The organism is Parabacteroides sp. ASF519, assembly GCF_000364265.2.
GTDB lineage: Bacteria > Bacteroidota > Bacteroidia > Bacteroidales > Tannerellaceae > Parabacteroides > Parabacteroides goldsteinii.
Genome location: NZ_AQFV02000006.1, coordinates 2,652,886 through 2,768,228 on the forward strand (window position 1 = coordinate 2,652,886; position 115,343 = coordinate 2,768,228).

The 115,343-nt window shown below is 44.4% G+C and carries 99 protein-coding genes, 1 tRNA gene and 1 pseudogene (2 of these 101 only partly in view); 63 read left to right on the plus strand and 38 right to left on the minus strand.

Translation table 11 applies throughout. The features are described 5' to 3' along the window. From obgE to C825_RS10320, 8 genes and pseudogenes are all read left to right on the plus strand, one after another. Window positions 1–232: pseudogene (gene obgE, locus C825_RS10285) on the plus strand (GTPase ObgE); it begins 925 nt to the left of the window's first position. Then, complete coding sequence (gene pgeF / locus C825_RS10290; protein WP_007659036.1) at window positions 177–1,001, plus strand: peptidoglycan editing factor PgeF; 825 nt, start codon at window positions 177–179, stop codon at window positions 999–1,001. Before obgE ends, pgeF begins: the two are co-directional and overlap by 56 nt. A gap of 6 nt (window positions 1,002–1,007) precedes the next feature. Beyond that, on the plus strand, window positions 1,008–1,697 hold the full coding sequence (locus C825_RS10295) for a B3/B4 domain-containing protein (RefSeq protein ID WP_007659035.1): 690 nt from the start codon (window positions 1,008–1,010) through the stop codon (window positions 1,695–1,697). 129 nt (window positions 1,698–1,826) lie between these two features. Further along, a complete protein-coding gene (locus tag C825_RS10300) occupies window positions 1,827–2,027 on the plus strand; it encodes a winged helix-turn-helix domain-containing protein (RefSeq protein ID WP_010802411.1) in 201 nt (66 codons plus the stop codon). A 148-nt stretch (window positions 2,028–2,175) separates the two neighbouring features. Continuing rightward, a complete protein-coding gene (locus C825_RS10305; RefSeq protein WP_007659032.1) occupies window positions 2,176–2,469 on the plus strand; it encodes a coiled-coil domain-containing protein in 294 nt (97 codons plus the stop codon). Window positions 2,470–2,474: 5 nt separating this feature from the next. After that, window positions 2,475–2,771, plus strand: coding sequence for a cell division protein ZapA (locus tag C825_RS10310; protein ID WP_007659031.1), 297 nt, complete (start codon window positions 2,475–2,477; stop codon window positions 2,769–2,771). A gap of 105 nt (window positions 2,772–2,876) precedes the next feature. Beyond that, the gene (rny, locus tag C825_RS10315; protein WP_007659029.1) at window positions 2,877–4,415 is read left to right on the plus strand and encodes a ribonuclease Y; all 1,539 of its coding nucleotides are present in this window, start codon (window positions 2,877–2,879) and stop codon (window positions 4,413–4,415) included. Window positions 4,416–4,676: 261 nt separating this feature from the next. Then, the gene (locus tag C825_RS10320; RefSeq protein ID WP_007659027.1) at window positions 4,677–5,204 is read left to right on the plus strand and encodes a DUF1097 domain-containing protein; all 528 of its coding nucleotides are present in this window, start codon (window positions 4,677–4,679) and stop codon (window positions 5,202–5,204) included. A gap of 9 nt (window positions 5,205–5,213) precedes the next feature. On the opposite strand, the gene C825_RS10325 is transcribed toward C825_RS10320, so the two are convergent. Beyond that, entirely contained in the window at window positions 5,214–7,055 is a 1,842-nt protein-coding gene (locus tag C825_RS10325; protein WP_044214848.1) for an LTA synthase family protein, read from the minus strand. Window positions 7,056–7,112: 57 nt separating this feature from the next. Beyond that, on the minus strand, window positions 7,113–8,726 hold the full coding sequence (locus tag C825_RS10330; RefSeq protein ID WP_044214846.1) for an ABC-F family ATP-binding cassette domain-containing protein: 1,614 nt from the start codon (window positions 8,724–8,726) through the stop codon (window positions 7,113–7,115). Between the two features lie 125 nt (window positions 8,727–8,851). Between C825_RS10330 and C825_RS10335 the strand changes: the two genes are divergently transcribed. From C825_RS10335 to rodA, 10 genes are all read left to right on the plus strand, one after another. After that, window positions 8,852–9,766 (plus strand): site-specific integrase, encoded by a 915-nt coding sequence (locus C825_RS10335; protein WP_007659023.1) that lies wholly within the window; start codon window positions 8,852–8,854, stop codon window positions 9,764–9,766. 46 nt (window positions 9,767–9,812) lie between these two features. Then, complete coding sequence (locus C825_RS10340; protein WP_010802412.1) at window positions 9,813–10,346, plus strand: DUF3575 domain-containing protein; 534 nt, start codon at window positions 9,813–9,815, stop codon at window positions 10,344–10,346. Between the two features lie 12 nt (window positions 10,347–10,358). Further along, window positions 10,359–10,814, plus strand: coding sequence for a hypothetical protein (locus C825_RS10345; protein ID WP_007659021.1), 456 nt, complete (start codon window positions 10,359–10,361; stop codon window positions 10,812–10,814). A 400-nt stretch (window positions 10,815–11,214) separates the two neighbouring features. Next, complete coding sequence (locus C825_RS10350) at window positions 11,215–11,484, plus strand: HU family DNA-binding protein (protein WP_007659020.1); 270 nt, start codon at window positions 11,215–11,217, stop codon at window positions 11,482–11,484. Window positions 11,485–11,652: 168 nt separating this feature from the next. Further along, window positions 11,653–13,176, plus strand: a complete 1,524-nt coding sequence (gene purH / locus C825_RS10355) for a bifunctional phosphoribosylaminoimidazolecarboxamide formyltransferase/IMP cyclohydrolase (protein ID WP_007659019.1) — start codon at window positions 11,653–11,655, stop codon at window positions 13,174–13,176. A gap of 91 nt (window positions 13,177–13,267) precedes the next feature. Then, on the plus strand, window positions 13,268–14,287 hold the full coding sequence (locus C825_RS10360; RefSeq protein ID WP_007659018.1) for a rod shape-determining protein: 1,020 nt from the start codon (window positions 13,268–13,270) through the stop codon (window positions 14,285–14,287). Window positions 14,288–14,400: 113 nt separating this feature from the next. Beyond that, on the plus strand, window positions 14,401–15,255 hold the full coding sequence (gene mreC / locus C825_RS10365) for a rod shape-determining protein MreC (protein WP_007659017.1): 855 nt from the start codon (window positions 14,401–14,403) through the stop codon (window positions 15,253–15,255). Further along, window positions 15,248–15,763 (plus strand): rod shape-determining protein MreD, encoded by a 516-nt coding sequence (mreD, locus tag C825_RS10370; RefSeq protein ID WP_007659016.1) that lies wholly within the window; start codon window positions 15,248–15,250, stop codon window positions 15,761–15,763. The genes mreC and mreD overlap by 8 nt, the downstream gene beginning before the upstream one ends. Next, window positions 15,753–17,639 carry a peptidoglycan D,D-transpeptidase FtsI family protein gene (locus tag C825_RS10375; protein ID WP_007659015.1) on the plus strand — a complete coding sequence of 629 codons (1,887 nt, stop codon included), beginning with the start codon at window positions 15,753–15,755 and terminating at the stop codon, window positions 17,637–17,639. Before mreD ends, C825_RS10375 begins: the two co-directional genes overlap by 11 nt. Further along, window positions 17,620–19,065, plus strand: a complete 1,446-nt coding sequence (gene rodA, locus C825_RS10380; RefSeq protein WP_044214844.1) for a rod shape-determining protein RodA — start codon at window positions 17,620–17,622, stop codon at window positions 19,063–19,065. Before C825_RS10375 ends, rodA begins: the two co-directional genes overlap by 20 nt. Here rodA and gldH read toward each other — a convergent pair whose 3' ends face one another. The 3 genes from gldH to spt all read right to left on the minus strand — a co-directional run bounded on the left by gldH (window position 19,066) and on the right by spt (window position 22,362). Beyond that, window positions 19,066–19,578, minus strand: coding sequence for a gliding motility lipoprotein GldH (gene gldH, locus C825_RS10385; protein ID WP_010802413.1), 513 nt, complete (start codon window positions 19,576–19,578; stop codon window positions 19,066–19,068). It lies immediately after the preceding gene. Continuing rightward, window positions 19,517–20,986 carry a PSP1 domain-containing protein gene (locus C825_RS10390; protein ID WP_052334417.1) on the minus strand — a complete coding sequence of 490 codons (1,470 nt, stop codon included), beginning with the start codon at window positions 20,984–20,986 and terminating at the stop codon, window positions 19,517–19,519. The genes gldH and C825_RS10390 overlap by 62 nt, the downstream gene beginning before the upstream one ends. A 188-nt stretch (window positions 20,987–21,174) precedes the next feature. Next, complete coding sequence (gene spt, locus C825_RS10395) at window positions 21,175–22,362, minus strand: serine palmitoyltransferase (RefSeq protein WP_010802415.1); 1,188 nt, start codon at window positions 22,360–22,362, stop codon at window positions 21,175–21,177. Window positions 22,363–22,560: 198 nt separating this feature from the next. On the opposite strand from spt, the gene C825_RS10400 reads away from it, so the two are divergent. After that, complete coding sequence (locus tag C825_RS10400) at window positions 22,561–23,532, plus strand: diacylglycerol/lipid kinase family protein (RefSeq protein WP_007659010.1); 972 nt, start codon at window positions 22,561–22,563, stop codon at window positions 23,530–23,532. Here the strand turns inward: C825_RS10400 and C825_RS10405 are convergent. Further along, window positions 23,517–24,233, minus strand: a complete 717-nt coding sequence (locus tag C825_RS10405) for a tRNA1(Val) (adenine(37)-N6)-methyltransferase (RefSeq protein ID WP_010802416.1) — start codon at window positions 24,231–24,233, stop codon at window positions 23,517–23,519. The two genes, C825_RS10400 and C825_RS10405, sit on opposite strands and share 16 nt — an antisense overlap. A 104-nt stretch (window positions 24,234–24,337) precedes the next feature. Between C825_RS10405 and lon the strand changes: the two genes are divergently transcribed. Further along, on the plus strand, window positions 24,338–26,800 hold the full coding sequence (lon, locus tag C825_RS10410) for an endopeptidase La (protein ID WP_044214754.1): 2,463 nt from the start codon (window positions 24,338–24,340) through the stop codon (window positions 26,798–26,800). 181 nt (window positions 26,801–26,981) lie between these two features. On the opposite strand, the gene C825_RS10415 is transcribed toward lon, so the two are convergent. The 5 genes from C825_RS10415 to nusB all read right to left on the minus strand — a co-directional run bounded on the left by C825_RS10415 (window position 26,982) and on the right by nusB (window position 30,420). Next, on the minus strand, window positions 26,982–27,431 hold the full coding sequence (locus C825_RS10415; protein ID WP_007659005.1) for a DUF5606 family protein: 450 nt from the start codon (window positions 27,429–27,431) through the stop codon (window positions 26,982–26,984). A gap of 99 nt (window positions 27,432–27,530) precedes the next feature. Beyond that, complete coding sequence (coaE, locus tag C825_RS10420; RefSeq protein WP_010802417.1) at window positions 27,531–28,103, minus strand: dephospho-CoA kinase; 573 nt, start codon at window positions 28,101–28,103, stop codon at window positions 27,531–27,533. Next, window positions 28,096–29,106: a CdaR family protein gene (locus C825_RS10425; RefSeq protein WP_010802418.1), complete on the minus strand. Its 1,011-nt coding sequence runs from the start codon at window positions 29,104–29,106 to the stop codon at window positions 28,096–28,098. Before C825_RS10425 ends, coaE begins: the two co-directional genes overlap by 8 nt. Window positions 29,107–29,119: 13 nt before the next feature. Beyond that, a complete protein-coding gene (gene yajC, locus C825_RS10430; RefSeq protein ID WP_007658999.1) occupies window positions 29,120–29,431 on the minus strand; it encodes a preprotein translocase subunit YajC in 312 nt (103 codons plus the stop codon). A gap of 62 nt (window positions 29,432–29,493) precedes the next feature. Continuing rightward, window positions 29,494–30,420: a transcription antitermination factor NusB gene (gene nusB, locus C825_RS10435; RefSeq protein WP_007658997.1), complete on the minus strand. Its 927-nt coding sequence runs from the start codon at window positions 30,418–30,420 to the stop codon at window positions 29,494–29,496. Between the two features lie 224 nt (window positions 30,421–30,644). On the opposite strand from nusB, the gene C825_RS10440 reads away from it, so the two are divergent. Then, window positions 30,645–31,007 (plus strand): DUF3276 family protein, encoded by a 363-nt coding sequence (locus tag C825_RS10440; protein ID WP_007658995.1) that lies wholly within the window; start codon window positions 30,645–30,647, stop codon window positions 31,005–31,007. Window positions 31,008–31,111: 104 nt separating this feature from the next. Here C825_RS10440 and fdxA read toward each other — a convergent pair whose 3' ends face one another. Next, complete coding sequence (gene fdxA, locus C825_RS10445) at window positions 31,112–31,282, minus strand: 4Fe-4S ferredoxin (protein WP_007658993.1); 171 nt, start codon at window positions 31,280–31,282, stop codon at window positions 31,112–31,114. 111 nt (window positions 31,283–31,393) lie between these two features. Here fdxA and porT point away from each other — a divergent pair, with 111 nt between their 5' ends. Continuing rightward, on the plus strand, window positions 31,394–32,095 hold the full coding sequence (porT, locus tag C825_RS10450) for a type IX secretion/gliding motility protein PorT/SprT (protein WP_010802419.1): 702 nt from the start codon (window positions 31,394–31,396) through the stop codon (window positions 32,093–32,095). Here porT and C825_RS10455 read toward each other — a convergent pair. The 3 genes from C825_RS10455 to rsfS form a co-directional block, all read right to left on the minus strand. After that, window positions 32,082–32,915, minus strand: a complete 834-nt coding sequence (locus C825_RS10455) for a phosphatidate cytidylyltransferase (protein ID WP_010802420.1) — start codon at window positions 32,913–32,915, stop codon at window positions 32,082–32,084. The genes porT and C825_RS10455 overlap by 14 nt on opposite strands. A 135-nt stretch (window positions 32,916–33,050) precedes the next feature. After that, window positions 33,051–35,114 carry an ATP-dependent zinc metalloprotease FtsH gene (gene ftsH, locus C825_RS10460; protein ID WP_081615941.1) on the minus strand — a complete coding sequence of 688 codons (2,064 nt, stop codon included), beginning with the start codon at window positions 35,112–35,114 and terminating at the stop codon, window positions 33,051–33,053. Between the two features lie 28 nt (window positions 35,115–35,142). Then, the gene (gene rsfS / locus C825_RS10465; RefSeq protein ID WP_007658988.1) at window positions 35,143–35,502 is read right to left on the minus strand and encodes a ribosome silencing factor; all 360 of its coding nucleotides are present in this window, start codon (window positions 35,500–35,502) and stop codon (window positions 35,143–35,145) included. A 224-nt stretch (window positions 35,503–35,726) separates the two neighbouring features. Here rsfS and C825_RS10470 point away from each other — a divergent pair. Beyond that, window positions 35,727–35,797, plus strand: a tRNA-Gln gene (locus tag C825_RS10470). Between the two features lie 45 nt (window positions 35,798–35,842). On the opposite strand, the gene C825_RS10475 is transcribed toward C825_RS10470, so the two are convergent. Then, complete coding sequence (locus C825_RS10475; protein ID WP_010802421.1) at window positions 35,843–36,751, minus strand: helicase associated domain-containing protein; 909 nt, start codon at window positions 36,749–36,751, stop codon at window positions 35,843–35,845. A 354-nt stretch (window positions 36,752–37,105) separates the two neighbouring features. Here C825_RS10475 and C825_RS10480 point away from each other — a divergent pair, with 354 nt between their 5' ends. After that, window positions 37,106–37,432 (plus strand): D-Ala-D-Ala carboxypeptidase family metallohydrolase, encoded by a 327-nt coding sequence (locus tag C825_RS10480; RefSeq protein ID WP_010802422.1) that lies wholly within the window; start codon window positions 37,106–37,108, stop codon window positions 37,430–37,432. A 73-nt stretch (window positions 37,433–37,505) separates the two neighbouring features. On the opposite strand, the gene C825_RS10485 is transcribed toward C825_RS10480, so the two are convergent. Beyond that, window positions 37,506–38,999, minus strand: a complete 1,494-nt coding sequence (locus C825_RS10485; RefSeq protein WP_007658983.1) for an IMP dehydrogenase — start codon at window positions 38,997–38,999, stop codon at window positions 37,506–37,508. 178 nt (window positions 39,000–39,177) lie between these two features. Between C825_RS10485 and C825_RS10490 the strand changes: the two genes are divergently transcribed. After that, complete coding sequence (locus C825_RS10490; protein ID WP_010802423.1) at window positions 39,178–39,885, plus strand: pirin family protein; 708 nt, start codon at window positions 39,178–39,180, stop codon at window positions 39,883–39,885. Window positions 39,886–39,967: 82 nt separating this feature from the next. Here the strand turns inward: C825_RS10490 and C825_RS10495 are convergent, their stop codons facing one another. Then, a complete protein-coding gene (locus C825_RS10495) occupies window positions 39,968–41,254 on the minus strand; it encodes a M64 family metallopeptidase (RefSeq protein WP_010802424.1) in 1,287 nt (428 codons plus the stop codon). A gap of 376 nt (window positions 41,255–41,630) precedes the next feature. On the opposite strand from C825_RS10495, the gene C825_RS10500 reads away from it, so the two are divergent. After that, window positions 41,631–43,484 carry a PAS domain-containing sensor histidine kinase gene (locus C825_RS10500; RefSeq protein WP_007658978.1) on the plus strand — a complete coding sequence of 618 codons (1,854 nt, stop codon included), beginning with the start codon at window positions 41,631–41,633 and terminating at the stop codon, window positions 43,482–43,484. Here C825_RS10500 and C825_RS10505 read toward each other — a convergent pair. Next, window positions 43,468–47,412: a hybrid sensor histidine kinase/response regulator transcription factor gene (locus C825_RS10505; RefSeq protein ID WP_010802425.1), complete on the minus strand. Its 3,945-nt coding sequence runs from the start codon at window positions 47,410–47,412 to the stop codon at window positions 43,468–43,470. The genes C825_RS10500 and C825_RS10505 overlap by 17 nt on opposite strands. Before the next feature lie 179 nt (window positions 47,413–47,591). Here C825_RS10505 and C825_RS10510 point away from each other — a divergent pair, with 179 nt between their 5' ends. The 8 genes from C825_RS10510 to C825_RS10545 all read left to right on the plus strand — a co-directional run bounded on the left by C825_RS10510 (window position 47,592) and on the right by C825_RS10545 (window position 56,061). Continuing rightward, a complete protein-coding gene (locus C825_RS10510) occupies window positions 47,592–49,403 on the plus strand; it encodes a glycoside hydrolase family 2 protein (protein ID WP_007658976.1) in 1,812 nt (603 codons plus the stop codon). Between the two features lie 130 nt (window positions 49,404–49,533). Beyond that, the gene (locus tag C825_RS10515) at window positions 49,534–50,133 is read left to right on the plus strand and encodes a DUF4290 domain-containing protein (protein WP_007658975.1); all 600 of its coding nucleotides are present in this window, start codon (window positions 49,534–49,536) and stop codon (window positions 50,131–50,133) included. Further along, window positions 50,130–51,434, plus strand: coding sequence for a UDP-N-acetylglucosamine 1-carboxyvinyltransferase (murA, locus tag C825_RS10520; protein ID WP_010802426.1), 1,305 nt, complete (start codon window positions 50,130–50,132; stop codon window positions 51,432–51,434). The genes C825_RS10515 and murA overlap by 4 nt, the downstream gene beginning before the upstream one ends. 11 nt (window positions 51,435–51,445) lie before the next feature. Next, on the plus strand, window positions 51,446–51,967 hold the full coding sequence (gene rimM / locus C825_RS10525) for a ribosome maturation factor RimM (protein ID WP_010802427.1): 522 nt from the start codon (window positions 51,446–51,448) through the stop codon (window positions 51,965–51,967). A 71-nt stretch (window positions 51,968–52,038) separates the two neighbouring features. Continuing rightward, on the plus strand, window positions 52,039–52,911 hold the full coding sequence (locus C825_RS10530) for a M23 family metallopeptidase (protein WP_007658971.1): 873 nt from the start codon (window positions 52,039–52,041) through the stop codon (window positions 52,909–52,911). Window positions 52,912–52,915: 4 nt separating this feature from the next. After that, the gene (locus tag C825_RS10535) at window positions 52,916–54,082 is read left to right on the plus strand and encodes a 1-deoxy-D-xylulose-5-phosphate reductoisomerase (protein WP_010802428.1); all 1,167 of its coding nucleotides are present in this window, start codon (window positions 52,916–52,918) and stop codon (window positions 54,080–54,082) included. Between the two features lie 55 nt (window positions 54,083–54,137). After that, a complete protein-coding gene (gene rseP / locus C825_RS10540) occupies window positions 54,138–55,469 on the plus strand; it encodes an RIP metalloprotease RseP (RefSeq protein WP_007658960.1) in 1,332 nt (443 codons plus the stop codon). A 199-nt stretch (window positions 55,470–55,668) separates the two neighbouring features. Then, complete coding sequence (locus C825_RS10545) at window positions 55,669–56,061, plus strand: HU family DNA-binding protein (protein ID WP_007658958.1); 393 nt, start codon at window positions 55,669–55,671, stop codon at window positions 56,059–56,061. 91 nt (window positions 56,062–56,152) lie between these two features. Here C825_RS10545 and C825_RS10550 read toward each other — a convergent pair whose 3' ends face one another. From C825_RS10550 to C825_RS10600, 11 genes are all read right to left on the minus strand, one after another. Next, window positions 56,153–56,872, minus strand: coding sequence for a tetratricopeptide repeat protein (locus C825_RS10550; RefSeq protein ID WP_007658956.1), 720 nt, complete (start codon window positions 56,870–56,872; stop codon window positions 56,153–56,155). 165 nt (window positions 56,873–57,037) lie between these two features. Continuing rightward, the gene (gene ald / locus C825_RS10555) at window positions 57,038–58,144 is read right to left on the minus strand and encodes an alanine dehydrogenase (protein WP_010802429.1); all 1,107 of its coding nucleotides are present in this window, start codon (window positions 58,142–58,144) and stop codon (window positions 57,038–57,040) included. A gap of 163 nt (window positions 58,145–58,307) precedes the next feature. Further along, window positions 58,308–59,048, minus strand: a complete 741-nt coding sequence (locus tag C825_RS10560) for an acyltransferase (protein ID WP_010802430.1) — start codon at window positions 59,046–59,048, stop codon at window positions 58,308–58,310. A 6-nt stretch (window positions 59,049–59,054) separates the two neighbouring features. Beyond that, entirely contained in the window at window positions 59,055–60,239 is a 1,185-nt protein-coding gene (locus C825_RS10565; protein WP_010802431.1) for a glycerate kinase family protein, read from the minus strand. A 10-nt stretch (window positions 60,240–60,249) separates the two neighbouring features. Then, entirely contained in the window at window positions 60,250–60,471 is a 222-nt protein-coding gene (locus tag C825_RS10570; protein WP_007658951.1) for a DUF3791 domain-containing protein, read from the minus strand. Then, the gene (locus C825_RS10575; RefSeq protein WP_010802432.1) at window positions 60,455–60,973 is read right to left on the minus strand and encodes a DUF3990 domain-containing protein; all 519 of its coding nucleotides are present in this window, start codon (window positions 60,971–60,973) and stop codon (window positions 60,455–60,457) included. Before C825_RS10575 ends, C825_RS10570 begins: the two co-directional genes overlap by 17 nt. Then, window positions 60,970–61,200 (minus strand): DUF3791 domain-containing protein, encoded by a 231-nt coding sequence (locus tag C825_RS10580; RefSeq protein ID WP_007658949.1) that lies wholly within the window; start codon window positions 61,198–61,200, stop codon window positions 60,970–60,972. Before C825_RS10580 ends, C825_RS10575 begins: the two co-directional genes overlap by 4 nt. 92 nt (window positions 61,201–61,292) lie before the next feature. Beyond that, window positions 61,293–64,670 (minus strand): preprotein translocase subunit SecA, encoded by a 3,378-nt coding sequence (secA, locus tag C825_RS10585; RefSeq protein ID WP_007658948.1) that lies wholly within the window; start codon window positions 64,668–64,670, stop codon window positions 61,293–61,295. A 172-nt stretch (window positions 64,671–64,842) separates the two neighbouring features. Next, entirely contained in the window at window positions 64,843–66,432 is a 1,590-nt protein-coding gene (locus tag C825_RS10590; RefSeq protein ID WP_010802433.1) for an alkaline phosphatase family protein, read from the minus strand. A gap of 33 nt (window positions 66,433–66,465) precedes the next feature. Next, the gene (locus C825_RS10595) at window positions 66,466–67,656 is read right to left on the minus strand and encodes a lipoprotein N-acyltransferase Lnb domain-containing protein (protein ID WP_010802434.1); all 1,191 of its coding nucleotides are present in this window, start codon (window positions 67,654–67,656) and stop codon (window positions 66,466–66,468) included. Window positions 67,657–67,794: 138 nt separating this feature from the next. Beyond that, window positions 67,795–68,037, minus strand: a complete 243-nt coding sequence (locus tag C825_RS10600; protein ID WP_007658943.1) for a GlsB/YeaQ/YmgE family stress response membrane protein — start codon at window positions 68,035–68,037, stop codon at window positions 67,795–67,797. A gap of 292 nt (window positions 68,038–68,329) precedes the next feature. Between C825_RS10600 and C825_RS10605 the strand changes: the two genes are divergently transcribed. The 20 genes from C825_RS10605 (at window position 68,330) to C825_RS10700 (ending at window position 88,756) form a co-directional block, all read left to right on the plus strand. Next, on the plus strand, window positions 68,330–70,684 hold the full coding sequence (locus tag C825_RS10605; RefSeq protein WP_228100015.1) for a glycoside hydrolase family 95 protein: 2,355 nt from the start codon (window positions 68,330–68,332) through the stop codon (window positions 70,682–70,684). A gap of 102 nt (window positions 70,685–70,786) precedes the next feature. After that, window positions 70,787–71,515 carry a type III pantothenate kinase gene (locus C825_RS10610; RefSeq protein WP_232434128.1) on the plus strand — a complete coding sequence of 243 codons (729 nt, stop codon included), beginning with the start codon at window positions 70,787–70,789 and terminating at the stop codon, window positions 71,513–71,515. Then, entirely contained in the window at window positions 71,502–72,785 is a 1,284-nt protein-coding gene (gene bamG / locus C825_RS10615; RefSeq protein WP_007658923.1) for a BamG family beta-barrel-assembly machinery protein, read from the plus strand. Before C825_RS10610 ends, bamG begins: the two co-directional genes overlap by 14 nt. Before the next feature lie 30 nt (window positions 72,786–72,815). After that, entirely contained in the window at window positions 72,816–74,180 is a 1,365-nt protein-coding gene (locus tag C825_RS10620) for a tetratricopeptide repeat protein (protein WP_010802438.1), read from the plus strand. Window positions 74,181–74,182: 2 nt separating this feature from the next. Continuing rightward, a complete protein-coding gene (gene lptC / locus C825_RS10625) occupies window positions 74,183–74,848 on the plus strand; it encodes an LPS export ABC transporter periplasmic protein LptC (protein WP_007658920.1) in 666 nt (221 codons plus the stop codon). Window positions 74,849–74,855: 7 nt separating this feature from the next. Further along, complete coding sequence (locus C825_RS10630; RefSeq protein ID WP_010802439.1) at window positions 74,856–76,112, plus strand: hemolysin family protein; 1,257 nt, start codon at window positions 74,856–74,858, stop codon at window positions 76,110–76,112. 97 nt (window positions 76,113–76,209) lie between these two features. Further along, window positions 76,210–78,345: a peptidylprolyl isomerase gene (locus tag C825_RS10635; RefSeq protein ID WP_010802440.1), complete on the plus strand. Its 2,136-nt coding sequence runs from the start codon at window positions 76,210–76,212 to the stop codon at window positions 78,343–78,345. A 121-nt stretch (window positions 78,346–78,466) separates the two neighbouring features. Next, on the plus strand, window positions 78,467–79,498 hold the full coding sequence (gene rlmN / locus C825_RS10640) for a dual-specificity RNA methyltransferase RlmN (protein WP_010802441.1): 1,032 nt from the start codon (window positions 78,467–78,469) through the stop codon (window positions 79,496–79,498). Window positions 79,499–79,553: 55 nt separating this feature from the next. Continuing rightward, window positions 79,554–80,591, plus strand: coding sequence for a DUF4837 family protein (locus C825_RS10645; protein ID WP_007658916.1), 1,038 nt, complete (start codon window positions 79,554–79,556; stop codon window positions 80,589–80,591). 13 nt (window positions 80,592–80,604) lie between these two features. After that, entirely contained in the window at window positions 80,605–81,720 is a 1,116-nt protein-coding gene (gene pdxA / locus C825_RS10650) for a 4-hydroxythreonine-4-phosphate dehydrogenase PdxA (RefSeq protein ID WP_010802442.1), read from the plus strand. Between the two features lie 179 nt (window positions 81,721–81,899). Next, window positions 81,900–82,367: an FAD synthase family protein gene (locus C825_RS10655; protein ID WP_007658908.1), complete on the plus strand. Its 468-nt coding sequence runs from the start codon at window positions 81,900–81,902 to the stop codon at window positions 82,365–82,367. 9 nt (window positions 82,368–82,376) lie between these two features. Continuing rightward, window positions 82,377–83,105: an SDR family NAD(P)-dependent oxidoreductase gene (locus C825_RS10660; RefSeq protein WP_010802443.1), complete on the plus strand. Its 729-nt coding sequence runs from the start codon at window positions 82,377–82,379 to the stop codon at window positions 83,103–83,105. A gap of 6 nt (window positions 83,106–83,111) precedes the next feature. After that, on the plus strand, window positions 83,112–83,999 hold the full coding sequence (locus C825_RS10665; protein ID WP_010802444.1) for a CDP-alcohol phosphatidyltransferase family protein: 888 nt from the start codon (window positions 83,112–83,114) through the stop codon (window positions 83,997–83,999). A gap of 9 nt (window positions 84,000–84,008) precedes the next feature. After that, the gene (locus C825_RS10670; protein WP_007658898.1) at window positions 84,009–84,836 is read left to right on the plus strand and encodes a lysophospholipid acyltransferase family protein; all 828 of its coding nucleotides are present in this window, start codon (window positions 84,009–84,011) and stop codon (window positions 84,834–84,836) included. A 103-nt stretch (window positions 84,837–84,939) separates the two neighbouring features. Next, the gene (locus C825_RS10675; RefSeq protein ID WP_007658895.1) at window positions 84,940–86,124 is read left to right on the plus strand and encodes a sigma-54 interaction domain-containing protein; all 1,185 of its coding nucleotides are present in this window, start codon (window positions 84,940–84,942) and stop codon (window positions 86,122–86,124) included. Between the two features lies 1 nt (window position 86,125). After that, window positions 86,126–86,638, plus strand: a complete 513-nt coding sequence (locus tag C825_RS10680) for an LptE family protein (RefSeq protein WP_007658893.1) — start codon at window positions 86,126–86,128, stop codon at window positions 86,636–86,638. Window positions 86,639–86,641: 3 nt separating this feature from the next. Continuing rightward, a complete protein-coding gene (locus tag C825_RS10685) occupies window positions 86,642–87,409 on the plus strand; it encodes a DUF8458 domain-containing protein (RefSeq protein ID WP_007658888.1) in 768 nt (255 codons plus the stop codon). A gap of 7 nt (window positions 87,410–87,416) precedes the next feature. Beyond that, window positions 87,417–87,797 carry a preprotein translocase subunit SecG gene (gene secG, locus C825_RS10690; RefSeq protein ID WP_007658886.1) on the plus strand — a complete coding sequence of 127 codons (381 nt, stop codon included), beginning with the start codon at window positions 87,417–87,419 and terminating at the stop codon, window positions 87,795–87,797. A gap of 420 nt (window positions 87,798–88,217) precedes the next feature. Beyond that, complete coding sequence (locus C825_RS10695; RefSeq protein ID WP_010802445.1) at window positions 88,218–88,523, plus strand: DUF4491 family protein; 306 nt, start codon at window positions 88,218–88,220, stop codon at window positions 88,521–88,523. A 32-nt stretch (window positions 88,524–88,555) separates the two neighbouring features. Continuing rightward, window positions 88,556–88,756, plus strand: a complete 201-nt coding sequence (locus C825_RS10700) for a hypothetical protein (protein WP_010802446.1) — start codon at window positions 88,556–88,558, stop codon at window positions 88,754–88,756. 7 nt (window positions 88,757–88,763) lie between these two features. Here the strand turns inward: C825_RS10700 and C825_RS10705 are convergent, their stop codons facing one another. Further along, window positions 88,764–90,317 (minus strand): M28 family metallopeptidase, encoded by a 1,554-nt coding sequence (locus tag C825_RS10705; protein WP_010802447.1) that lies wholly within the window; start codon window positions 90,315–90,317, stop codon window positions 88,764–88,766. Between the two features lie 144 nt (window positions 90,318–90,461). On the opposite strand from C825_RS10705, the gene C825_RS10710 reads away from it, so the two are divergent. Genes C825_RS10710 through C825_RS10725 form a run of 4 tightly spaced genes read left to right on the plus strand, consistent with a single transcriptional unit; the run spans window position 90,462 to window position 96,358 of the window. After that, a complete protein-coding gene (locus tag C825_RS10710) occupies window positions 90,462–90,815 on the plus strand; it encodes a DUF8478 family putative metalloprotein (protein WP_044214751.1) in 354 nt (117 codons plus the stop codon). A gap of 45 nt (window positions 90,816–90,860) precedes the next feature. Then, on the plus strand, window positions 90,861–91,970 hold the full coding sequence (locus tag C825_RS10715; RefSeq protein WP_010802449.1) for an efflux RND transporter periplasmic adaptor subunit: 1,110 nt from the start codon (window positions 90,861–90,863) through the stop codon (window positions 91,968–91,970). A 5-nt stretch (window positions 91,971–91,975) separates the two neighbouring features. Beyond that, complete coding sequence (locus C825_RS10720) at window positions 91,976–95,086, plus strand: efflux RND transporter permease subunit (RefSeq protein WP_010802450.1); 3,111 nt, start codon at window positions 91,976–91,978, stop codon at window positions 95,084–95,086. 15 nt (window positions 95,087–95,101) lie between these two features. After that, window positions 95,102–96,358: a TolC family protein gene (locus tag C825_RS10725; protein ID WP_010802451.1), complete on the plus strand. Its 1,257-nt coding sequence runs from the start codon at window positions 95,102–95,104 to the stop codon at window positions 96,356–96,358. 99 nt (window positions 96,359–96,457) lie between these two features. On the opposite strand, the gene C825_RS10730 is transcribed toward C825_RS10725, so the two are convergent. Further along, window positions 96,458–96,712: a hypothetical protein gene (locus C825_RS10730; RefSeq protein WP_010802452.1), complete on the minus strand. Its 255-nt coding sequence runs from the start codon at window positions 96,710–96,712 to the stop codon at window positions 96,458–96,460. A gap of 90 nt (window positions 96,713–96,802) precedes the next feature. On the opposite strand from C825_RS10730, the gene C825_RS10735 reads away from it, so the two are divergent. The 3 genes from C825_RS10735 (at window position 96,803) to C825_RS10745 (ending at window position 99,774) form a co-directional block, all read left to right on the plus strand. Next, the gene (locus C825_RS10735; protein WP_010802453.1) at window positions 96,803–97,576 is read left to right on the plus strand and encodes an EFR1 family ferrodoxin; all 774 of its coding nucleotides are present in this window, start codon (window positions 96,803–96,805) and stop codon (window positions 97,574–97,576) included. 36 nt (window positions 97,577–97,612) lie between these two features. Next, entirely contained in the window at window positions 97,613–98,596 is a 984-nt protein-coding gene (locus C825_RS10740) for a TlpA disulfide reductase family protein (RefSeq protein ID WP_010802454.1), read from the plus strand. Window positions 98,597–98,916: 320 nt separating this feature from the next. Beyond that, window positions 98,917–99,774, plus strand: coding sequence for a TIGR01777 family oxidoreductase (locus tag C825_RS10745; protein ID WP_007658866.1), 858 nt, complete (start codon window positions 98,917–98,919; stop codon window positions 99,772–99,774). A gap of 775 nt (window positions 99,775–100,549) precedes the next feature. Here the strand turns inward: C825_RS10745 and C825_RS10750 are convergent. The 6 genes from C825_RS10750 to C825_RS10775 all read right to left on the minus strand — a co-directional run bounded on the left by C825_RS10750 (window position 100,550) and on the right by C825_RS10775 (window position 112,485). Next, window positions 100,550–103,930: a glycoside hydrolase family 2 TIM barrel-domain containing protein gene (locus tag C825_RS10750; protein ID WP_010802455.1), complete on the minus strand. Its 3,381-nt coding sequence runs from the start codon at window positions 103,928–103,930 to the stop codon at window positions 100,550–100,552. Between the two features lie 97 nt (window positions 103,931–104,027). Beyond that, window positions 104,028–104,582: a DUF3332 domain-containing protein gene (locus C825_RS10755; protein ID WP_010802456.1), complete on the minus strand. Its 555-nt coding sequence runs from the start codon at window positions 104,580–104,582 to the stop codon at window positions 104,028–104,030. A 44-nt stretch (window positions 104,583–104,626) separates the two neighbouring features. After that, complete coding sequence (locus C825_RS10760; protein WP_010802457.1) at window positions 104,627–106,120, minus strand: TolB family protein; 1,494 nt, start codon at window positions 106,118–106,120, stop codon at window positions 104,627–104,629. 6 nt (window positions 106,121–106,126) lie between these two features. Next, window positions 106,127–107,683, minus strand: coding sequence for a DUF6057 family protein (locus C825_RS10765; RefSeq protein WP_010802458.1), 1,557 nt, complete (start codon window positions 107,681–107,683; stop codon window positions 106,127–106,129). Between the two features lie 78 nt (window positions 107,684–107,761). Then, window positions 107,762–109,405 carry a RagB/SusD family nutrient uptake outer membrane protein gene (locus tag C825_RS10770; RefSeq protein WP_010802459.1) on the minus strand — a complete coding sequence of 548 codons (1,644 nt, stop codon included), beginning with the start codon at window positions 109,403–109,405 and terminating at the stop codon, window positions 107,762–107,764. A gap of 20 nt (window positions 109,406–109,425) precedes the next feature. Continuing rightward, window positions 109,426–112,485, minus strand: a complete 3,060-nt coding sequence (locus C825_RS10775) for a SusC/RagA family TonB-linked outer membrane protein (RefSeq protein ID WP_010802460.1) — start codon at window positions 112,483–112,485, stop codon at window positions 109,426–109,428. A gap of 446 nt (window positions 112,486–112,931) precedes the next feature. On the opposite strand from C825_RS10775, the gene C825_RS10780 reads away from it, so the two are divergent. Both C825_RS10780 and nagA read left to right on the plus strand, forming a co-directional pair. Continuing rightward, window positions 112,932–114,878 carry an ABC-F family ATP-binding cassette domain-containing protein gene (locus tag C825_RS10780; RefSeq protein WP_010802461.1) on the plus strand — a complete coding sequence of 649 codons (1,947 nt, stop codon included), beginning with the start codon at window positions 112,932–112,934 and terminating at the stop codon, window positions 114,876–114,878. Between the two features lie 152 nt (window positions 114,879–115,030). Beyond that, window positions 115,031–115,343 carry the 5' end (the start) of an N-acetylglucosamine-6-phosphate deacetylase gene (gene nagA / locus C825_RS10785; protein WP_007658849.1) on the plus strand. 854 nt of this gene lie beyond the right edge of the window, so only the first 313 of its 1,167 coding nucleotides appear in the window; its start codon is at window positions 115,031–115,033; its stop codon lies off the right edge, out of view.

The window sequence follows — 115,343 nt, forward strand, 5'->3', positions numbered from 1 at the left end:
CTCTTCCATTACCCAGCAGGGTATTACGGAGTTGAAAGACCTGTTGTGGAAGGAACTGAATAAGGAAACCTTCCACGAAGTCGAGAACATCGTCCACCAGAACATCGATGTCAGTTCGATACCGCTGGATGATGATGACGATGATTTCGTCTTTCCTGTCGACGATGACGATCCGGATGAAGAGTATGAAGAATACGAGTGGGACGACGAAGATGAAGAAACTGAAAAGTAATACAGTAGAAATGTTGCAATTCTCCGGATTAAGCGGAGAATGCAACATTTCTCATTTTATAACGACTCGTCACGGAGGAGTGAGCCAGGGTAATTATGCGACGATGAATCCGGGAGAGTTCAGCGGTGACGATCCGGCTTCCGTCCGGATGAACCGTCAGCTTCTTTCGGATGCAATGGGAATTTCTCCCGAAAGGATTTTTGCGCCTTGTCAGGTGCATGAAGCGGAAATAAGTTGTATTGATGCCCAACAGCAGGAGATGTACGGAAAAGATGCACTGGTGACGAATATACCGGGAATCTGCATCGCTGTCTCTACGGCAGACTGTGTCCCGGTTCTGGTCTATGCGCCGGATAAGAAAGTGGTGGCGGCTATCCATGCCGGATGGCGGGGAACGGTAAAGCAGATCGTTGCTAAAACCATCCGTTGTATGGCGGACCGTTATTCCTGTGATCCTGCCCTGATGATGGCGGGTATCGCCCCGTCGATCAGTAAGGAGGCTTTCGAGGTGGGCGAGGAGGTGGTCGATGCTTTCAGGGAGACTCGTGTGGATATGAATCGTATCATGGAACGAAACGCTCAGACCGGTAAAGCCCATATCGACCTCTGGGAGGCAAACCGTATCCAGTTGCTGCAATCCGGATTATTGCCGGAGCGTATTGAAGTTTCCGGAATCTGCACCTATCAGCATCATGAAGATTTTTTCTCCGCCCGCCGGGTGGGAATAAAAAGCGGACGTATCCTGTCCGGTATAATGATTAAAGAGTAATACTATATGATACATGTTTCTATCTCGGAAGAAATAGCGAAGGCTTGCCCGGACCTGCATGTCGCCGTTGTGGAATGCGACGTGGTAAACACCGTTTCGGACGAACAATTGTGGAATGAAATAACAGAAGTGGAAACCCATATCCGCACAACCTGCAAACTGGAAGATATAAACAAATTTCCTCCTATCCAGGCAACCAGGCAGGCTTATAAGCGTCTGGGTAAAGATCCGAACCGTTACCGTCCTTCGGCGGAAGCGCTTCGCCGGCGTATCCTCCGCGAATTACCCTTATATAAAATAGATACATTGGTCGATATAATCAATCTCCTGTCTATTCAGAGCGGTTATTCTATCGGCGGGTTCGATGCCGGTAAGATTGACGGGAACCTGGTGCTGGGTGTCGGTCGGGAAGGCGAGATTTATCATGGAATAGGCCGTGGCGAACTGAATATAGCCGGCCTCCCGGTCTATCGCGATAATCAGGGAGGCGTTGGTACTCCGACCAGCGATGAAGAACGAACCAAGATCGACATGAATACGGGAAAGCTGTTAATGATTATAAACGGATACTCCGGAAAAGAAGGTCTGCAAGAGGCGTTGACCTATGGGGTGTCCCTATTAACCCGATATGTATCAACAACTAATTTGGAAATGGAGTTGATTACGCCTGAAAGTAGAGTGAAAATTATGTTATAAACGCGTTAATTATGTTTAGAAACCTCAAAAACACCCGTTTTTATGCTAAAAAACATCTATTTCCTTTTGTTTTAATCGATTAATCTATAAATTTGCCCCCGTTAACGAATTAACAAAACGAAAAAGAAAATGATCGAATTGATTGGTACAAACGCCGGCCTTGTTTGGACAGTTTTAAACGAAGGCGGAAAAATGAGTGTTAAGGCAGTAAAGAAAGCAACTAGGATCAAAGCAGAAAAAGATATGTATGCTGCATTTGGTTGGTTAGCAAAAGAAGGAAAGTTGTCTTTCGAAGAGATTGAAGGTGAATTATTTGTTGCGTTGATCTAATCGCGTAACCGATACTTGGTTAGGAGGGCTGTTCGGATATTATTTGGACGGCCTTTTGTGTGTTTGGATGTTTTCTGTTTAAAAAAACAGACCGCCTTGTTGTTTAATTCAATTCTAAATTTTACTTTTGTCTAGAATTTGGTGTGAAATGACCGAAGATCAAAAGAGATTGTTGGCTGTATTTGAGGTTAGAGTTCGTGATTTAATGGAATTATGTAATAAGCAAAACCATAAGATCGACGAGCTCACAACTGTTTTGAACCATAAGGAAGCAGAACTGAAGCAGGCAATAAAAACGATTGAAGAGTTGAATACCAAATGCGATAAACTACTGACAGCAAGAGTCGTTTCCGTAAATGAAGGGGAAATGAAAAGTGCAAGGATGCGTTTATCGAAGTTAGTGCGGGAAGTAGACAAGTGCATTGCACTATTAAACGAATAGAAGCGATGGACGATAAATTTCTTATACATTTAGATATAGCCGAAAAGAGTTACGGTCTTTGGATTGATCGGAAAGACGAGCAATTGGCGCGGGATGCCGCCAAGCAGATACGTAATAAGATCAATCAGTATCGGCAAAATTTTGCTCAGTCCGATGTGGATGTAAAAGATTTGTTAGCCATGGTTGCTTTTCAATTGTCTATGACTAATTTGCAATTGGAAGATAAAAACGATACAAGTCCTATTACAGATAAGATACAGGAACTCACGGGTGAGTTGGAACAGTATTTGAAGGATAAGTAATTATAATATAATTGTAAGAAGAGTTTCCGCACTGCTCTGCACGGTTGCCGTGTATTGTAGTGCTTTTTTTGTTTTATATATATATGAATTTAAATTATAAGTAAAATGACAGTGTATATAATCATATCATCAATTGTAGCTCTCCTGATAGGAGGGTTGTTGACGTGGTTGAGCATGCGTTTTCTTCTGAAGTCGAGGTACGATTCCGTACTGAGGGAAGCCGAGAAGGAAGCGGAAGTGATCAAGAAAAACAAATTGCTGGAAGTAAAGGAAAAATTCCTTCATCTGAAAGCGGATCTGGAAAAACAAGTATCGGCAAGGAACGCAAAGATCCAGTCGGCCGAAGGTAAGTTGAAACAACGTGAACTGACACTCAACCAGCGTCAGGAAGATTTGCAGCGTAAAAACTGCGAGATTGATGCGGTGAAAGAAAATCTGGCTACTCAATTGGAATTGGTGGATAGAAGAAAACAGGATTTGGAAAAACTTCATCAACGGGAGATCGAGCAGCTGGAAGCCCTTTCCGGACTTTCTGCCGATGAGGCGAAAGAACGCCTGATCGAATCGTTGAAAGACGAAGCCAAATCGGAAGCAACTTCTTATATCAATGAAATCATGGAAGAAGCGAAGATGACGGCTAATAAAGAAGCAAAGAAGATCGTTATCCAGTCTATCCAACGTGTAGCGACTGAAACTGCTATCGAAAACTCCATTACCGTATTCCATATCGAATCGGATGAGATCAAAGGACGTATCATTGGACGTGAAGGCCGTAACATCCGTGCCCTGGAAGCAGCTACCGGTATTGAGATCGTTGTCGACGATACCCCCGAAGCGATCGTTCTTTCCGGCTTTGACCCGGTTCGCCGTGAGATTGCCCGTCTGGCATTGCACCAGTTGGTACAGGACGGACGTATCCATCCGGCCCGTATCGAAGAGGTGGTGACGAAAGTTAAAAAACAGGTGGAAGACGAAGTGGTTGAAACCGGTAAACGTACGGTGATCGACCTGGGTGTTCATGGACTGCATCCTGAACTGATCCGTATGATCGGTAAGATGAAATACCGTTCTTCTTATGGTCAGAACCTGTTGCAGCATGCCCGTGAAACGGCTAACCTTTGTGCCGTGATGGCTTCTGAATTAGGATTGAACCCGAAGAAAGCGAAACGTGCAGGTTTGTTACATGATATTGGTAAGGTGCCTGATGATGAACCGGAATTGCCGCACGCAATCCTGGGTATGAAGCTTTGCGAAAAATATAAGGAAAAACCGGATATTTGCAATGCAGTAGGTGCCCACCACGATGAGGTTGAGATGCAGACATTGCTGGCACCGATTGTTCAGGTTTGTGACGCTATCTCCGGAGCTCGTCCGGGTGCCCGTCGTGAAATCGTTGAGGCTTATATCAAACGTTTGAACGATCTGGAACAATTGGCTCTTTCTTATCCGGGTGTTGTGAAGACTTATGCTATCCAGGCAGGCCGCGAGCTTCGCGTTATTGTTGGGGCAGATAAGATCGACGACAAGGATACGGAAAACCTGTCAAACGAAATCGCAAAGAAGATACAGGACGAAATGACTTATCCGGGGCAGGTAAAGATTACGGTTATCCGCGAAACCCGTGCTGTAAGTTATGCGAAATAAAGTCCTTTAGGATATATTTGAAACTAAAATTTAAGGTGGCCGGTCTGAAGAGATCGGCCATTTTTTGTTGGCTGAAACTGTTAATTATTAGACTGTCGGGAATATATATCAGGGTGATGTGAATAGTCTATTTTGCACAATAACAAGTTGTTATCTGTCTTTTCGCGTTGTGTTTTATCAGTTAAATTAATATATTTGCCGTGAGAGGTACGAAAATCACTATATTCTATATCTAATTACTCATTTAAATCTTTTACCACAATGACACTAAAAAAGTTTGTTTTGATTCCCGTGATTATTGGTGTTTTAGCATGCCTGATACAGGCATTGGACCAGTTGTTGTACACCTCCGTGCCTCCCGAAGGAAATGTCGGTTTTAGTTGGATCTCTTTTCAGTCGTGGGCGGTTTACTTCCTGGCCGGTTGTACGGTGAGGGGAGGGATAAAAGCCTTTATTGCTTATGCGATCGGTATTGCTGCCTCCATTGTTATTATGGTTCTAGGCGGTGCGATGACGCCTGCTCTGGGATTCTTTGCCGTACCTGTGGCGGTAGGAGTGATTGCTTTCTGTGCTATTTTCTGTGAGCGGAGCGAATGGCTGTCCTTAGTACCGGCGTTGTTTATTGGTGCAGGTGCTTTCTTCGCCTTTATGAATTATGTGCCGAATGCCACTTTTGCTACGGCAGCTCTGACGGAGATGATTTATTGTACGATCGGTCTCTTATTCGGTTATATCACTATCTGCCTGCGTAGTGCTTATGAAAAGAAAGTAAGCGAAGACGCAGAGTAGCATTTTTCTTCACCTGCTACCCAAATCGTCATACAGCGTTTGTAACAGTACTTTGCCTTTATTCAGGCGGGTTTCGCTGTTTGTTACCGGGGTTTCGAGCAAGGGTTTGTTGCTTTCGTTGTCGTATATTGAAACGCCTGTGCTGTCGATGAAACCGAATCCGTTGGGGAAGGTGTAGAAGGCGTATTTTGGGGAGCCGGGATCGAGTATGTCGCGGCTGAATATGAAGGAGTCGTGCGGCAGGTTCAGCTGGTACAATAGGGTGGCAGCCAGATCTGTCTGGTTGGCATAGGTGTCGATCACCATCGGCTCTTTAACGGCTCCGCCCAACCAGATCATCGGGATGTGGAAACGGCGGGGTTCGTAATCCGTCAGTGTTGAAGGGTAACGGAAACCGTGGTCGGATACCAGCACGATCAGCGTGTTCTTCCAGGTCGGCAATTCCTTTAGCTTATCTACAAAGCTACCGATGCAACTGTCGGTAAATGCAACGGAATTGAGATACGGGTCATCCAGATGGTGGAAAGGCACTTCGAACGGTTCATGGCTGCTCAATGTCAGGAATGTACTGAGCCACGGTGTTTTTTCGTCCCGGCTTTTGATCGATTCGTATAGATGGGTGAAAGTAATATCATCGTTTGCTCCCCATTTACTGAGGCGGCTGGAGAGTGGAAAGTCACGGTCGGCAGTGATTTGGCTGTATCCCGAACTGAAGAAGTAACTTTGCATATTCGTAAAGTTGATATCTCCCCCGTAAAGCATATCGGCTACATATCCCTGTTCTCCCAGGCTTTTGGCGATAGAAGGAAGTGTCTGGCTTTTGGCGGGATACTTCATGATAGAAGTCGTAGGTTGTGCCAGGTAACCGTTCAGTACGGCAACAATCCCCCTGTCGGTACGGAAGGAGTTGGCATACATATTGGTGAAGGTGATCCCCTCTTTGCTTAGCCTGTTCAGATTCGGGGTGATCCCCGCTTCTCCTCCCACGGCTTCGATGGCGTTTGCCGTAAAACTTTCCATCAAGATGATCAGTATGTTTGGACGGTCGGTTGTCAGCAGATTGACCTTTTCCGTGTTATTTGTCAGGCTGTCATCCGGAAGGGTCAGTGCGGCATAACGCTCCTTTCTCTCTTCTTCCGGGAAGAAATTGAACTGGGCGGCAAAATCCTGTTGTTTGCTGAGAGAAGCGAGCAGGCTGAATGCCGGATTGATCGCTGAGTGGTTCAGAAACTGGTTTTTGCTGAAATAGACCATGCCGACATTGGCGGTTGAAGTAGTCACGCCTCCCCGGATCGGAATGAAAAGGATGCCGGCGAGCAGCAGGACTATGATGGTCCCTCCCAATCTGTTACGGGCCGGAGTCACGGGAAATAAAGGTACGATAAACCGTTTAAACAACCAGAATATCCCGTAAGCATAGATCCCGAAAAGAGCGAACTGAAGCAGGAATGTACCGACCGGCACGCTGGCCATGGCATCGGCGGGTGATTGCAGGTAAAAGAACAGGGTAGCGTCCAGCCGGAACCCCCAATAACCATACAGGGCAACGTCTACCGCAAAGATGGCTGCAACCACGATTCCCATAATCAGAAAATAACTTTTCAGGAACTTCTGATAGAACCTCCCCGGCAACCAGATGGAAATCAATACAGAGAGAAGCGGAATAACTGTCAGATACCCTGAAACCGTACAATCCAGCAATAGACCATGAGTAATTACCTTAAGGTAATCGGTTAGCGAACACCCGTTCGCTAAGGCATGGTGATATAACATGAAGACCGGCTTTTGAATGGCGAGGACCGGAAGCCAACCAATAAATACTGTCAGAAGAAATAACAACCGCTTTTTCATCTCTATATAATATATGTAATACACACACCCTGCCCCCTCTCCAGAGGAGAAAAGTTACTATTTATATAACTTTTCTCGTAATTCGGCTACTGTCGGATCGGTGATGTAATCATCGTAATCCATCATCTTGTCGATGATGCCGTTAGGTGTCAGTTCGATAATACGGTTTGCCACCGTCTGGATGAACTCGTGGTCATGACTGGAGAAAAGGACGTTTCCTCTGAATGACTGCAACGTATTATTGAATGCCTGGATAGATTCCAGATCTAGGTGGTTGGTCGGTGTATCCAGGATCAGGCAGTTTGCATCCGTCAACATCATCCGGGAAATCATGCAACGCATCTTTTCACCTCCGGACAATACGCTAACCTTTTTCAGCAATTCTTCACCCGAGAACAGCATACGGCCGAGGAAACCTTTCAGGAATACTTCGTTAGTATCTCCGGCGAACTGGCTCAGCCAGTCGATCAGGTTATAATCGGAATCGAAATATTTGGCATTATCCAACGGCAGATAGGTCGTTGTGATCGTCTGGCCCCATTGGAAAGTACCGGCTTCCGGCTTTTCTTCTCCGTTGATAATCTGGAAGAGGGCAGTCATGGCACGCGGGTCGCGGCTGATGAATACAATCTTGTCGTCCTTTTCTACGTTGAAGTTCAGATCTTTGAACAAAACCTTACCTTCGATGCTTTTCGTCAGTCCTTTCACTTCGAGAATCTGGTTGCCCGGTTCGCGGTTCGGGGTAAAGATAATACCCGGGTAACGGCGTGAAGACGGTTTGATCTCTTCGATATTCAGCTTTTCGATCATCTTCTTACGGCTGGTAGTCTGTTTGGACTTCGCCACGTTGGCACTGAAACGGCGGATAAACTCTTCCAGTTCCTTTTTCTTTTCTTCCGCTTTCTTGTTCTGGTTCTGCTGCTGACGGAGTGCCAACTGGCTTGATTCGTACCAGAAGCTATAATTACCGGCAAACATTTGCAGTTTACCGAAGTCGATATCTACGGTGTGTGTACAGACAGAGTCGAGGAAGTGACGGTCGTGGCTCACTACCAGGATCGTGTGGTCGGAGTTGGACAGGTAATTTTCCAGCCAGCTCACCGTTTCCAGGTCGAGGTCGTTGGTCGGCTCATCCAGTAGCAGGTTGTCCGGCTGTCCGAAAAGAGCGCGGGCAAGTAATATACGCACCTTCTGCTTACCGCTCAGGTCTTTCATCATGCTGTAATGGTACTCTTCGGCGATACCCAGGCCGCTCAACAGGTTGGCTGCATCGCTTTCGGCGTTCCATCCTTCCATCTCGGCGAACTTCTCTTCGAGTTCCGAAACGCGGATACCGTCGGCATCGCTGAAGTCAGGCTTTTCGTAAAGCGCATTCTTTTCGCTCATGACTTCCCACAAGGTGGTATGTCCCATCAGGACCGTGTCCATAACCGTATGTTCGTCAAAAGCAAAGTGGTCCTGGCTTAATACCGAAAGACGTTCTCCCGGGCCTAAAGTTACCGAACCGCGTGTCGGGTCGAGCTGTTTGCTGATCACGCGGAGAAATGTTGATTTTCCGGCACCGTTGGCACCGATAATACCGTAGCAGTTACCCGGCGTAAACTTCATGTTTACATCCTGAAAGAGGATACGTTTGCCGAACTGTACGTCCAGATTGTTTACTGTTATCATATATTGAATACCTATTAATTTTTCGAATGAGTGCGCAAAGATACTAAAATCTATTGACTTTTTGGAACTTCCCGCAGCGTATAACTTGTTGTACATTTGTTTTTTTCTATAATGATATAAGAAATATGACACAAAACATTTTCGTTTACATGGACTTTCAGGTCGCCTGGAAACGGGAGGCGGGAAAGGATAGTACGGCTGATCTTTACCGCGTGGTTCGCAACCGGCTGTACCGTTTTTGGAAAGGCGCTTCGCTGCAATGGACAGATATAACCGCCGCCATGGTAGATGATTTTGGCAGTTCGCTACGCGCCGAAGGGCTGGCGGTGAATACGGTGAACAGTTACCTGAGCAGTTTCCGGGCACTTTGCCATACCGCTTTGCGGGAAGGATTGCCTGGACCGGCCAGCGACCCTTTTGCCGGGTTGCATCTCAAACGGGAGGAAACGGCCAAACGTGCCTTGAAGATCGCGGAAGTCAATAAAGTGATGCAGGCGGACTATCCGGGGGAACCCTCGCTGCGTGAAGCGCTAGACCTGTTTATTTTCTCTTATCTCGCCTGCGGAATCCCCTTTGTGGACCTCGCCTACCTGACAAAGAAAAACATCGTGGGCGGCGAGATCGTCTATTACCGGCATAAGACCGGGGCACTGATACGGGTGGGGATTACGCCTGCCATGCGGTTACTCTTGAGAAAGTACGGGCAGAAAGGTTCCCCTTACCTTTTCCCGGTCCTCTCGGCGGGCAAGGACGGACACGAAGCCTATAAAACTGCGCTTCGTAAATACAACAGCCTGCTCGTGATTATCGGCGCCCGCCTGCATCTGTCGGTGAAGCTGACTTCCTATGTGGCACGCCATTCGTGGGCTACCGAGGCGCTCCGTCAGAATATCCCGGTGGCAGTAATCAGCCAGGCCATGGGACATACTTCGGAGAAGACAACCCGTATCTACCTGGCCCAACTGGACCAGTCGGTACTGAACAAGGCGAATGCGAAGATTACGAAGAAAGCGGCCGATATGTTTCTGGAAAGGGCCTGAACCCTTATTTCGTAAATAAGGTCTATAGGATAAAGAAAGATAAACGATGGAAAAGAGACTCTTTTATATACTGATACTCATGTGTTTGCATATGGTATCCATTCCTCTTCACGGACAATATGTGTCATTGAAAAGTAACCTTCTCTATTTGGGAACGAGCACCTCGAATATGGGATTCGAGTTCCGCCTGGGCAGGAAAATGAGTCTTGACCTTTGGGGCGCTTACAATGCCTGGGAGTTCAAAAACGATATGTCGCTCAAACATTACCTCGTACAACCCGAACTGCGCTACTGGCCCTGCCAGACGTATGAGGGCCACTTCTTCGGCCTTCACGGCCACTACGGCCATTTCAATATCGGAAATATCCCGTTTATCCCGGGAATGGAAGAGAAAAACTACCGGGGCTACCATTGGGTGATCGGCCGCCATTGGGGGGAAGCGTTTGTCGGTGCCGGCTACGCCTATATGCAATATGAAAAATACGTCTGCTACGACTGTACGGAAGTGCTCGGAATATTCCGCCGTCATTATTTCGGCCCGACGCGTGCGGACGTCTCCCTGATCTTTTTTATCCACTAATCCGCCCGGCATATGAAACATTTCCTATACATATTATATATAGCCTTTTCCGCCGCCCTTCCGGCCCGTACCCTCGCAGAGGGTGGGGAAGGAGTACCGCCCTGTGTGAAGATAGCCGGCGAACCCACTGCCGCGATCTACAACCGCTATAACAAGGAAATCCGTTTCCTGATCCCCGAAGATGAATCCGGTATTTCGCAGTTTCGTCAGGTGCTGGTCGCCAGCTACGCCTCGCCCGAAGGCTCCTACCAGCATAACGAGACATTGTCGCGCCAGCGTGCCGAAGAGTTCCGCACCTACATCAGCCGCCGTTACCTGTCGGAAGGCTGCCCGGTGATCTGTGGCAGCGTGGCGGAAGACTGGAGGAACTGCGCCGCATGGTCTCTGTTTCCGGCAAACCCTATGCGGAAGCAGTCTGTTTCATCATCGACAACTACGGCATCTTCGAAGGCTGCGAAACCTACCTGATGCAACTGGAAGACGGCCGCGTCTACGGCGAACTACTGCGCGACATCTTCCCCTACCTGCGCCGCGTGGAACTGCGCCTCAGTTAAGAATCGGCTCCGGTTAGCGACGCCGAAGCCGCCCGCCTCTTATATTCGCATCCCGCCCGGCTCACCCTGTCGGAGATGTACCGCGTAGCTCGTTACTACCCGCCGGCCATTACCTCGACCGTGAAGACGTAAAAACCTACCCCGCACCGCCATCAACCGCCAGGTTATGTTAGAGTTGATTATCAGCGACGAAAGTGTCTCTCTCCCCTCTCGAGAGACTAGTTTTTACACAGTCTCTCAAGAGGGGAGCCAGTAACAATCAGTCTATAATTGGATAGTTCTATTTTGATAATAACAGAAACAACCTAATAATTATGAATAAAACAGACTTAATAAAATCAATGGCATCCCGGGTCGGATGTACCGAGGTGGTTGCGCGGCAGATGGTGGAGGTTCTGATGGAGGAGGGACTGAGTGACGGGAACGATATTGTTCTGCAAGGCTTCGGCACTTTCCGTCCCTGGAAACAGAGTTTTCGTGCAGGCCGTAATCCCCGTACCGGAGAGAGTTGTCCGATCGCTCCCCGTACCAGCGTCAGGTTTAAGGTTGGTAAGAATTTGTTGAGAGCAATGAATAAACGTTAACACGGATCGCGTTCGTTCCGTTATTTATGGCGGGGACTTTTCACTATCAACAGGATAGCATGAAAAATCCCCGCTTTTGTTATGGAAAGAAATTTACTTATCCTATGTGCTTATTGAAAATAATTATCTACTTTTGTGCTCTAAAACATTAAAATAAACCGAACAAAGATGGCTGCAACAAAACGTATCAAGCGTGCATTGGTCTCTGTATACCATAAAGAGGGACTGGATGAAATATTAAAGAAACTTCATAGCGAAGGTGTAACCTTCGTGTCAACAGGTGGAACTCAGACATTTATCGAATCATTAAATATCCCTTGCGATGCAGTGGAAGACCTGACCGGTTATCCTTCTATCCTGGGAGGACGTGTTAAGACTCTTCACCCGAAAGTTTTTGGAGGTATTCTCAACCGCAGAGATAACGAAGGCGATAAAGCGCAGATTGCAGAATACGAAATTCCTGAAATCGACCTGGTGATTGTAGACCTCTATCCGTTTGAAGAAACAGTAGCTTCAGGCGCAGAAGAACAGGCAATTATCGAAAAGATAGATATAGGCGGTATCTCATTGATCCGTGCCGCTGCAAAAAACTTTAAAGATGTAGTGATCGTAGCATCCAAAGCACAGTATCAGCCGTTGATGCAGGTGTTGAATGAAAAGGGTGCAGAAACTTCCCTGGAAGACCGTAAATGGTTCGCCAAAGAAGCATTTGCTGTTTCATCCGGCTATGACTCTGCTATTTTCAATTATTTCGATGGAGGCGAGGGTTCGCATTTCCGTGCTGCCGTAGACCAGCCGATGCACCTGCGTTATGGTGAAAATCCTCACCAGGCTGCTAAATACTATGGCAAGTTCAACGATATGTTCGACCAGATCCATGGTAAAGAGATCTCCTACAACAACCTGTTGGATATCGATGCTGCCGTTAGCCTGATCGACGAGTTCGACGAACTGACATTCGCTATCCTGAAACATAATAATGCCTGCGGTATCGCATCCCGTCCGACTGTGCTTGAAGCATGGAAAGAGGCACTGGCCGGAGACCCGGTTTCTGCATTCGGCGGTATCCTGATTACCAACAGCGCAATCGATAAAGAAGTAGCCGAAGAGATCAACAAGATTTTCTTCGAAGTAATCATCGCCCCGGAATATACAAAAGACGCTTTGGAAGTGTTGATGCAGAAGAAAAACCGCATCATCCTGGTCCGCAAGGATGCAAAGACTTGTCCGATGCAATTCCGTTCACTGTTAAATGGTGCATTGATGCAGGAAAAAGACCTGAGTATCCAGACTGCCGCAGATCTGGAACCGATGACTGACAAACAACCTTCCGCACAGGAAACAGAGGACCTGTTGTTCGCTAATAAACTGGTGAAGCACAGCAAATCGAACGCTATCACTTTGGTAAAGAACAAACAACTTTGCGCAAGCGGTATCGGTCAGACATCTCGCGTGGATTCTTTGAAACAGGCCATTGAAAAGGCAAACGCTTTCGAATTCGATTTGAAAGGTGCCGTTATGGCTTCTGATGCATTTTTCCCTTTCCCTGACTGTGTTGAAATAGCTGATAAAGCAGGTATTACTGCTGTTATTCAGCCGGGTGGTTCTGTAAATGACAAGCTGTCTGTTGATTATTGCAACGAGCATGGCTTGGCTATGGTTAAGACGGGTGTCCGTCATTTCAAACATTAATAATATGCCAATAAGACAATATGCCAATGTGCCAATTATAAGCACTTTTCATTGGCACATTAGCACATTGGCAAATTAACACATTATTTTTATGGGATTATTTTCTTTCACACAAGAAATAGCGATGGACCTGGGTACTGCGAATACCATCATCATCAGTGGTGGTAAGGTCGTAGTGGATCAGCCATCGGTAGTTGCCCTCGACCGGCGTACCGACAAAGTATTGGCGGTCGGAGAAAAGGCACGCCAGATGCACGGAAAGACGCACGAGAATATTCGTACGATCCGTCCGCTCCGCGATGGCGTGATTGCCGACTTCTTTGCTGCCGAGCAAATGATACGCGGCATGATTAAAATGATAAATCCGAAACACCGCTGGTTCTCCCCTTCGCTGCGCATCGTGGTTTGTATTCCTTCGGGCAGTACTGAAGTGGAGATCCGTGCCGTACGCGACTCTGCCGAGCATGCCGGCGGACGCGACGTCTACATGATTTATGAACCTATGGCTGCTGCAATCGGTATCGGTATCGACGTAGAAGCACCCGAAGGCAATATGATCGTGGATATAGGCGGTGGTACGACCGAGATCGCTGTTATCTCGCTGGGCGGTATCGTTTCCAATAAATCGATCCGTATTGCAGGAGATGACCTGACGGCTGATATTATGGAGTATATGCGCCGCCAGCACAATGTGAAGGTGGGTGAACGTACTGCCGAACTGATCAAGATCAATGTCGGTTCGGCGCTGACGTTCCTGGATAATCCTCCTGAAGATTATATCGTACATGGTCCGAACCAGATGACGGCTCTTCCGATGGAAGTTCCCGTTTCTTATCAGGAAATCGCACATTGCCTGGAGAAATCGATCTCCAAGATGGAAGCGGCTATCCTGAGTGCACTCGAGCAGACTCCTCCCGAACTGTATGCCGATATCGTACGTAACGGTATCTACTTGGCAGGTGGCGGTGCTTTGATGCGCGGGCTTGACAAACGTCTGACGGATAAGATCAATATCCCGTTCCATATTGCAGAAGATCCGTTGCATGCGGTTGCAATAGGTACAGGCGTAGCATTAAAGAATATAGATAAATTTAATTTCCTTATTCGATAAGGGGAATAATGTGCCAGTTAATCAATATGCCAATGTGCCAATAAAAGACACATTCGTCGGTGTATTGATTAATTGGCATATTGGCACATTATCAAATTGGCACATTATTATTTATGCGTAAACTGCTGGACTTCCTGGTAAGAAAGAGGCATTGGTTCCTGTTCGTTTTGCTTGAGATTGTTTCGCTGATGCTGATTTATCGTAATAATGCATACCAGCGGAATATCATCTTCAGTTCGGCAAACGTATTGACAGGACATATTGCGTCCGTTTCCGGTTATGTAACATCGTATCTGAACCTGCATGAGATTAACAAGGAATTGCTGGAAAGGAACGGGCAACTGGAGATGGAATTGCTGGAGTTGCAGGACCGTTTGGATATGATGGTGGCGGATACGGTTGCTTTTGCCGGGTTTGCTCCTGATTCGACCGAGCAGTTTGCATATAGTTTTATTCTGGCCGGGGTGGTGAATAACAGTGTCAGCCATCTTTCGAATTATATCACTGTAAACAAAGGAAGTAAAGACGGAATAGCACCTGATATGGGAGTTGTTTCCGAAAGAGGAGTTGTAGGAATTGTTTCGACGGTGAACGATCATTTCTCTGTGATCATACCTTTGCTTAATCCGAAATCGCGGTTGAGCTGCAAAGTGTTGGGAAGTACTTATTTCGGGGCTTTGAGTTGGAAAGGGCGTGATATCCGTTTTGCCAATCTGGAAGAATTGCCGCGTCATGTGGAGTTCCAGAAGGGAGATACGATCGTGACAAGCGGTTATTCGAGCGTGTTTCCGGCAGGGCTGATTGTCGGTACGGTGGCAGATTTTGAAAAACAGCATGATGACAACTTTTTTTCACTGGAGGTGGAATTGGCTACGGACTTTCAGGCACTGAACAATGTCCGTATCATCAAGAATTATAATCAGGCAGAACAAAGAAGAGTAGAACAAGAGGCGAGAAGAAATGATTAATTTATTACGGGGATTGGTTTATTTCGTTGTACTGGTATTAATTCAGGCTTTGATCCTGAATAATATCCATTTCCTGCGGATTGCAACGCCGTTCCTGTATCTTTATTTTATTATAAAGATGCCGGTGGGTACGTCGCGCGACCTGGTCGTTCTTTTCTCTTTCCTTATCGGCCTGGTGATCGATATGTTTTCAAATACCCCCGGAATGCATGCGGCAGCCTGTACGCTGGCCGGATTTATCCGTGAACCGCTGATACGTTTTTTTATGGGGAAGGACTTGCCCGAGGGGATTTATCCTTCCTATAAGACCTTTGGCTATGGTGGCTTCTTCCGGTATGTGCTTTCATTTGTGGTGATCCAACATGTCACTTTATTCCTGATCGAATCGTTGACGCTGTTCGATCCGTTATTCCTTGCCATCCGTATCGGGGCGAGTGTGGTAACGACTACATTATTAATTTGTACAATAGAAGCATTCAATATAGAGACACAAAAGAGTGGAGACTAATACGAAGTATACACTTGAGAACAGGCGTTATGTGATAATAGGCGCTGTGGTTCTGCTGGTTCTCGTCTTTATCATCCGTTTATTCTACCTCCAGGTGGTTGAGAACGATTATAAAGCATGGGCAGACAGCAATGCGTTCTTGAAAAAGACCCTGTTGCCTTCCCGCGGAATGATTTATGACCGTAATGACAATCTACTGGTTTATAACCAGCCGGCTTACGATGTGATGCTTATCATGCGGGAAATCCAACCGTTCGATACGTTGGATTTCTGTAATATCCTGAGTATTACAAAAGAACAGTTTGAAAAACGGATCGCCGAAATAAAGAATCGGCGGTTGAATCCGGGATACTCGTCGTATGTCCCACAGGTTTTTATGAATCATCTTTCGGCACAGGAATGCGGTATCTTACAGGAAAAACTTTATAAGTTCCCCGGTTTCTATATCCAGAACCGTACGATCCGGCAATATGAATATCCTTATGCGGCGCATGTACTGGGAAATATCGGCCAGGTAAACCGGAAAGATATAGAGGCAGATGACTATTATGTGCAGGGGGATGATTCCGGACGTGCAGGTGTTGAACGTTCCTATGAAAAGCAACTGCGCGGGGAGAAGGGAGTGGAGATTCTTTTGCGAGATGTGCACGGCCGTATCAAGGGTAAGTATGATGACGGTGCGAGTGATGTAGCTCCGGTTTCCGGGAAGAACCTGAAGCTTTCGCTGGATATTAACTTACAGGCTTATGGCGAAAAGCTGATGAAGAATAAAGTGGGTAGTATCGTTATGATTGAGCCGGAAACCGGTGAGGTCCTCTGCCTGGTCACTTCCCCCAATTATGATCCGAGTTTATTGGTCGGACGCCAGCGTGGAAAGAATCACAGGATGTTGGAGGAAAATCCTCAGACACCGCTTATCGACCGTTCCATAACCGGTTTTTATCCTCCCGGTTCAACCTTTAAACCTACACAAGGGCTGATTTTTCTTCAGGAAGGGGTTATCACTCCTTCAACGATGTATACTTGTGCCCATGGATATACTTATTCGATCAAGCGGAAACCCGCCTGTCACGGGCATGCTTCTCCTTTAAGTCTTGTTCCGGCTTTGGCTACCTCGTGTAACTCCTTTTTTTGCTGGGGATTGCATGATATGCTGGATAACCGTCGCCGGTATCCCACTGTTCAGGAAGGCTTTGAGGTCTGGAAGAATCATTTGGTGTCGATGGGGTATGGCTATCCTTTGGGGATTGACCTGCCTGGTGAAAAAAGAGGATACATACCGAACAGTAAAGTGTACGATAAACTGCACAGGCGCTGGAACTCCAGCACGATCATCTCTATTGCGATAGGGCAGGGAGAAATATCCGCAACGCCGTTGCAGATATGTAACCTGGCGGCAACGATCGCCAACCGGGGTTATTTTATCACACCTCATGTGGTTAAAGAAGTACAGGATACCCCGTTGGATTCGCTTTATACACAAAAACGTTATCCGACTATCGATTCTAAATATTATGACATAGTAGCGGAAGGTATGCGCAACGCCGTATTGGGCGGAACCTGTTGGGCGGCTGCTATTCCCGGAATCGAGGTTTGCGGTAAGACAGGAACGGCAGAAAATCCTCACGGAAAAGATCACTCTGCGTTTATCGGTTTTGCTCCTTATAAGAATCCGAAAGTGGCAATTTGCGTTTATGTGCAGAATGGCGGCTTTGGTGCGGCGTTTGGGGTTCCTATCGGGAAATTAATGATGGAACTGTATCTGAAAGGTGAAATATCGCCGGAAGATAAGGCTTTGGAAGAAAAAATGATAAATTCGGTTGTTGCCGAAGATCGTGTTTATTTATTATCTGACCGTGGGTTACAGGAAAACTGAAATATGGAAGACTGTCGACTGGTTTACTATCATACTTTACTTGTTGATGATAGTGGCCGGTTGGTTTACGATTTGTGGCGCCAGCTTCGAATTTGACAGTATGGGGTTGTTCGATATAAACGGACGTCCGGGTTCGCAGCTGATGTGGGTTGGGGTGTCCATGGTGGTTATTTTTATCATACTGATGCTGGAAAGCGACTTCTTTGATGTTTTTGCTTACCTTATTTATGCGGCCGTTATTGTTTTACTGATAGCGACTATCTTTCTTGCACCGGATATAAAAGGCTCGCATTCCTGGTTGAAGCTGGGGGCTTTGCGTATACAACCTGCTGAGTTTGCCAAGTTTGCCACCGCTTTGGCTGTGGCGAAGTTTATGAACTCCTACGGATTCCAGTTGACTACCGTTAAGAATTTTGCCATCACGCTCATGCTGATTTTCCTGCCGATGATCTGCATTATCCTGCAAAAGGAGACCGGTTCGGCTTTGGTTTATTTTGCTTTTTTCCTGATGTTGTACCGGGAAGGAATGTCGGGATATATCCTGTTGGCAGGCATTTGTGCGGTGGCGTTCTTCGTTACTACCATGAAATTCTCGGATGTAGTGGTTGGGGCTACTGATATGGGAGAACTGATCGTCTCATCTATGATACTGGTTATCTCCTTTCTCCTGGTGGTCATGGTGCGGAAGGACCGGATGGCTTTGCAGGTTATGCTGGGAGGAACGGCAATCGTATATCTGGCTGCCTATATCGCTTCTTTGTTCGTGCCGGTAAACTTTGCCTGGGTCTCGATGGGATTGCTCGTGTTGGCAGTTATTTATCTGATTTATCTTTCCGTAAAGAACTGGATCTGGCATTATGCACTGATCGCCGCCTTTGCTTTGGGGTCGATGGCCTTCATGTATTCGGTGGATTATGTGTTCGACGAGATACTGGAACCCCATCAGCAGATCCGTATCAAAGTTTCGTTGGGATTGGAAGATGATCCGAGCGGTGCCGGTTACAACGTGAACCAGTCGAAGATCGCTATCGGGTCGGGAGGACTGACCGGAAAAGGTTTCCTGAACGGGACGCAAACAAAGCTGAAATATGTGCCGGAACAGGAAACAGACTTTATATTCTGTACCGTAGGAGAGGAGCACGGTTTTATCGGATCCTCTGTGGTGCTGATCTTGTTCGGGATATTTATCATCCGGCTGGTTATTCTTTCCGAGCGGCAGAATACGGCTTTTGCCCGGGTGTATGGCTATAGCGTAGCCTCCATCTTCTTCTTTCACCTGGCGATAAATGTGGGAATGGTTACCGGAATAACGCCCGTAATCGGCATTCCCTTGCCTTTCTTCAGCTATGGAGGCTCTTCTTTGCTGGGATTTACAATCTTGTTGTTTATCTTCCTGCGCCTGGATGCTTCCCGGAGAGAGCGATGATCAATTAGTCTTTTCTACCCGGAATCCGATTTCCTGTATTCCTCTCAATGTACTGTCGCGCATTCCCTGGCGGAAACTGAATGTGTACATCCCCGGGTGTTCGAATTTGTAGTTGGTCCGTATCGGAAAGCTGGACTGGAACAGGGATATGCCATGCCCGTGCCATTTTCCGAACTCGTCAGCCAGCACACATTCTATCGTATCCCGTTTCAAAGGACCGATCGGCTGCTCTTCATTGCAGAAAAGCCAGAGGTTCTGGTAAGGATACATATTATTATTACGAACCTCGAATGTCAGGTTGTAGGGAACGGAAATGTCGTCTACATGAAAAGAGAAATAATATTCCTTATCCTTCCCCCACATTGTATTATCAATGGCCTGGTACTGGTCGTACAAGGCCTGTTGATCGCAGGAGAAGCATAAGGACATGAAGAGAACGACAATGAATCCTTTAAGCTTCGGGCTTATTTTCCGGTTTGTTGCCCGGTTTAGCTTGCTGCTGAGGTCTGTCATTATTCGCTTGCTTGTCATTATTGCCTTTAGGTTTTTGTCTGTTTCTGTTATTCCGGTTATTGTTGTTACGGTTGTTGTTACCGTTATTTCCGTTATTATTAGCGTTACCGCCTTTGTTACCGTTGTTGTTGCCGGAAGGTCTGTTGCTGTTTTCGTTACCCGGCTGTCTGTCGCCCGGTTGCTGCCTGTCGTTGTTAACGGGTCTGTTACCGGCCTGTTTGTTGTTTGCGGGTCTGTTGTTGCCGCCTTCGCCACCGGCAGCAGCGTTCGTATTGTTTCCGCCGCCATTGCCGTTATTGCCTCCGTTGTTTCCTGCCGGACGTTTTTTCTTCTTTTTCTTGACTGAGTCGAAACGGGTAACGCTATCCTGGCCGAGAATGTCCTGAGCATCGCGTTTGGGCGGCTGAGGTTTGGTGTCGGCTTCCAGTGTGACCGGTTTGCTTCCTTTCTTATTCATATTGATCACATCGAATGCACGTTCGGCTGATATTGTTATCAGGTTCGCGGCAAATGATTTGTCGGTAGAATAAGTTATTTCGCGTTTGAAGATGTCTGTCTTGAAATGGTAGTAGTTGTTATCTTTCGTTTCAAGTACGATCTCCCTCGAGGGCAGGCGTTTCTGAGCTTCCACATAGGCGTCCACTTCGTAATTGATACAACATTTCAGTTTTGCACATTGTCCGGCGAGCTTCTGCGGGTTCATGGAAATATCCTGGTAACGGGCGGCACCGGTAGCCACAGAAACGAAGCTGGTCATCCAGCTGGAACAGCAAAGTTCGCGTCCGCAAGGTCCGATACCTCCGATACGCCCGGCTTCCTGGCGGGCTCCGATCTGCTTCATCTCGATACGTACGCGGAATGCTTCGGCCAGGACTTTGATCAGCTGGCGGAAGTCGACACGTTCGTCTGCGATGTAGTAGAAAATAGCCTTGTTGCCATCCCCCTGGTATTCTACGTCACCGATCTTCATGTTCAGTCCCAGGTCTGCTGCGATCTGGCGTGAACGGATCATGGTTGCATGCTCTTTCGCTTTCGCCTCTTCGTATTTTTCGATATCGGTGGGCTTTGCCTTGCGGTACACTTTTTTAGGTTCGTATCCTTCTCCGGTACGTATATTGTTCTTTTTCATTTGAAGAAGAACAAGTTTTCCGGTGAGGGTTACTGTTCCTATATCATGTCCGGGACTGGCTTCGACAGCGACCATATCTCCTTTTTCGAGAGGTATTTTGGAGCTGTTCAGGAAATAACCTTTCCGGGTATTTTTGAATTGTACTTCTACATAGTCGGTTGCATTTTCCGCATCAGGTACGTCGCAGAGCCAATCGTAGGTATTCAGTTTTGTATTTTGTATTTTGCTGCATCCCTTTTTCCCCATGCAGCAGCTTCCTTTATTTAGTTTGAAATCCATTTTCCGGTAATATATATGTTTTATAATGTGTATGGTACGTATGATACGTACAATTACGCAAAAATAGTCAAATATTCTCAGAGAATGAGCAAGGGATAGTGAAAAAACAAGAACAGGAAAAAAGTGAAAGGCCCCCAAGCCTGTATTTCTACCGTTTGGGAGCCTTTTATTATAAATATAGTAACAGTTTAGTCTACTAAGCCGTGACTTTTAAATACTTTGTGAATAGCTTCAAGCGCATAATCCAACTGCTCTTTCGTATGAGTTGCCATCAGGGAGAAACGGATCAGCGTATCTTCCGGAGCGACAGCCGGCGAAACTACCGGGTTTACGAAGATGCCTGCTTCAAACAGTTCCTTAACGATCAGGAATGTCAGGTCGTTGTCGCGGATGAACAAAGGAATGATCGGAGTTGAAGTATGTCCGATTTCGCAACCCATGTTACGGAAGCCATCCAACGCATAATGAGTTAGTTTCCACAGATGCTCGATGCGCTCCGGTTCGCTCTGCATAATATCGAGTGCTGCACCCGCTGCTGCGGTAGCTGCCGGAGTGTTACTAGCACTGAAAATGTAAGAGCGTGAATTGTGACGGAGGTAGTTGATGGTGTCTTTGTCTGAAGCAATAAATCCACCGATAGAAGCCAATGATTTACTGAAGGTACCCATGATCAGGTCGACGTCGTCGGTAACACCGAAATGGTTACAAGTTCCGCGTCCGTGATCTCCGAGAACTCCCAAACCGTGTGCTTCGTCAACCATGATGCTGGCATTGTATTTCTTTGCCAAGGCAACGATTTCCGGAAGTTTGGCTATGTCTCCTTCCATACTGAACACACCGTCGATAACGATCAGTTTCACTTTGTCGGGTTCGCATTTCTGGAGTTGTTTCTCCAGCGAATCCATATCGTTATGCTTGTATTTAAGTTTGGTTGAGAATGACAGGCGATGGCCTTCGATAATGGAGGCATGGTCCAGTTCGTCCCATAAGATATAATCTTCACGCCCTGTCAGGCAGGATACTACTCCCAGATTCACCTGGAAACCTGTTGAATACACGATTGCGTCTTCTTTTCCTACGAATTCGGCCAGACGCTTTTCCAATTGGATATGGATGTCAAGCGTACCATTCAGGAAACGTGAACCGGCACATCCCGTACCGTACTTTTTGATCGCTTCAATTGCTGCCTCTTTTACTTTAGGGTGATTAGTCAATCCTAAATAAGCATTTGAGCCAAACATCAGGACTTTTTTACCGCTGATCATCACTTCAGTATCCTGATCGCTTTCGATCATTCTGAAGTAAGGATAAATCCCTGCTGCCATAGCTTTTTGAGGAGCATCGTACTTTGCTAGTTTCTCTTGTAAAAGTTTCATATTATTATTGAAGAGAATGATTTTCTCGCTAATTAAAATTCCATTAATAGAATTAAGGGTTTGTCGTATACATATTCATGTATGTTTCGGCAAATCCAGCCGCAAAAGTAGTAAAAAAATAACTTATAGTAGCCTTAATGCTTTAAAAGTTTTACAAAAGCATTATTTTTGTCGCTTCAATCTTTATAAACAGTTAGGATGGACGGGAAAAAAATAAAGGTACAGGCTATAATAAATCCTATTTCCGGGGTGGGATCGAAGAGAAAGATCCCTAAGATGATCGAGCGGATGTGCGAGAAGGGAGGATGTCCGTTGGAAATTTCTTTTACGGAATATCCGGGACATGCCAGCGAGTTGACCCGGAAAGCGATCGATGAGGGGGCTAATTGCATTATAGCAGTTGGTGGTGACGGTACGGTGAATGAAATAGCCCGTGCTATGGTTCATTCGGATGCCGTTTTGGGGATTGTCCCGAAGGGGTCCGGCAACGGACTGGCCCGCGAACTTCATATACCGATGGATGCTAAACGGGCGTTGGAGCTGATTATAAAAGGACATGTTTCAACAATCGACTGCTGCAAAGCTAACGACCGTGTTTTCTTTTGTACCTGCGGAGTGGGGTTCGATGCGGCAGTGAGCCAGAAGTTTGCCGAGGAAAAAAGGCGCGGTTCGCTTACCTATATAAAAAATACGGTGGCAGAGTATCTGAGTTATAAACCGGAGCCGTATGAACTGTTGGTGGACAACCAGACGATCAAGGAAAAAGCCTTCCTGGTGGCATGTGCCAATGCTTCCCAGTACGGGAATAACGCTTTCATAGCTCCGCATGCCAATATACAGGACGGACGGATGGACCTGACCATTCTGTCTCCTTTTACGCCGCTGGACATAGCGCCGCTGGCAATCCAGTTATTTACGAAGCAGATAGACCGGAACAGTAAGATCAAAACGATGAAGGCGCAACAAGTTACGATCATTCGCCAGAATCCGGGTGTCATGCATCTGGACGGTGAGCCGGTTATGGCCGACAGCCGGATCGATATTTCGATCATGCCGCAATCATTGCATGTGGTTACGCCGGAAGTCGTTTCCTTTACGGAGGAAGTCCATAATTTGTTCGGTGAGGTAACCCGCTTCTTCGATAAGAAATTACCTTACATTTTCAGGTAAAAATCTTTGGTCAGAGCAATATACTCCGGGGTATACTGATGCCGGGCTTCCTCGATGGTCAGTGTATTCCGGTTTTTTGTGTCTGTACTAACAGGAGATAATTCGACCAGTAACCGTTTGGGGTGTGCTCCCGGAACAGGGATCACGTTCGTTTGCCTGCAAATATGCAGGGAGTTTTTTTGAGCGGTCTCCCTGACTTCCTCCAGTTGCTCGTAAGGCAATACCAATGCTATACGTCCGGGCGAAGAGAGTAATGCCCGCGCGTTTTCGACCAGTTCGGATAGAGGCAGGCTGTCCGTATGGCGTGCAACCGAACGTTTATTATCCGGACATTTCAGTGAATTGATAAAGTAAGGCGGATTGGAAACGATCAGGTCATATTTTTTCTGTGCCATAGAACGGGCGAAATCCGCACAGGAAGCAGGGATGACCTTTATTCTGCCGGCAAAAGGTGAAGCCGCCACATTTTCTTCTGCCTGTATACAGGCCTCCTTGTCAATGTCGATCGCATCGATGTCCGCACAGCTCCGTTGGGCGAGCATCAAAGCGATGATGCCGGTCCCGGTTCCTATATCTAATATGTTTTTGCATGAGGCCGTATCTGTCCATGCTCCCAGCAATACGGCGTCTGTTCCGACCTTCATCGCGCATTTGTCATGCCGGATAGTGAACTTTTTGAATTGAAAATAAGGATTTGCCATACATATTTTTATAATGTAAGGTGCAAAAGTAGCTAGAATTGCCTGAAAAGCTGTAACTTTGGCACGTTTATTGTATCAATCTACACAATTGATAGGGAAGAAATATGATGAAAGAAAGAATGAAGAGGTTTGCCGATGAGTCGTATGACGATTTGGATGATAATATTGGGATTGTAATGCCCATCCTGACAGAGTGTGATGTGGATGAGGATTTTACAGAAGGTATAGATAAAGTAGGAAAAGTCGTTCCTATTCTTCCGTTGAGGAATATGGTTCTTTTTCCGGGTGTTGCCATGCCGGTCATTGTCGGTCGGCCTAAGTCTATGCGTCTGATAAAAGAAGCAGTCCAGAAAAAAACACTGATAGGCGTTGTCTGTCAGAAAGAGATGAATACGGAGGATCCGGGTTTTGATGACCTGTATACTACCGGTGTGATCGCTGATATTGTGCGTGTGCTGGAAATGCCGGACGGTACGACAACGGTGATTCTGCAAGGTAAGAAGCGTTTTTCCCTGGATGCCCTGGAAGAAACGGAACCCTATCTGAAAGGAAAGATATCCTTGCTGGAAGATAAGATGCCGGATAAGACCGACCGTGAGTTTGAAGCGCTTATCTCAACGATCAAGGATTTGACAATTAAGATGTTGGGTTCGTTGAGCGAACCGCCCCGCGATCTGATATTTTCCATAAAGAATAATAAGAATGTTCTTTATCTGGTCAATTTCTCCTGTAGCAATATCCCCAGCGGAGCGGAAGAGAAACAGGAACTGCTGTTGATCGGTGCCATGAAGGACCGTGCATACCGCTTGCTGTTTATCCTGAACCGTGAATATCAGCTGGTAGAATTGAAAGCCTCTATCCAGATGAAGACACATGAGGATATCAATCAGCAACAAAGGGAATATTTTCTGCAACAGCAGATCAAGACTATTCAGGAAGAACTGGGTGGAAATATAAATGAACTTGAAATACGGGAGTTACGGGAGAGAGCCTTTAAGAAGAAATGGCCGGCTTCTGTTGCTGAGATATTTGAGAAAGAAGTTCGTAAACTGGAGCGTCTGCATCCGCAATCGCCCGATTTCTCTATCCAGACACAATATGTGCAGACAATTATTAACCTGCCTTGGAATGAATACAGCAAAGATAATTTTAATCTGACACATGCCCAGAAAGTGCTTGACCGCGACCATTACGGACTGGAAAAGGTGAAGGAACGTATCATTGAACATTTGGCTGTCTTGAAGCTGAAAGGTGATATGAAGTCGCCTATCATCTGCCTGTACGGACCTCCGGGAGTGGGTAAAACTTCATTGGGTAAATCTATCGCTGAGGCGCTGCACCGCAAGTATGTGCGTATCTCGTTAGGTGGATTGCATGATGAAGCGGAGATTCGTGGCCATCGCCGGACGTATATCGGTGCGATGAGCGGCCGTATTATCCAGAATATCCAGAAGGCCGGAAGTTCAAACCCTGTATTTATCCTGGATGAGATAGATAAAGTAACGAATGACTTCAAGGGTGATCCGGCTTCCGCCTTGTTGGAAGTGTTGGATCCGGAACAGAACTCGACTTTCCACGACAACTATCTGGATATCGACTATGACCTGAGCAAAGTCATGTTTATCGCTACGGCAAACAATCTGAATACGATTTCACAGCCTTTGCTGGATCGTATGGAACTGATCGAAGTGAGCGGATATATTCTGGAAGAAAAAGTGGAGATTGCCGCCCGTCATCTGGTACCGAAGCAACTGGAGGCACATGGTCTCAGCAAAGGTAAGGTAAAACTTCCCAAAAAGACATTGCAGGTAATTATCGAATCATATACCCGTGAAAGCGGTGTGCGTGAGTTGGATAAGAAGATTGCCAAGATCATGCGTAAGTTGGCGCGTAAAGTTGCTTCCGACGAAGCGATCCCGGCACAGATCAAACCGGAGGATCTTCACGAGTATCTGGGAGCGGTTGAATACAGCCGTGATAAATATCAGGGAAATGATTATGCCGGTGTTGTTACCGGGTTGGCGTGGACGGCGGTAGGCGGAGAGATCCTTTTCGTCGAGTCCAGCTTGAGCCGTGGCAAAGGTTCGAAGTTAACTTTGACAGGAAATCTGGGAGATGTGATGAAGGAATCTGCCATGTTGGCACTCGAGTATATCCATGCGCATGCCTCTTTGTTCGGTATTAATGAAGAGTTGTTTGAAAATTGGAATGTTCATATCCACGTTCCCGAGGGAGCCATACCGAAAGACGGGCCCAGTGCCGGTGTGACTATGGTCACTTCGCTTGTCTCTGCTTTCACCCAGCGTAAGGTGAGGAAGAATCTGGCGATGACCGGCGAAATAACATTGCGCGGAAAAGTGCTTCCGGTAGGTGGTATCAAGGAAAAGATTTTGGCAGCCAAACGGGCAGGTATCAAGGAATTGATCCTGTGTAAGGAAAACCAGAAAGATATAGAAGAGATCAAAGCGGATTATGTGAAAGGATTGACTTTCCATTATGTAGAAGATATCCGTCAGGTGATCGACCTGGCTTTGCTGAAAGAGAAAGTAGACAATCCGTTGTTCTGATACATCTGTCTTCTGTCTCCTAAAGACGTTTTGTTTGTTCCATAGTAATGAAACAGTTGTTTCACCCTATAGAAACAGTTGTTTCATTACTATGAAACACTTTTCAGAATAAGATATAAAGGATAAAAAAAACCGGTGCATCCAATAAGGGTGCACCGGTTTTTTTATGACTGATTGTTTCCTATTCAGCTTTTGCTTCTGCGTTTGTATCTTCTTTAGCTTCGGCTTCTTCAGTGGCAGGTTCTTCTTCCGGAGTGAAATCTGTAATTTCGGCTCCGATCAGGATGTTATACCATGTCAATAATTTTTTGATATCGCTGGGATATACTCTTTCGCGGTCAAAATCAGGTAAAACTTCAGCAAAATAAGTACGCAATTCTTTAGTGTCGGAAGGTACTGTGACTTTGGCTCCGTTTTCTTTATTTTTTACGCTGGTAAGTACTTCGTGCAAAGGAACTTCTGTCTCGGTTGTATAGATAGCAATATCACCCAGCGAGATTACTTTATCTTTTGCGTACGCAGGTACTCTTTTCTTATCTGTCAACGATTCGACAATCAGCATGTTCTTTCCGTGGGAAACCAATTTAAATAATCCCGGTTTTCCCGAAATAGACAAAATAGTCTTCAACATAATACTTCGTTTTCTAATAGTGTTAAACTTTAAAGCTGCAAATGTAGTATAACTATACGATTTTACCGAAGTTTGGGAGACTTATTTTACAAATCTGTTTCATAAAGACACCAGAAATTTCTCAACCTGGGGAAGTAAAGCCTGCTTATCGTCGTTGTAGATAACATAATCGGAACGGTCTCTTTTTACCTCGTCCGGCAACTGGTTGTTGATGCGGCGTACGATTTCTTCCCGCGGGACGTTATCTCTCGCTACGACCCGTTCGATACGGAGTTGCATGGGCGCATATACCATCAGGCTCTTGTCCACCACTTCGTTGAAACCCGATTCGAAGAGTATAGCCGACTCGATGGCACATATATCGGATGCCTGACTTTTTGTCCATGCTGAAAAATGACGGTTCACTTCGGGGTGTATGATCGCATTTACCTGCCGGAGATATTCCGGATTACTGAATATATGTGATGCGAGCAGCTTCTTGTTCAACCCTTTTTCTGTGTAGAGGTCTTCTCCCAATAATGCGGTGAGTTTTTCTTTAATGACAGGAGACGTGTCGGTCAGCAGTTTACTTTCCGTATCAGCGACATAGACCGGTACTCCGTATAAATTCAATAACGAAGCGACAACCGATTTGCCGCTTCCGATTCCGCCGGTTATTCCAATTTTAATCATGCAGATTGTTCTGTTCCAGGATAAATTCAATTTTGTCCGGGACAAGCGTAGCCGAACTTACCCAATCCGGTTTCTTTGTCAGTTGGATAGGTAAGGTGCCGGAGACGTTTTGTTCCAGATCTTTGAAAGAAAACTTTATTTCAAATGCATCTTCCGACAAGTCCTTGAAACGGGATAACGGAACGCTGCATGTTACCTTTGCTATGGAAGGAAAAGTACGCAATGTATAATGCGGAGGAAGTCCTGTACAGATGACAGGTATCTCCAATGTCTTTTCTGTAAACTCTTCAATAGGGATCGTTATGGTAACGCTTGTCGGATCATACGTCGCTTCACTGATCTTTTGCAGTTGTACGGTCCGTGTAATCGTTTTCGTCCCTTTCTTTATTTCGGTGAAGACGGTTTTTGCCTGGTTCAGCGTATCCAGTACAATGTCGCTGGCATATACACTGACTGTCGATGGCGAGATCAGGATGTTACCCGACACATGGAAGCCGGGATTTGTCTGGATAGTTCCGTCGAATACGACCGGGATATTTTTCTTTATCCGTTTACTGTATGCCGCTTCAATAGACTGGGGCTCGAAACCGACCAGCGAGGTCGTGGCAAGCAACTGTTTCTGTATGTCGCTTTGGATCGTTTTTTTGGTAATAGATAATGATCCGCTTTTCTCAGCCTGATTTTTCATATTCGTTTCGATCGGGGCAAACGATCTCCCGAAGGAATAGTTCAGCAGAACACTTCCTTTATCCTTTACCTTGGCAATGATCTCCTGTGGGGGAGTTTCGGTAAAAGAGATATCCGGTGGAATATTCTTGTATCTGACCGGGATGCTGATTTCTATTTCATATTCCTGCTGGAGGCTTTGCAATAACCAGAAACCTAATGACAGTAGTACGAAAAAGAAAAAGATTAATGCTTCCTTCCATCTCTGACGACGCAGAAAAGCATTAATCTTCATCCGGGCAGACTTGAATGATTGATTAATATCAAGCTGCGGCATATTTTGTTATTTCTTATTTTTGCTGTGCGTCTTCTGAAGAAGCAAAGATAGAAGTTTTATCTACACGGATGCGTACTCCGTCTGAAATTTCTATCAGCATATAAGTATCGCCGATTTCTTTGATCTTTCCGTAGATACCTCCGGCTGTGATCACTTTGTCACCCGTTTTCAATGCTTCACGAGATTTCTGTATCTCTTTCTGCTTTTTCTGTTGCGGACGGATCATGAAGAAATAGAAGATCGCAACGATAACCACCATCATAAGGATGCCTGACCACTGTGACTGGCCTCCGGCAGCCTGAAGTAAAATACTAACTAAGCTCATAACTAACTATATTCATTTATAAATTTGTACCTATTGACTAGCTACAAATGTAAGTATAATAATTAATCTTTAAGCAATACCTTTTCTTTTTTTAACTCGGATACAATAGAATCCAGGATTCCATTGATGAACACGCCACTTTTAGGTGTGCTGTAATATTTAGCCGTGTCGATGTATTCGTTGAAAGTGACATTGATGGGGATAGAAGGGAATGTCATGATTTCAGCCAGTGCAACCTGCATGATGATCAGGTCCATATTGGCGATACGTTCTGTTTCCCAGTTCTTCATATGTTTGTTGATACGCTCCCGATATTCGGCACCTTTCAATAATGACTGACGGAACAGTTTGATAGCGAAAGACTGGTCTTCCAGATCCTTGAACATAGGAAGCAGTTTCTGTTTTCCTTTGTTTTTTTCTTCGAACTGTTTGATTGTTTTCAGCGTGAATGTTTCAACGATTTCGATGTCGTCGTTCCAGTAAATGCTTTTGTCCTCCAGGTACTCTTCGATCATTTCGTTACCACAGATTAACTTTTTGAATACGGCACGCCAGAATTCTTTGTCAGTCTCGTAAGAATCGTTTTCGTTATCCAGATACTCGTTGTACAGGTCGGAAGCCAGGATCAGATCCAGTACATTCTTGATAAACTCTTCATCGTTTACCCACGATAATCCCTGTTCCGCCACATATTTCTGGAGCGCTTCGTTTTCGGCAACCTGGGCTGCGAAACGATTATTAACCAGACGGGTGTTAGGGTTCAACTCGGCGTGGGTCGGCATGTACTTGCTTTTTTTGGCGTCAAGTGTCCGTTGCTGTAAGTTGGTGACTTCGATAATTAGAAGGAGGAAGTAGTGATATAAGTCGTACGACTTCCGTAAGCTAAAAAGCAATTCATTTTCCGCTACTTTGAGGTCATTGTTTCCGTTTTGATAGAATGAATAAACTATCTGTAAAACTTTAATGCGGATTAAAATTCTGTTGATCATCGTTTGAAGGAACTACTTTATTATAAATTAGGTTGCAAAGGTAGTCAATCTTTTGATAAAAGGCCCCCGGTTTATTTAATTTTATAGGTGTTAGGCGTTATTTTACACTTTCAAACGTAAAATGAGATATTTTGATGCGTTAAAATAGTTGTTGTTTAAAAAAAAATGCACATATTTGAAGCAAGTTATGAATATTGGGTGGGTGTTTAACAAATGTTGGCTATATGGATGAGTCGGTGAAGAAAATACAGGTTGAAGGTGGCGATAAAGAGATTTTGTACTCTAAGGCCATAAAAGCAGGTAAGAGGATCTATTATCTGGACGTAAAGAAGAACTTGAAGGACGATTTGTTCCTGGCGGTGACCGAAAGTAAAAAGGTGCAGCCTAAAAACGGAATGCAGATCTCTTTTGAGAAGCATAAGATTTTCCTTTATAAGGAAGATTTTGACAAGTTTATGGAGGGAATGAATGATGTGATCAATTACATCAAGCAACGTAACTCTGAAGATCTACAGGCACAAGCCCCGGATGCTGAGACAAAGACAGACGATGGTTCAGATGAGATAAAGCTGGACATCGATTTTTAAAAGGGGGGAAAATAATAACGAGCTGTTTTTCTTTATAAAGAAGAAACAGCTCGTTATCTTTTTATAGGTATCCTGTTATAAAGGTTGCCTATTTTTACTGCGGTTTATGCAACCGGATGAATTGCTTCAGTAGGACATGCGTCAGCGCAAGTACCACAATCAGTACACATTTCAGGGTCGATATGATAGATATCACCTTCTGAGATAGCTCCTACCGGACACTCGTCAATGCAAGTACCGCAAGCAATACAATCTTCACTAATTAAATAAGCCATTTTCTTAAACGTTTAAATTGATAACTATTAGTTGGTGCAAAAATAGAGTTTTATTTGTATTTCTGCAATAAGTTCTAATCTTTTTCGTTATAATTCAAAATTGATTGAGAGTTGAGACGTCTATTATTTCTATTATTGATATGCAGCCTTGCCGTCCCGGGTGTGATGGCGCAGAAAGAGAAGGTGAAGAATCAGCCGTATGCCGATTTGAAATGGTTTCATCTGGGATTCCATGTCGGATTGCATGCGCAGGATTTGTTGTTGACAAATACAGGTGTTACGACTGACGGTGAAACATGGTTTGCCGAAATCCCGACTTATTCGCCCGGTTTTAGTGTCGGTGTGATCGGTGATATGTATCTGAATCCCTATTTTAACCTGCGTTTCATACCTACAGTCCATTTCGGGGACAAGAAGTTCGTTTTCCGGGAACAGGTTACGGGTGAGGAGTTCACTACTTCCGTCCGTTCCACTATTCTGAGTTTTCCTTTGAGCGTGAAATTTTCGGCCCTCCGCCTGAATAACTACCGTCCTTATCTGATCGGTGGCGTATACGGAGCGATGGACCTTGGACGTAAGAAAGGGATGCCTGTTTTATTGAAAGCGGCAGACTTCGGTCTGGAGTTCGGTATAGGATGTGATATTTATCTGCCGTTCTTTAAACTCTGTCCGGAGTTGAAGTTCAGTTTCGGGCTGGTCGACCTGTTGCAAAAAGATCGTAGCGACCTGACCGATAAGGATCTGATCAAATATCCGAATGCATTGTCGAAAGCTACCTCCCGTATGGTTTCGCTGACATTTAATTTCGAATAAACAGTTCTATATAAATGTAGGCGGCAGGAGCTGCCAGCATCAGGCTGTCGAACCGGTCAAGCATTCCGCCATGGCCGGGCAGCACGTTGCCGGAATCTTTTACTCCCAATGTACGTTTCAGCAACGATTCGATCAGATCGCCCCAGGTTCCGAATAAGACAACGGTAGCCGACAATCCCAGCCAGTTATACCAACTAACTTCCGGTGCATACCATGCCAGAGCCTGCGAAGCGCCCAGGACTACGGCTAAACCTCCGAAGAAACCTTCCCACGATTTTTTAGGTGAGATACGTTCAAACAGCTTTCTTTTTCCGATCATGGAACCGACCAGATAAGCGCCGGTATCGTTCAGCCAGATGAAAATGAAGATCGCCATGACGAATAACGGGGAATAAACTACTTTACCCGGGGTGTCAGGTATGGCTGCGATAAAGTTCAGCATCGAAAATGTCCCGGCACAATACACCTGTGCGAAAAGAGTGAATGCCCAGTTGTTGATCGGGTTCGGTGCTTTATAATATAACTCGGCAACTAATGTATATATAAGAAATAGGAGATAAGGCAGGAAAACGACGCCGTCTGTCAGTTGGTTTGTGTAAGCGAAGGTGGCGGCAAATAAATAAACGCCTCCCAGCGAAGAGACTGCCCGTTTTATGGAGGCATCCTCATAATGCTTTACCAAACCATAAAACTCCCATAATGTCAATCCGGTGATCAGACTGAAAAGAACAAGAAAAGAGATCGGGTGGTAGCAAATTGCTCCAACCAGCACTGCAACGAAGATTATACCGGTAAGTGCCCGTTTTATCAGATTTTTCAAAACCGTATGTTGTTTTGTTCGTTTGTTGATTTATTTTCCGTGCAAAGATAAAGAATAAATCTAAATAAAAAGAGACCGGACAGTATCTTTACGAAAGAACTGTCCGGTCTCTTTTTATTTACCCATGTATGTTTGTCAGGCAATATTGTCAGTCTCATTGGTACCTGCCGGTACAGCCCGAACTTTGTAGTCGCTTGATTGGGGAGTTGTTTCATCCGTTTTTGTTTCTTCGGCGGCAACTTGCTTGTCGTTGTTTGCCTTTTCCTGCAAATCCAGAATTTCCTGTGAGCGTGAGATCCAGGCCCGTTTGCCGAAGATATGCTCAACATCTTCCGTATAGATCACTTCGCGTTCGAGCAAGACTTGCGCCAGTTTGTTATGTCCTTCTGCGTGGTCGGACAGGATTTTTTTCGCGCGTTCGTATTGTTCGGTAATGATCCTTTGTACTTCCTGGTCGATCATGCGGGAAGTCTCCTCGCTATACGGCTTGGTGAATCCCCAGTCCTGACCGCTCGAATCGTAATAATTCAGGTTAGGAAGTTTTTCACTCATACCGAAGTAGACAACCATGGCGTAAGCCTGCTTGGTTACCCGTTCCAGGTCATTGGATGCTCCGGTCGTTATTTTACCGAGGAAAAATTCATCTGCTGCACGTCCGCCCAGCGTTGCGCACATCTCATCGAGCATTTGTTCGCGGGTGGTGATCTGGCGTTCTTCCGGCATATACCAGGCTGCTCCCAATGCTTTACCTCTCGGTACGATAGTCACCTTAACCAACGGATTGGCATGTTCAAGGAACCAGCTTAATGTGGCATGGCCTGCTTCGTGATAAGCAATACTCTTCCGTTCGTCCGCGGTTGTTATCATAGTACGTTTTTCCAAACCACCGACAATACGATCTACCGCATTCATGAAATCATCTTTCTGAACGAACTTTTTACCGCCACGGGCCGCTATCAATGCTGCTTCATTACAAACATTGGCGATATCGGCTCCAGAGAATCCCGGAGTCTGGCGAGCCATGAATTCTGCATCAACACTTTCATCTATCTTGATCGGACGCAGATGCACGCCGAATATCTCTTTACGTTCGTTTAAGTCCGGCAGTTCCACACTGATCTGACGGTCAAAACGTCCTGCGCGGAGCAACGCCTTATCCAGAATATCTGCACGGTTAGTGGCAGCCAGGATGATCACACCGCTGTTTGAGCCGAAACCGTCCATTTCTGTCAGCAACTGGTTCAAGGTGTTTTCGCGTTCGTCGTTACTGTTCATGTTGGCATTTTTGCCACGGGCACGGCCTACGGCATCTATTTCATCAATGAACACGATACACGGGGACTTCTCTTTGGCCTGGCGGAACAGATCACGGACACGTGACGCACCTACGCCGACAAACATTTCGACAAAGTCGGAACCTGACAATGAGAAGAAAGGAACATCCGCTTCACCGGCTACCGCCTTTGCAAGCAATGTCTTACCTGTTCCCGGAGGACCGACCAATAAAGCGCCCTTAGGTATTTTACCACCTAATTCGGTATATTTTTCCGGATTTTTGAGGAATGCGACGATTTCTTCCACCTCTTGCTTGGCTTCTGACAAACCTGCCACATCTTTAAATGTCACTTTCCGGTCGTTATCTTTATCAAAGAGTTGTGCTTTTGCTTTGCCGACACTGAATACCCCGCCCGGACCACCGCCTGCACCGCCTGACATTCTTCTCATCAGGAAGATCCACACAACAATGATCAGGATGATCGGTCCGAAAGAAACCAAAAAATTCCATATGGCATCGTCGCCTTCTTCATATCGTACTTGAGTATCAATATGATTCTCTGTTACCGCTTTGTCGTAAAAATCGGAAAATTTGTCTGCTGACGGTATTTTGACATACACTTTTGGGTTTGTGCCTAAAGTCGTGCTGTCACTTTTAAAGACTAATGCTTTCTTACCGCTCTTGACAGTGGCCTCCACCAGATTTTTCTTGTTGTAGACAGCCATTTTGTCAAAGACATTATCCTGGGCCAGTTTCTGGAATTCGGTCCATCCCAATTCTTTCGATGCCGAGGAATCGTTCGTCAGATACAGAGCAATAAGCATCATAAAAATTAGCCCGTACATCCAATACAGGTTAAACTTGAACATTTTAGGCTTATTGTTCTTCGGCACTTTATTAAACATGTCGTTTTTATTTTCCATACTTTGAATTCGATAATATTAATCCGGCTTAATCGAGATTCGGGATCTGGGTGACTTTAGAGTCAGACCATAGGGTCTCCAGATTATAAAACTCGCGTTGCTCCGGCAAGAATATGTGTACAAGAACCGTGCCATAATCCATCCCTATCCATTGGGCACTCTGGTTGCCATCAATAGACAAAGGTTTCTCGCCCGCTTTTTTGCGCGCGAAATCCCACACGGAATCAGAAAGTGCTGATACCTGAGTAGGAGTGTTCCCTTCGCATATGACCATATATTGGCATACGGCTCCGGATAGTTGGGTTAAATCTACGGTTACAATATTTTTGCCTTTTTTCTCTTGTAGGCCTTCAACAATTGTGTTTACTAATTCTTTTGTTTGATCCATTTATTTTTTATTGAATAATTTTCGAAGTTGCAAATATACTTCTTAATTTATTATCTGCATGCTTTCTCTATTTAATATATGTATAAACCCTGTAAATTCAAAACAGGAGAAAAAGAAAAATGTTTATTTTGATGAAATTTTTTCTCGAAATATTTGCAAGAATAAAAAATGTCCGTATCTTTGCACCCGTAATCGAGAAACATACTACTCGAGACAATAAAAATTGTTCTATGGTGTAATGGTAACACGTCAGATTCTGGTCCTGAAATTCCAGGTTCGAGCCCTGGTAGAACAACAAAAAAGGTTTGAAATTCAATTTCAAACCTTTTTTTATTTCTCCTTATTCATTTTCTTTTCCCCATCTGAAGCCGATGCGATCCAGTAGTTGGATGCGTTCGCTGCTGAGTTTACCTCTTCTTCTCAGATAGCCCATTCGCATCCACCAGGAGTAAAGGGATTCTTCTTTTTCACTCTCGGTCCCAGTCCTTGAGCGAGGGTACCGCTTTTCGTTTGTTATGAATTCGCTGAACTCATGGTATCTTTCGATCCATATCTTTTCGAGCCGTTCCGGCGAACGTCCGTTACTTGACTGGCTGTCGGACCAGTCAAAACCCAGGTCGGTCAGCTTTTTGATTTGCCTGGGGGTTAGCGTGACGCTTGTATCCTTGCCATTTTTGTAAGCTCTCATTTTGCTGCACCATTTCGCCAGTCGTGATTCCTCCTGGTCTCTGGTGTGGGCAGGCCACCGGCCGGTGTTGTTGTAGTAATCCCTGACCAGATTGAACGATTCCTTCCAGCTTCTCCTTTTGTTGTACGTATACCAGTTGAATCCTATGTCATCCAGCAATTTGATGCGTTCTTTATTCTGTTTGGTCTTAGGTGTGTTTTTTCGAGTGATTTTTTGGGTTGCACACCAATTGGACAATTTGATCTCTAACGGGTCTGAAGCACTGCTGGAAGGCCAGCGCTGTTCTTTTTCCAAAAAGATTTTCAGGTTATTATAATTATTCTGCCACTGTTCCGTCTTTTTCCGGATCTTGTCTGCGTCGATTCTGTCGATTAATCTAATCTGTTTTCCTATAAGTTTTTCCGGAGAATGATTTTTAAGGAATCTGCATCTGCTAATCCATTGGCCCAAACTTCGTTCTTTTGCCTCTTTCGCCGTAGGCACAGGCCATTTGTTATGTTTATCGTAAAAGACAATAATAGCACGCAAGATGCCGTTTCTTTTTTTCTTTCTTTTATTCATATACTTACTACTCTGGATCTTCTTTGTCTGTTATGTATGCTCAAAGATATTCAAATATTTGATTTTTAGTCATATCATTTTGACAGAATGTTATTTTATCCCTGTTTTCTATGCTTTTTTACAGGAATATTCACTTCTGTTTTCAAAATACCAGAATCTCGTGAAGATAAATGAATACAAAGCGCTTGTATTTTATCCGTTATGATGTTGTTTTGATTCGCATTATATTTTGTCAACCAGCATCAAAAAGGCTTTCTTTTAGTTCTTATTTTTAGTCTGATTTCTACTTTTCATCCTTTTAGGGAGATTGTTAAAAAAATCATCCGTATGATTTCATAAATCCATCCGCACAGTATGCACAAAACTTCTGCCCGTTGTGCCCTTTGTGAATTGGTAAAATGCCTTCTCCAGCCGCTCCGTATTGCTTACAACAAACCGATTGTAGTCACCAGCGGTTATCGTAGTCCGGAAGTAAATCGCCTGGCGGGTGGTGTCCGTTCCAGCCAGCATGTGAAAGGGGAGGCGGCAGATTGTTATGTCCCTGATATTTATTTCCTGTTGGATACTCTTAAAAAGAGCGGCCTGCCCTTCGACCAGGCTATTCTCTACCGAAAGAAGCATTTCCTGCATTTATCATACCGGGTGAATGGAAAGCAGAGACGTCAGGTATTATATAGATGAATAAAAATCCCCCAATCGCAAAAAAATATTTGTGAGTTTTGCAATTGGGGGATATTCACTATATCAGAAATGATTAATTCTGTTCTTTCAGGATCACATCGTGTGCACCACCTTCTACGATACTTGTTGAAGAGACCAGTGTGATCTTGGCATTTTTCTGTAAATCAGGAATTGTGATGGCTCCACAGCTACACATAGTAGCTTTGATTTTACCTAATGTCAGATTGAGGTTGTCTTTCATTTTTCCGGCATAAGGCACGTAGCTGTCTACTCCTTCTTCAAACTTCAGTGAAGCTGTGCCTCCCATATCGTAACGTTGCCAGTTCTGGGCGCGGTTTGAACCTTCACCCCAGTATTCTTTTACGAAATTATTGCCGATGCGCAGTTTCTTTGTAGGAGACTCGTCGAAACGGGCAAAATAACGTCCCATCATCAGGAAGTCGGCACCCATTGCCAGGGCAAGTACCATATGGTAGTCATGTACCAGGCCGCCGTCGCTACAGATAGGAACATAAATACCGGTCTGTTCTTTATATTCGTCACGCGCCTGGGCGACATCGATCAGGGCAGTAGCCTGTCCGCGTCCGATACCTTTCTGTTCACGGGTAATACAGATAGAACCGCCACCGATACCTACTTTGATGAAATCGGCTCCGGCTTTTACCAGATATAAGAAACCTTCTCTGTCTACCACGTTTCCGGCACCAACCTTAACTTTATCGCCATATTCTTTTTTGATCCATTGCAATGTTTCGCATTGCCATTCGGAGTAACCGTCGGAAGAGTCGATACATAATACATCTACACCGGCTTCAACCAATGCGGGAACACGCTCCATATAGTCGCGGGTATTGATACCGGCACCAACCAGCAACTTTTTATCTGCACCGGAAAGTTCGTTCGGGTTTTCGCGGTGGTTGTCATAATCCTTGCGGAATACGAAATAAGCCAGATTCTGGTCTTTGTCTATGATAGGAAGTGTATTCAGTTTATGATCCCAGATGATCTGGTTAGCTTCTTTCAACGAGATGCCGACTTCGCCGACGATCAGTTTGGAGAAGGGAGTCATAAACTCTTTTACTTTTGTGGAAAGATCGTCTTTTTCGGCACGATAGTCGCGGCTGGTAACTAATCCGAGCAGTTTACCGTTAGGAGTTCCGTCGTCGGTAATACCGATTGTGGAATGTTCTGTCTGATTAACCAGGTCGATAACGTCGGCCAACGTGTTTTCGGGAGTCAGGTTAGAGTCGCTGGTGACAAAACCTGCTTTGAACTTTTTCACTCTTCTGACCATCTCTGCCTGGCTGGCGATTGGCTGTGAACCGAAAATGAATGAAAGACCACCGTTACGGGCCAGTTCGATAGCCAGCTCAGGACCGGATACCGATTGCATGATTGCCGAAACAAACGGGATATTTAATTCAATAGGAGACTTCTCGCCGACATTGTGTTTGACAAGTGATGTTTTCAGTGAAACGTTTGTGGGCACACATTGTTTGGTGGTCAAACCGGGAATAAGCAGGTATTCTCCGAAGGTTCTAGATACATCGTTTAAGTAAACTGCCATATGATTAATATTTACAGGATGAATTTTTGTGCAAAAGTACTGAATTCTGTTCAGATATGTTTTCATTTAGGTGCATTTTTCATACTAATTAAAGGACTATTGTCTGAGGAAGGGAGGTATCGGAACTTTTTCAGCGGATGGAATGTTATATATGTGAATTAAAGAGGAGGAATATTTTATGAAAATGGTAGTAGATAAGGCGAACTCTCGTGGATATGCAAATCATGGTTGGCTTAAAACATATCATACATTTAGTTTTGCAAATTATTACAATCCCAAAAGGGTACATTTCGGGATGTTGCGTGTGTTGAACGATGATACGGTTGCTCCGAGCGAAGGCTTTGACACACATCCGCATAAGAATATGGAAGTGATATCCATACCGCTGAATGGCTATCTGCGTCATGGCGACAGTATACAGAACAGTGAAACCATTACCCCGGGTGATATCCAGGTGATGAGTGCCGGTACAGGTATTTTCCACAGTGAATTCAATGACAGTGCCGAACAGCAGCTTGAATTTTTGCAGATATGGGTTTTCCCTCGTGAGGAAAATACGAAACCGAAGTATAATAATTATGATGTACGTTCTTTACTGAAGAAGAATGAGTTGTCGTTGATCCTTTCGCCTGACGGTGAAACACCGGCTGCGATCAATCAGGATGCCTGGTTCTCGATAGGTGAACTGGATGCGGGACAGATCAAGGAGTATAAACTTCATAAGAAGAGTACAGGCGTTTATCTTTTCGTTATCGAAGGAGAAGTGGAAGTGAATAACACAGTGCTTTCCAAACGGGATGGTGCCGGTTTTTATGAAACAGACAGTATTACGATAGAAGTGCTGAAAGATTCCCGGATCTTATTGATGGAAGTTCCGATGAATTGATAGTATCTGATCTTTTGGGTGAATATGAATCTGAAATAGTCTGAAGGAGGTATGTCAGGAATGGCACACCTCCTTCTATTTTTTAGTAGTCCCTGTCAGACAGGAAATCGATCATCCGCAGGATGGCCCGACTACAGGCGGGACAGAAGGGGGCATAATCACGCATCATACAATGGTCCATCGGGCGATAGATACCTTTGGATATGTAACCGCCTCCTTCAAATACACCGGGTTTGTCTTTATGCGCATCGTCCAATGGGGTGGGTACCGGAGTTTGGGCAGGCAAAAGGTCTTTCCATTTGTTGTCGAAATCGACCAATGTGGTGATATTGGGCTCCCAGGGTTCGTATTTCAGATTGTAGAAATCCTGATAGGCGACTTCAGAAGAAAAATACTCGTCGGCCAGTCCGGCAAAGCTGTGTCCGAATTCGTGAACGAAAACATGCTGTGTCCGCTCATTATCAGCTGTCCCCATGGCGTAGAAGTTGTACATGCCGCCCCCTCCGTAGGTGTCGGTGTTGACCAACAGGAATATAGCATCGCAGGGAACATTCCAGACTGCGTCGCGGATGGATTTCATATCCGGTGTTGTCAGGTAACGGTCTACGCCGAACGTATAATATCCTGAATTTAATGCGGTGTTCTTATAGATGCCTTTTCCGGAGATGTCTGTTCCGCGGTCTTCCGAAATCAGGTTAACGGCCCATACATTAAAATTTTCCCGTTGTGTTGTGTACGGAGGTGTCTGGAACAACGATTCCGTGAATTTTTTAGCATCGGCAACGAATTTTTCCTGATCGTCAGCCGTATATCCTTCTGCAATAAAAACCAGGTCGACCTTCTCACTGGAGTCTCCCTTGTATTGGATTTGTGTGACTTTGTTGTCCTTGAGTTTTCCGCGATCGATAAAAATGCTGGCCGGGTCGATATCCATTTTCAACAGGGGATGGAATTGCATGTCCGCCTTGTCGCGGGCTGTGATCTCAACTGTTACGGTTGCTTTCGGATAGGGAACCGAGATGCTGTTTGTCCATGCCTGTGTTTCAGTTTTGGCTTGTTCTGTGCTGCGCCACTCTTCAAAAAGCGTATTGAATCCGCGCGAATAGATTAGTTCGTTATTTGATTTGTCGTATATGTTGACGTAGTAACCTCCGTAATAGAATTTGTCAATCAGGTTTTTTACCGGGCCTCCCCATACGGGTTCTTCCCGCAACTGTTGGATAGCGGCTGCCTGAAATTGGGAATTGCCACTTAAAGCAAAGTCGATCCGTAAACTTTTTTTGGTGAAGTGTTTGTCAAAGTCACTTTGCGCCAGGCAAGCAAGGCTGCAAAGGCATGTTATCAGAAGCAAGGAAATTTTTGTTTTCATCTTTTGGTGTTTTATTCGGTGTGATTTATACGCGCAAATGTAATATAAATAATTAATCCCAGGAAAAAATCCCGGGATTAACCCTCTCTTAGTTATGTCGGGACTTTCTTGTGCCATCTCTCTTGGCAAATCCCTTATCGCCTTTTTCCTTTTGACTAATTATATCCCTATATTTTATAACATTACCATGATCATGTAACAAAGTTCGTTTATTCGTTTTACCTTGCCAAACTTATCTGATGGATAATATTTATGAGCTGATAGACTTTGTTTATAACAGGTGGTATTTTGTTTTTAATAAATTATTTTGGTTTAATATAGTCTTTGATTTATAAAGTTTGTTTTTCTTTGTAGATTGATTCAAATCTAAATTGTGATGGGAAACTCATTAGTCGAACAGCAGCTGATAACAAATTTCTTTGTTTATTATCCTAAGGGAGGTGCCTTATATGATAGTGATGGTTTGTTGATTGCTTTAAATAAGGCAATGTGTGAAAAGTTTGCTATAACAGATTTATCAGACTTCCTTTTGAGTAATTTGTTTGAAACGACTTTTCTTTCAGATATGCAAAAGACTTATTTGCGGAATGGGAGTGTGGTCAGCGATAACCTGCCGGTCGGGTTTTCTATTATTCCCGGATTTAGTGAGGATGGAAAGATCATAGGTTACACCTTATTGCTGACCGATCCGAGTCCCAAAGAATGGGATGTTACGATGTATGACCAGAAGATGCGGGAGTTGACCGATATTTCAGAGAAGGTCGCAGAAGCTGTTCCCGACACCATCTTGTTGGTAAATGACAAACTCATTGTAGAGCGGATCATCGCCTATGCTGCCGAAACCTGCATTACCCCCGAAGCTGCCAATCGACGGATTGACGATTTACCCGGTTTTATCTATCCAGATGAAACAAAGAGGAATATGGCGAAAGTTGTACAGAAATGTCTGGATACATCGGAAGTTATTAATCTGGATATGTCGATACCCGGTCATAATGCTCCTATTGTCTATTTTAAGATACGGATGGTACCGTTGCATCATAAATATGTGGTGATTTATATCCGTAACGTCTCCGAAGAAGTGGAACGGGAAAAGGAGAACAAAACATTGAGCGGTAAATTGTCAGAGAGCCGGACCATGATGGAACTGGCTTTGAAGAATAGCCATATCACGACTTATTCATTTAACTTTCACCGTTTCCAGACTTGCGACAAGGAACATTGTAACCATTGTTTCCAGTTTTACGGAGCCAACAATTACCTGTTGGAAAGGAACAAATACATCTGCCGGGCCTTGTCTAATCTGCGTCACCCGGATGACAGGGAAGACTTTTTCTTGTTATTCAATGAGATAAGGAATAAAAAGCTGCCTGAGTTTGCCGTTAATTTCCGTTTGAAAAACGATGAGGGCGAATATCGGAGCTATGAGGTAATAGGGAAGGCTCTGGAGTATAATGATGACGGTCAGGTTAATCTTATTGTGGGATGTATGGTCGATAATCAGAAATATATAGAATATGAGCAAACTCTGATAGATGCAAAGGAGAAGGCAGAGAATGCCGATCAGCTGAAATCAGCCTTTCTGGCAAATATGACACATGAAATCCGTACCCCGCTGAATGCTATAGTCGGCTTTTCGGACCTGTTATCTATAGAGACGGACCCGGACCTGAGAGAAACGTACATAAGCCTTATAAAATCGAACAATGAGTTGTTGCTGCGACTGATAAACGATGTGCTGGATATTTCAAAGATAGAATCAGGCATGGTGTTTTTCGCTTATACGGACGTGTATCTGCCTTCTGCTATGCGGGATATGTACAATATCATGCAACTCAGGATGCCGGAAAATGTGGAATTGATTCTGGATCCGTGTCCTGATATTATGATCCGGACGGATAATAATAGAATGGTACAGATTCTTAGTAATTTACTGACGAATGCTATAAAGCATACTTCTTGCGGCTCTATCCGTTTTGGGTATACCTTGGAAGGGGATCATGTTCATTTTTATGTATCAGATACCGGCAAAGGTATTCCGGAGAAGGAGCTGGATCATATTTTCGGTCGTTTTGTACAACTGAAAGGGGCTTATAACGGTATAGGTCTGGGATTGGCTATCAGTAAAGGACTGGTGAATAAGATGGGTGGCGAAATTTCCGTTTCATCCAAAGTCGGGGAAGGATCTACTTTCCGTTTCACATTGCCTTTGGCTAACATTCTTTCATAAACTCCGTCGGTGTTTTTCCGTACTGTTTCTGGAAGCAGGTGGAGAAATAGGCCGGAGAGGAGAAACCTGTCCGGAATGCAATTTCGTTGATTCGGTTTTCCCCGTTTTTCATTAGCAGGACTGCTTGTTTCAGCCGTGCGATCTTGATGAATTCGACCGGAGATAAACCTGACAGACCTTTTACTTTCCTGTATAGGCTGGAGGTACTCATGCCCATTTCTGTTGCCAGCATTTCAACGTTCAGCGCATCGTTGGTGATATGTTCTTCCAGGTATGCGTTGAGTTTCCGGAGGAAAAGATCATCGACTGTAGAAACGGCCAGGCTGGTTGCCGGCGTGGAAGGTGTTTCCTTGTATGTTCTGGTCAGTACTTCCCGGCTTTTCAGCAGGTTTGCGACCTGGGCAACAAGCAACTCTATCGAAAACGGCTTTTCCATATAAGCATCGGCTCCGTTGTTCAGTCCTTTTAACCGGGATTGCAGATTATGCTGGGCTGTCAGCAGGATAAAAGGAATATGGCTGTAATTGACATCATTCTTTACTACGTTGCATAGTTCGAAACCATCCATAACAGGCATCATGACATCGCTGAGGATCAGGCTTACCGGCTGGTCTTTCAGGATACAGATTGCCTCTTTTCCGTTGGCGGTTTCCCGGATGCGGTATGTTTCTGCCAGTTCTCTGGCGATAAATCGCCGCATATCTTCCTGGTCTTCTACGATCAGGATCATAGGCTTATCATCATTCTGATCGTCGTTGCTTTCCGTAATGGCGTCTTCCGTATTCTTTCCGGTTGTCAGCAGGTAGCAGTCTTCCTGTTCTTTGGGCAGAGTCAGGATAAACCGGTTCATTCCTTCCGGAGTCTGTGTGTAGTTCAGGGAACCTTTATGAAATTCGGCTAACGAACGTGCCAGGGAGAGGCCGATACCGCTTCCCTGCTGGTGTTCTGTCTCTTTCAGGCGGTAGAAAGGAGTGAAGATGTTTTCTATTTCGCTGTCAGGGATCAGCATGCCGTCGTTGGTAACGGATATGATAAATTCTTTCCCGTCTTCCTGCCTTTGTAATTGCAGAGAGATATATTTGTCCGAGTATTTTATAGCGTTGGTCAGCAAGTTGTTCATGATCTTGGAAAAAGCCTCCCGGTCGATGAAGGCATAGAATGATTCGTCGGGAATATCACAGGTGAATCTTTTATTCTCCTGTTCTATGACTGGCAGGAACGGTTGCAGAATAGTATGGAGCCAGAGCGTTACGTCTGTGTGTACATAATTCAGTCTGAATCCTCGGCTTTCCGTTTTCCGGAAATCGAGCAACTGGTTACTCAGGTTCAATAACTGCTGTGTGTTTTTCTCTATGATTTGCAGGTTCTCCCTGGTAGACGGATTGCCGTCTTTCGATTTGATGATTTTTTCCAAAGGAGCCTTGATAAGGGTAAGCGGGGTACGTATCTCATGGGTGATAAAGGTGAAGAACTGTATTTTTGCATCATATAGTTCTTTTTCTTTTTTGCTTTCAAACAAGTCCTGGTTTATACGGTGTTTTTCCTCCAGTTTGGCCTTTTTATAATTGTAGAAGAGGACTATGCAAATACAAATAATCACGATATAGACAAAAAATGCCCATCCGGTAGCCCAGAAGGGAGGCGTGATAATGATTTGTAACGATTGTTCGTTGTCCTGCCACAAGCCGCTGCTGTTGGTTGATTTCACTTTGAATGTGTATTCACCCGGGGAAAGATTGGCAAAAGTTACATTTTTATTCTGGTCCATATAGTTCCAGTCTTTATCCACCCCTTCCAGCTTGTACGCATACCGGATGGCATCCGGAGAGGTATAGCTGAGGGCTACATACGACAGAGTAAATGTGGAGGCATTATAGGGCAACTTTAAAACTTTCGTGTCTTCGATGGAGGAAGTAGGAAGGTTATATTTGTTTTCTTCATTGTCCGGGAGATTGATCCCGGTGATATACATGGGAGGCATAAATGTGTCTTCTTTGAATTGGGACGGGTTGAATGACAGCATTCCGTTGATGGTTCCCATATAGATTGTCCCGTCGGGTGCCTGATAGGAAGAGCTGTAGTTGAATTGTGTTTCATGCAGCCCGTCGGTATACGTATAAGTCCGCATTGCATAGGTCTCCGGATTGAATCTGACCAGGCCGTTTGCCGTAGATAACCAGAAATTATGTGAATCGTCTTCAACGATCCGGTAAACGATATTGCTGGGCAGTCCGTTGTCAGTGGTGATCCGGTTAAAAGACTGTGCCTCTTCGTTGAAAAGGGAGAGGCCGCTTACTGTGGTAACCCAAATCCGGCCTTTTGAATCTTCGAATACGGAGGTCGTATTGTTATTGCCGATGCTTTCGGATTTATTACTGCCGGACCGGTATTGCTCTACTTTGTTTTCTTTGCGGAGGTAATGGTAAATACCATTGGAGGTTGCTACCCATATATCGCCCCGGCTGTCCTGGTATATCTGCCTGATAAGAGCGTAAATATTATTCCAGGGACTGAAACTTTCCGTTTGTTTATTGTAAATCATTAAGCCGTTGGAGGTACCCACCAGCAACTCATTTTCGCGTGTCTTATAGAAGCAGAGGATAAAATTACTGTTGAGGTTTGTTTGGCTGTTTTCCCGTGAATAATGTTTGATGATCTTGCCGGAGGGGATGTCCAGCACATCGATCCCTTTGTTGAATGTCCCGACCCATAGCTGGTTTTCGACAGCCAGTAACCCGTGAATGTTGGTAGCCGATAGCGGATGGCCGGGATTATTGTATGAATAATTGGTGATCTCTCCGGTCCGGGGATTGTAGCTGTTGATCCCGTTATCCTCTGTTCCCAGCCATAGGTTGCCGTAGCGGTCGGGCGTGATTTCGCGGATTGCGTTTCCGAGTAGCTGGGGATGTGTTTTGCCTCCGATAAAATAACTGAATCGGGTATACTCCTTTGGCAGGTAACTGATCCCTCCGAAAAAAGAGCCGGCCCATACACCTCCCTCACGGTCTTTGGTGAGCGAATAAACGGCGTTGTCGGCAATGGCGTATTCGTTTGTCAGAGATTTTCGTAGGTTTGTAATTGTTTGGTCCTGTGTGTTGTAAATGTAGATGCCAGATTCCGATGCAATCCAGTAGATGGTAGTATTGTATGGGATGATGGCACGGACCTGTATTTCCGGGATTATTGTCACGACACGCTGGGCCTGATATTTGTAAAGCAGAAGTCCGGCCTGGTTGGTGCCGCCCAGAATACCCAGGCCGGGAATCTGGCATACCGCTTGCAGGGCGATCTGGTTACTGATCTGCGTTTCATTCAGGAATGGGATCTTCTGAAAGTTATCTGTCTCGACCTTGTAGGTATATAGAGATTGCCTGTCAGAAAAAAGAGGTTTCCCGTCATTTGTCAGGGTAATAATAGCCGGATGGAAAAATTCTTCTGCCGGATAAGTTCGTGAACTGCTGTCTGCCGGATTATAGCGGACAATCCGGTTATAGTCGATAAACCAGAGATTCCGGTCTTTGTCTTCCGTACCGGCAAAAAATGATTCGGACTCATTTTGTCCGGACGATAACCGGAACGGATGGAATGTATCCGTCCTGTAATCGTAGTAACAAGTTCCTCTGGCTGTAAAAATCCATATCTTTTCGTCGGAACTTTCAAAAAGGTTGACGATACAATCGTTGGGCAGGCTGTTCGGGTTGTATGAATTGTGCCTGTATATTTTAAATGTATGTCCGTCGAAACGGTTCAATCCGTCTTCGGTACCAAACCACATGAATCCCCGCTGGTCCTGTAGGGAGCAATAAACCGTGTTATGCGATAATCCCTGCTTATTGTTGTAATGTCTGAAATGCGGATCGTTGGCATATCCGGGCAGGCAGAGCAACAATATAAATAAACAGGCGGCCAGCAGCGGTATTTTCTTCATATCGATTGATAATAGTGTTTCTCGAAGGCAAAGCTAATAAATAAATAAGAAAAATAAGCCAATTATGGTTGTTCTGAATGATATTTGAAAGCATATGCCCGAAAATTGAAAGTCCTTTTGCCTGGAAAGCAGTTCTTTTGCACTAAAAATAACGAATGGTAACTTTAATATCCGAGAACATGAAGAAAGCAGTATTGGTATGTTGTGCTTTGGCACTTACTGTATGTGCGCAGGCTCAGTGGAAGCCGGCAGGTGATAAGATCAAAACAAAATGGGCGGAACAGATCAACCCCCAAAACGTATTACCCGAATATCCCCGTCCGCAACTGGAACGTACGGACTGGGTAAATCTGAACGGTGAATGGGAATATGCCATTAAACCGAAAGGGGAGGTGGAACCAAACTCCTTTGACGGGAATATCCTGGTTCCCTTTGCGGTGGAATCTTCCTTGTCCGGTGTTCAGAAAGAAGTAGGAGAAAATAATGAATTGTGGTATAAGCGTTCATTCGCTGTTCCTGCGAACTGGAAGAATAAAGATGTGGTACTTAATTTCGGTGCTGTAGATTGGAAAGCAGATGTGTTTGTCAATGACATTCTGATAGGCTCTCATCAGGGTGGTTTTACTCCTTTTTCATTTAATATCACTCCTTATCTGACCGGAAAAAGTAATCAGAAACTGGTTGTACGTGTGTGGGATCCGAGCGATAGAGGCTATCAGCCACGTGGAAAACAGACCTCTAATCCGGAAGGCATCTGGTATACCCCTGTTACCGGAATCTGGCAGACTGTGTGGTTGGAGCCGGTAGCCACCAATCATATTACTTCGGTAAAGTCGATCCCCAATATTGATAACGGGACGATGAATGTAACGGTAGGTACTTCGCAGCCTTGCAATACGGCTGTTGTCGAAGTCAAGTTGCTGGATAAAGGGCAGGTTGTTGCTTCGGCAAAAGGCGTCCAGGGAAAAGAACTTCGCCTGGCTGTGCAAAACCCGACTCTTTGGGATACTTCCAATCCGTATCTGTATGATATGAAAGTATCGTTGACGAAAGATGGAAAAGTAGTGGATGACGTGAAATCATATACGGCTTTCCGTAAAATATCATCCAAAAGGGATGCGAACGGGATTATGCGTATGCAGTTGAATAATAAAAACCTCTTCCAGTATGGTCCGCTGGATCAGGGCTGGTGGCCGGACGGATTATATACGGCTCCGACGGATGAGGCTTTGCTGTATGATATCGTTAAAACAAAAGATTGGGGTTTCAATATGATCCGTAAGCATGTGAAAGTGGAACCGGCCCGTTGGTATTATCATTGCGATAAGGAGGGTATCCTGGTTTGGCAGGATATGCCGAGCGGTGATATGGGTAATCAGTGGGCACCTCATACTTATAATGGTGGAACGGATAAAGAACGTTCTTCCGCATCGATTGCAAACTACTATCAGGAATGGAAAGAAATTATGGACTTATGTGTATCCCATCCGTCCGTTGTCGTATGGGTTCCTTTCAATGAGGCATGGGGACAGTTTGATACGGAAAAAGTGGCTGAATGGACAAAGAACTATGACCCTTCCCGCCTGGTAAATCCGGCCAGCGGAGGAAACCACCGGGCTTGCGGCGACATTCTCGACCTGCATAATTATCCGGGACCGAGCATGTTCCTGTTTGACCCGCAACGGGTAACTGTGCTGGGTGAGTACGGCGGAATCGGTCTGCCATTGGAAAACCATTTGTGGTGGAATAAACGCAACTGGGGATATGTCCAGTTCAAGAACAGCGACGAAGTAACTGCCGAATATGTAAAATATGCCAACGAACTGAAAGAGATGGTTGACCGTGGTTTCTCCGCTGCCGTTTACACTCAAACGACAGATGTGGAAGGCGAAGTGAATGGCCTGATGACATACGACCGTAAAGAAATCAAGATAAACGAAGCCGCCGTGAAGAAAGCCAACCAGGCGGTGATTAACCAATTGTCAAAGTAGATTTATTCTATACCAAGTAAGAAAATTTACATTGTTGAAATAGTTGTCCCTATACCTTTTTTGCAGGTATAGGGACTTCTTGTGTAAATCAATTAAAATAAGTACATTTGCCGGATAAATGAATATGATAATGAAATATAATACAGAAGAAAAGAAATTGGTTATGCCCGAATACGGACGCAATATCCAGAACATGGTTGATTATTGCGTTGCAATAGAGGACAGAGAAGAACGTAAACGTTGTGCCAATACGATAATCAACATCATGGGAAATATGTTTCCCCACCTGCGTGATGTAAACGATTTCAAACACATTTTGTGGGATCACCTGGCTATCATGGCAGATTTCAAGCTGGATATCGACTATCCTTACGAAATCGTGAAGAAGGAAAATTTATATGCCCGTCCTCCCCGTATCCCTTACAATAACAACCGTATCCGCTACCGCCATTACGGAAAGACATTGGAACTGATGATCCGTAAAGCAACGGAACTGGAAGCGGGAGTGGAGAAAGACCAGCTAATCAAACTGCTGGCTACCCAGATGAAGAAATCTTTCCTTACCTGGAATAAAGAGTCGGTCGACGACCGTAAGATATTCAAAGACCTTGACGAACTGTCAAGCGGAAAGATCGTTTTGGATGAAGAAGTTCATAAATTAGCAGAAAGCCGCGATATTCTGGCCCGGAATAATACTAACAAAAAGAATTATCCCCGTAAAAGCCGATGAGTTCGTTTGTTATAGAAGGTGGTTATAAATTATCCGGCGAGATCACTCCGCAAGGAGCCAAGAACGAGGCGCTGGAAGTGATCTGTGCCGTATTATTGACTTCGGAGAAAGTAACGATCCACAATGTCCCCGATATCCTGGACGTGAATAATCTTATCCAGCTATTTCGTGATATGCAGGTGAAAGTGGAACATCCTGCTGCCGACACCTATACCTTTCAGGCAGATGCCATCGACCTGGATTATCTGAATACGGAAGACTTCCTGCGTAAAAGCGGGTCGTTGCGCGGTTCGGTGATGATCGTCGGTCCGCTGGTAGCCCGTTTCGGAAAGGCTTTGATCCCGAAACCGGGAGGCGACAAGATCGGACGCCGCCGCCTGGATACGCACTTTGTCGGTATCCAGAAGTTGGGTGCTTGTTTCAGCTATGATGCCGAACGCCAACTGTATGAAATCGAAGCCAAACGTTTGAAAGGTGCTTATATGCTCCTGGATGAGGCTTCAGTGACCGGTACCGCCAATATCCTGATGGCAGCCGTGTTGGCCGAGGGGACAACTATCATTTATAACGCAGCCTGCGAACCCTATTTGCAGCAATTATCGTCCATGCTCAACCAGATGGGTGCCCGCATATCGGGGGTAGGTTCTAATCTGCTCACCATCGAAGGTGTCGAGTCCCTGGGAGGAACTACTCATACCATTTTGCCGGATATGATCGAAGTCGGCAGCTTTATCGGTATGGCAGCCATGACCGCATCGGACATCACCATAAAAAATACCGGATATGACAAGCTGGGAATTATCCCTGAGTCGTTCCGCCGCTTAGGTATCACTGTCGAACAGATAGGTGATGATATCCATATTCCTACACATGATTCTTACGAAATAGATACCTTTATCGACGGTTCTATCATGACGATAGCCGATGCTCCCTGGCCGGGACTTACGCCTGACCTGCTGAGTGTCTTCCTGGTGGTTGCCACCCAGGCTGTCGGTAGTGTGCTGATCCATCAGAAGATGTTCGAAAGCCGCCTGTTCTTTGTGGATAAGCTGATCGACATGGGGGCGCAGATCATCCTTTGCGACCCGCACCGAGCTACGGTGATCGGTTTGGGTAACCGTTTCAAACTACGCGGTTCCAATATGGTATCTCCGGATATCCGTGCCGGTATCGCCCTGCTGATTGCGGCAATGAGTGCCGAAGGAACCAGCCATATCCATAACATCGACCAGATCGACCGTGGATATCAGAATATCGATAAACGTTTGAATAACATAGGAGCCCGTATTACCCGGCTCTGACATTCCCTGTTATGATAAGAAAAGAAGAAGTTTTTAAGATCGGGCAGTTTGCCAAACCTCACGGGATAAAGGGAGAAATCTCGCTGGTGACCAATTGCGACCTGTTTGATGATGTCGAAGACCCTTGTATCATCTGTGAAATGGATGGCATCCTGGTACCTTTTTTTATAGAGGAATACCGTTACAAGACCGATACTGTCATGCTGGTGAAGCTGGAGAATGTAGACGACGAGAAAGCTGCTCGCGAGTTTACGAACCGTGAAGTCTTTTTCCTGCTGGAAGATGCAGATGAGGAAGATTTGGTGGGCGACATGTCATGGGACAGCTTTATCGGATACACTGTGATCGACGAGCGTCACGGGGAACTGGGCAAGATCACCGACGTGGATGAAACGACGATCAATGTTCTTTTGCAGATCGACCATCACGGCAATGAACTGCTGCTTCCGGCTGTCGAAGAGTTGATAACGGCTGCGGATCATGAAAACAAAACACTGCGGGTATCCGTTCCCGAAGGTCTGCTTGATTTATAATAACGTTAATTAGAGTAAACAATGCCCGTGTAGATACGGTTTTTGTTACTTTTGCGTTTTAACATAAAAACATGGCACGAAAACAACGAAAGAACAATAAGAAATCATTCTGGCACCGGATAAGGTTTAAGTACAAGCTGTCTTTTTTCAATGAAACGACGCTCGAAGAAGTATGGTCTTTCCGTTTGTCGCAATTGACGGCATTTCTTACCCTTGCTTTGTTTGCTTTCATGCTGATCGCTTTCACTGCGCTGATTATCATTAAAACACCGATACGAAATTATTTGCCGGGTTATCTGGACGTGGAAATACGTAAGGAGATCGTGCAGAATGCATTGCGTGCCGATTCGCTGGAGCGGATGATCTCTATCCAGTCGCTTTACCTGGAAAATGTAGCCGGTATCTTGTCCGGTACGATCGAACTCGATTCTATCCGTCAGATAGATTCCCTGGCCCATGTGGATGCCAATTATGAGATTCCCCGCAGCAAATCGGAAGAGAAATTTGTAAAGAGTTTTGAGGAAGAAGAAAAGTATAACCTGACAGTGCTGAATCCGAATCCGGTTCCTACCGACGGTATCTTTTTTTATAAGCCGGTAAACGGTGTGGTCTCTTCGCATTACGAGGCGGATGCCCGTCATTTCGGGGTAGACCTGGTGGCAGCTCCGAAAGAAAGCGTACTGGCAACTCTGGACGGAACGGTGGTATTCACCGGCTTTGATCCCAATTTCGGAAATGTGATCCAGTTGCAACACAAAAACGGATTCCTGTCCGTTTATAAACATAATGAATTATTGCTGAAAGAGATTGGCGACCACGTCGTTGCCGGCGAAGCGATCGCTTTGGTGGGAAACACGGGGAAACTGTCTACCGGTCCGCATCTCCATTTCGAGTTGTGGTATAAAGGTATTCCGGTCAATCCTGAAGAATATATAGCTTTTTAAATCGATGAAAAGAAGTTTAGCCATATTAGGTTCTACCGGTTCAATCGGGACACAGGCTTTGGAGGTGATCAGCGAACATGCCGATCTGTTTGAAGTATATGCTCTGACCGCTAACAACCAGGTAGATTTACTGATTAACCAGGCACGAAAATATATGCCCGAAGTGGTCGTTATTGCCAACGAACAGAAATATCCCGAACTGAAAGAGGCTTTGGAAGATCTGCCGATCAAGGTGTGGGCCGGTTCGGACGCTATCGCCCAGGTGGTACAGTCGGAGCCAATCGACATGGTACTGACTGCCATGGTCGGATATTCCGGCCTGAAACCGACGATTGCCGCTATCAAGGCAGGCAAAGCCATAGCGTTGGCAAATAAGGAAACATTGGTGGTAGCCGGCGAACTGATTACCTCGCTTGCCACGGAACATAAAGTGCCGGTATTGCCGGTCGATTCTGAACATTCCGCCATTTTCCAGTGTTTAGCGGGAGAATGGGAGAATCAGGTGGAAAAGATCCTGCTTACCGCATCCGGTGGTCCGTTCCGCACGAAGACGATGGAGGAACTGGCAGTGGTCACCAAGGCACAGGCGTTGAAGCATCCGAACTGGAGCATGGGAGCAAAGATAACGATCGATTCGGCTTCTATGATGAATAAAGGCTTTGAGATGATCGAAGCGAAATGGCTGTTCGGCGTAACGCCTGAACAGATACAGATCGTAGTGCATCCGCAGTCGGTCATTCATTCGATGGTTCAGTTTGAAGACGGTGCTGTGATGGCCCAGTTGGGTATCCCGGATATGAAATTGCCTATCAGTTATGCGTTTTCTTATCCGAAGCGCCTGACGAGTAAGGCTCCCCGGTTGGATTTTAACCTCTATTCCACGTTGACGTTCGAGGAACCCGATATGACGCGTTTCCGTAACCTGGCTTTTGCGTTCGATGCCATCCGTACGGGAGGAAATATGCCGTGTATCCTGAATGCTGCCAACGAAGTGGTGGTGGCTGCTTTCCTGCGCGACGAAATAGGTTTCCTTCAAATGAGTGATGTGATTGAAAAGACGATGGCGACCTCTTCTTTTATCGCAACGCCTACTTATGAGGATTATGTGGCGACAGATGCCGAGGCACGGAGGGTAGCGGCTTCGGTCATGAATACGATAGCCGGAAAATAGACCGGGGAAGGTTATATGAGTAAAAAGAAATAAATTAATACAGACAAACAAATAGATGGAGACATTTTTAATTAGAGCGTTACAGCTCATCCTGAGCTTATCGATATTGGTCCTTGTACATGAGTTCGGACATTTTATCTTTGCCCGTATTTTTAAGGTACGGGTAGAGAAGTTTTATCTTTTCTTCGATCCTTGGTTCTCATTGTTCAAATTCAAGCCGAAGAACAGCGAAACGGAATATGGTATCGGCTGGTTGCCTTTAGGCGGCTATTGCAAGATATCCGGTATGATCGACGAAAGTATGGACAAGGAAGCGATGGCACAGCCTGCCAAACCGTATGAGTTCCGTTCCAAGCCGGCCGGTCAGCGTTTGATGATCATGATCGCAGGGGTTTTGTTTAACTTCCTGTTGGCGTTGTTTATTTATTCGATGGTGCTTTATACCTGGGGCGAAACTTATTTGCCTCTGAAAAATATGAAGCATGGCATGTATTACAGCGAGGCATTTCAGGAGGTAGGTTTCCGCGACGGTGATATCCTGTTGAAGGCCAACAATGAGGAATTGGATCGCCTGGATCAGTCCAGCTTCCGTAAGGTTGTGGAAGCAAGTAATGTAACAGTCTTGCGTGATGGTGTGGAAACGGTTATTCCTATACCGGAGGATATGATGCAGCGTTTTATGCGTGAAGGAAAAGGATTTGCCAGTCCGGATCGTGTACCGATGGTTGTAAAGAAACTTTCTGAGAAAGATTCGCCTGCTGCTACTGCCGGTTTGCAACCGGGAGACAGTATTGTCTCGATTAACGGCCAGGCAACCCCTCTGTTTGAAGATGTGGCTAAAATGCTGGATCAGAATAAAGGAAAGGATATTACACTTGGATTTTACCGTGGCGGAATGGAACAGTCGGTCGTTATCCAACCGGATACGGCGGGTAAGATCGGTGTTTATCTGATGAGTAAAACGGATTTATACCCGACGGTAACCCGTACTTACGGCTTTTTCGAATCGTTTCCTGCCGGTGTCAGACTGGGTATCAATACCTTGAAAGGCTATGTGAACGACATGAAGTATGTATTCACTAAGGAAGGCGCTTCGAGTTTGGGCGGCTTTGGTACGATCGGCAGCATTTTCCCGACAGTTTGGGATTGGCAGGTGTTCTGGATGCAGACAGCCTTCCTGTCAATCATCCTGGCCTTTATGAATATATTGCCTATTCCGGCATTGGATGGTGGCCATGTGATGTTCCTCTTGTATGAGGTAATTGCCCGTCGCAAGCCGAGCGACAAGTTCCTCGAATATGCCCAGATAACCGGTATGTTCCTGCTTTTCGCTTTGCTGATCTACGCAAACGGTAATGATATATTCCGCTTCTTCTTCAAGTCCTGAAGTAGACCGGAGGTTTTTTGAGCACGTGTTATCCGAATAGATAAAATTCGGGTGACATGTGCTTTTTATTTATACTTGTTTGTATTATATTTGCGGAAAGATGAGGAATCATCCCCGATGATTCATACAATCAATGGGAATGATTTATATAATCATCCGGGATGATTCTTTGCCGATTCACAGATAAGGAGGAATGAATATGGCATTTTACAAGAAACAAAAGTTAGGAAAAAAATGGTATCCGCGGGCAGTGACGGGAAAGAGCCCGTTTACGACAGACGATGTAGCAGCTCGTTTGTCAAAGATTTCCACTGTGAGCCGTGGGGATACGTATGCCGTATTGGCAAATCTGGGTGATGTGTTGGCCGATATGTTGAGCACAGGGCAGTCGGTACGCTTGATGGGGATTGGAACTTTCTATCTGACCTGCCAGTCCGTCGGGCAGGGGGTGGATATGCCTGAAGAGGTATCACCTCGGCAAATTACAGCCGTTAAGGTGGGGTTTATTCCTGAATACAAGCGTGGTCATAAAGGGCAGATTACCGAACAGACCTTGATTGCAGAGGATTTGGAATGGATTTGTTTGGAGTAAATCGAACGGAGATTATAAAATAAGGCACGGATTATGATGTGTATCCGTGCCTTGTTTTGTTGTATAACCGAATGTGTGGATTCAGGGGATGTTATTTAGCCAATGTTTCGTTGATGGAATCAAGGATTTTCTTGGCGTTAGCGTTCGCTGCGTTAAGAGCTACTGCCTGTTCCATATATTCTTTTGCCTTTTTCATCTGAACGTCTGCCTTATCTTTTTCAGCTTCATATTTAGCCGGGTCGGTAGCAGCAGCCAAAATCTTGGCTCCTTCGTTGTAATACATGGCTCCTAAGCTATACAAAGCATTTTCTTTGTATTTGGGATTGCTTACGATCAGCACGTCTTTGTATAATTCTTCAGCATCAGCAATCTTTCCGCTTTTTTGTACAGCCTGACCTTGTTTCATGCAATATACATAAAGCAGTTTTTCCAGATCTGCATCACCCGGTTTAGCTTTCAGGCCGGCTTCAACGGTTGCTGTAAATTCGGCAGCTTTATTCAGGTTACGCAATGCCATTGCTTTACCTGTATAAGCGTCATCAATGTTTTTGTTCTTTTGAATAGCCAGATCGTAATACTTTACAGCATCTTCATACTTTTTTGCCTGGAAAGCGGCAAATGCACAGTTGAAAACACGGTCTGCATCTTCATTGTTTGTTTGTTTCAGGAACCCGTCATACTTTGTAAAAGCTTCTGCATAGTTCTTTGCTTTCAAGGCAGCATCACCTTCATCACGCAGTTTATCAGCGTCTTGTGCAAATACGTTTCCAATACTCAGGCAAAAAGCCAATAACAAAACAATTTTCTTCATGGTTGTTAAACGATTTAATTTTTATTATTAGTTGCGCTAAGGTAGTAACCTCAATAAAAGTATCAAAGCGATTTTACATTTTTTTGTAATTATAAAGGAAAGAGAGGGAGTAATTGATTTATCAAAGTTGGATGAAACCAGTGTCATCTGCGTGCTATCTGTAGATTATAATACCGCCGGATAACAAGGTAATCCGAATGCTTCGGCAACAGCGGGATAGACAATCTGTCCCTCAATGATGTTCAATCCGGGATAGAGTGTCTTATCTTCTTTGCAGGCTTCTTTCCAACCTTTGTCTGCCAGTTCCAGCACGTAGGGGAGGGTAGCATTGGTCAATGCCAGCGTGGAAGTCTGGGGCACGGCACCCGGGATATTGGCTACGCAATAATGTACGATACCGTCGACTGTGTAAACGGGATCGGCATGGGTTGTCGGATGTGAAGTTTCGAAACAACCGCCCTGGTCGATCGCTACGTCTACCAATACACTGCCGGGTTTCATTAGTCCCAGCATCTCTTTTGTGATCAGATGAGGTGCCTTGGCTCCGGGAATCAGGACGGCACCGATCACCAGGTCGGTCGCCGGAAGTTCCGTTTCGATGTTATGCGTAGAAGAATATAAAGTCCTGACATTGGCGGGCATGATCTCTTCCAGATGGCGCAGGCGTGGAAGTGAGATATCGGCTATTGTCACGTCGGCACCCATTCCGGCAGCCATCAGCGCGGCATTGTAGCCAACTATACCACCACCGAGTACCAGTACGCGGGCAGGTTTCACTCCCGGCACGCCACCCAACAGGATGCCTTTGCCTCCCTGGGGTTTCTCTAGGAAACGTGCGCCTTCCTGTATCGACATGCGTCCGGCGACTTCGCTCATAGGGATTAATAAAGGAAGTGTACCGTCCGGATTTTCTACCGTTTCGTAGGCCAGGCAGACGGAGCCGCTGTCCATCATGGCAAGCGTCAGCTTTTCGTCCGAGGCAAAATGAAAATAAGTAAAGACCAGTTGTCCTTTCCGTACTAAAGGATATTCTACGGCAATCGGCTCTTTTACTTTCACGATCATTTCAGCAGTCTGGTAGACGTCGTTGATCGACGGGAGAATCTTTGCTCCGACTGTCTCATAGGCTGAATCTGGAAAACCGCTGTTCTCACCCGCAGTATGCTGCACATATACGGTGTGTCCTCTTTTTACCAACTCTTTTGCTCCGGCAGGCGTAAGCGCTACCCGGTTCTCATTGTTCTTGATTTCTTTAGGAATTCCGATGATCATAATGTTAGTCTTTAATAGTTATTATGCTGCAATGTACAGAAAAATATGACATTATGTTATAGATAATCAACTTTTTGTCGCGTAAAGTAATCTGTATACTTCGGAATATCTGTTAATGTACGGCTTGTTACCGGTTGATTATAAAGGAATGCACCGGGAAGTCTTATTTCTCTTTTAAATACTTATTAATACATCTGCGGTCCCAATTTATTCCTCGCTTTATGATTTTGGCGGGGGTACCTGCAATAATCACATTCGATTCATTAAATTCTTTGGTTACGATGCTTCCCCAACCGACAATACTGTTATCGGATATTTTTACATTCTTGCCAACTTTCACATCTTTTCCTATCCATACATGTTTGCCAATTTCTATACTTCGGGCAAAATTTATCGGTTCGCCTTCTAAATCTGTTATTGTATGTGCATCGGTGCACCATATATCGACGCCCCAGCTTAACTGACTGTCATCTCCAATACTGACATGCGAATCATCTTCTTGTAAATATAATGTAACACCATTGATCACTACACGGTTCCCGATATCTACCCGGCAGTTGTTGGCAACCCGCGAAACGCCTGCGCCCAGTCCGGGCAATTGTCCGATGATAAGTTTCAAGCCTGTCATGCCTAAAATAGTAGAACATCGTAGCAGTATCGTTCCCATATTTATACTATTGTTATCTCCTTTTACGATCAAGAGAAATCCGTCGCTGAGCAGTAATTCCTCCGCACTGTCTTCCGAATCGAAACACATTGAAATGTGATTGTTATTTCCTGTGATTGTAATATTGGCCTGGCTGATAATCTGGTTGAATTTTGTGTTTTGAGAAAAAATACAATCAATTCTGTCATGTGGGAAAATGAATGTGATTTCGTTGTTCTCTCCGTTAATATGTTTCATGTCATGCTAAATTTTATGATCTGTATTTATTACTTTCTTGTTTACAAAGATAAGTAGTGTCCGGCAGGTTTGTTCTATTGTTCTCCGGATATTCCGGAAAGCATAATTGGGGTGCATAGCTTCTTCCAAACTAACCGGAGCGGGGTGTATAGGAAAGATTGCGGATAATCCGGCCTGTTGTAATTGTTTGTCCGTTTCTGCATCAGTTTCCACTTGTCCGGTGATGGCGATAACAGGTATATGCTGTGATGCTGCAATGCGGGCGATGCCGACCGGGACTTTTCCGAACAGGGTTTGCCTGTCTATTCTTCCTTCGCCAGTGATGACAAGGTCGGCCTCGCTGATTATTTCTTTGAAATGGATATATTCTGTAATCAGTTCGATACCGGATGAAATCTTTGCCTGAAGGAAAGCTACGCAGCCTCCTCCCATGCCTCCTCCGGCTCCTGCTCCGGGCAGGTCACTGATGTCTCTGCCGGTTGTTTCAAGAATCAGGTCGGCCAGGTGTTTCATCCCTTTGTCGAGTGCTTCGACTTGCATTTCATTGCCTCCTTTCTGAGGACCGAAGATATGGGCGGCTCCTTGCGGGCCAAAGAAGGGGTTGGTCACGTCTGTCGCTATATGGAAGGTACAGGCGGATAACTCGGGAAGCTGGCTCCGGGTGTCGATATGGCAGATAGCAGATAGTACCTTTCCGCCCTTTTCTACTTCGTTGCCGTTATCGTCGGTGAAACGGACTCCTAAGGCTTGCATCATGCCGACACCCGCATCGTTCGTGGCACTGCCGCCCACACCGATGATGAAGTTACGGCAACCGCGATCGATGGCATCGGCTATCAGTTCGCCGGTTCCGTAAGTGGTGGTGTGCATCACGTTTCCTTCTTTCCGGGGAATCAGGTCCAGTCCGCTGGCTGCCGACATTTCGATGACAGCGGTTTGTCCGTCACCGGTTATGCCATAGCTGGCCTGGATGGGTTGCATGAATGGATTATGTACAGGAATCGTAATAACTTGCCCGTGAGTAGCCTGTGTCAGTGCTTCAACAGTACCTTCGCCACCGTCGGCAATGGGAACCTTTATTACTTCGCATCCGGGGATGACATGGTGAATTCCTTCCGCAACAGCTTTCGCTATATCGGAAGAAGAAAGACAGCCTTTAAAAGAGTCGACGGCGATGACAACTTTTTTCATGTTCAATGGCTTATGAACCCTGTTTACCGGTATATTCGATAATCAATTCATCAATGAGGTAGTTATCACTCATGCAGTGCAGATCTCCTATTTTCTGACGTAGATATTGATAGGTATTCGATTCATAAAAAAGCGCTAATGCTCTGCGACTACTGATTCCCAGGCGTTTGGAAAGTCCCATAATAATCCGGGCATATTTCATTTGAAGCAATGTATTATTGGCTTGTGACATCGTTTCTTTCCTCCTTGTTAATGTTAGTAGCATCTATAAAATGCAGATATTTATCTATAAGTGATTGGTTTAACAGACATATCTGATTATTCGGTTGTTCATAACTAAGACGCTTCAAAGCCTCGCCTTTATCAATCAGACCGTTAAAATATAGTTCTATTGTGTTGAATACACGATCGTTGGCTATGCCTCCTTCTATTATGTCATAATCAGACCAACGACGCTCGCCACGCCGGGAAGCCATAACGAAGTCGAGCCAGGTTTCGTTGTAGGTTTCAAATGATAATATCCGGTAATTCCGGCATATTGTTTCATAGTCTAATTCATATTTATTGAGGTATGCGTTCGGTTTGTTGTAAATAATAGCTACCCGTTTGGCCCAGCTAATGGCTTGTTCACATATATCCGTGAGGTAAAAGCCCTTGCCAAAGTCAAGATTGTCAAGGCATACGCCAACTAAAGGATTTTCTACGCAAAGGGTAGAACCATGATATACTATCATTGACTTATTTCTCCTTTCTCCCTGTTTTTCAGGGCTAATATAATATCTTCTGTTATATGTTGCTTGCTTTGGGTATGAAGAACTTCGTAACAGTCGAATAATAAATCATCAATAAGTCCCAGGTTATTTAATCTGGAATAAATATTTTCCGGCAGTTCATTCAACTGTTCCGCAACATTTTCGATACAGAAAACAACGAATTCCATTTTCTTTTCTTCTAATGTCATGGGATTTATCTTTATTGTGATCTGGTGCAAATATAGAAAAAAAGGGCAGCTTTTACAAGCCACCCTTTTCTTATCTGTTATTCTGTCAGGTATTATAAACCTTGTCCGTGACAGTTTTTGTACTTCTTTCCGCTTCCGCAAGGACAGAGATCGTTACGGCCTACACGTTTTTCGGCGCGAACCGGTTCTTGTTTAGGCTGTTGCGGTGCACGTTCTTCCGGATCATTGTTTCCGCTGATGTCGGTTTTCTCCGTACGATAGCGGCTCATGTCCTGGCGTTGTTCCGGACCGGCCTGTTTTACTTCGATACGCTGGCGTTCGGCAGCTTGCTGAGCAGCTTGTGCAGCAGCCTGGCGCTGAGCCATTGCCTGTTTTTCTTCTTCTGTCGGTTCCTCACGTACCGGAATCTGTCCGCGCATCAGGACGGCGGCAGTCTTACGGTTCATGGTGTCGACCATTGTCTTGAACAGGTTGTATGATTCCAGTTTGTAGATCAACAGCGGATCTTTGTTTTCGTAGCTGGCATTCTGTACCGAGTGGCGCAGTTCGTCCATTTCACGCAGGTGTTCTTTCCAAGCCTCGTCTATCGTATGCAGAACGATTGATTTCTGGAATGATTTTGCGATTACCTTGCTTTCTGTTTCGTATGCTTCCTTTAGGTTACATGAAACATTGTACATGCGTTTTCCGTCGGTTACCGGGATCATGATGTTTTCATACATCGCACCCTGGTGTTCGTAAACCTGCTTGATAACCGGGTTGGCTACCTGCGTCATACGTTCCATACGGCGTTTGAATGTCTGCAATGCGTTTTCGAACAATTTGTCTCCCAACTGAGAGGCTTTCATGCTCTTGAACTCTTCTTCGGTGAACGGACTTTCCATTGCGAATGTCTTGAACAGTTCCAGCTTGAAACCTTCATAGTCCAGACCGTCGGAATGTTCTTCGGCGATAGCGGTAGATGTATCGTAGATCGTATTCAATACGTCCAGTCCGATACGTTCTCCCATCAGGGCGTGACGGCGGCGGGTATAGATTACGTTACGCTGTGAGTTCATTACGTCATCATATTCCAGCAAACGTTTACGGATACCGAAGTTGTTTTCTTCCACCTTCTTCTGTGCACGTTCCACTGACTTACTCAGCATATTGTGTTCCAGCACTTCACCTTCTTTGAAGCCCAACTTGTCCATCAGTCCGGCAATCTTGTCGGAAGCGAACAGACGCATCAGGTTATCTTCCAGTGATACGTAGAATACAGAAGACCCCGGGTCACCCTGACGTCCTGCACGACCACGCAACTGGCGGTCTACACGACGGCTTTCGTGACGTTCCGTACCGATGATAGCCAAACCGCCTGCTGCCTTTACTTCAGCCGACAGCTTGATGTCGGTACCACGACCGGCCATGTTGGTTGCGATAGTTACCGTTCCGCTCTGACCTGCCAGGGCAACGATCTCGGCTTCTTTCTGGTGTAACTTCGCATTCAATACATTATGTTTGATCTTACGCAGGGTAAGCATACGGCTCAGTAATTCCGAAATTTCTACGGAAGTCGTACCTACCAGTACCGGGCGTCCGGCTTCAACCAATGCGCTGATTTCTTCGATAACAGCGGCGTACTTTTCGCGTTTGGTCTTGTAGATACGGTCGTTCATATCGTTACGGGCAATCGGACGGTTGGTCGGAATCACTACGACATCCAGTTTATAGATGTCCCAGAATTCACCGGCTTCCGTTTCTGCCGTACCTGTCATACCTGACAGTTTGTGGTACATACGGAAGTAGTTCTGCAAAGTGATAGTTGCGAATGTCTGTGTGGCAGCTTCCACTTTTACACCTTCCTTGGCTTCGATAGCCTGGTGCAAACCGTCTGAGTAACGACGACCGTCCATGATACGTCCGGTCTGTTCGTCGACGATCATAACCTTGTTGTCCATCACTACATATTCATCGTCTTTTTCAAACAATGTGTAGGCTTTCAGCAACTGGTTGATTGTATGTACACGTTCGCTCTTGACAGAATAGTTAGCCAGGATTTCGTCTTTCTTAGCTTGCTTTTCTTCTTCCGTTCCCTTGAAGTTTTCCAACTGGGAAAGTTCGGAAGTGATATCCGGCAATACGAAGAATGTCGGGTCGTCGGAACGGCCGGTCAGCAGGTCGATACCCTTATCGGACAGTTCGATACTGTTATTCTTTTCGTCAATCACGAAGTACAGTTCGTCGGTAGCTTCATGCATGTGGCGCATATTTTCAGACATGAAGTATTCTTCCGTCTTCAACATCTGTGCCTTGATACCTTGTTCGCTCAGGAATTTAATCAACGCTTTGTTACGCGGATACCCCTTGAATGAACGATATAATTGGATAGAACCTTCTTCTACTTCTTTCGGGTCGCTGCTGGCCATTTTCTTTTTGGCTTCGATCAGCAACTTGGAACAAAGGTCTTTCTGTGCGTTTACAACGACTTCCACATTCGGACGGAACTGTTCGAACAACTGTTCTTCGCCACGGGGTATCGGACCGGAAATGATCAACGGTGTACGGGCATCGTCGATCAATACAGAGTCGACCTCATCGACGATGGCATAGTTGTGTTTGCGTTGTACCAGATCGTTCGGACTGATCGCCATGTTATCACGCAGGTAGTCGAAACCGAATTCGTTGTTTGTACCGAAGGTGATGTCTGCATTGTAAGCCGCGCGGCGGGCATCCGAGTTAGGCTGGTGCTTGTCGATACAGTCTACGGAAAGTCCGTGGAACATATAAAGCGGTCCCATCCATTCCGAGTCACGTTTTGACAGGTAGTCGTTCACAGTTACAACGTGTACACCGTTACGGGTCAAGGCGTTCAGGAATACCGGCAGGGTTGCTACCAATGTTTTACCTTCACCGGTTGCCATTTCGGCGATTTTACCTTTATGAAGAACGACACCACCGAACAACTGAACGTCGTAGTGTACCATGTCCCAGGTAATTTCGTTACCGCCGGCCTTCCAGTGGTTCAGGAAGATAGCCTTGTCGCCTTCGATACGGACAAAATCGTGTTTGGTTGCCAGGTCGCGGTCGAAATCGGTAGCGGTAACCACTACTTCTTCGTTTTCCGTGAAGCGGCGGGCTGTTTCCTTCATGATAGAGAATACTTCCGGAAGAGATTCTTCCAGGACCACTTCCATCTTGTCGGTGATAGCCTTTTCAATTTTATCTACTTCTGCCCAGATGGCTTCACGTTCTTCCAGTTCTTTATCATCGATGCCTTTACGGAGGTCTTCCACCTGTTTCCGTTCATCGGCTACATAGTCCTGAATACGTTGTTTGATTTCATCTGTTTTTGCTCTCAACTCATCGTTTGAGAGCTTCTGGATTGACGGATATACGGCCTTGATCTTATCCACGTATGGAGTGATCTCTTTCAGGTCTCGCTGCGACTTGTTGCCGAACAGCTTCGTCATAAATTCATTAAATCCCATGATATATATTAATTTATTTTATTTCGTAAAGTGATTATTTGCTGACGATCGGATTTAATTGATCACCGGAATGATATATCACTATCAAATTCCGTGCCAAAGTAAATACTTGTCAAATTTTGTTTATTCCAGGGATGGGAGGTTAACAATAATACAGTGACCGGTCAAGATCTCATTTTTTGATCGTCAACTCCCAAAGAGGCAAACTCTGGGATGCATTCGGTGGCCGTATCCTCAGCACATGGGTTACCGTGGGGGCTACCTCTGTGGCTTTTACTTCGCGGTAGATATGTTCCGGTTTGATGCCGTTACCCATAAATACCAACGGGGTAATTACTGCGTTATTACGAATTATTTTTACCTTTTCTTTCGGGTTGTCGTTGTTGATGATCCAGCCGGGTTGCAGTTCGATGATCAGGTCGCCACGTTTCAGATGGTGCGTTCCCTGACGGAATTTAACCGTTCCTTCGTTCCATTCACCGGCAAGCAGGGCATGGTCGGTGGTTACATGCTGTACACCGCTGAATTCCATCAGGAATTCGGCTGCTTTATCCTGTATCGTTCTCAGGTCGAGTTTGGCGTCTTCGATAGCTTTGCGGTTCAGGTAAATCTGGTTATTATAGAAACCTTTCACCCAACTGCTTTGCTGCCCGTATATCGCCATCAGATACATGTTAAGCAGGGCGACGCAACGTTTCGGATGGAACTCTCCACCGTTTATCAGCAGTCCGTCCGCATATTCTTCTTCGCTGGTATAATAACCGGAGCCGGTGAATACAACGAGGGTATTAGCCAGGCCGACCTTTTTATCGATGGCATCCAAAAACTGTTCCAGGTCTTTATCCAGCTGATAATACGTATCCTGAATCTCCCGGGTGTAGTCCTTGTTCATGATTCCTTTGTAGTTACCCGCATAATAGGTAACCGACAGCATATCCGGACAACTTCGTGTGCCGAATGCACCGTATTCAAGGAATTGCAGGGCCAGCCGGTTAATCTCTTTATTAATGAAAGGGGTCGTCTTCAGCTTCGGAAAACAATCGTTTGTCTTTTCATTAAATGTATATTTGAAAGGAATATCATCCAATACGTAAGGGAAAGCGTTATACTTGTCCAATGGAAGGGTAGGAGTCCACACCATCTGCTCCAAGCGTGCCGACAAAGATTCCACTCCATTATTATAACGGTCCACATACCAGGGAAGACCTTTATAATAGGTGGTTGTCGCCCATTTCCCGTTCATGTCGTCCATCCAGAATGCTCCGTTTGCCGCATGACCGGCAGAAAGGATTGCACTCTCCGCATCGGGGGCAATGGCATACACGTCGCTTCTGCCTTTGGATGCAATTTTCAGTTCGTCTCCGATTGTGGAGCTGAACATCTTTTTAGGAGAATAATTTTCGCGGGTATAATTACCTATATAATCTTTGTCGTAAAGGATAGAGACTTCTTTATCATTCTCGAAGTCGTAGTATTTACTTCCTGTAACCCCATGGAAACAAGGGTTGCTTCCGGTAAACAACGTTGCGAAGGCACTTGCCTGGTCGATGTCGGAAAATTCGAATTTGATATTGTTGTAAACCAATCCTTCGTTCATCAACCGTTTGAAACCACGTTCACCGAATGTATTGTAGAAATATTCTATATAATCGCCTCTCAGTTGGTCCACGGTGATGCAAACCACAAGTTTGGGGGTACGTTGTTGTGCCTCCAGGTTAGTGACTACCAGGATTGCAATAAGCGACGTTATTATTTTTCTCATCCGATTTTCCATCATATATTCAAGCTATACGCTTCATTTTTCTTTAATTGCCATATTACCCCTGTATATACCGTATCCGGAACGTAGCCAAAGCGTGGCAACAAGCGGGATAAAAGCTATATTTAAGTGTTGCGGAATGAAATACCAACCCGCCAACAGCAGCGTAAGCGTCGCAAAGTTAATAAAATGATAATAATATGCAGCCTTTCCGAACTTTTTTACTGCAAACAAAATAACAGCGATAAGGGCGAAAGGTTGTAACCACACAATCGACCAGTTCGGCCAGATGCAAGGATGAGTCGATATAAAACAAAGGAAGAACAATACCGTACCCGCCAGTCCAGCAAGGAAAAAGAGGATACAATCCACCAGGCGGAAATATGTTTTTTTCTTCCATTCAATGAATGTGATTGCTGCTATCAGCAGGAAAAAAATCATGCTGCATAACATAGGCGTAAACCATATCTTACTGCCATTATTGTCGTCTGTCAGCTGTTCAGCCAACCGGTTTGTCTGTTTTATCAGTTTCCTTTCGCTTCCGTCGGGGTTCACGATTGTTGCTTTTTCGAATTCATCTTTCAGGTAGACTGGGAGAAACATCATTTCGTGCGGAGTAGCCGTCCGGTCGGTCGGGCTTCCGAGTGCCAGGTCGCATCCGAATGTCAGCCAAGGATGATTACGCGTGCAATAATTTATAAGCTCGCGGAATGTTTGAGGTTCGGGCGGGTTGTTATATTGCACTTTCCCGTCTACCTGTTCCTCCACAATGGCAACCGGACGAGTCGCGCAATTGTCGAAAAAGAAATTGTATCGGTAAACGGCGTTTTCCGGTTGTACATTCGTTATCAAGGCATTCCATATCTTATGGGTCTCTTCGGGAGTGAGGTTGAGTACCTGTTCGGTTACTTCACTTCCCCGCATCTGATATTCTATTATATAATGTGAAAAATTATAGGCTGCCAGTTTATAATCGGTTTCTCCTTTTGTAAAACGATAGATGAAGTTGGGTTTTGAGAAATCGAAGATACCATAATTGAAAACTGTATCGAGTTTACGTAAAGTATCTTTTACCCGTATGGCCGTATGTCCGTACACGGTATACACTTCATCGTCGGATGGAGCTGCCGTCAATATGCTTATCTGCGCTTCGTCGCTTAATCCGGTTTGTGCCTTTGCCGGAATCAAGCAAAGGAACAGGAAAAGCAGAAGCAGGTTCTTTTTCATACGATATTTGTTTTTACCGTACAAAGGTAGGGGTTTTGCTTTGAAAATTAAAATTGAGAATTGAAAATTAAGTATTAACTGTAATATATATAGTTGTATATATGATAAAGGTATACTTTTTTCAATTCTCAAGGCTGCTTATTCTCTTTTGAATAGTGAAACGATCCATAGTAAAACGATTGCGCCGATGGTTGACATCACCAGGCTGCCGATCACTCCGTTTACACTCAGTCCCAGCAGGCCGAATAGCCATCCACCTAATACGCCACCGATAATACCGACTATCAGGTTTACAATCAACCCGAATCCACTCCCTTTCAATATTTTCCCGGCCAGGAAGCCTGCCAGGATACCAATAATAATCGAACCGATAATTCCCATAATAACTTAATTTAGTGTTCTGATTAATAAACAAGGGATAGGGAGTTTATGTTTAATTTTCTCCAATTTGAAGCAAATGAACCGAAAAAAGACGAGATTACGCTAATTTGCGAAATCTGTATTATCTACTTTTGCCTCTTTAAAATATTCAATAGGGTATTGGTAGAAGAACCTCTTCAAGAAATTGATGTATATGTAATAAATAGCAATTTAATTTGAAAATCTAAAGATCATGAAAAGTAAAAAGACAAGAAGTGTGATGAACTGTTTACTAATACTGATAATAGCTTTAATGACAAGTCAGGGAGTAATCGGGATGGAGCAGGCAAACCTATTGTGGTATGAACAACCTGCAAATAAATGGATGGAGTCATTGCCTATAGGCAACGGCCGTTTGGGGGCAATGACATTTGGTGGTATTCAGGATGAAACAATCGCCTTGAATGAGTCTGGTATGTGGTCGGGCGAGTTTGATGAAAATCAACAAAAAGTATTTGGACGGAAAAAATTAGACGAACTAAGAAAGTTGTTTTTTGAAGGAAGAATATTTGAGGGTAACCAAATGGCAGGTCATGATTTGGCCGGAACGCCGCATTCGTTTGGTACACACCTGCCAATAGGTGAATTAAAGATGCATTTTACCTATCCGGAAGGAAATATAACAGATTATCGTCGTGCGTTGGATCTGGATAATGCGATCAGTGAAGTTACTTTTAGGGTTGGTACAGTCAATTATAAACGTGAATATTTAGCAACGAATCCTGATGACGTGCTGGTTCTTCGTTTATCTGCTGATGCAAAAAAAGCGGTAACCATGAATTTGTCACTTGATTTATTGAGAGAGTCGGATATCACAGTTGAAAATAATCAATTGATATTTACTGGTAAAGTTGATTTTCCTTTACATGGCAAAGGTGGTGTAAGTTTTCAAGGGAGAATTGCTGTTGTGGCAGAAAATGGATCTGTGGAGGCTGATAAACAAGAAGTAAAGATTAGTAACGCGGATGCCGTTACTTTGTTGATTGATGTGCGTACTGATTATAAGAATCCTGATTATAAAGAACTGTGCATGAAAACAGTAAATGATGTCAGTCGGAAATCATATAAAATACTGAAGCAATCGCATATAGAAGATTACTCCCGTTTGTTTAACCGGGTGGAATTAAATTTAGGTCAGGATACCAATGGTACGATTCCTACAGATGTTCGTTGGAAACAGGTGCTGGAAGGAAAAGTTGATACAAGTTTTGATGCTTTGTATTTTCAGTACGGACGTTATCTGACAATTGCAAGTTCGCGTGAAAATTCTCCGTTACCGATAGCTCTGCAAGGTTTTTTTAATGATAATTTGGCTTGTAATATGGGATGGACAAACGATTACCATCTCGATATGAATACCCAGCAGAATTATTGGGCTTCTAATGTCGGGAATTTGGCGGAATGTAATGTACCCCTGTTTAACTATATTAAAGACTTGTCTGTTCACGGAGCAAAAACAGCCGAGGTTGTGTACGGATGTAAAGGATGGACGGCGCATACTACGGCTAATATTTGGGGGTATTCGGCAGTGTCGGAAAGTATTATTTGGGGATTGTTTCCGACGGCAAGCTCGTGGATAGCGACACATTTGTGGACACAATATGAATATACCCAGGATAAAAAATATCTGGCAGAAGTTGCTTATCCCTTGCTGAAAGGTAATGCGGAATTTTTACTTGATTATATGGTCGTGAATCCGAATAATGGTTACCTGATGACCGGTCCGAGTATTTCTCCGGAAAACTGGTTCAAGCTGGACGGGCAGGAAATGGTTGCCTCCATGATGCCCACCTGTGATTTGCAATTGGTGCGTGAAATTTTTACCTCTTGTATCCAGGCGTCTGATATTTTGGGTGTCGATAAAACTTTTGCGGAGAATCTGGAAGCGGCGCTTACTAAACTACCTCCCATTCAGCTACGTGCTAATGGCGCTATTCGTGAATGGTTTGAAGATTATGAGGAGGCGCACCCGAACCATCGGCATACATCCCATCTGTTGGCTTTATATCCGTTCTCACAAATAACATTAGATAAAACTCCCGAACTGGCAGTTGCAGCCCGTAAAACCATAGAAGCTCGCCTTAATGCAGACAATTGGGAGGATACGGAATGGAGCCGGGCCAATATGATTTGCTTTTATGCCCGTCTTAAAGATTCGGAAGAGGCTTATAAAAGTGTGAAGACATTACAGGGAATGTTGTCGCGTTCGAATCTGATGACTGTTTCACCGGGCGGAATAGCCGGAGCTCCGGATGATATTTACTCGTTTGACGGAAATCCCGGTGGTACGGCCGGTATGGCTGAAATGCTAATACAAAACCATGAAGGTTATGTTGAGTTTCTGCCTTGTTTACCGAAAGCGTGGGAAAAGGGGGACTTCAAAGGCCTTTGTATCCGTGGAGGTGCTGAAGTTGATGCCCGGTGGGATAATTCTGTGCTCGAGTATGCCTCATTGAAAGCTACAGCTGATAATACTTTTTCCATAAAATTACCTGCGGGAAAAAATTATACGGTAATATTGGATGGAAAGCCGGTTTCTGCAAAACCGGATGTTAATGGAATAATCTCTGTTAATATGAAAAAACGTGATGTATTAGTGATTAAATAACCGAACTCTGAAAGATATCTTCAAAGAAATTTAGCAGGTTGTCCCTTGGTTATGCATGTTATTTCACCAATTTTGCTTTTCTTTGCGGAAAATTTCAGTCACGTGAATTTAATTATAGAACAAGGAAACACCTCTTCAAAAGTTGCGGTATACAACAAGAAGCACATGGAAGCCTCTTTTGTATATAAGAAATTCGATGTTGATGAATTGGAGTCTCTCTTTGGGAAATACGATTTTAAACATGGAATATTGTCGACTGTGATAGGCAAAAATGAAGTGCTGAATGATTACCTGCGTGGTAAGCTCCGGCGCTTTATCTTTTTGGATGAAACTGTAAAGTTGCCTATAACGGTTCAATATGAAACGCCCGAAACTTTGGGAAAAGACCGGTTGGCTGCGGCTGTCGGTGCCAATTACCTGGAACCGGGAAAAGACCTGCTTGTCATTGATGCTGGCACAGCAATTACTTACGAATTGATCGAGGCCTCGGGGGCTTATCTGGGAGGGAATATCTCTCCGGGAATGACTACCCGTTTCAAGGCTTTGAACTTTTATACAAAAAAACTACCTTTGGTGACGGAACAGGAGGAAGTCCCTTTATTGGGTACCAATACCGAGAGTGCTATCCAGGCAGGAGTAGTGAATGGGATAGTCTACGAGATGGACGGGTATATCGAGAAGTTACGGATAAAATATCCTAACCTTTTGGTTTTTTTAACAGGCGGTCATTCGTTTTATTTTGAAAGCCGACTAAAAAACTCCATCTTTGCAGACATTAATTTAGTGTTGACAGGATTAAACAGAATCTTAGAGTATAATGTTGAAGATTAATAAGCTACTAATAGCAAGCATTCTTATATTGACACAGTTGTCGCTAGCGGCACAAAATAATACTAACTCGCCCTATACCCGTTTTGGGTATGGTGAATTAGCGGATCGTTCATTCGGAGCCGGACGGGCAATGGGTGGCGTTGGTTTCGGATTAAGATCGTCGAAACAGATCAACCCGATGAACCCGGCATCGTACAGTTGTATGGATTCATTGACATTTTTGTTTGATTTTGGTGCTTCAGGTCAGCTTTCATGGTTTGATGACGGAGTCAATAAACAGCACAATATTAATGGGAATGTGGAGTATATTGCAATGCAGTTCCCGATACATAAACGTATTGCGATGAGTGTGGGTATTTTACCTTACTCATATGTCGGATATAGTTTTGGTGCCCGGAGAACATCTGAAGGTGGATTTAATTATGTGGAAACATTTAATGGTTCCGGCGGATTAAACGATTTGTATGCAGGTTTGTCTATAGATATATGGAAGAAGCGTCTTTCTGTCGGAGCGAATGTCGGATATCTTTTTGGAAACATCAAGCATGAACAGAGTTCTATTGTAGGACAGGGTTCAGAACGGAACACGATTCGTAATCAGAATCTGGAAGTACGGGATATAAAACTGGACTTTGGTGTTCAGTATACCCACCCGATCAGTAAAACAGAAAATGTTACATTCGGGTTGGCCTTTTCTCCAAAAAACCGTTTGAATGCGACTTATATTAATATGACTTATGCGGCAACCAGTTCCGGTTCTGCCGAGATCGTAGCTTCGGATACGACAAAGAGTAAAGCATTTGATATACCGAACTCGATTGGTTTTGGTGCATCATATGTGAAAAATAATAAGATGACATTAGCTGCGGATGTACTGTATGAAACATGGGATAAAGCGTATTATGATGATTCAAAAGATAGTTTTAAGAACCGTGTTCGGGTTGCAGCCGGAGGCGAGTTTATTCCAAATTATCAGAATCGTAATTTTTTCGGTCGGGTAAGATACCGCGCAGGTGCCCATTATAGCAATTCCTATCTGATGATAAATAATACAGATGATGCAGCATATAAAGGTAATGGCTATAATGAATATGGTGTGAGTGTCGGTTTTGGATTACCGTTGGTTGATAACCGTTCGTTGGTAAATGTGTCTTTTGAATACACGAAGATTAACCCAAGTGGTAAAAACATGATTGATGAACAGTATTTCCGTTTTACTGTTAATTACACATTCAATGAAATGTGGTTCTGGAAGAAAAAGGTAGATTAATTTAAATTGCTAACTTAAATTAAAACAGATATGAAAATAAAGGTATTATTAATTGCGGCTGCATGCTCTATGGGAGCACTAGGCGCGTATGCACAGAAAGGAGTAGATAATGGAACACAATTTGGATCTGGTGAGGACAGTATCCGTTGTATAACCAATATCAGCTTGTTCGTTCCTTATGCTAAGGCAGGGAATTTTAAGGATGCATATGATTTTTGGAAAATTGTTTACGATGAATGTCCTGCTGCAACAAAGGATATTTATCTGCATGGTGTAAAGATCATGGCATGGAAGATTGCCAATGAAAAAGATCCGGCAAAGAAAGCTGCTTTGATCGATGATCTGATGGGAGTATATGACAAACGTGTGAAATATTTCGGTGATGACAAACGTTATGGTAAAGACTGGATCGTTTCCCGTAAGGCACAGGATTATATCCAGCAGATGGGAGATAAAGCCGATTATAATAAATTGTATAATTGGTTGGGTGAAATCATCAACGAATATGGAGACAATACGGAAGCATTAGGTGTTTCTTTGTATATGTTTGCTTCTTACCAGAAGATGGCTGATGATCCTAATCACAAAGGACAATATGTTGAAGATTATCTGAAAGCATCTAAAATCCTGGATACTCAGTTGCAGGCTGCACAGGCTGCTAACAATGAAAAAGAAGTTAACAACCTGACAACATTCAAAACCAGTGTGAACGGTGCGTTTGCAAACAGTGGTGCTGCCGATTGCGAAACATTGCAGAACCTGTATGCTCCGAAAGTTGAAGAAAGCAAGAGTGATCTGGCTGCTTTAAAAGAAATCGTTTCTCTGTTGAGACGTGTTCGTTGCCAGGAAATCGATGCATTCTTTGCAGCAGCAGCCTATGCTTATGAACTTGAGCCGAGTGCAGATGCCGCTATCGGTATCGCTAAACGTGCTGTAAAGAATAAAGAATATGACACAGCTGTCAAATATTTTGAAGAAGCTGCCAATATGGAAACAGACCCTTCTTCAAAAGCTGAAGATTATTATATGATCGCAGTGATTAATCTGGATCAGAAAAATTATTCAAAAGCAAGGGAATATGCAAAGAAAGCAGCAGCTACAAATACTAGCTATGGTCAGCCGTACATCCTGATTGGCCAGATGTATGCTGCTACAGTTAAGAATGTATTTCCGAATGACGGTGTTTTGGCAAGAGCTGCCTACAATGTGGCAATCGACCAGTGGGAAAAAGCAAAACAGGTTGATGAAAGCTGTGTAGAGGAAGCTAATAAATTGATCGGTACTTATCGTGCTCATTTACCTTCTACAGAGGAAATTTTCATGCATCCGGATCTGGAAAAGGGTAAATCGTTTACTGTAGGTGGTTGGATCGGTGAGACAACAAGAATCAGATAATTATGACGGAAACGCGTTTTCTTTGTAAAACGAACAAATATGGCATAACAACTACTTTCGCGGTAGTTGTTATGCTTCTTTTATTTATGGCTTCCTGTGGCAAGGAGAATAAAGAAGTGGTGGAAGTAACCTTCGATCCGGAAAATACCTATACGCTGAGAACGACCGATGTCTCCAGTCTTATCTCTGATTCCGGTATCACCCGTTACCGGATGAACGCGAAAGAGTGGTTGGTGTTCGGAAAAGCCAAGGAGCCTTACAGCTATTTTCCCCAGGGTGTTTACGTGGAGAAATTTGATTCCTTGTTTAATGTAGAAGCAAGTGTAAAAGCAGATACTGCTTATTATTGGGATAAGAAAGGGCTGTATAAGCTGATTGGTCATGTGAGTATATTAAGCCAGGAAGGTAAAAAGTTGGATACTTCAATACTGTATTTCGACCAGAAAGAAGACCAAATTTACACAGATGAATACTTTGAGCTGGAAGAAGGGGATAAGATTATCACCGGCATCGGATTTAAGTCGAACCAGAACATGACGAAATATAAGATATTTAATTCGCAGGGAACATTTCCTGTCAGCGATACAGCACGTGATACTTCGCGTGTGAATACTGCAACCGGCGATTCTGTGGCTGTGAATATAGCAAAGCCGGATTCAATAAAATAGAACTGATGTGAATGCATTAACGTACATATTGATTTCATTAGCCTTTTCCGCTTTTTTTTCCGGCATGGAGATCGCATTTATTTCTTCTAATAAGTTGCGGCATGAACTGGATAAAAAGAATAAGAATATGGCCGGTAAGATATTGGATATTTTTTACCGGAATCCAAACCTGTTTATATCAACGATGCTGGTGGGTAATAATATCGCACTGGTTGTCTATGGTTTACAGATGGCAATTGTTCTGGAACCGTTTATCGCCCGTTTCGTTGATAATGAGGCTCTGATTGTTCTTATTCAGTCTATTATCTCGACACTCCTGATATTGTTTACAGGCGAGTTTATCCCGAAGACGATTTTCAAATTGAATCCAAACTTTTCTTTGAATTTGTTTTCGGTTCCTTTGTTGATCATATACATTATATTATATCCTATCTCGAAGTTTTCGGCACTGATTTCTTATCTGATACTGAAATTGGTGGGTGTAAAGAATATTACTCAATCGAGCAGGCGTACTTTAGGTAAAGTGGATCTTGACTTCTTTATTCAGCAAAGTATCGAAGATGCTCCTCTGAACTCAGATATGGATACGGAAGTGAAAATATTTCAGAATGCGCTTGATTTTTCCAATGTCCGTTTGCGCGATTGTATTGTTCCCCGTACGGAGATTGTCGCCTGTGACAAGACTGTCAGTATGGAAGAACTTCGTTCTAAGTTTATTGAAACGGGGTTGTCAAAGATATTGATCTATAACGAAAATATAGATGATATTATCGGATATATCCATTCATCGGAATTATTTAAAAATCCGGAAGACTGGACACAGAGTATAAAGACTGTTTCCATTGTCCCGGAAACGATGGCGGCCAATAAGTTGATGAAGGTGCTGATGCAGGACAAAAAGAGTCTGGCTGTGGTTGTGGATGAATTTGGCGGTACAGCGGGGATTGTGACGCTGGAGGATCTGGTAGAGGAGATCTTTGGAGAGATAGAGGATGAGCATGATATGAAATCATACGTAGCTCGGAAAGTTTCGGACGATGAATACCTGATATCCGGTCGTATGGAGATCGATACTCTCAATGAAAAGTTCAATCTTGAGCTCCCGGAATCAGACGATTACGTAACGATTGCCGGATATATCCTGCATTTCTACCAAAAATTTCCTAAATTGAATGAATCAATCGTAATTGATAAATATACTTTTAAAATCATAAAAGTAACGGCAACGAAAATAGAACTTGTGCGAATGAAAGTAGGCAATTGATGAAAAAAAGTGGAATAAAAGATGTAACAAATCCTTTTTTTCGTATCTTCGTGCCCTTAAACTGTAAAATATAAACTTTAAAAATAAATAACGATAAATGGCTACGCTGGAAAAAATCAGAAGCAAAGCAGGACTGCTCGTACTCGTTGTGGGTTTGGCATTGTTCGCTTTTATCATTGGAGACTTTTTGAACTCCGGTTCTACTTATTTCAGACAAACTCAGGAGAGAGTTGCTAAGGTTGACGGGGAAGTAATTAAAATTCAGGATTATCAGGGACGTATTGATGAAATGACTGAGATGTACAAGATGCAATCCGGTCAGACCAATCTGCCCGAAGAATACATGAATCAGATCCGTCAGTCGGTATTCGATGCTATGGTACAGGAAATTGTACTTGACGAAGCAACTGATAAATTAGGTATGACTGTAAGTCCGGAAGAATTGTTTGATATGGTTCAGGGTGAGAATATTTCACCGATGATCCAGCAGATGCAGATGTTTGTTAATCCGCAGACCGGACAGTTTGACAAAACAGCTCTGTTGAATTTCCTGAAAACAATTGACGACGACAATATCGCAAGCTACCCTGCAGATCAGCAGGCTCAGTTGCTCCAGGCTCGTAATTTCTGGTTGTTCTGGGAAAAGAACATTAAACGTCAGCGTCTGGAACAAAAATATACAACATTGTTAAGTAAGGCTGTTGCAGCAAACGTGCTGGATGCAAAAGAAGCATTCAATGACGCAGCTGAAAACTCTGACATTGTTTATGCTATGCAGTCGTATGCAAGCATTCCTGACTCAACAATCGAAGTAAGCAAGAGTGAAATCGAAAAGCTGTACAACCAGCGTAAGGAACTTTACAAACAAAAAGAAGGTAAAGTAATCAAGTATATCGCTGTTGACATTCGTCCTAGCCAGGAGGATTATGACAAGGCAAGTGCTGATATCGAATCTTTGAAAGAAGAATTCACGACTTCTGAAAAGGTGGCTGATATTGTAAATGAAAATTCAGAAGTTCCTTACATGGATGCTTTCTTTACAGAAAATGCCTTTGATCCGGAAATGAAACAATTCGCAACGACTTCGGAAGTGGGTGCTGTATATGGTCCGGTATTCGATAACGATAAGTACAGAATGTTCAAGTTGGTAGACAAGAAAATGGGGCCTGACTCTGTTAAGGTAAGCCATATTATGTTGGCAAATGGGGACGAAGCCCGTACGACCGCTTTGGCTGACAGCTTGATGAATGTACTGAAGAACGGTGGGGACTTTGCTGCATTGGCAAAAGAATTCTCTGCAGACCAGGCTGCTGAAAATGGCGGAGAACTGGGATGGTTCACTGAAATTACTGCACTGAGAGGTGTAAATGAAGACTTTAAGAATGCTGTTTTCTCTACTCCGGTAAACGAAATTGCAAAAGTGAAATCTTTGTATGGAACTCACCTGGTGAAAGTAACAGAAAAGACAGCTAATGTGAATAAGTATAAAGTAGCGGATATTGACATGACAGTATCTCCGAGCTCTAAAACTTATAGCAATATCTATAACGAGTTGAACCAGTTCATTTCACAGAACAATGATTTGGCTAAGTTGGATGAAGCTGCTAAAGAAGCCGGATATAATCTGATTGCAGGTGTAAATGTTACTGCTGATAACCAGACGTTGGGTAGCATTAAAAATTCTCGTCCGGTAATTCGTTGGGCATTCCAGAATGATAAGGGTAAAATCTCTGAAATCTTTGAATGTGACGATAAGTTTGTAATTGCAGGCGTAGAAGGTACTATAAAAGAAGGTTACCGTTCGGTTGCCTCTTTAACTCCTGCTTTGAAAGCTGAAATCGCTGCTCAGAAGAAAGGTGAGAAGATCGCTGCTGATCTGAAGGCTAAAAATCTGACATCAGTTGAAGCTTATGCTGATGCAATGGGTTCAAAAGTTGATTCAGTGAAGTTTATCAACTTCGGAACACGTCGTATCGCCGGTATCGGTGTAGAACCGAAACTGAATGCAATGGTTTCTCTTGCTGAGGTTGGTCAGGTAAGCGCTCCGGTTGCCGGTAACAATGGCGTATATGTATTTAAAGTATACGACAGAAACAAGGAGGCAAAAGAATACAACGAAGCAGAAGAAATTAAAACGTTGGATGCATCGAACGCATATCGCTTCGGATTCCAGGCTATCCAGTCACTGGTTAACAAAGCAGATGTAGAAGACAACCGTATACGTTTCTTCTAAACAAATAAAGCTCAAAAGGTATTACATAATCCTTTTTAAGGAAAGCTGCCGGACTTATTCAGAAAAGTCCGGCAGCTTTTTTTATCTTTGTGCCGGATTAATCGTTATATAACAATATACAATGCAAGAAAAGAGACAATTGTTAGGCATGACGCTGGACGAACTGAAGGAAGTGGCGGCACAGGTCGGTTTACCGGGATACGCTGCAAAACAGATGACCGATTGGCTGTATAAGAAGAAAGTTACCTCTATTGCGGAAATGACTAATATTGCTGTTGCCAAACGTACTCTTTTGGAAGAGTCTTTTGAGGTAGGGGCACTCCCTCCGGTTGATTGTATGAAATCGGTCGATGGAACGATTAAATATTTATTTGCTGCAGGGAACGGCAATTTTGTGGAGGCTGTTTATATCCCGACCGACGACAGGGCTACATTATGTGTGTCTTCGCAGGTCGGATGCAAGATGAACTGCCTGTTTTGTATGACGGGTAAACAAGGTTTTACTGCCAATCTTACGGCAAATCAAATATTGAACCAAATCCAGTCTGTTCCGGAATCAGAATCATTGACAAATCTGGTCTTTATGGGAATGGGGGAACCTTTGGATAATGTGGATGAGTTGTTTAAGGTCCTTGAAATCCTTACTTCTACCTATGGATATGGGTGGAGTCCCAAGCGGATAACAGTTTCTACTATCGGGGTGGCAAAAGGCTTGAAGCGTTTTCTGGAAGAAAGCGACTGCCATTTGGCGGTCAGTCTGCATTCTCCTTTTCATGAAGAACGTTTGTCTTTAATGCCTGTAGAAAAAGCTTATCCGGCACAGGGCGTCATTGATCTCATCAGGCAGTATGATTTCTCCCATCAACGTCGTGTTTCTTTTGAATATATAGTTTTTAAAAATTTAAATGATAGCCTGAAACATGCTAAAGCCCTGATTTGTTTATTAAATGATGTAGATTGCAGGGTTAACCTGATTCGTTTTCATGCTATCCCCAACGTCCCGTTGGAAAGTTCGGATTTGGCGAAGATGGAAGTCTTTCGTGATACATTGAACAATGCAGGGATTGTTTGTACAATCCGTGCTTCGAGAGGAGAGGATATATTTGCCGCCTGCGGAATGCTGTCGACAGCAAAAAAACAACAAAACGGATAGAAGACAAGTCATTTGATAGAAAAGAATTATATTTGTGTTATAAAAACGAATGGGTATGAAAAAGATTTCTTTACAGATTAGCTTACTCATGTTTCTGGTATTGCTGGGAGCATGTAGCTCAGGACCGGTTGGAAAACGGGCCACAGGCCTTGCTTATGAGGTTGTAGTTGTAATGAAAAAAGCTGATTGGGATGGCCCTTCGGGAAAGGCTATTAAACAAGAGCTGACATCTGATGTCCCTGGTCTTCCTCAATCTGAACCTGCATTGAAGATTACTTATGTAGATCCTTCACAATTCGACGGATTATTGACTTATGTCCGCAATATACTGATTGTAAATATTGATCCGTCTATTTACACGAAGGCTTCGATAAGCTATGAAAACGACCGTTGGGCTAAAGGACAGGTGGTTGTGACACTGAATGCTCCTTCTCCTGAAGCTATTATTGAATATTCACAGGCTCATCCGAAAGCGCTGGTTGATTTCTTTGTGAAAGTCGAAATGAACCGGGCGATTGGCCAGTTGGAGAAAGATTACAGTACAGTTGTCATGGATAACCTGAAAAATAATCATGACCTGATGCTGAATGCTCCGTCTAATATGACCTATTATCGTGATACGACAGATTTCTTCTGGGCATCCAATAATGCCAATACTGGTCGTACGGATTTGATTGTATATACTTTCCCTTATACCGATCCGAATACCTTCACGGCTGAATATCTGGTAGCAAAGCGCGACTCGGTGTTGAAGGAAAATCTGCCGGGAGCTTTCCCTGAATCGTATATGACGACTGAGTCCCGTTTTGGGGTTGATTATACGCCGATTACTGTTAATGGCAAATATTGCGGTGTGCTACGCGGTTTGTGGAAGATGGTCGGTGATATGATGGGCGGACCGTTTGTCAGTCATGTCCGTCTGGATGAAAAGAATAACCGGGTCGTTGTAGCCGAAGGCTTTGTTTTTGCTCCTGAAACAGATAAACGTAACTTTATCCGCCGTATCGAAGCAGCTTTATATACACTTCGCTTACCGGGTGAATTTGAAAAATCGGTGGAAGAAAAGCTCGACATACCGGAAAGTAAGAAATAAACAAACATAATACATGGAAGAACGATTGATTAAGGTGGGCATTACCCACGGAGATATAAATGGCATCGGATATGAGGTGATACTGAAAACATTCTCGGATGCCAGAGTTGCCGAACTTTGTACTCCGGTTATATACGGATCATCAAAAATCGCAGCTTATCACCGGAAAGCGTTGGAATTGCCTCCTGTGAATATGAACATCATTTCCCAGGCAGAAGATGCCGGTATTAACCGGGTGAATATCATCAACTGTGTGGACGATGAAACAAAAGTAGAATTATCGCAGTCGACATCGATAGCCGGGGAAGCAGCATTTTTAGCTTTGGAAGCTGCTGTTACAGACTTGAAACGGGGTGCTGTTGATGTATTGCTGACAGCACCGATCAATAAGCATAATATCCAGAATGACGAGTTCCATTTTCCGGGACATACCGAATACCTGGAAGAACGTTTTGGCGGAGTGGGCCGGAAAGCATTGATGATTTTGATGAAGGATGGTCTGCGTGTTGCTTTGGTGACCGGACATATCCCATTGGCAGAAGTTCCTTCCAGAATAACCGTAGAGGATATCGTGTCGAAATTGCGCATATTCAATCAGTCGCTCAAACAGGACTTCGGGATTGTAAAACCACGTATTGCCGTGCTTTCATTGAATCCTCATGCAGGTGATGATGGCTTATTGGGAAAAGAAGAGGAAACGATCATTATTCCGGCCATGGAAGAGGCGGAAAAAAGAGGTGTCATGTCTTTTGGACCTTATGCGGCAGACGGATTTTTCGGCTCTCAGATGTACGACAAATTTGATGGCGTATTAGCGATGTACCATGATCAGGGCTTGGCACCGTTTAAAACGCTGGCCATGGATGACGGGGTTAACTATACGGCCGGTCTGTCGATTGTCCGTACTTCGCCGGCTCACGGAACAGCTTACGATATAGCCGGACAGAATGTGGCTTCCGAAGAGTCGTTCCGCCAGGCGTTATATACTGCGCTGGATATTTACCGGAACAGGTTGAATTATCGGGAAGCTACTGCGAATCCTCTCCGCAAGCAATATTTTGATAAGGGAGGCGATAATGAAAAGCTGGATCTTACCAAAGATGACGATGCAGAGGTTTGTCCTCAGTAAATAATAAAAAACAGATCCCCTGGAAACATGCTTTTTCAGGGGATATTTGTTATAAAGACTAACGGTCCATATCTGTTGTATTTTATAATAATATGGTCTGTATTGCGCTTTTTGACTTCAATCTTTTTTTGATAGGAAAAGTTTGCGTAAGTTTGTGGTTCAAAATTGCAACATGAATTATGTTTAAAGATAAAACGATCGTATATACCTCCGGAACATTCGATATGTTTCATTATAATCATCTCCGGATGATCAATTATGCCCGTAGCTTGGCTGATATCCTGATTGTAGGAGTGAGCACGGACGAACTGGTTTCTTCTTATAAAGCGAATCCTATTATCCCGTTCAATGAACGCCTTCAAATTATTGAAGCGTTGAAAACTCCGGATATTGTAATACCGCAGCATACACTGGATCATACGGAGATCGTAAAGAAGCTGAATATCGATGCTTTTGTTGTGGGAGATGACTGGTTTGGTAAATATGATTATTTAAAAGATTTAGGCGTACAGGTTTTTTATTTCCCTTATGGAACCGGGGTTTCTTCCTCTAATCTGAAGAAAACGATTCATGATTCTTACGAAGAAAATCTTAAATATCAACGACATGCTAAACCTGCCACTGTAAAGGGAAAAGGGGAGGAATAAAGATTACTCATGGAAAAGTGTGCTTTAATTACCGGTGGTACAAAGGGTATAGGTAAAGCGGTGGCTCTCTGTTTGGGGAAAGCCGGGTATAACCTTGTGCTTACTTATGCTTCCGATCCCGGGATGGCCGAACAAACCCGCGAAGGTTTGCAACAGCAATTCGGAATCAATGTGTCTGTGCTACAGGCAGATATTACAAAAAAAGAGTCCGTTGATAAAATAGATGCTTATTTGCAGGAGAAGAGTTTGCTTTTAGATGCACTGATCTTTAATGCGGGATTGACTTGCCGCGATTCGTTCGAGGACTTGTCACTTACTGATTGGGAACGTGTATTCTTTGCTAATGTTCATTTTCCGGTATTCTTATTGCAACGTATTGTCGGACGGATAAATAAAGGTGGTAGTGTGGTCTTTACCGGTTCCCTGATGGGGATCCAGCCTCATTCGGTATCTCTGGCTTACGGAGTGACAAAGAGTGCTGTACATGCCTTAGTAAAGAATATGGTTAAATTCCTGGTTCCTTATGAATTGCGTGTGAACGCAGTTGCTCCCGGGTTTGTCGATACCGAATGGCAGAAGACTAAACCGGCAGAAATACGGCGGAATATAGAAAATAAAGTTTCTTTAGGCCGTTTCTGTGATCCGGAAGAGTTGGCCGAAGTGTATAAGATGTTAATAGAAAATAGTTATTTTAATGGCGAAGTGGTCGTTGTAGACGGCGGATATTCGTATAAATAATAGATCATGAGTAATTTGGATAAAGAATACGAAGCATCACTAAAATCAATAGAAACAGAAAATGTTGTCGACCGGGCGTTTTACCGTCCGATAGGTTTTCGTATCGCTCGTATGTTGCGCGGCACGGGGATTACCCCGAATATGGTAACGGTCATTTCTATATTTGTGGGAGCTGCTGTCGGCTTCATGTTTTATCATGATAATCTGGTTTATACTATTTGTGGTATTTTATTGTTGGTTTTTGCCAATATACTGGATTGCGTAGACGGACAGTTGGCTCGTCTGACAGGTATCAAGTCCGCTATCGGACGTATATTGGACGGATTTGCCGGTGATATCTGGTTTGCCTCTATCTATGTCGGTTTTGCCCTTCGTCTGTCTCATGAGTATGGTACTTATTGGTTTTTTGCTTTGGCCGTTGTGTCTGGCTTATCCCATCTGGTGCAGGCTAATATAACCGATTATTATAAAACATTGCATCTCTATTTTATCAGTAAGGACAAAGGAGCTGAGTTCCAGTCGCTGGAACAGGTCATTGCCCGTCATAAGGAGATGAAGCTGGGTATCAATAAAACTTTTTATTTCCTTTATAGGGGATACACATTACTTCAGGTGAAAGCCACTCCTGCCTTGCAGCGTATGTTGCAGAGCCTCCATGCCAAATACGGAGATGATATTCCGGAAAATGTGCGTATTGCTTTTCGTAAACAAAGTCGTGAGTTAATGCGTTATATTGATCTCCTGACATTTAACGGACGTACGATCGTTATGTTTATAGTTGTATTGGTCGGCGAAGTATGGGTTTATTTCCTGTATGAGATAATCGTATTGAATATCGTGCTGTTATTGTCGATGCGCAAGCACGAAAAAATGTGCGCATCGTTTATTGAATAAATAAAAAGTATGAAAAAGAGCGTAGTAGACATTAATGATTTGCAGGAAGCTGCCCCGTTCTTCAAAAGCCGTATAGGCACCTTCCTTGGCAAATTATTGATTAAGTGGTTGAGTGTTGACAAAGTAAACAAAGTGCATGCCAATAACTGCCATCTGCGTGGCTCAGCGTTTACTACAGCATTACTGAGCGATCCCCTGATCGATATCAAGTATAATCTGCATCATGCGGAAATACTGGATAACTTGCCCGAAGGGGCATTTATAACCATATCCAATCATCCGATCGGTTCGATCGACGGCATTATATTGATTGACATTATGGCCGCTCGTCGTCCGGACTTTAAAGTGATGGTGAACGAAATTCTGGTGAAGATCGGTGCCATGAAGGATAATTTTGTTTCGGTGTTGCCCGATTCAACCGGTAATGGTCCGAATCCGGCCAACATAAACGGGGTGCGTTATTCTTTGCAGCGACTGAAAGAAGGGCATCCGATGGGATTCTTTCCGGCTGGGGCGATTTCCTTTTATAATAAGGATGATAAAGAGATCCATGACTTGCCCTGGACACATAGCGTGATTCGCCTGATCCGGAAGGCAAATGTGCCGGTATATCCAGTTTACTTTGATTTTCTTAATTCCCGCTTCTTTTACTGGTTGGGAAGTATCAGTTGGAAAATACGTACTTTGCGCATTCCTGCCGAAGCCTTCAACAAACGCGGTAAAACGGTCGATGTGTATGTGGGGAAACCTATCTCTCCGGAAGAAATGAAGAATTTTGCAGATGATACGGCACTGGCTGAATTTTTATTCAATCGCACTTATGCTGCAAAAAAATGAGAAACCGCTGATAGAATCTACTCCTGATAGCTGGAATTTGAATTAAGATTTGTAATTTTGGCAGACAAACTGAAATAATTACAGATATTCAATAGAAGATATGATGATTAAGGTTGATGTCCAGCAAATAAAACAGCGTTTTGGAATTATAGGAAACAGCCCTGGCCTGAACAGGGCAATCGATGTCGCTCTGCAGGTGGCTCCAACAGATTTGTCTGTGCTTATTACCGGGGAGAGTGGTGTCGGTAAAGAAACTTTTCCACAGATTATACATCAGAACAGTCCGCGTAAACACGGACAGTATATAGCCGTAAACTGTGGTGCCATTCCAGAAGGAACGATTGATTCAGAGTTGTTCGGACATGAAAAAGGTTCCTTTACAGGAGCTTTGGCCGACCGTAAAGGATATTTTGAAGTAGCCGACGGCGGAACTATTTTTCTGGATGAAGTAGGGGAACTGCCTATCCCGACACAAGCCCGTTTGCTGCGTGTGCTTGAGACCGGTGAGTTTATAAAAGTCGGTTCTTCAAAGGTGCTGAAAACAAATGTGAGGATTGTTGCTGCAACGAATGTTAATCTGATACAGGCGGTAGCCGACGGAAAATTCCGTGAAGATCTGTATTATCGTTTGAATACCGTACCTATCCAGATCCCTCCGTTGCGTGAACGTCCGGATGATATCATCTTGTTGTTTCGTAAATTTGCCGGAGACTGTGCGGAGAAATATCGTATGCCGCCGGTTCGCTTGGATGATGAAGCACGCCAGCTGCTGACCTCCTACCGTTGGCCGGGTAACGTTCGTGAGTTGAAGAATATAACGGAGCGTATCTCGGTTATCGAAGAGAACCGTGATATTACAGCAGACGTTCTGCGTTTGTATCTTCCCGATCTGAATGTGGAAAAATATCCGGTGCTGGTCAAAAAGCAGGATAACGACCAGAAGTTTTTCAATAGTGAACGCGAGATACTTTACCAGGTCCTTTTTGATATGAAGAAAGATGTCAATGATCTGAAAAAGCTGGTTCACGATATAATGGGAGGTAAGATGCCTATGCCGGTTGCCGATGAGACGCCTTATGCCCATCCGATCCGTCCGGTACATTCTGCTCCGATTCAGGAAGCGGAAGCCGTAGAGGAAGAAGAAACTCTTTCTTTGGAAGAAGTGGAGAAAGAGATGATCCGTAAAGCATTGGAGAAACATAACGGACGGAGGAAAAATGCGGCGGCTGATCTGAAAATATCAGAACGTACTCTTTATAGAAAGATTAAAGAATATAATTTGGAATAATATGTTGAGAAAGAATATAATCTGGTTTTGTTTACTGATAGGAGTCATGGTGACGGCCTGTTCCATTTCCTACAAGTTCAATGGAGCTTCGATTGACTATACAAAGGTAAAAACGATATCTATCAAGGATTTTCCTAACCAGGCACCTTTGGTTTATCCTCCGTTATCACAGGAGTTTACTGAAGCGTTGAAGGATATTTATATCCGTCAGACACGTCTTCAGATGGTCAACAATAATGGTGACCTGGAGCTGGAAGGTGAGATTACCGGATATGAACTGACACCAATGGCCGTAAAGGAAGATGCCTGGTCTTCGCAGACAAAGCTGACGATTACTGTGCGTGTACGTTATTCCAATCGTACGAATCCGGATGAAGATTTCGAACAGAGTTTCTCTGCATATCGTGAGTTTGATGCTACCCGAATGTTGCAGGACGTACAGGCTGAACTCTGTACGGAGATCATTGACGAGTTGACAGACCAGATTTATAATGCAACCGTAGCCAATTGGTAATATATGAAAGCTGCAGACTTATATCTACTGATGGAAGACCCCTCTTTGCTGACGAAGGAAACACTTTCCCCGTTACAGCAGGTAGTGGCCGAATATCCGTATTTCCATATAGCCCGGATGCTTTATCTGAAGAATCTGGCTGTATTGAATGATATACGCTTTGCCGCAGAACTGAAAAGAATGGCAGTTTACATACCGGACAGAAGAAAATTATTCGCACTGATCGAGGGAGAACGTTACGGGATGCCGTTTGCGGCATCTGCGGAAGAAAATGAACCGGCAGCAGACTCTTTCTCCTTGATCGATGCTTTTCTGGCTGATCGTGAAAGTGAGGGAGAACAACAGGCGGCCGATCCTACTTTGTTGTTTCAGCCTTCCGTTTCATCTGATTATATATATTGGTCGTTGTCAAAGGATGATATATCGGCGGAAGAGGAGCCGGAAGCTAAACTTCAGCACCATGACCTGATCGATTCTTTCATTAAAAATGACGAACAGCGGGCACCGGGCAGCGGATTGGTCTTATCCCTGCAACCGGATGATCCATCTTCCCAGGGACCATTGAAAGAAGGGGAGAACGAACAACCCCGATCGTTGGACGATGATTCTTATTTTACCGAGACATTGGCTCATATTTATGTTAAACAGAAACGGTATGAGAAGGCATTGCAAATTATTAAAAACTTATATTTGAATTATCCAGAAAAAAATGCTTACTTTGCAGACCAAATTAGATTTTTGGAAAAATTGATTATTAACACTAAAAAATAAAACTAAAATGTACGTATTTATTTCTATTCTAATCCTGATCGCTTCAATACTTCTGATCTTGATAGTATTGATCCAGAACTCAAAGGGGGGAGGTCTGGCTTCGGGATTCTCTTCATCTAACCAAATTATGGGTGTACGTAAAACCACAGACTTTTTGGAAAAAGCAACATGGGGCCTGGCTGGTTTTGTTATTGTTTGTAGTATCGTTATTACAGCATTTATCCCAAGAGCAACAACTACTACACAATCTGAAATCAAAGAACAGATAAACAATGCTGTTACAATCGACCCGAATACGGTAGCTCCTAACTTTGGAACTGCTCAGCCGTCAGCAAATGCTCCGGTTGAAGAAGAAACGCCGGCAGAAGCTCCTGCTCAGGCTGAATAAGATGTAGATTTTATAGCATATACTAAAGGCATTCCATTTCGGGATGCCTTTTTTTATGAATCATATAAGGAAACTCTCTACAATGATTCCTTTTCGTCTAGGATGAAAAGAAAGGATAGTACTAATGTTTTTTTATTTAGAGGTAGGTGTAAATTGATTTAGACCTACCTCTAAATGAAAATAGACCTACCTCTAAATTTATTTACACCTACCTCTGACAAAAGAATCGTTGGATATATGTCCGAATGGCTTTTAGGCAATACTGATAAAGGATAGTTATATAGATAAAGAGTTGTGCAGGTTGGGGTGAACGATTTGTGGATGTTTATACCCGGATAGATATATTTTATGAGGAATGACAGTTGATTTTTGTATCTTTGTTGAGACTGATTAAACTGTTTTATATTAAACAATACAAATATGGAGATGATAAATTTTGACGGGCTACTGATTGGTATCGTTACTTTTTTGATAATCGGGTTGTTTCATCCGATAGTTGTGAAGGCTGAATATTATTGGGGGACTAAATGCTGGTGGATATTCCTTCTTCTGGGGATTGCCGGAACGGTTGCATCTTTGCTGATAGAGAGTGTTTTTGTCTCCGCTATCTGCGGTGTGTTTGCCTTTTCTTCGTTCTGGACGATCAAGGAAGTATTCGAGCAGGAAGAACGCGTATTGAAAGGATGGTTCCCTAAAAATCCCAAAAGACAATATCCGGAAAAATAATTGTATCTTTGTAGCCGTAAAGTAATACAGCTATGAAGAAGAAAAAGAAAGTCTCTCCGCTGGACGAGTACATCAAGGCAAACCGCAAGGGAAGCCGGGAAGCGGAAATAGAGAATCACGGACGTCCGGTCAGTCATAACCGGGTGCATGTATCGAAAAAGGTTTACAATCGTAAAAGAGATAAGGCAGATGCCCAGAGGCGTCTGCCTTATTTGTGTCGTCAGGTAGCCTGATTTACTCTTATTCTTCTTTCAGATATAATCCTTCGCGTGATAACTGATGGTCGAGGTTGGCTACTCCCAGGCCGACAATAGCCATGACCGTTGCAGCATGTTGTTGATATTCAGGAATGCTCTTGGTGTATAAGTCGCGTTCCGTGTGCCATATCTCATCGTAGCTGAAGTTATAACCTTTGATGTCTTTCTCCATAAAGCCGATGGTCGGTACGCCATCCAGTGCAAAGACGGAAGCATCCGTACCGCCTATGGTGGTCGGCTGTTTACGCGGTTCGGCTACTTTGACTTCGAACGGATATTCGGCATTAATCTTCTTTACCGGTTCGCATATCTTCACAAAATCATCATACATGGCTTGCGGCACACTAATACCTACCGGAGGAGTAGGTCCGCCGTCACGGTTGAACAGATTCGATATTTTATCCATCTTTTTTGGATTACCCCTTACCCAAGCCTGTGCGCCGAGCAAACCGAACTCTTCACCTGCAAAAGCACAGAAAAGCATCGTGCGTTTAGGTTTTGCTCCCGACGTGGCAATCAGACGGGCTGCTTCCATAACAGGGGTAACGCCTGAACCGTCATCGACTCCGCCGGTTCCAACATCAAAAGAATCGAGGTGGCCACTCAGCATAACATATTCCCCCGGATGTTTACTTCCCTTTATGGAACCGATTACATTATAATATTTGACCGGTCCCAGGCGGAAATGGTTACGTATATCGAACTCCAGCATAAAGGAACGACGCTCTTTTACCATCTGTTTGATGATGGCGTATTGATGTTCATCCAGTTTGATATCGGGTACGGTCGGTAGTTTCTCGATGGTCATGTCCTTATCGAATACGACATTCTTATCATAAAGTGCACGCAGTGGGACAGAAGCCGACTGGATAAAACCTAAGACACCGGCTTCGCACATTTCCTTGTAAAAGAGAGCCGGCTTTTCATCATTTAAAGGCAGTAAGGGGGTATTCTTTTTATTTACCCAGTTATCCCTCATTATCTCACGGTTCTTTTGAGCGATTGTGTTGTTTTCTGCAATAACACCTGCACGGTCATAGTCTGCTATTGCCGACCAATTGATTGGCCAGCCCGTGTTTTTGCCATTTACCAGTACCCAGGCGCCTTTCAACTGTCCTTTTATCCGGTCGAACTCATCCTGTGTAAGAGGCTCGAGCAGTACATGTCCCCGTTGAAGTCCTTTCGTTCCGGAGGTATAGGAAGGGGTGACGAAATGCAACTCCATCCCGTTTTCACCAAGCAGCTTACCGAACCACGGCCCCCGGTTGAATCCGACAGGTAAAGTTCCGGCTTCCTGTAACTCCACTTCCAGCCCCCATTCTTTGAACTTGGAGGCAACCCATTCGGTGGCGTTGTCATAGGCATCCGAACCGATAGGGCGTCCGCCGAAGCGGTTGGTCAGTATGTCCAGATGGTTCATGACCTGGTTATCGGAACGTCCGGTTTCAATGATTTTATTTACAGCGGCCTCCTGTGCCGGAAGGGAAGTTATGGTCATACAGGCCATGGTTGCGAAGAGAAGTATAGTCCTTTTCATATCAATGTTTGTTTAAGTCTTGCAAATTAATGGATAAAAATAATGTGTACCAAATGAAAAGCAGAAAATAATAACAGAATCGTTCCCTTTTTGTAAAAGTATTACCAAAATAAATAGATACCTTTGTGTCCAAATCGGGAGCATGTGAAATCTATCTTTACTACCATAGCAAAATATCTGCTGATAGTACTCTTTGTGAGTTACTATGTAGGAGGTACTGCGTTCACCCATACCCATTATTTCCCGACTTATTCCATTACCCATTCCCATCCCTTCCTTCCGGGAGCAGACGGTTTGCCGCATCATACGCATAATTCGTCCGCTTTTAATACGATTGAAGAACTGGATGATATCATGATGGAGGCTGCTGCCTTGTGTCTCACATTGGTGACAGCCTGGGTACTTCTTTCCGTGTTCATTCAACAACACAAGTATATAACTCCCGTACGTTCAGTACGTAATATCAGCCTCCGCGCCCCGCCTTTCTGTATTAAATAATTACCAGCAACGAAGAAAAGAATTATTTAATACAAGAAAATCAATATGAAACAATTACTTATGCTATTGCTTCCAGCAATGGTATTATGTTCCTGCAACCAGAACAAGCAGGACGATGAGGTTGCTATTGCCGTAACTTTACGGGGCGACACGATACAAATAGGGGATAAATCACCTATCTTATCCCGGTTGAAAACAGACGTAGTGAAGAAAGAACCTTACCGCCTGGAGTTTTCCACTTCGGGGGTGGTGAAAGCTATCCCCTCCAATTATGCCGAGATTGCTTCCCCTTTTGCCGGACGTATCTCCAAATCATTCGTACGGTTGGGGCAGAAGGTGACGCCCGGAAGTCCGGTCTTTGAGATAAGTTCTCCTTCTTTTTTTGAGACGGGAAAAGGGTATTATCAGGCTAAACAGGAGATGGAACTGGCCCTGAAAAGCCTGAAACGCGAAAAAGACCTGCTGCAAAATAAGGTCGGCGTACAGAAAGAACTGGAAGAAGCGGAAGTCAATTATGAATTGAAGAAGAAAGACTATGAAAATGCTGTTGCCGCTTTGAAGGTCTTTCAGATAGAACCGGAAGACCTGGTATTGGGACAACCTTTGATTGTCCGCTCACCGATAGCGGGCGAAATAGTGACCGACCGTATTGTCATCGGCCAGTATATCAAGGAAGATGCCGAACCCGTGGCCGTGATAGCCAACCTGAATAAAGTATGGGTGGCTGCCCATGTCAAGGAAAAGGATATGGGAATGATACAATCGCTGGACAGCGTTGAGATTCGTCTGGTAGCTATGCCCGACCTGCCTCTGCCCGGAAAGATTTATCATGTCAGCGAAATGCTGGACGAAGATACCCGTTCGGTTGAAGTCCTCATCGAATGTGACAACAGTGCCCACCTGATGAAGCCGGCTATGTACGGGACGGTTAAGCTGTGCGACAGAAGTGCCGATGTCATCCGTATCCCGACATCTGCCATCCTTCAGGAAGAGGAAGGCGCTTATGTGCTTGTCTCATTGGGGAACAATGCCTATCGCAAACAGAAGGTAACTACTTCTGTCACAGAAGACGGCAAAACGGTTATCCTGACCGGACTTAACTCCGGCGATATGATTGTAACTACCGGAGCCTTTTATTTACTTGATGCGCGATAAATCCTATGAAGAAGATAATATATACTGCGATACACCGGCGGGGGCTGATGTTCGTATTATTCCTGTTTCTTGCTGTAGTGGGATATTATTCGTGGACCCGACTGGCCATTGATGCCTATCCGGATATTGCCGACACGACCGTCCAGGTCGTTACCCAGGTGCCGGGACTGGCGGCGGAAGAGATAGAACAGCAAATCAGTATCCCTATTGAAAGGGCGATGAACGGGATGCCGGGACTGAATGTGATGCGAAGTAAGAATACTTTCGGCCTCTCGACCGTTGTACTGGTTTTTGATGACGGTATCGACGATTACTGGGCACGTCAGCGTGTGCAGGAACGCCTGGTAGACGTGGAACTTCCTTATGATGCCGTTCCGGGATTGAACCCGCTGACTTCGCCTACCGGTGAAATCTTCCGTTATGTACTGGAAAGCGACCAACTCGATATCCGCGAACTGACCGACCTGCATAAATGGGTTGTCATCCCCCGTCTGAAGCAAGTGACGGGAGTGGCCGATGTCAGCAACTTTGGCGGTATCACTACCCAATACCAGATAGAGGTGAACCCGCACAAGATGGAACAATATAATGTGACGCTGGGCGATATCACCGAGAAGATAGAAAAGAATAATGTGAATGCCGGCGGCAGTATGTTAAGCCGTGGCGACCTGAGTTATGTGATTCGCGGTATCGGACTGGTAAAAGACCTGAAGGACCTGGGACGTATCGTTATCAAGACCGAGAACGGTGTACCTGTCTACCTGGATGATTTGGGAACCCTGAAATATGGTAGCCTGGAACGTAAAGGGGTATTGGGATTCTACGACGGCGTCCGTGATTATTCCGATGGAGTGGAAGGTATCGTCCAGATGCTTCGCGGAGAGAATCCTTCGCAGGTGCTGGAAGGAGTGCATCAGGCGGTCGACGAACTGAATAATGAAACCCTTCCCAAAGGAACCCGCCTGCATGTCTTTATGGACCGAACGAACCTGGTGGATACGACATTGCATACGGTTTCCCATACGCTTTTTGAAGGTATGGTGCTGGTGGTACTGGTGCTCATCCTGTTCCTCGGAAGTTGGCGTGGCGCTTTGCTGGTTGCCCTGACCATCCCGTTGTCGTTGCTGATAGCTTTTATCCTGATGCATCTGACCGATATTCCTGCCAACCTGCTTTCGCTGGGAGCTATCGACTTCGGTATCCTGGTAGACGGGGCTATCGTGATGATGGAAACAATTCTGAAGAAGCGCGAACGGCATCCTGATGAAATATTGACGGAAGATTCAATCCTGCGCCGTGCAACCGAAGTGGCCCGCCCTATCTTTTTCTCTACATTAATTATTATCACCGCTTATCTTCCCCTGTTTGCCTTTGAGCATATCGAAAAGAAACTCTTTACGCCGATGGCTTATACGGTCGGTTATGCCCTGTTGGGGGCATTGGCTGTGGCATTGTTCCTGATACCGGGCCTGGCTTTCTATGCTTATTACAAACCCAGGAAGATTTATCATAACCGCTGGCTTGAAAAGTTAGGTGAGATTTATAACCGGCAAATCATTGCTTTGCTGGAGAAACCGAAGCGGGTCCTGTTACCTTTGTTCCTTATTCTGGTGGCAGCCGGCGTATTGAGTTATACGGTAGGAAAAGATTTCCTTCCGCCTTTGGACGAAGGGGCTATCTGGGTACAGGTGCAATTGCCTCCGGGTATCTCTATCGAGAAGTCGAAGGCGATGGGAGCGGAGCTTCGCAAAACATTGAAACAGTTTGATGAAGTCTCTTATGTCATGACACAGGTCGGACGCGACGATGAGGGAGCCGAAGCCTTCTCGTTGTCACATATCGAATGCGGAGTAGGGTTGAAGCCTTACGACACCTGGAAATTCGGCAAGACGAAGGCGGACCTGATCGAGGAAATGTCTGAAAAGTTGTTGACTATGCCCGGATATACCGTCAGCTTCTCCCAGCCGATTATCGATATGGTCATGGACCAGATTGCCGGTGCTCACAGCGACCTGGCGATAAAGGTTTACGGAGATGATATTGCCGATACCCGCCATATAGCCGATAAGGTCGTGAATGTGTTGCGAACGATTCCCGGTGCCGCCGACGTAGCCATCGACCAGGAACCGCCGTTACCCCAGTTGCAGATTATTGCCGACCGTGACCGTATTGCCCAATATGGTCTGAACTTCTCCGATGTTGCCGATATGATTGAACTGGCAATCGGGGGAAAGGCCATCTCGCAAATCTTTGTCGGCAGTAAAAGTTATGACGTCATTTGCCGTTTCGACGACGCCAGCCGTAACTCGCCTGAAAGTATCAGCAATCTCTTACTGACGAATGGGGCCGGAGCAAAGATACCGCTTTCGCAGGTTGCCGAAGTGAAAATGACAACCGGTGCCAGTACAATCTCCCGTGAGATGAACAAGCGCCACCTGACCATCCATGTCAACCTGCGTGGTGTGGATTTGACGGAGTTTCTGAATAAAGCGAACCGGTTGATTGACCGCGACATAGATTATAATCACGACACCGTCCATCTGCAATGGGCCGGTCAGTTCGAGAACCAGCACCGTGCCTATAACCGTCTGGCGGCAGTAGTCCCTTTGGCGTTGGGCATTATGCTGCTGTTGCTGTTTGCCGCCTGTGGAAAATTCCGCCAGGCTGCTCTGATGATGTGTGTGGTTCCCCTGGCCCTTTTCGGAGGGATGCTGGCATTGAATGTCCGGGGGATGACGTTGAATGTCTCTTCTGCCGTCGGTTTTATAGCCTTGATTGGTGTCGCTATACAAAACGGTGTGATTATGATTTCGCATATCAATAACCTGCGCAGCCGTGACCGTGGTTTCAAGCAGTCAATCATAACCGGGGCGAAACACCGCTTCCGCCCGATTCTGATGACGGCAACGGTGGCTGTGCTCGGTTTGCTGCCAGCCTCGTTGAGTACAGGTATCGGTTCCGATGTGCAACGTCCGCTGGCGACGGTGATTGTGTACGGACTGTTGTTTGCGACCGTTATTACGCTTTATGTGCTTCCTGCCTTATACTATCTGGTGGAAAAGCATTATCTGGATGAAGAGATAGTATCTTCTGATGTAAAGAATACGAATGTCTGATTAAAAATAGTAGCTATGCGACATTATATAACAATGTGCCTGCTTGCCGGAAGCCTGGCTGGCAGTGCACAACAAATGGTTCCCCTTTCTTACCGCAATTATATGGAGAAGGTGGCGGAAGGGAATCTGGAGTATGCAGCCGAACGTCTGAATATGAATGTGTCCGAGGCGGAAGTGGTTGCGTCGAAAGTATTCAACGACCCGAACCTGTCCGTCTCTTATTTCAACAACGAGAACGGAAGTCTGCAAATGGGAGAAGGAGTGGAGGTTGAACTGAGTAAAACGTTTTCTTTCGGAAAACGGGGAGCGAATATGGCGTTGGCCCGTAGTGAAAGCGAGTTGACAAAGGCACTCCTTGCCGATTATTTCCGTAACCTGCGTGCCGAAGCAACCGTTTCCTACCTGGAGGCGTTGAAACAATATGAATTATATAAGGTAAAACAGAACGCCTATGAGAATATCCGGCAGCTGGCGGAGAGCGACAGTGTCCGTTTTACTTTAGGGAAAATCATGGAGATTGATGCCATCCAAAGCCGTCTGGAGGCAGGAATATTGAAAAATGAATTATTGCAGGCGGAAACCGATTTGCATAATGCTTTTTCTAATCTGAACCTGTTGACCGGCTCGGTTGCCCTCGATACCTTGTACGTCCCCGATGCTTCATTGCGGATTTCACCCCGTGATTTTGTGCTTGCTGATTTGATTTCCACAGCCTCGATGAATCGTGCCGACCTGGTAGCGGCCATGAAGAATAAGGAAGTCGCTTCCCGTGCCCTGAAAGCGACCCGGCGGGAACGGAATACGGATGTCGACCTGTCTATTGCCATCAGTAAGAATGCCCGGGTGCATAATGAGGAGGCCCCGGCACCACCCTTTACCGGGGTGACGGCCGGGATTGCCATTCCCCTGAAGTTTTCCAACTTCAATAAGGGGACTGTCCGTGCTGCCCGTTTCCGTGAACAGCAGGCCGAGACGCAGTATCAGCAGGCTTTGTTGCAGGTACAGACGGAAGTTATGCAGGCATACCGGAGTTATCAGTCATTGACAGAACAGGTCAGTCATTATGAAAACGGTATGCTCCATGCCGCCCGGGAGGTAATCGACGGAAAGATTTACAGCTATAACCGTGGAGAAGTCTCCCTCCTGGAGGTACTCGATGCCCAGCGGACGTATGATGATGTGCAGGCCCAGTATATAGAAACACTCTTCAATTACAGTGCGGCACTGGTGGAGCTGGAGAAAAGTGCCGGGGTTTGGGATGTGGAGTTGTAAGAAATTGGATATAAATCGAAAAGCCCTGATAACGAACATCGGGGCTTTTCGGTTTATAGATTGAGTAAACTCCTTAATTTATCAGGGGCTTGCCGGGTATCAAATACGGTAATCTTTTGTCAGGTCTTCGTCAGAAATACAACGTCCATACAAGACATCTTCCCTGGCTTCCCTAACACAAGATGTCAATTCTTTTTCAGATAAAGCCCATGGGTAGGGCTTACTTTTAGATGCAGCCTTTTTTAGAGATAATGTTTTAGCATATTTCTCCAATTCAGTAAACTCCTCTTCATCCATCGAAAGGATGAACTGGGTAAAGTGTTGTTTCCGTAAATTTAATTCCATTGTTGTCATAATATATCTTCTTAGGTTTTCTTATTTGACAAAGATAAGATATTAGTTCTGAATTATATTTACATTTGTGGGCAAAACAGAGATACGCGTATGATATTTTACTTTTCAGGTACCGGAAACTCCCGTTGGGTGGCGAATGCTTTGAGTATCGCGTTGGGAGAACCTGTCGTTTCGATAGCGGAGGAGTTAAAAACCAATAAAAAGGAAATTGTCTGTCCGCTCAGGGAAGATGAGAAAGTGCTGTTTGTCTATCCCGTACATTCGTGGGGACCAGCTGTCCCTGTTACTCGTTTTATCTCGAAACTGAAGCTGACCGGCTACGATAAGCAACCCGTATATTCCGTTTCCACCTGTGGCGACGAATGCGGTTATACCGCTGACAGGGTGCAGAAAGCCTTGTCTAAACGAGGGATAACGCTTATGGCTGGTTACTCGGTCATTATGCCGAATAACTATATTCTCCTGCCTGGTTTTGACGTAGACAGCAAGGAAGTCGAAAGACAGAAACTGGAAGATGCGCCCGCCGCCGTCGCTGCTATCGCTGCTGCTATCCGCGAAAGTAAAAACGTTAATTTATACAATAAAGGAAGTCTGCCGGGACTCAAAAGCTACTGGATATATCCTCTTTTTGCTAATTTTGCCATAGGGAAGAACTCCTTTCGGGTAACGGATGCCTGCATCTCATGCGGTTTGTGTGAGAAAGTTTGTCCGACCGGGACCATAACGCTGTCCGAAGGAAAGCCTGTCTGGTCGGATACCTGTGTGCAATGTGTTGCCTGCATTCACCGTTGTCCGGTACGTGCCATAGAATATGGTAAGATTACCCTGAAGAAAGGAAGGTATCATCATCCCGATGTTAAATAAGTTGCGCCTGTCAACTATAAAAACAAGTAAAGCAAAATGAAACAACTAGTAATGATGGTTATGGCTGTGTTCCTGTTGGCAAGTTGCCAGGAAACGCCTAAAGGTTATGTGATAAACGGAGTCGTGGAGAATATGCCTGACGGTAAGATTTACCTGAAAACGTTCCGTAATAAAATGTTCTTCGATGTGGATACCGCCGATATTAAGGATGGTAAATTCACATTCAAGGGAGAAGTGAGCCAGCCCCTGCTGTATGGTCTGGCTACCGAGGATATGAATTACCCGGTACAACTCTTTGTTGAGAATACGAATATGGACGTGACGCTCGGAAATGACGGCGAGACTATTATCGTTCAGAACTCTCCGGTCAATACGATTTTCCAGGAAAACCAGAGTAAGGTCTTTGAGAAAGGTTTCGATATAGATAGCCTGATAAGCAAGTATCCGGATTCGCCGGCTGCGGCTTTCTACCTGTATCGTTATTTTACCTATCAGCTTCCGTTGGACCAGTTGAAGGCGACTCGTGCCAAGATATCTCCGACGCTGGCCGACTGTCCTTATGTAAAAGACCTGGATGGCATCATCGGCCAGTTGGAGAATGTGCAGATTGGCAAGACGGCTCCCGAATTTTCTTTGCCGGATACAGCCGGTGTGGCTGTCTCTCTGTCCGATTTCCGAGGTAAATATGTATTACTTGATTTTTGGGCTTCCTGGTGTCCTCCCTGCCGTCGTGAGAATCCGAATGTAGTGAAGGCTTTCCAGGATTACAAGGATAAGAACTTTACGATTATCGGTATCTCCCTGGATAACAACAAAGACAAATGGTTGAAGGCCATCGCCGATGACAACCTGACCTGGACACACGTCTCCGATTTGAAGTATTGGGATTCGGAGATACCTGCCTTGTATGGTGTCCGCGGTATTCCGGCAAACGTATTGCTCAATCCTGACGGTGTAATCATCGCCAAGAATATCACTGGCGAAGATTTGCCTAATACATTAAAAGAAGTAATCAAATAAGCATGAAGCGCAATCTGCTTATCTCTTTTTTCTGTCTTCTCTGCCGTACAAGAACTTTTTCCAGGATAAGTTCGGTCCGGGGCATATCGTCAGCGACACAATAGCCGCCGGTAATTATCTTCGCCGCGAAATGGCTTCCTATACGGAAACAGAAGGGGAGATTGCAGAGCCGACAGTTACTCTCCGCATTACCGTATCATCAGTAAAGAAATTTTTGAACAAGAATTACAACCTTTAATACAATTGTCATCCAACTAGTTACAACAAACTATAAACCCTTCTTGTTCTATTATTGAAGAATAATATTGAAGAAGAAGGAGATGAGAATTGCAATCAGCGGTAATTCAGGTTTTATAGGACAGCATCTGACAGAGTTTTTATCTGCCGGCGGAGATGTCGTTGTCCCTTTGAAACATGCGATGTTCCGTTCGAGGTCGGACGAAAAGCTGAAACAGGCATTGACCGGATGTGATGTTGTAATCAATCTGGCCGGAGCTACGATAAACCAGCGTTGGACAAGGAAAGCCAAACGTAAAATAATGAACAGCCGTATTTATACTACCAGGCGGTTGGTATCTATCATCAATGAAATGGAAGTGAAGCCGAAAGTATTTATCTCCGCATCAGCCGTCGGCATTTATCCGGATAACGGTATTTATTCGGAAAGCAGCACGTCTGTGGGAACGGGTTTCCTGTCTGATGTCTGTATCCGTTGGGAAGATGAGGCGCAGAAATTGTCGAGAGACATCCGGTTGGTAGTAGTCCGTTTTGGGGTTGTATTGTCAAAGGATGGAGGGGCATTGCCTAAAATGTTGCTGCCATTCCGCTTTTTTGTCGGAGGAAAGATTGCTTCCGGCAAACAGGGATTCTCCTGGATACATATAGAAGATGTGCTGCATGCCATGCAGTTTATTATCGAACATAAGGATTTATCGGGAGTTGTCAACCTGGTTGCTCCCCAACCACTGACGAACCGGGCTTTTACAAAGGTGGTTGCCGAAGTGATGCACCGCCCGGCATGGTTACCCCTTCCCCGGAGAGTATTCAGGTATCTTTATGGAGAAGGAGAAGAATTAATCACCAAAGGACAACAGGCTTATCCGGCGCGGTTACTTTCAGCAGGGTATGTTTTCCGTTATTCGGATATACGGCTGGCGTTACTTAGTTTCATGATGTAGTAGGCACGGAAAGATTACTTCTTTCATCTATTATAAAGAAGTAAAGGATAAACTATTACATATCTCCTTAACTTTTATCTCTAAAGTCCTGACTCAGTAAAATTATCCTGTACACCCTGGTGGATTAGGGTGTACACCTTAGTCGAACAACCTGTACACCGTAATCGGCTATCCTGTACAGGGTAGTAATACTTACTAACGACTCATGCATTAGTTAGCAGTGACTTTGGTGATAATAAGTAGTAACCTTTGAGATAATATTCAGTGACAATTTCTCTAAGCTGATACAAATATAATACATACTGTTTTACAAAAACATCTGCCATCTGTCACCTGCATATATAGTAAACGCTTCAGAATAATATCAATTAAAGAGTGGTAGATGGCAGATGTGGTTGCAGATAAAATCAGGCATCTGTCACCATCTATGTAGCATATATACAGTGTGTTATATGGATTGGTTGCAGATGGCAGATAAATATATAAAACTTTGTGTAGTATCTTTCTATTCTGTTTATTTACCTGTTCGCGGAATTAATTTGTTTCAGTTATTATCAGATATGAGCTATCCTGTCCCCGTGCTTGACACGGGGCCGCAAGAGAACTGGCGGTATCAAAAGATATTATAGGATACGGTCTGTGCCTTTGCGATCCCGTGTCAAGCACGGGAACGGGATAACTCAATTATTTCTAAATTAGTTATACCGAATTCACATAATATAAAAAGGGAACCCTGAATGTACAGAGTCCCCTTTCTATCTTATGATTGCTTTATTTATTTGTAGCTATAGCCCGCTTTCTTTTGTGCGCTGCTGGCATTTTCTGCCGGGATTAAAGTGAAGCCCCACTTGTATTCCTTGTCAGCAGGTAATGTATATTCAGGTTCAGGACGTGAATACCAACTGTCGTAACCGGCCAGTCCCTGTTGTTTCAGGTCAACACATACTTCAACGAAGTTACGCGGGGTAATATCATTGATGTGTGTCTGGCGAGGTTTATCGTACGGACCGATGTTCGGACGGTTGTTGATTTCTTCCTGTGTGAAGTTGTTCCACTGGTACGGACGGTTGGTTGTCTTACCGGCATCGAAATCTTCCACGGAGTTACGCATGGCGTTGAATTCCATATCATCGTCAGCAACGATTAACAGGTTCTTGCCTTTACCGCCTAATGCGAGCCAGCGGGTATCGCAGTGGTGGCCGTTTTCCTGTGGACGAACATAGGGGAAGTATTGCTCTTCTGCCGTGCTCTTGTATTGCCCGATCATGTAACCGGCTTTACGGTCCCAATAATTTTCTACTGGTCCGCGACCGAAGTATTCCAGCTGGTCCATAGTTACCGGCAGACGGAAACGTACGCCGATACGGGGAACGACCATTTTGTCACGGTCGCTGACTTTGTCACGTCCGGGTGAGAACGTTGCTGTTGCAGTCGCTTCGGAGATTCCAATCTTTACGCCATCCAGATGAGCCGGGGTGAAGTGGGTAGCCACATTCATTACACCGTCGGGATAAATCTTATAAGTGATAAGGAATTCGTTACCGGCCGGTAATTTATATTCCACATTTACGATGGCATTTCCGTCGACGATTTCGGCAGCAGCCTTAGTCACGTTGAAGTTACGGCTTGACAGTTCCCATATTTCCAAACGTTTCGGGTTACCGCTTCCGTAGTCGTTGTCGTTAGGAGCACGCCAGAAGTTCGGCTGGATACCGAAACCTTCGTTGAAATATTCCGTGCCGCCCACCTTATAGGAACTAACAACGCCTGACTTCTTGTCGAACACGAAGTTTACCTTGGAAGAAGTTACTTTCACGTTATCACCCTCTTCTGATACGGCCAGTTTAGGACCACCTGCCTTATAAGCAACTTTATCGGCTTCTATCGGTAAGCGGAACTGGTCCTGGGCGATTTCGTAACCGGCAGGAATTACACCTTCCTGTTTATTAGAAGTAACAACGAAATTAACCAGATAATCGACGCCGGCCTGTGGTTTCAGACCTGCTACGGGAACAGTGATTTCCTGTGAAGCCTGCGGAGCCAGGTCAAGTGAAACTTTATCGCTCTTGATTACCTTGTTGTTCGCTTTTACAGTATATGTAATCGTATAATCCTTCAGGTTGGTGAAGTAGAAGCGGTTCGTGATTTTAAACACACCGTTAGCTACATCCACGGCATCGAAACCAACGTTCTGATGTGTAAATTTCACCTCTTTCATGGCCGGATGCGGAGTGCGGTCCGGATTTACGATACCGTTGCAAAGGAAATTACCGTCGCTAGGCATATTAACGCCGAAGTCGCCACCGTATGCATAATAGTTTTTGCCGTTTTCATCCTTAACAAGAAGTCCCTGGTCTACCCAGTCCCAAATCCAACCACCCTGGAGGTTCGGATATTTGTAGATAGCTTTCCACTGTCCCCAAAGGTTACCGGTCGAGTTACCCATGGCATGGGCATATTCAGAAGGAGCTATCGGACGGTCGCTACCTTCTTTTCCGATTTCTTCCAGCCATCCAGCACTCGGATACTGCGGTACATACATGTCGGTATTCCATTCCCAAAGAGCACGTTCGTAGTTGACCGGACGGTTCATTGCTCCTTTTTCCTTATTCTTTACATATAAATAAGTCTGGTAGAAGTTGTATCCGTTACCGGCTTCGTTACCCAAAGACCAGATAGTTACCGACGGATAGTTCTTGTTACGTTCGTACATATTCATCGTACGGTCCATGTGCGGCAACAACCATTCCGGATTGTTACCCAGCGAACCGCCTTTGCTCAGGCTGTAATACATACCGTGCGATTCCACGTTGGCTTCATCGTAGACATATAATCCGTATTCGTCGCAGAGTTCATAGAACCGACGGTCCTGCGGATAGTGGCACAAACGTACAGAGTTGATGTTGTTTTTCTTCATCAGTTCGAAGTCTTTACGCATCAGTTCTTCTGTCATATAGTGGCCTGTCAGTGGGTTATGTTCGTGGATATTCACCCCTTTGAACTTAATCGGCTGTCCGTTGAACAACAGTACGGTGTAAGGCTTTCCGTTACCGGCAATCTGGTCGATCGGTTTGATTTCGATGCGGCGGAAACCAACGTTCGAAGGAATGACTTCCGTTACTTTGCCGTCTTCCTTTACCGTCATCAACAGTTTGTAAAGATTCGGATGTTCAGCACTCCAGGTGGCGACATCGTTCAACTCTTTTTCAAAAGAAGCTGTCTTGATACTGTTGGCTCCGACCCATAACTTGTTGTCGGCGGTTGCAACAGTCTGTCCTTTTGCATCCAGCAGTTCGTAAGATACAGTAATGTCTTTTGCTGCTTTCGTATGGTTTTTGATGTCTACGGCCAGGTTGAAGATACCGTTTTTATAAGTATCGTCCAAGGTAGAGATTACGCGGAAATCGTTTACTGCAATCTTGGGTTGTGACCACAGGAATACATCACGTTCGATACCGCTGATGCGCCAGAAGTCCTGGCATTCCAGATATGAACCGGTGCTCCATCTGAATATCTTCAGGGTAAGAACATTCTTTCCCGGTTGCAGATAGTCGTTAATCAGGAACTCTGCCGGATTTTTAGAATCTTCGCTGTAACCGACTTCCTTGCCGTTCACATAAACGTAAAGACCTGATTTGGCACCTGCAATGTGCAGATACACATCACGTCCGTCCCAGTTTGCCGGGATTTCGAAGTCACGACGGTAAACGCCTACCGGAGTTGTTTCCGGCAATAGCGGAGGCTGCGGGTTACGGGGTTTGAACTCGTAGCCATGGTTTGTATAGATGGCTGTACCATGTCCCTGAAGTTCCCAGTTGCCCGGCACGGTAATATCATCCCAGGAAGAAGTGCTTGTTGAAGGATCTGTGATATTTGCCGGAAGATCTTTGTAGGAGTCTACAAAATAGAATTTCCAGGTTCCGTTCAGTAATGAATAGTAGGGACTCTTTTCAAAACGTGAAGTAAGGGCTGTCGAACGGTCGCCGTACGTCATAAATGAGCTGCGTGGCAGTTCTTTGTTTACGGCAACGACTTGAACGTCCTGCCAGTAAGGCTTCGTGTCCTGGGATGCAGTCGCATTATCAGCCAATGCAGTACCCAAAAGGAAGCAACCGAATGCTCCGGTGAGCATTGCTTTCTTAACTAAGTGTTTCATTTGTATTTATTTAGGTTGGTAGTATCTGATAAAAAATAGGAGGCTGGTAAGGTTATATACATACCAATTACCAGTCTCCCATTTTTAAAGTTGTTTTTTATTTAGCAGCGTAAAAAGAATAACCTTCAGCTACTTGACGGAATGCTAGAACACCTGCCTGATTCAATTCTACGTTCATTTCTTTACCATCCGGCAAATACATGACAACTTCGTCGTTTTCAGTAAACTTTAACAGCTTGGTTGCTTCGCCGTCGGCTTCAACACTCCAGCTCTTGTCTGCTTCGTTGAATACGAGATCGATGGCTTTTTCTTCGCCTTCTTTTTGGATGTGGTATCCGTCTTTTTGGGTTTCAACAGTGTATACACCGTCTTTTCCGTTGATTGTCTTTACGGTTCCTGCATCTGCTACAGGGTTGCTTCCGCTCCAAAATTCGATAGAGTTCAGCACCAGTACATCAGCGAGCGCTGAAATTTCATAAACAGGGACAATCCAGAAAGCGATAAATACCAGTTCGTTAACGAACTTGCTGTCGATATTGCTGTTCCAACTCAGAAGTTTGTTTGTCAAGCCGAATGGTCCGATGCAAGACGAAAATAGAACACTGCTGGCTAAGGTAGTAGCCACTAATAATGTTAAACTTTTTTTCCTCATGAATTATAAATTGTTAGTAGTTAATTTGGGGACGAAGATAACAATTATTTTCTATCCCAACTTACTGTTTCTTTATTATTTCGAGTTTGCCTGATCAGTTCGTTCCCGATTTTTACAGGTGTTGTGAGTAGTTCCGGCAAGTTGAATGTCTGGGTAAAGTAGAAATAAAAATCCGGGTCTTTTTGGGGTAGAACGAAAGGTTTGCCGGCTGTACCTTTTTGTCTGTCGAATTTAGCGATGTAAGGATGTGCCCATAATCCGTCCTGCCGTTTACTGCTGAAGACGAACCATTCTCCGGTTGAAGACCAAGTGTGAAAACTTTCGACATCGTTGCTGTTAACCTCTTCCATATTACGTATCTCGTTTGTTTCCATATTTAATAGGTATAGTTCGCTTTCAGGATGCCAGATAGAGAAATTACCATAATCCGAACAGGTGAACATCAGGTATTTTCCGTCTGGCGATATCCGGGGAAAGGAGACGCTTTTTCCTTTTTGGGAAGCTTCGTAGATACATTCCGGTGTTCCGAAACATTCTTTTCCGGCATCAAATGCTATTTTGAATAGGTCATAATGTATGCTGTCCAAAGGCGTTTTTTCATTGATTGCTTTGCTCCGGCAGAAGTAGAGCATTGTTCCGTCTGGACTCCAGGTAGGGAAAGTTTCCATCCATTCCTTTCCATAAATGGCGGGTGAGGATATTAGACGGTTTGTTTTCGTGTCCAATAAGAGCAGGTCGGATTCTGAATCAGATACTTCGACGGCTTTCGGGCCTGTCGAATGGAAATATTGTTGAATTTCATTAACTGAAAAAGCCAGATACCGTCCTTCCGGATGCCAGGCGGCATATGCTCCTCCGTTTTTCATCTCCGGAGATTTGACATCCAGCCTGTTGATTTTTCCCTGCCTGTAAACTAAAGTTCCTCCAACCTTTCCTCGTATATGTATCATCATAGTTTCCGGTGAATTTTTACAGAAGGTATGACAATTCAGGCAGTCTTTTTCAATGGATTGGTTTTCTATCAGCGGTATTTCCCGATAAGAGGTGAGGTCGCGCTGATAAATGCCCATTTGGTTCCATAATTCATATCCTGGATAGATTAGCCGGTAAACCAGATAGGGGTCTATAGGCGATTCGGAAATATAATTTGTTATATCGGGAAATTGTATCCATTTTCCGTTTTGGCGTACAAAGATGCGGATATAGAATGTCTCACCGGCTGTCTCTTTCAAAAGTTTACTCCAATTGTTTTCTGTGATGTTGACTGATGATTGTCTTGTTTTAGAAGTGAAGAATATCTTTTTTGAGTTACCTATTTCCGTGTAGAATTCATCCCCTTCTTCCATGATCCGAAAGTTGGGCGGAGCAATGTTGGAAGGAAATGTGACTCCTGTATAGTCCGGAAAAATAGTGAGCGGTTTATCGCTTTGCCCATCCGGAGTTATATGTGTTTGCCGGCATGCACACAACAAGGCCAGTATTGCCAGACAGGGCAGTATGCAGGAATGTATAAAAGATATAGAAGAAGTATGATTCATAAATTCTTATTTATCAATAATTTTATTACCGTAAGGACTCAGGAAGTGAAGGTAATACCAGAAGGTGTCCCCGAATTGTTCCTTGAGTTTTTTTAGTTCTTTGTGTTGATAGAGGATATAATAATTCCGAAACCTTTTTTCCGTTTCTTGGCTGATTGTGAAACCGAGTGCCTGGAATGTTTCATCATCTACTCCCAGTTTATAGGAATAGAGTGCTTCTTCGTATAGTCGGGGCAAGGAGGGGTAGGCGAAATTCCGGATTCTTCCTAAATTCTCGGCAAACCGTGTGATTTGGTTGCTAAGAATCAAATTGCTCATCAGGTACTCGAAGGCCATACGATTGGTAGAATCTCGGTCACATAAATAACTTAATTCCGGACCTAGATTCAGTATATTTGCAAAGCGTATCTTTTCGTTTGGGGCATACGGAAGAGCATTCGGCAGCGGATTTTGCTTTTCCCGTATCATTTTTTCATATTTCTCCGCTTCTTTTTGATAGAAAAGCGTTTGTTTCAAAATGTTGATAAAGCGTAATGCAATAGGGTAACGTCGGTTTGCTATATTATACCGAATCAGGTTGATGACGATTGGCGCCGTTTCTCCATATACGACCATTGCTTCGAATGCCCAGCGGTGAGCTTCGTTTATATAGCCCAGTTGTTCGTAAATATAATGTCCGTACCGGCTTCTCCTGGCTTCGCCTGTCCAGGGGAGGTACAGAGAGGCGACTCCTTTACTTTGGGGATATTTCAAGAGGTCGTAGGGCATACGTCCGGTATGAAAAAGAGCCATATTACGGAAATACTCCATCAGTTGGTTGTTACCGCGGAGTTTACCGGAGCAGATTAGCACTTTGTCCCATTCTTTATTTATTACATAAGTCTCGGCCTCAAGCAGTAACCGTTCTTTCATATTATAATGAATAACAAAAGAATAAAATGTACTTCCGGTATATAAACAGAGACAGATGGCTGAACAGTAGAAATATCTTTTTTTATTGGTAAGATAAGGTGTTAAATACCGCGCTGATAATCCCGTGACGAAGAGGATGGAGACAGACAGGAGAGGGGATGAATATCCCAGACAGAACCCTGTTATTAATAAAAAAGGAATTAAGGTATAGCAGAAATATTTTTTTCCGGAAAAAGAAAGAAGATATAATATAAGAAAAGAGCAAAAGAGATTTGAAGCATGGTAAAAGTTGAAATCAACAGACTCGAATTGAATGAGCAGATGGAGTGGCATCAATAAAGCTATATGCAGCGGGTCTTCTTTACCGGTAAGTTTCCGGCAGGTTAAGTAGGGAAGCAGATAAAGAGAAGACAATAACAATGAAAAAATAAGTTTACCGGCAAGGGGAAAATAAAAGAATTGGGTGATGAAATTTGAGATATACCGACCTGCACCACCGATTTCATAAATATACTTTTCCAGATAAGGACGGCTGAACAGAAATAGTTCCTGCTGTTCATGATAAGATATGACGTAAGCCATACTGTCGGAAAATAGAAACAGAAACAGTCCGGTCAGGCATAGGAATGGAATCCAATAGGTGTTTTTCATATTTTATGTTTCAGGAAAAGAGGAAGATGTATCAAAGACAGTCAGAGACATTTGATACATCTTCCCTTTTAGAGTTTGTTATTCATAACCGGCGTTTTGGGTCAATGCCGGATTCAGATCGATTTCGGATTGTGGAACCGGATATACATAATTATGATCGGAATAACGGCTACCTGTCAGTTTTATGTTTTCTCCCTGATAGAGAATACACTTTTTACCTCCGTCTTCGGCAGGAGCATTCGGATCGTCAACTAATTTGTATTTTAATCCCAGGAATGGAGCATTCAGTACATCTTTGGCTATGCCCCAACGACGAATATCCCATTGGCGTTTACCTCCTTCCAGTGCAAATTCAACACGCCATTCGTTACGGATACGCTGGCGCAGTTCATCCTGTGTTCCGCAATAGGTCGGTTTGCTCGCATCGTTTTTTTGCAATTCGGGAATGCCGGCACGACGACGTACACGGTTTACCGCTTCGAATGCTGAATCGTCCAGACCTGCTATTTCATTTTGGGCTTCTGCATAAGTTAATAAGACTTCGGCAAAACGGATTACATGCCAATCTTTTCCCATATCCCATCCTGTGGATTGAGGGTCTATATTGGGATCTAACCATTTTTGTTGATAATAACCGGTGGCTGTGGCATCGCCATGTTGTGCGATACCGGTGTTTCCACTTGATTTTAATGGTGCTACTTTAATAGTCGTTCCATACATTTCTTCGCCGTCATGCAATACACAGACCTCCAGACGCGGATCGCGGTTGGTAAATGGATCTGTTTCATCATATAAAGAAGATTTGTTGATCGGAGCACCGTCGATACATTCGAATGCGTCTACCAGGCTTTGTGTCGGATTGATACCTCCCCAACCTTTAGTAGGAAAACATTCCCATCCGATGATGTAGTTTGTGTTATCGGGAGCATTGAACTGGCGGATCAAAATGGCTTCACTACAAGCTTCTTGGCTTTCCCAGAACAATTCGGCATAACGGCCTGTACCTTCAGCATCGAACAGTTCGTATTGATTTGAGTCGATAACAGCTTTGGCCGCTTTTGCCGCAACTTCCCAATCGGCATAATACAGGGCGGCACGTGCTTTCATTGCATAGGCGGCACCTTTTGTGATTCGTCCGTATTTGTCAGAGGGCCACTGTACCGGAAGTTTTTCGATGGCGTAATCGAAATCTTCCATGACTTTTTTGTATACTTCTTCACGGGGAGTACGAGTAATACCTTCCATCTCGTCTAATGCAAGGCTCTTTTCTATATAAGGAACATCCCCGAATTGTTGGATCAACTCAAAATATAGGTAAGCGCGTAAAAAACGTGCTTCACCGATAGTCGCTTCTTTATCTGCAACAGGATAGTCTTCTATCATATCGATTTTTTCGAGCAAGATGTTACAGGCCCGGATAGATGAATAACTTCCGCTCCATCCAAATCCGGCCGGGTCGTAAATTCCTTTCGACACATCACCTGCCGCCCATTTGATTCCGTGTACTGCATTATCGGAGTTGATATCTCCGTCTATGTCTCCATTTGCGCTACCGGGTAATATACCATATATGTCTGCTACAAACATTTCTGCATCGGCCGGTTTTGTCCAGAAGCTACCGTCAGACAACTCTTCTTTCGGGTAACGATCCAGAAAATCGCTGCACGAACAAAAACATAATAATAAGGCCGATATGGCAACTGATAATATATTCTTTTTCATATTTGTTTAGTCATGAGAAATTAGAATGATACTTTTAAGCCTAATGATACTTTTTTTACGTTTCCGTAATAAGCTCCACGATTGGAAGCCGGAGCTTCGGGGTCAATGCCTTCCAGACCGCTGAAGGTCAGAAGGTTTTCACCGGAAATATATACTTTAACCTTGTCGATTCCTATTTTTTGAGTAAGGACAGACGGAATATTATATCCTAATGAAATATTTTTTAAACGAACATACGAAGCATCCTGCAACCAGAAGGAAGAGGTCGAGAAGTTTATCTGTGAATCTTTTGTGATACGCGGATAAGAAGCATTATGGTTTTCCGGAGTCCAGCGATCCAGATGACGTTCCAATACTTTGCCGCTATTGTAGAACGCGTAAGAAGATTCACCTGTATAATAACCATATACATCGAAGGCTCCTTGGAAGAAAGCTGAGAAGTCGAAATCTTTGTAATAAAGAGCGATGTTCAGACCACCTGTCCATGACGGTTTGTCTTTACCGATTACTTTACGGTCGTTTGCTGCATCGATTTTACCGTCATTATTCAAGTCGCGGTATTTGATATCACCTAACTGTTCTGTTCCGGTACGTTTTGCATCATTAGCTAATTCTTCTTCCGTGTTGAAATAACCGATAGCTTCGTACCCATAGAATGAACCTAAAGCATACCCTTCCAGATACCAGTATTTACTGTCGTCCGGATTTTCTCCTTCTGTTCCGCACATGTCTGTAATTTTATTCTTTACATAAGCTATATTCAGGTTGACTGCATAACTGAAATCTTTGTTGATGCGGTTGTTATGGAATAAACTCAGGTCGAACCCTGTATTTTGCATACTACCGGCATTTTGTGCAGGAGCGTCCATACCCAAAACACCCTGTACCGGTAAATACAACAACATATCTTTGGTTTTCTTTTTATAGACAGCTAATTCAAATCCTAAACGGTTATTCAGGAAACCTGCTTCAATAGCTCCTTCGTAGTTTGTTACGGTTGCCCATTTCAGTTGGGAGTTTACATAACGAGTCTCGTAGGCGGTAGAATAAAGAGAATTTCCGAACATATAGCTTCCATACGCATACGTTGCTATCGACGGATAGATATCGCTATCTGATAATTCTTCATTACCAGTTTGTCCCCAGCCTGCACGAATTTTTAAGTTGCTCAACCATTTGATATCGGCATCTTTTACAAAACTTTCTTCCGTGATACGCCAGCCGGCAGAAACAGAAGGGAAGTAACCCCAACGGGAATCTTTAGGGAAACGTGAAGAGGCATCCGCGCGTAAGTTCGCTTCAAATAAATATTTGTTGTTGAAATCATATTGAACGCGTCCGAAATAAGAACGGCGTGCAGTTTCGTGTCCTCCGTTCTTATTTGTCTGGGAAGACTTATCCAGCGTGTTTAGTGATTCGGTTAATTCATCGTTTCCACCGCCTTTGCGGGTAGCTTCGGTATATTTGTAATTGTAATAGATTTGTTCGAAACCGGCTAATGCGGTTAATGAATGTTTACCGAATGTTTTGTTGTAATTGGCCAGGACTTGTGTTGTATACCAGTTCCAGTCGTAATATTTTTGGTATCCTTCACGCAGACCGGAGTTAAATGTATTGTTTCCGGTTCCGTATTCCAACAGTTTTTTGAAACCTTCGTTGTTTCGGGTATCATTGCGGACAGAGAATAACGCTTTGACATTCAACTCCGGTAAAATATTGACTTTAGCATAGGCTGTCGCATTAAGCTGCTGGTCGACCTGTCGTGTGAAACCTGTATTGTTGAGGTGGGCAACCGGATTGTTCAGACCGCTGTAATAGAAGCTGCCGTCGTCATTGTATACAGGGTAAATAGGAGCCAGTCGGTTACAATATTGGCGTAGTGAAGCATAACCTTCCCAGCCGTCGTTTTTAGTTCCTCTGTAACCGGAAACATTTAATCCGGCAGTCAACCATTTATTAATGTCACTGTCCACGCTGATACGTCCGTTGAAACGGTCGTATTTATTGACGTCGATCAAACCATCCTGGCGTGTATAACCGATAGAGGCATTGTAACTGGTTTTTTCCGAACCTCCATTGATAGACAGGTTATGGTATGTTTCCAGTGCATTCTTTTTGAATGTTTCATCATACCAGTCTGTGTCGGGGAGTGTTCCGTTTCGATAGTTTTGAATGTCTTCTTCTGTGTAAGGGAGGATGGCATTAGGATTTTCATTTTTTACAGCTTCATTGTATAACATGGCATAATCTCCGGCACCCAGGAATTTTAATAATGCAACCGGTGATGACCAGGCAACGGAACCTGAATAGTTAATGCGGGCTTTGTCACCTTTTTTACCTTTTTTAGTGGTAATCAAAATAACACCATTAGCAGCTTGCACACCGTAAATGGCAGAAGAAGCGGCATCTTTCAATACGGTAAGACTCTCGATGTCCTGCGGGTCGATCGTATTCATACTGCCGGGTACACCATCAACAATTACCAGCGGGCTACCGCCGTTGATAGAGTTTGTTCCACGAATCGTAATACTTGCGGTTTGCGATCCAGGGGCACCGGAACTTTGTATTGCCGTTACACCTGGAATTTGTCCGGCTAAAGCTGCCGAAACACTTGCTACACTACGCGATTCAATCGCTTCTGCCGAGATGTGAGCCACAGAACCTGTCAGATTGGCTTTTTTCTGTACGCCATAGCCTACAACAACTACTTCGTCCAGCGCTTGTGTGTCTTCTTGTAGTGTGATTTTTCCTTTCGCTGCATCAGAGGCTTTAATTTCTAATGACTTAAATCCGATACTACTAATGACTAGAATGTCATTTGGAGCGGCTTCTAAAGTGAATTTGCCATCCAAATCCGTAACAGTACCGTTGGTTGTTCCTTTCACAACAACGTTAGCACCAATTAGTGGTTCATTTAATCCACCGTCAAAGACTACTCCGTTTATGGCTTTTTTCTGTTGGGTAATAGTTACTTCTGTTGTTGTGGCATACAAAGAAGAAGTGGTTACTGAAACAGGAAAAGCAAGTGCGATTAGAAGCAAAGGGAGTTTGTTTTGCTTGAAAATAGACCTGTAGTTCATGTGTTTTTTTATTGATAATTAATACTAGTTTTGAAGTTATCATAGTTCTAGCAGAACTTAGTCGTTTCTATTATAACTAATTATTAATATATCAGTCGTTTATGGCAAAATTGGTGACGGATAGAAAAAAGCATGTTAACTTAATTGCGTAATTAATAATTAACATATTCAACTTAAGTTCTTGTTGATCGTAATTAATTTTAATATATTTAGGCATTGATAATAAAAAATATACTATATTTGCGGTGTCGTTATAAATTAGTTCTGCTAGAACTTAGTCGTTTCTATTTTTAATCCTCCGAGTATTTTTCCTGATATTACTAATTATTTTTTTTCTACCGATAAGGTACTGTCCGGTTTTGTGACATATATTATGATACTGCATTCTGCTAATTTGGAGTGGTAGGCGATTTTTGTGTACTTTTGCAGCCATAAAAGAAATAGATATGATTTCGGTTGAAGGACTAACAGTTGAATTTGGCGGATTTACGCTTTTTGATGATGTTTCGTTTGTGGTAAACAAGAAGGATCGTATCGCACTGGTCGGTAAGAACGGGGCGGGAAAATCTACGATGTTGAAGATATTTGCAGGTTTGCAGTCTCCGACATCCGGTACGGTGAGTATTCCCAAAGAGACGACGATCGGCTATCTGCCGCAACAGATGCAGCTGACCGATAGCCGTACTGTTCGTGAAGAGGCGGAACAGGCTTTCGGTCATATCCAGGAAATGGAAAAGGAGATCGAACGGCTGAATCTGGAACTAGCTGAACGGACCGACTACGAAACGGAATCGTATCAGAAGCTGATAGATAAGGTAACACATCTTTCCGAACATTTCCAGCTGATGGGGGGAAGCAACTACCATGCAGAACTGGAACGTACTTTGATCGGTCTGGGATTTAACCGCAGTGATTTTGAACGTCCGACTTCCGAGTTCAGCGGTGGCTGGCGTATGCGTATCGAGTTGGCAAAGTTATTACTTCGCCGTCCGGACGTGTTGTTGCTCGATGAGCCGACCAACCACCTGGATATCGAATCTATCCAATGGTTAGAGAATTTCATTGCGACCCGTGCCAATGCTGTGATCCTGGTTTCGCATGACCGTGCTTTTATTGATAACACCACGTCCCGTACGATCGAGATCGAGTTGGGAAGCATATACGATTATAAAGTAAAGTATTCCGAATACGTTGAGCTTCGTAAGGAACGCCGCGAACAACAACTCCGTGCCTTCGAAAACCAGCAGAAGAAGCTGGCTGATACCGAAGCATTCATCGAACGGTTCCGTTATAAAGCGACCAAATCCGTTCAGGTGCAGTCACGCATCAAACAGTTGGAAAAGGTAGAGCGTATCGAAGTGGATGAGGTAGATACAGCCATGCTGAGCCTGAAATTTCCTCCGGCTCCCCGTTCCGGTTCTTACCCTGTGATTATGGAGAATGTGGCTAAACGTTATGGGGATCATCTGATCTTCAAGGATGTCACATTGACCATCAACAGAGGGGACAAGGTCGCTTTCGTCGGAAAGAACGGTGAAGGTAAATCGACGCTGGTCAAATGTATCATGGAACAGATCGACTATGAAGGAAAACTGCAATTGGGGCATAACGTGAAGATCGGTTATTTTGCCCAGAATCAGGCGCAGTTGCTGGATGATAACCTGACGGTCTTTGATACGATCGATTATGTAGCGCAGGGTGATATACGAACCAAGATCCGCGATATCCTCGGTGCCTTTATGTTTGGTGGCGAAGCATCCGAGAAGAAGGTGAAAGTCCTGTCGGGAGGAGAAAGAAGCCGTCTGGCGATGATCCGCCTGTTGCTGGAGCCGGTCAACCTGCTGATCCTCGATGAGCCGACCAACCATTTGGATATGCGTTCGAAGGATGTCCTGAAAGATGCGTTGCGTGAGTTTGACGGTACCGTGATTGTCGTTTCCCATGACCGTGAATTTCTGGATGGTCTGGTAGATAAGGTATATGAATTCGGAAACCAGCGTGTCGTAGAACATCTGGGAGGAATCTATGAATTCCTGGAAAAAAAGAAGATGGATAGTTTGCGTGAACTGGAACGTTCCACACAGGCAGCTTCTTTGGTTGCGGATACGGATGTTCAGCCTACACAAAACAAACTTTCTTACGAAGCACGTAAAGAACAAAGCAAAGCGATTAAGAAAGTAGAAAAAGCCGTTGCCGAGGCGGAAAATAAAATAACGGAACTGGAAAACTCCATAGCCGCCATTGAAGCCAGACTGGCAACTCCCGAAGGGGCTTCTGATACCTCTTTATATAATGATTATTCATCATTGAAAAAAGAGTTGTCCGACACAATGGACACATGGACGGAGTTGACCATGGAATTAGAAGAATTGAATGAGAAAGCGTCCCGGTGATCCGGTGGCGCTTTTTTTGAAATATATTGATTAAAGAAGGATTGCATTAAATAAAAAGTATTTACTTTTGCCAATCGATAGACTCCGGTTTATCATACCATGAGATTGAACTAATTGATAAATAACAACGCCTAATTTATAGACAAAATATTATGTTAACTCAAATTATTAACGGTCGTATCCTGACACCACAGGGCTGGATGAAAGATGGTTCTGTTCTGATTAGTGATAACAAGATTCTGGAAGTGACTAACTGTGACCTTGCCATAGTTGGTGCAAACCTGATTGACGCCAAGGGAATGTATATCGTTCCGGGCGGAGTGGAAATCCATGTTCACGGCGGAGGCGGACGTGACTTTATGGAAGGTACGGAAGATGCGTTCCGTGGTGCCGTGGCTGCGCATATGCAACATGGTACGACGAGTATTTTCCCGACTTTGTCGTCTTCAACCATCCCGATGATCC

What these genes read in the sequence shown, in the direction of transcription:
- pgeF (WP_007659036.1), top strand. Translation starts at nt 177, where the DNA reads ATGAAGAGTATGAAGAATACGAGTGGGACGACGAAGATGAAGAAACTG.
- C825_RS10295 (WP_007659035.1), top strand. Translation starts at nt 1,008, where the DNA reads ATGATACATGTTTCTATCTCGGAAGAAATAGCGAAGGCTTGCCCGGAC.
- C825_RS10300 (WP_010802411.1), top strand. Translation starts at nt 1,827, where the DNA reads ATGATCGAATTGATTGGTACAAACGCCGGCCTTGTTTGGACAGTTTTA.
- C825_RS10305 (WP_007659032.1), top strand. Translation starts at nt 2,176, where the DNA reads ATGACCGAAGATCAAAAGAGATTGTTGGCTGTATTTGAGGTTAGAGTT.
- C825_RS10310 (WP_007659031.1), top strand. Translation starts at nt 2,475, where the DNA reads ATGGACGATAAATTTCTTATACATTTAGATATAGCCGAAAAGAGTTAC.
- rny (WP_007659029.1), top strand. Translation starts at nt 2,877, where the DNA reads ATGACAGTGTATATAATCATATCATCAATTGTAGCTCTCCTGATAGGA.
- C825_RS10320 (WP_007659027.1), top strand. Translation starts at nt 4,677, where the DNA reads ATGACACTAAAAAAGTTTGTTTTGATTCCCGTGATTATTGGTGTTTTA.
- C825_RS10325 (WP_044214848.1), bottom strand. Translation starts at nt 7,055, where the DNA reads ATGAAAAAGCGGTTGTTATTTCTTCTGACAGTATTTATTGGTTGGCTT.
- C825_RS10330 (WP_044214846.1), bottom strand. Translation starts at nt 8,726, where the DNA reads ATGATAACAGTAAACAATCTGGACGTACAGTTCGGCAAACGTATCCTC.
- C825_RS10335 (WP_007659023.1), top strand. Translation starts at nt 8,852, where the DNA reads ATGACACAAAACATTTTCGTTTACATGGACTTTCAGGTCGCCTGGAAA.
- C825_RS10340 (WP_010802412.1), top strand. Translation starts at nt 9,813, where the DNA reads ATGGAAAAGAGACTCTTTTATATACTGATACTCATGTGTTTGCATATG.
- C825_RS10345 (WP_007659021.1), top strand. Translation starts at nt 10,359, where the DNA reads ATGAAACATTTCCTATACATATTATATATAGCCTTTTCCGCCGCCCTT.
- C825_RS10350 (WP_007659020.1), top strand. Translation starts at nt 11,215, where the DNA reads ATGAATAAAACAGACTTAATAAAATCAATGGCATCCCGGGTCGGATGT.
- purH (WP_007659019.1), top strand. Translation starts at nt 11,653, where the DNA reads ATGGCTGCAACAAAACGTATCAAGCGTGCATTGGTCTCTGTATACCAT.
- C825_RS10360 (WP_007659018.1), top strand. Translation starts at nt 13,268, where the DNA reads ATGGGATTATTTTCTTTCACACAAGAAATAGCGATGGACCTGGGTACT.
- mreC (WP_007659017.1), top strand. Translation starts at nt 14,401, where the DNA reads ATGCGTAAACTGCTGGACTTCCTGGTAAGAAAGAGGCATTGGTTCCTG.
- mreD (WP_007659016.1), top strand. Translation starts at nt 15,248, where the DNA reads ATGATTAATTTATTACGGGGATTGGTTTATTTCGTTGTACTGGTATTA.
- gldH (WP_010802413.1), bottom strand. Translation starts at nt 19,578, where the DNA reads ATGACAGACCTCAGCAGCAAGCTAAACCGGGCAACAAACCGGAAAATA.
- C825_RS10390 (WP_052334417.1), bottom strand. Translation starts at nt 20,986, where the DNA reads ATGGATTTCAAACTAAATAAAGGAAGCTGCTGCATGGGGAAAAAGGGA.
- spt (WP_010802415.1), bottom strand. Translation starts at nt 22,362, where the DNA reads ATGAAACTTTTACAAGAGAAACTAGCAAAGTACGATGCTCCTCAAAAA.
- C825_RS10400 (WP_007659010.1), top strand. Translation starts at nt 22,561, where the DNA reads ATGGACGGGAAAAAAATAAAGGTACAGGCTATAATAAATCCTATTTCC.
- C825_RS10405 (WP_010802416.1), bottom strand. Translation starts at nt 24,233, where the DNA reads ATGGCAAATCCTTATTTTCAATTCAAAAAGTTCACTATCCGGCATGAC.
- lon (WP_044214754.1), top strand. Translation starts at nt 24,338, where the DNA reads ATGATGAAAGAAAGAATGAAGAGGTTTGCCGATGAGTCGTATGACGAT.
- C825_RS10415 (WP_007659005.1), bottom strand. Translation starts at nt 27,431, where the DNA reads ATGTTGAAGACTATTTTGTCTATTTCGGGAAAACCGGGATTATTTAAA.
- coaE (WP_010802417.1), bottom strand. Translation starts at nt 28,103, where the DNA reads ATGATTAAAATTGGAATAACCGGCGGAATCGGAAGCGGCAAATCGGTT.
- C825_RS10425 (WP_010802418.1), bottom strand. Translation starts at nt 29,106, where the DNA reads ATGCCGCAGCTTGATATTAATCAATCATTCAAGTCTGCCCGGATGAAG.
- yajC (WP_007658999.1), bottom strand. Translation starts at nt 29,431, where the DNA reads ATGAGCTTAGTTAGTATTTTACTTCAGGCTGCCGGAGGCCAGTCACAG.
- nusB (WP_007658997.1), bottom strand. Translation starts at nt 30,420, where the DNA reads ATGATCAACAGAATTTTAATCCGCATTAAAGTTTTACAGATAGTTTAT.
- C825_RS10440 (WP_007658995.1), top strand. Translation starts at nt 30,645, where the DNA reads ATGGATGAGTCGGTGAAGAAAATACAGGTTGAAGGTGGCGATAAAGAG.
- fdxA (WP_007658993.1), bottom strand. Translation starts at nt 31,282, where the DNA reads ATGGCTTATTTAATTAGTGAAGATTGTATTGCTTGCGGTACTTGCATT.
- ftsH (WP_081615941.1), bottom strand. Translation starts at nt 35,114, where the DNA reads ATGGAAAATAAAAACGACATGTTTAATAAAGTGCCGAAGAACAATAAG.
- rsfS (WP_007658988.1), bottom strand. Translation starts at nt 35,502, where the DNA reads ATGGATCAAACAAAAGAATTAGTAAACACAATTGTTGAAGGCCTACAA.
- C825_RS10475 (WP_010802421.1), bottom strand. Translation starts at nt 36,751, where the DNA reads ATGAATAAAAGAAAGAAAAAAAGAAACGGCATCTTGCGTGCTATTATT.
- C825_RS10480 (WP_010802422.1), top strand. Translation starts at nt 37,106, where the DNA reads ATGCACAAAACTTCTGCCCGTTGTGCCCTTTGTGAATTGGTAAAATGC.
- C825_RS10485 (WP_007658983.1), bottom strand. Translation starts at nt 38,999, where the DNA reads ATGGCAGTTTACTTAAACGATGTATCTAGAACCTTCGGAGAATACCTG.
- C825_RS10490 (WP_010802423.1), top strand. Translation starts at nt 39,178, where the DNA reads ATGAAAATGGTAGTAGATAAGGCGAACTCTCGTGGATATGCAAATCAT.
- C825_RS10495 (WP_010802424.1), bottom strand. Translation starts at nt 41,254, where the DNA reads ATGAAAACAAAAATTTCCTTGCTTCTGATAACATGCCTTTGCAGCCTT.
- C825_RS10500 (WP_007658978.1), top strand. Translation starts at nt 41,631, where the DNA reads ATGGGAAACTCATTAGTCGAACAGCAGCTGATAACAAATTTCTTTGTT.
- C825_RS10505 (WP_010802425.1), bottom strand. Translation starts at nt 47,412, where the DNA reads ATGAAGAAAATACCGCTGCTGGCCGCCTGTTTATTTATATTGTTGCTC.
- C825_RS10510 (WP_007658976.1), top strand. Translation starts at nt 47,592, where the DNA reads ATGAAGAAAGCAGTATTGGTATGTTGTGCTTTGGCACTTACTGTATGT.
- C825_RS10515 (WP_007658975.1), top strand. Translation starts at nt 49,534, where the DNA reads ATGAAATATAATACAGAAGAAAAGAAATTGGTTATGCCCGAATACGGA.
- murA (WP_010802426.1), top strand. Translation starts at nt 50,130, where the DNA reads ATGAGTTCGTTTGTTATAGAAGGTGGTTATAAATTATCCGGCGAGATC.
- rimM (WP_010802427.1), top strand. Translation starts at nt 51,446, where the DNA reads ATGATAAGAAAAGAAGAAGTTTTTAAGATCGGGCAGTTTGCCAAACCT.
- C825_RS10530 (WP_007658971.1), top strand. Translation starts at nt 52,039, where the DNA reads ATGGCACGAAAACAACGAAAGAACAATAAGAAATCATTCTGGCACCGG.
- C825_RS10535 (WP_010802428.1), top strand. Translation starts at nt 52,916, where the DNA reads ATGAAAAGAAGTTTAGCCATATTAGGTTCTACCGGTTCAATCGGGACA.
- rseP (WP_007658960.1), top strand. Translation starts at nt 54,138, where the DNA reads ATGGAGACATTTTTAATTAGAGCGTTACAGCTCATCCTGAGCTTATCG.
- C825_RS10545 (WP_007658958.1), top strand. Translation starts at nt 55,669, where the DNA reads ATGGCATTTTACAAGAAACAAAAGTTAGGAAAAAAATGGTATCCGCGG.
- C825_RS10550 (WP_007658956.1), bottom strand. Translation starts at nt 56,872, where the DNA reads ATGAAGAAAATTGTTTTGTTATTGGCTTTTTGCCTGAGTATTGGAAAC.
- ald (WP_010802429.1), bottom strand. Translation starts at nt 58,144, where the DNA reads ATGATCATCGGAATTCCTAAAGAAATCAAGAACAATGAGAACCGGGTA.
- C825_RS10560 (WP_010802430.1), bottom strand. Translation starts at nt 59,048, where the DNA reads ATGAAACATATTAACGGAGAGAACAACGAAATCACATTCATTTTCCCA.
- C825_RS10565 (WP_010802431.1), bottom strand. Translation starts at nt 60,239, where the DNA reads ATGAAAAAAGTTGTCATCGCCGTCGACTCTTTTAAAGGCTGTCTTTCT.
- C825_RS10570 (WP_007658951.1), bottom strand. Translation starts at nt 60,471, where the DNA reads ATGTCACAAGCCAATAATACATTGCTTCAAATGAAATATGCCCGGATT.
- C825_RS10575 (WP_010802432.1), bottom strand. Translation starts at nt 60,973, where the DNA reads ATGATAGTATATCATGGTTCTACCCTTTGCGTAGAAAATCCTTTAGTT.
- C825_RS10580 (WP_007658949.1), bottom strand. Translation starts at nt 61,200, where the DNA reads ATGACATTAGAAGAAAAGAAAATGGAATTCGTTGTTTTCTGTATCGAA.
- secA (WP_007658948.1), bottom strand. Translation starts at nt 64,670, where the DNA reads ATGGGATTTAATGAATTTATGACGAAGCTGTTCGGCAACAAGTCGCAG.
- C825_RS10590 (WP_010802433.1), bottom strand. Translation starts at nt 66,432, where the DNA reads ATGAGAAAAATAATAACGTCGCTTATTGCAATCCTGGTAGTCACTAAC.
- C825_RS10595 (WP_010802434.1), bottom strand. Translation starts at nt 67,656, where the DNA reads ATGAAAAAGAACCTGCTTCTGCTTTTCCTGTTCCTTTGCTTGATTCCG.
- C825_RS10600 (WP_007658943.1), bottom strand. Translation starts at nt 68,037, where the DNA reads ATGGGAATTATCGGTTCGATTATTATTGGTATCCTGGCAGGCTTCCTG.
- C825_RS10605 (WP_228100015.1), top strand. Translation starts at nt 68,330, where the DNA reads ATGACAAGTCAGGGAGTAATCGGGATGGAGCAGGCAAACCTATTGTGG.
- bamG (WP_007658923.1), top strand. Translation starts at nt 71,502, where the DNA reads ATGTTGAAGATTAATAAGCTACTAATAGCAAGCATTCTTATATTGACA.
- C825_RS10620 (WP_010802438.1), top strand. Translation starts at nt 72,816, where the DNA reads ATGAAAATAAAGGTATTATTAATTGCGGCTGCATGCTCTATGGGAGCA.
- lptC (WP_007658920.1), top strand. Translation starts at nt 74,183, where the DNA reads ATGACGGAAACGCGTTTTCTTTGTAAAACGAACAAATATGGCATAACA.
- C825_RS10635 (WP_010802440.1), top strand. Translation starts at nt 76,210, where the DNA reads ATGGCTACGCTGGAAAAAATCAGAAGCAAAGCAGGACTGCTCGTACTC.
- rlmN (WP_010802441.1), top strand. Translation starts at nt 78,467, where the DNA reads ATGCAAGAAAAGAGACAATTGTTAGGCATGACGCTGGACGAACTGAAG.
- C825_RS10645 (WP_007658916.1), top strand. Translation starts at nt 79,554, where the DNA reads ATGAAAAAGATTTCTTTACAGATTAGCTTACTCATGTTTCTGGTATTG.
- pdxA (WP_010802442.1), top strand. Translation starts at nt 80,605, where the DNA reads ATGGAAGAACGATTGATTAAGGTGGGCATTACCCACGGAGATATAAAT.
- C825_RS10655 (WP_007658908.1), top strand. Translation starts at nt 81,900, where the DNA reads ATGTTTAAAGATAAAACGATCGTATATACCTCCGGAACATTCGATATG.
- C825_RS10660 (WP_010802443.1), top strand. Translation starts at nt 82,377, where the DNA reads ATGGAAAAGTGTGCTTTAATTACCGGTGGTACAAAGGGTATAGGTAAA.
- C825_RS10665 (WP_010802444.1), top strand. Translation starts at nt 83,112, where the DNA reads ATGAGTAATTTGGATAAAGAATACGAAGCATCACTAAAATCAATAGAA.
- C825_RS10670 (WP_007658898.1), top strand. Translation starts at nt 84,009, where the DNA reads ATGAAAAAGAGCGTAGTAGACATTAATGATTTGCAGGAAGCTGCCCCG.
- C825_RS10675 (WP_007658895.1), top strand. Translation starts at nt 84,940, where the DNA reads ATGATTAAGGTTGATGTCCAGCAAATAAAACAGCGTTTTGGAATTATA.
- C825_RS10680 (WP_007658893.1), top strand. Translation starts at nt 86,126, where the DNA reads ATGTTGAGAAAGAATATAATCTGGTTTTGTTTACTGATAGGAGTCATG.
- C825_RS10685 (WP_007658888.1), top strand. Translation starts at nt 86,642, where the DNA reads ATGAAAGCTGCAGACTTATATCTACTGATGGAAGACCCCTCTTTGCTG.
- secG (WP_007658886.1), top strand. Translation starts at nt 87,417, where the DNA reads ATGTACGTATTTATTTCTATTCTAATCCTGATCGCTTCAATACTTCTG.
- C825_RS10695 (WP_010802445.1), top strand. Translation starts at nt 88,218, where the DNA reads ATGGAGATGATAAATTTTGACGGGCTACTGATTGGTATCGTTACTTTT.
- C825_RS10700 (WP_010802446.1), top strand. Translation starts at nt 88,556, where the DNA reads ATGAAGAAGAAAAAGAAAGTCTCTCCGCTGGACGAGTACATCAAGGCA.
- C825_RS10705 (WP_010802447.1), bottom strand. Translation starts at nt 90,317, where the DNA reads ATGAAAAGGACTATACTTCTCTTCGCAACCATGGCCTGTATGACCATA.
- C825_RS10715 (WP_010802449.1), top strand. Translation starts at nt 90,861, where the DNA reads ATGAAACAATTACTTATGCTATTGCTTCCAGCAATGGTATTATGTTCC.
- C825_RS10720 (WP_010802450.1), top strand. Translation starts at nt 91,976, where the DNA reads ATGAAGAAGATAATATATACTGCGATACACCGGCGGGGGCTGATGTTC.
- C825_RS10725 (WP_010802451.1), top strand. Translation starts at nt 95,102, where the DNA reads ATGCGACATTATATAACAATGTGCCTGCTTGCCGGAAGCCTGGCTGGC.
- C825_RS10730 (WP_010802452.1), bottom strand. Translation starts at nt 96,712, where the DNA reads ATGACAACAATGGAATTAAATTTACGGAAACAACACTTTACCCAGTTC.
- C825_RS10735 (WP_010802453.1), top strand. Translation starts at nt 96,803, where the DNA reads ATGATATTTTACTTTTCAGGTACCGGAAACTCCCGTTGGGTGGCGAAT.
- C825_RS10740 (WP_010802454.1), top strand. Translation starts at nt 97,613, where the DNA reads ATGAAACAACTAGTAATGATGGTTATGGCTGTGTTCCTGTTGGCAAGT.
- C825_RS10745 (WP_007658866.1), top strand. Translation starts at nt 98,917, where the DNA reads ATGAGAATTGCAATCAGCGGTAATTCAGGTTTTATAGGACAGCATCTG.
- C825_RS10750 (WP_010802455.1), bottom strand. Translation starts at nt 103,930, where the DNA reads ATGAAACACTTAGTTAAGAAAGCAATGCTCACCGGAGCATTCGGTTGC.
- C825_RS10755 (WP_010802456.1), bottom strand. Translation starts at nt 104,582, where the DNA reads ATGAGGAAAAAAAGTTTAACATTATTAGTGGCTACTACCTTAGCCAGC.
- C825_RS10760 (WP_010802457.1), bottom strand. Translation starts at nt 106,120, where the DNA reads ATGAATCATACTTCTTCTATATCTTTTATACATTCCTGCATACTGCCC.
- C825_RS10765 (WP_010802458.1), bottom strand. Translation starts at nt 107,683, where the DNA reads ATGAAAAACACCTATTGGATTCCATTCCTATGCCTGACCGGACTGTTT.
- C825_RS10770 (WP_010802459.1), bottom strand. Translation starts at nt 109,405, where the DNA reads ATGAAAAAGAATATATTATCAGTTGCCATATCGGCCTTATTATTATGT.
- C825_RS10775 (WP_010802460.1), bottom strand. Translation starts at nt 112,485, where the DNA reads ATGAACTACAGGTCTATTTTCAAGCAAAACAAACTCCCTTTGCTTCTA.
- C825_RS10780 (WP_010802461.1), top strand. Translation starts at nt 112,932, where the DNA reads ATGATTTCGGTTGAAGGACTAACAGTTGAATTTGGCGGATTTACGCTT.